The 113970-nt window shown below is 67.2% G+C and carries 98 protein-coding genes, 1 other RNA gene, 1 pseudogene and 1 riboswitch (1 of these 101 only partly in view); of the genes and pseudogenes, 41 read left to right on the top strand and 59 right to left on the bottom strand.

The window, feature by feature from the left end; genetic code table 11:
• Both GGR13_RS14125 and cuyB read right to left on the bottom strand, forming a co-directional pair.
• A protein-coding gene (locus GGR13_RS14125; RefSeq protein ID WP_183214234.1) for a PhoX family protein crosses the window boundary here: on the bottom strand, nucleotides 1-1253 show its 5' portion. The gene continues 1207 nt to the left of window position 1, outside the view; only the first 1253 of its 2460 coding nucleotides appear in the window; the start codon lies at nucleotides 1251-1253; the stop codon falls past the left edge of the window.
• Between the two features lie 149 nt (nucleotides 1254-1402).
• Complete coding sequence (gene cuyB / locus GGR13_RS14120; protein WP_183214233.1) at nucleotides 1403-2071, bottom strand: cysteate racemase; 669 nt, start codon at nucleotides 2069-2071, stop codon at nucleotides 1403-1405.
• A gap of 261 nt (nucleotides 2072-2332) precedes the next feature.
• On the opposite strand from cuyB, the gene GGR13_RS14115 reads away from it, so the two are divergent.
• Nucleotides 2333-3139, top strand: coding sequence for a hypothetical protein (locus tag GGR13_RS14115; protein WP_221230724.1), 807 nt, complete (start codon nucleotides 2333-2335; stop codon nucleotides 3137-3139).
• Here GGR13_RS14115 and cuyA read toward each other — a convergent pair.
• Together cuyA and GGR13_RS14105 are read right to left on the bottom strand one after the other, a co-directional pair.
• Nucleotides 3136-4134, bottom strand: coding sequence for a D-cysteate sulfo-lyase (cuyA, locus tag GGR13_RS14110; protein WP_183214232.1), 999 nt, complete (start codon nucleotides 4132-4134; stop codon nucleotides 3136-3138). The genes GGR13_RS14115 and cuyA overlap by 4 nt on opposite strands.
• A 72-nt stretch (nucleotides 4135-4206) precedes the next feature.
• The gene (locus tag GGR13_RS14105) at nucleotides 4207-5460 is read right to left on the bottom strand and encodes a bifunctional alpha/beta hydrolase/OsmC family protein (RefSeq protein WP_183214231.1); all 1254 of its coding nucleotides are present in this window, start codon (nucleotides 5458-5460) and stop codon (nucleotides 4207-4209) included.
• 91 nt (nucleotides 5461-5551) lie between these two features.
• Nucleotides 5552-5660: riboswitch (TPP riboswitch) on the top strand.
• Between the two features lie 225 nt (nucleotides 5661-5885).
• Between GGR13_RS14105 and thiC the strand changes: the two genes are divergently transcribed.
• Both thiC and GGR13_RS14095 read left to right on the top strand, forming a co-directional pair.
• Nucleotides 5886-7730, top strand: a complete 1845-nt coding sequence (thiC, locus tag GGR13_RS14100) for a phosphomethylpyrimidine synthase ThiC (RefSeq protein WP_183214446.1) — start codon at nucleotides 5886-5888, stop codon at nucleotides 7728-7730.
• A gap of 534 nt (nucleotides 7731-8264) precedes the next feature.
• The gene (locus GGR13_RS14095) at nucleotides 8265-9647 is read left to right on the top strand and encodes an FAD/NAD(P)-binding protein (protein ID WP_343060423.1); all 1383 of its coding nucleotides are present in this window, start codon (nucleotides 8265-8267) and stop codon (nucleotides 9645-9647) included.
• 269 nt (nucleotides 9648-9916) lie between these two features.
• Here GGR13_RS14095 and GGR13_RS14090 read toward each other — a convergent pair whose 3' ends face one another.
• Entirely contained in the window at nucleotides 9917-10375 is a 459-nt protein-coding gene (locus GGR13_RS14090; protein WP_183214229.1) for an Hsp20 family protein, read from the bottom strand.
• Between the two features lie 213 nt (nucleotides 10376-10588).
• On the opposite strand from GGR13_RS14090, the gene GGR13_RS14085 reads away from it, so the two are divergent.
• From GGR13_RS14085 to GGR13_RS14075, 3 genes are all read left to right on the top strand, one after another.
• Entirely contained in the window at nucleotides 10589-11416 is an 828-nt protein-coding gene (locus GGR13_RS14085) for a class I SAM-dependent methyltransferase (RefSeq protein ID WP_183214228.1), read from the top strand.
• A gap of 105 nt (nucleotides 11417-11521) precedes the next feature.
• Entirely contained in the window at nucleotides 11522-12439 is a 918-nt protein-coding gene (locus tag GGR13_RS14080; RefSeq protein ID WP_183214227.1) for a class I SAM-dependent methyltransferase, read from the top strand.
• Nucleotides 12436-13419, top strand: coding sequence for an alpha/beta fold hydrolase (locus GGR13_RS14075; RefSeq protein ID WP_183214226.1), 984 nt, complete (start codon nucleotides 12436-12438; stop codon nucleotides 13417-13419). Before GGR13_RS14080 ends, GGR13_RS14075 begins: the two co-directional genes overlap by 4 nt.
• Nucleotides 13420-13456: 37 nt before the next feature.
• On the opposite strand, the gene hisN is transcribed toward GGR13_RS14075, so the two are convergent.
• The gene (hisN, locus tag GGR13_RS14070; RefSeq protein ID WP_183214225.1) at nucleotides 13457-14242 is read right to left on the bottom strand and encodes a histidinol-phosphatase; all 786 of its coding nucleotides are present in this window, start codon (nucleotides 14240-14242) and stop codon (nucleotides 13457-13459) included.
• 129 nt (nucleotides 14243-14371) lie between these two features.
• Here hisN and GGR13_RS14065 point away from each other — a divergent pair, with 129 nt between their 5' ends.
• Together GGR13_RS14065 and GGR13_RS14060 are read left to right on the top strand one after the other, a co-directional pair.
• Nucleotides 14372-15184: a tryptophan 2,3-dioxygenase gene (locus GGR13_RS14065; protein ID WP_183214224.1), complete on the top strand. Its 813-nt coding sequence runs from the start codon at nucleotides 14372-14374 to the stop codon at nucleotides 15182-15184.
• Between the two features lie 53 nt (nucleotides 15185-15237).
• Nucleotides 15238-15657: a PA2169 family four-helix-bundle protein gene (locus GGR13_RS14060; protein WP_183214223.1), complete on the top strand. Its 420-nt coding sequence runs from the start codon at nucleotides 15238-15240 to the stop codon at nucleotides 15655-15657.
• 435 nt (nucleotides 15658-16092) lie between these two features.
• Here the strand turns inward: GGR13_RS14060 and rplS are convergent, their stop codons facing one another.
• From rplS to GGR13_RS14030, 6 genes are all read right to left on the bottom strand, one after another.
• On the bottom strand, nucleotides 16093-16515 hold the full coding sequence (rplS, locus tag GGR13_RS14055; protein WP_183214222.1) for a 50S ribosomal protein L19: 423 nt from the start codon (nucleotides 16513-16515) through the stop codon (nucleotides 16093-16095).
• A 1-nt stretch (nucleotide 16516) separates the two neighbouring features.
• Nucleotides 16517-17266, bottom strand: a complete 750-nt coding sequence (trmD, locus tag GGR13_RS14050) for a tRNA (guanosine(37)-N1)-methyltransferase TrmD (RefSeq protein ID WP_183214221.1) — start codon at nucleotides 17264-17266, stop codon at nucleotides 16517-16519.
• A gap of 215 nt (nucleotides 17267-17481) precedes the next feature.
• Complete coding sequence (thrS, locus tag GGR13_RS14045; protein ID WP_183214220.1) at nucleotides 17482-19407, bottom strand: threonine--tRNA ligase; 1926 nt, start codon at nucleotides 19405-19407, stop codon at nucleotides 17482-17484.
• A gap of 3 nt (nucleotides 19408-19410) precedes the next feature.
• Complete coding sequence (gene yidD, locus GGR13_RS14040) at nucleotides 19411-19665, bottom strand: membrane protein insertion efficiency factor YidD (protein ID WP_183214219.1); 255 nt, start codon at nucleotides 19663-19665, stop codon at nucleotides 19411-19413.
• Nucleotides 19662-20132: an iron-sulfur cluster assembly scaffold protein gene (locus tag GGR13_RS14035; protein WP_183214218.1), complete on the bottom strand. Its 471-nt coding sequence runs from the start codon at nucleotides 20130-20132 to the stop codon at nucleotides 19662-19664. The genes yidD and GGR13_RS14035 overlap by 4 nt, the downstream gene beginning before the upstream one ends.
• A gap of 186 nt (nucleotides 20133-20318) precedes the next feature.
• The gene (locus GGR13_RS14030) at nucleotides 20319-21143 is read right to left on the bottom strand and encodes a tetratricopeptide repeat protein (RefSeq protein WP_183214217.1); all 825 of its coding nucleotides are present in this window, start codon (nucleotides 21141-21143) and stop codon (nucleotides 20319-20321) included.
• Nucleotides 21144-21226: 83 nt separating this feature from the next.
• On the opposite strand from GGR13_RS14030, the gene GGR13_RS14025 reads away from it, so the two are divergent.
• On the top strand, nucleotides 21227-22612 hold the full coding sequence (locus tag GGR13_RS14025) for a leucyl aminopeptidase family protein (protein WP_183214216.1): 1386 nt from the start codon (nucleotides 21227-21229) through the stop codon (nucleotides 22610-22612).
• A 538-nt stretch (nucleotides 22613-23150) separates the two neighbouring features.
• The gene (locus GGR13_RS14020; RefSeq protein WP_343060421.1) at nucleotides 23151-23993 is read left to right on the top strand and encodes a C40 family peptidase; all 843 of its coding nucleotides are present in this window, start codon (nucleotides 23151-23153) and stop codon (nucleotides 23991-23993) included.
• Nucleotides 23994-24046: 53 nt separating this feature from the next.
• On the opposite strand, the gene GGR13_RS14015 is transcribed toward GGR13_RS14020, so the two are convergent.
• On the bottom strand, nucleotides 24047-24784 hold the full coding sequence (locus GGR13_RS14015; RefSeq protein ID WP_183214215.1) for a c-type cytochrome: 738 nt from the start codon (nucleotides 24782-24784) through the stop codon (nucleotides 24047-24049).
• A 151-nt stretch (nucleotides 24785-24935) separates the two neighbouring features.
• Here GGR13_RS14015 and GGR13_RS14010 point away from each other — a divergent pair, with 151 nt between their 5' ends.
• Complete coding sequence (locus tag GGR13_RS14010) at nucleotides 24936-25664, top strand: 3-deoxy-manno-octulosonate cytidylyltransferase (protein ID WP_183214214.1); 729 nt, start codon at nucleotides 24936-24938, stop codon at nucleotides 25662-25664.
• Nucleotides 25665-25771: 107 nt separating this feature from the next.
• Here GGR13_RS14010 and nudC read toward each other — a convergent pair whose 3' ends face one another.
• Nucleotides 25772-26713 carry an NAD(+) diphosphatase gene (gene nudC, locus GGR13_RS14005; protein ID WP_183214213.1) on the bottom strand — a complete coding sequence of 314 codons (942 nt, stop codon included), beginning with the start codon at nucleotides 26711-26713 and terminating at the stop codon, nucleotides 25772-25774.
• Nucleotides 26714-26784: 71 nt separating this feature from the next.
• Here nudC and ffs point away from each other — a divergent pair.
• Nucleotides 26785-26878: signal recognition particle sRNA small type (gene ffs, locus GGR13_RS14000), an RNA gene on the top strand.
• Nucleotides 26879-27164: 286 nt separating this feature from the next.
• Here the strand turns inward: ffs and GGR13_RS16885 are convergent.
• Nucleotides 27165-27290, bottom strand: a complete 126-nt coding sequence (locus GGR13_RS16885) for a hypothetical protein (RefSeq protein WP_343060420.1) — start codon at nucleotides 27288-27290, stop codon at nucleotides 27165-27167.
• Between GGR13_RS16885 and GGR13_RS13995 the strand changes: the two are divergent.
• Nucleotides 27259-29248, top strand: a pseudogene (locus GGR13_RS13995) (OPT family oligopeptide transporter). The gene GGR13_RS16885 and the pseudogene GGR13_RS13995 sit on opposite strands and share 32 nt — an antisense overlap.
• 15 nt (nucleotides 29249-29263) lie before the next feature.
• On the opposite strand, the gene GGR13_RS13990 reads toward GGR13_RS13995, so the two are convergent.
• Complete coding sequence (locus GGR13_RS13990) at nucleotides 29264-29767, bottom strand: prolyl-tRNA synthetase associated domain-containing protein (RefSeq protein ID WP_183214212.1); 504 nt, start codon at nucleotides 29765-29767, stop codon at nucleotides 29264-29266.
• A 50-nt stretch (nucleotides 29768-29817) separates the two neighbouring features.
• On the opposite strand from GGR13_RS13990, the gene GGR13_RS13985 reads away from it, so the two are divergent.
• On the top strand, nucleotides 29818-30558 hold the full coding sequence (locus tag GGR13_RS13985) for a DUF6065 family protein (RefSeq protein WP_183214211.1): 741 nt from the start codon (nucleotides 29818-29820) through the stop codon (nucleotides 30556-30558).
• 254 nt (nucleotides 30559-30812) lie between these two features.
• On the opposite strand, the gene hisS is transcribed toward GGR13_RS13985, so the two are convergent.
• From hisS to GGR13_RS13925, 12 genes are all read right to left on the bottom strand, one after another.
• Entirely contained in the window at nucleotides 30813-32324 is a 1512-nt protein-coding gene (hisS, locus tag GGR13_RS13980; protein ID WP_183214210.1) for a histidine--tRNA ligase, read from the bottom strand.
• Nucleotides 32325-32492: 168 nt separating this feature from the next.
• On the bottom strand, nucleotides 32493-33776 hold the full coding sequence (locus GGR13_RS13975) for a DUF418 domain-containing protein (RefSeq protein ID WP_183214209.1): 1284 nt from the start codon (nucleotides 33774-33776) through the stop codon (nucleotides 32493-32495).
• A 91-nt stretch (nucleotides 33777-33867) separates the two neighbouring features.
• Entirely contained in the window at nucleotides 33868-34656 is a 789-nt protein-coding gene (locus GGR13_RS13970) for an enoyl-CoA hydratase-related protein (protein WP_183214208.1), read from the bottom strand.
• Nucleotides 34657-34935: 279 nt separating this feature from the next.
• On the bottom strand, nucleotides 34936-35535 hold the full coding sequence (locus GGR13_RS13965) for a hypothetical protein (RefSeq protein ID WP_183214207.1): 600 nt from the start codon (nucleotides 35533-35535) through the stop codon (nucleotides 34936-34938).
• A gap of 571 nt (nucleotides 35536-36106) precedes the next feature.
• Nucleotides 36107-36727, bottom strand: coding sequence for a DUF2290 domain-containing protein (locus GGR13_RS13960; RefSeq protein ID WP_183214206.1), 621 nt, complete (start codon nucleotides 36725-36727; stop codon nucleotides 36107-36109).
• A 71-nt stretch (nucleotides 36728-36798) separates the two neighbouring features.
• Nucleotides 36799-38424 (bottom strand): ATP-binding domain-containing protein, encoded by a 1626-nt coding sequence (locus GGR13_RS13955; RefSeq protein WP_183214205.1) that lies wholly within the window; start codon nucleotides 38422-38424, stop codon nucleotides 36799-36801.
• A 10-nt stretch (nucleotides 38425-38434) separates the two neighbouring features.
• Nucleotides 38435-38917 carry a hypothetical protein gene (locus tag GGR13_RS13950; protein WP_183214204.1) on the bottom strand — a complete coding sequence of 161 codons (483 nt, stop codon included), beginning with the start codon at nucleotides 38915-38917 and terminating at the stop codon, nucleotides 38435-38437.
• A 134-nt stretch (nucleotides 38918-39051) separates the two neighbouring features.
• A complete protein-coding gene (gene uvrB, locus GGR13_RS13945) occupies nucleotides 39052-41280 on the bottom strand; it encodes an excinuclease ABC subunit UvrB (protein WP_425486103.1) in 2229 nt (742 codons plus the stop codon).
• A gap of 206 nt (nucleotides 41281-41486) precedes the next feature.
• Complete coding sequence (locus GGR13_RS13940; protein WP_183214202.1) at nucleotides 41487-42386, bottom strand: class I SAM-dependent methyltransferase; 900 nt, start codon at nucleotides 42384-42386, stop codon at nucleotides 41487-41489.
• A 201-nt stretch (nucleotides 42387-42587) separates the two neighbouring features.
• Nucleotides 42588-44750, bottom strand: coding sequence for a prolyl oligopeptidase family serine peptidase (locus GGR13_RS13935; protein ID WP_183214201.1), 2163 nt, complete (start codon nucleotides 44748-44750; stop codon nucleotides 42588-42590).
• 149 nt (nucleotides 44751-44899) lie between these two features.
• Complete coding sequence (locus GGR13_RS13930) at nucleotides 44900-47062, bottom strand: prolyl oligopeptidase family serine peptidase (protein ID WP_183214200.1); 2163 nt, start codon at nucleotides 47060-47062, stop codon at nucleotides 44900-44902.
• A gap of 262 nt (nucleotides 47063-47324) precedes the next feature.
• Nucleotides 47325-48137 carry a potassium channel family protein gene (locus GGR13_RS13925; RefSeq protein ID WP_183214199.1) on the bottom strand — a complete coding sequence of 271 codons (813 nt, stop codon included), beginning with the start codon at nucleotides 48135-48137 and terminating at the stop codon, nucleotides 47325-47327.
• A 57-nt stretch (nucleotides 48138-48194) separates the two neighbouring features.
• On the opposite strand from GGR13_RS13925, the gene dapF reads away from it, so the two are divergent.
• On the top strand, nucleotides 48195-49028 hold the full coding sequence (gene dapF / locus GGR13_RS13920; protein ID WP_425486102.1) for a diaminopimelate epimerase: 834 nt from the start codon (nucleotides 48195-48197) through the stop codon (nucleotides 49026-49028).
• Here the strand turns inward: dapF and nth are convergent.
• From nth to gspG, 11 genes are all read right to left on the bottom strand, one after another.
• Nucleotides 49025-49696, bottom strand: a complete 672-nt coding sequence (gene nth, locus GGR13_RS13915) for an endonuclease III (RefSeq protein WP_183214197.1) — start codon at nucleotides 49694-49696, stop codon at nucleotides 49025-49027. The genes dapF and nth overlap by 4 nt on opposite strands.
• A 211-nt stretch (nucleotides 49697-49907) precedes the next feature.
• The gene (locus GGR13_RS13910) at nucleotides 49908-52787 is read right to left on the bottom strand and encodes an insulinase family protein (protein WP_183214196.1); all 2880 of its coding nucleotides are present in this window, start codon (nucleotides 52785-52787) and stop codon (nucleotides 49908-49910) included.
• A 53-nt stretch (nucleotides 52788-52840) separates the two neighbouring features.
• Nucleotides 52841-54103 (bottom strand): flavin monoamine oxidase family protein, encoded by a 1263-nt coding sequence (locus tag GGR13_RS13905; RefSeq protein ID WP_183214195.1) that lies wholly within the window; start codon nucleotides 54101-54103, stop codon nucleotides 52841-52843.
• Between the two features lie 25 nt (nucleotides 54104-54128).
• The gene (gyrB, locus tag GGR13_RS13900) at nucleotides 54129-56567 is read right to left on the bottom strand and encodes a DNA topoisomerase (ATP-hydrolyzing) subunit B (RefSeq protein WP_183214194.1); all 2439 of its coding nucleotides are present in this window, start codon (nucleotides 56565-56567) and stop codon (nucleotides 54129-54131) included.
• A 149-nt stretch (nucleotides 56568-56716) separates the two neighbouring features.
• Nucleotides 56717-57415 (bottom strand): hypothetical protein, encoded by a 699-nt coding sequence (locus GGR13_RS13895; protein ID WP_183214193.1) that lies wholly within the window; start codon nucleotides 57413-57415, stop codon nucleotides 56717-56719.
• Nucleotides 57416-57534: 119 nt separating this feature from the next.
• The gene (gene katG, locus GGR13_RS13890; protein WP_183214444.1) at nucleotides 57535-59742 is read right to left on the bottom strand and encodes a catalase/peroxidase HPI; all 2208 of its coding nucleotides are present in this window, start codon (nucleotides 59740-59742) and stop codon (nucleotides 57535-57537) included.
• Between the two features lie 125 nt (nucleotides 59743-59867).
• Nucleotides 59868-61949 (bottom strand): type II secretion system secretin GspD, encoded by a 2082-nt coding sequence (gspD, locus tag GGR13_RS13885; RefSeq protein ID WP_183214192.1) that lies wholly within the window; start codon nucleotides 61947-61949, stop codon nucleotides 59868-59870.
• A 9-nt stretch (nucleotides 61950-61958) separates the two neighbouring features.
• Nucleotides 61959-62852: a type II secretion system protein N gene (locus GGR13_RS13880; protein WP_183214191.1), complete on the bottom strand. Its 894-nt coding sequence runs from the start codon at nucleotides 62850-62852 to the stop codon at nucleotides 61959-61961.
• Nucleotides 62849-63220, bottom strand: coding sequence for a type II secretion system minor pseudopilin GspI (gene gspI / locus GGR13_RS13875; protein ID WP_183214190.1), 372 nt, complete (start codon nucleotides 63218-63220; stop codon nucleotides 62849-62851). Before gspI ends, GGR13_RS13880 begins: the two co-directional genes overlap by 4 nt.
• Entirely contained in the window at nucleotides 63217-63699 is a 483-nt protein-coding gene (locus GGR13_RS13870; RefSeq protein WP_183214189.1) for a GspH/FimT family pseudopilin, read from the bottom strand. The genes gspI and GGR13_RS13870 overlap by 4 nt, the downstream gene beginning before the upstream one ends.
• Nucleotides 63699-64157, bottom strand: coding sequence for a type II secretion system major pseudopilin GspG (gspG, locus tag GGR13_RS13865; RefSeq protein WP_183214188.1), 459 nt, complete (start codon nucleotides 64155-64157; stop codon nucleotides 63699-63701). Before gspG ends, GGR13_RS13870 begins: the two co-directional genes overlap by 1 nt.
• A gap of 99 nt (nucleotides 64158-64256) precedes the next feature.
• Here gspG and gspL point away from each other — a divergent pair, with 99 nt between their 5' ends.
• Genes gspL through GGR13_RS13845 form a run of 4 tightly spaced genes read left to right on the top strand, consistent with a single transcriptional unit; the run spans nucleotide 64257 to nucleotide 68606 of the window.
• A complete protein-coding gene (gene gspL, locus GGR13_RS13860) occupies nucleotides 64257-65387 on the top strand; it encodes a type II secretion system protein GspL (protein WP_183214187.1) in 1131 nt (376 codons plus the stop codon).
• The gene (gspM, locus tag GGR13_RS13855; RefSeq protein WP_183214186.1) at nucleotides 65384-65878 is read left to right on the top strand and encodes a type II secretion system protein GspM; all 495 of its coding nucleotides are present in this window, start codon (nucleotides 65384-65386) and stop codon (nucleotides 65876-65878) included. The genes gspL and gspM overlap by 4 nt, the downstream gene beginning before the upstream one ends.
• Nucleotides 65875-67383, top strand: coding sequence for a type II secretion system ATPase GspE (gene gspE / locus GGR13_RS13850; RefSeq protein WP_183214185.1), 1509 nt, complete (start codon nucleotides 65875-65877; stop codon nucleotides 67381-67383). The genes gspM and gspE overlap by 4 nt, the downstream gene beginning before the upstream one ends.
• Nucleotides 67383-68606, top strand: a complete 1224-nt coding sequence (locus tag GGR13_RS13845) for a type II secretion system F family protein (RefSeq protein ID WP_183214184.1) — start codon at nucleotides 67383-67385, stop codon at nucleotides 68604-68606. Before gspE ends, GGR13_RS13845 begins: the two co-directional genes overlap by 1 nt.
• A gap of 31 nt (nucleotides 68607-68637) precedes the next feature.
• On the opposite strand, the gene GGR13_RS13840 is transcribed toward GGR13_RS13845, so the two are convergent.
• Entirely contained in the window at nucleotides 68638-69354 is a 717-nt protein-coding gene (locus GGR13_RS13840) for a hypothetical protein (protein ID WP_183214183.1), read from the bottom strand.
• Here GGR13_RS13840 and GGR13_RS16940 point away from each other — a divergent pair.
• Both GGR13_RS16940 and gspK read left to right on the top strand, forming a co-directional pair.
• Complete coding sequence (locus GGR13_RS16940) at nucleotides 69300-70220, top strand: prepilin-type N-terminal cleavage/methylation domain-containing protein (protein WP_425486101.1); 921 nt, start codon at nucleotides 69300-69302, stop codon at nucleotides 70218-70220. The two genes, GGR13_RS13840 and GGR13_RS16940, sit on opposite strands and share 55 nt — an antisense overlap.
• Nucleotides 70217-71059: a type II secretion system minor pseudopilin GspK gene (gene gspK, locus GGR13_RS13830; RefSeq protein ID WP_183214181.1), complete on the top strand. Its 843-nt coding sequence runs from the start codon at nucleotides 70217-70219 to the stop codon at nucleotides 71057-71059. Before GGR13_RS16940 ends, gspK begins: the two co-directional genes overlap by 4 nt.
• A gap of 12 nt (nucleotides 71060-71071) precedes the next feature.
• Here the strand turns inward: gspK and recR are convergent, their stop codons facing one another.
• A complete protein-coding gene (recR, locus tag GGR13_RS13825) occupies nucleotides 71072-71674 on the bottom strand; it encodes a recombination mediator RecR (RefSeq protein ID WP_183214180.1) in 603 nt (200 codons plus the stop codon).
• A gap of 18 nt (nucleotides 71675-71692) precedes the next feature.
• A complete protein-coding gene (locus tag GGR13_RS13820; protein ID WP_183214179.1) occupies nucleotides 71693-72022 on the bottom strand; it encodes a YbaB/EbfC family nucleoid-associated protein in 330 nt (109 codons plus the stop codon).
• A 113-nt stretch (nucleotides 72023-72135) separates the two neighbouring features.
• Here GGR13_RS13820 and GGR13_RS13815 point away from each other — a divergent pair, with 113 nt between their 5' ends.
• Complete coding sequence (locus tag GGR13_RS13815) at nucleotides 72136-72744, top strand: malonic semialdehyde reductase (protein ID WP_246347887.1); 609 nt, start codon at nucleotides 72136-72138, stop codon at nucleotides 72742-72744.
• Between the two features lie 43 nt (nucleotides 72745-72787).
• Here the strand turns inward: GGR13_RS13815 and GGR13_RS13810 are convergent, their stop codons facing one another.
• The 4 genes from GGR13_RS13810 to GGR13_RS13795 form a co-directional block, all read right to left on the bottom strand.
• Nucleotides 72788-74632 (bottom strand): DNA polymerase III subunit gamma/tau, encoded by a 1845-nt coding sequence (locus GGR13_RS13810; RefSeq protein WP_183214442.1) that lies wholly within the window; start codon nucleotides 74630-74632, stop codon nucleotides 72788-72790.
• A 52-nt stretch (nucleotides 74633-74684) separates the two neighbouring features.
• Entirely contained in the window at nucleotides 74685-75092 is a 408-nt protein-coding gene (locus GGR13_RS13805; RefSeq protein ID WP_183214178.1) for a DUF3597 domain-containing protein, read from the bottom strand.
• Nucleotides 75093-75168: 76 nt separating this feature from the next.
• On the bottom strand, nucleotides 75169-75831 hold the full coding sequence (locus tag GGR13_RS13800; protein WP_221230722.1) for a phosphatase PAP2 family protein: 663 nt from the start codon (nucleotides 75829-75831) through the stop codon (nucleotides 75169-75171).
• A 342-nt stretch (nucleotides 75832-76173) separates the two neighbouring features.
• On the bottom strand, nucleotides 76174-76548 hold the full coding sequence (locus GGR13_RS13795) for a helix-turn-helix domain-containing protein (protein ID WP_183214177.1): 375 nt from the start codon (nucleotides 76546-76548) through the stop codon (nucleotides 76174-76176).
• Between the two features lie 172 nt (nucleotides 76549-76720).
• Here GGR13_RS13795 and GGR13_RS13790 point away from each other — a divergent pair, with 172 nt between their 5' ends.
• Nucleotides 76721-76975 (top strand): GlsB/YeaQ/YmgE family stress response membrane protein, encoded by a 255-nt coding sequence (locus GGR13_RS13790; RefSeq protein ID WP_183214176.1) that lies wholly within the window; start codon nucleotides 76721-76723, stop codon nucleotides 76973-76975.
• Nucleotides 76976-77064: 89 nt separating this feature from the next.
• Here the strand turns inward: GGR13_RS13790 and GGR13_RS13785 are convergent, their stop codons facing one another.
• The 3 genes from GGR13_RS13785 to GGR13_RS13775 form a co-directional block, all read right to left on the bottom strand.
• Complete coding sequence (locus tag GGR13_RS13785; RefSeq protein WP_183214175.1) at nucleotides 77065-80601, bottom strand: TonB-dependent receptor; 3537 nt, start codon at nucleotides 80599-80601, stop codon at nucleotides 77065-77067.
• Between the two features lie 182 nt (nucleotides 80602-80783).
• Nucleotides 80784-82616: a translational GTPase TypA gene (typA, locus tag GGR13_RS13780; RefSeq protein ID WP_183214174.1), complete on the bottom strand. Its 1833-nt coding sequence runs from the start codon at nucleotides 82614-82616 to the stop codon at nucleotides 80784-80786.
• Nucleotides 82617-82895: 279 nt separating this feature from the next.
• On the bottom strand, nucleotides 82896-83138 hold the full coding sequence (locus GGR13_RS13775; protein WP_183214173.1) for a DUF1674 domain-containing protein: 243 nt from the start codon (nucleotides 83136-83138) through the stop codon (nucleotides 82896-82898).
• A 130-nt stretch (nucleotides 83139-83268) separates the two neighbouring features.
• On the opposite strand from GGR13_RS13775, the gene GGR13_RS13770 reads away from it, so the two are divergent.
• From GGR13_RS13770 to GGR13_RS13725, 10 genes are all read left to right on the top strand, one after another.
• Complete coding sequence (locus GGR13_RS13770) at nucleotides 83269-84507, top strand: argininosuccinate synthase (protein ID WP_183214172.1); 1239 nt, start codon at nucleotides 83269-83271, stop codon at nucleotides 84505-84507.
• A 78-nt stretch (nucleotides 84508-84585) separates the two neighbouring features.
• Entirely contained in the window at nucleotides 84586-85011 is a 426-nt protein-coding gene (locus GGR13_RS13765) for a hypothetical protein (RefSeq protein WP_183214171.1), read from the top strand.
• 91 nt (nucleotides 85012-85102) lie between these two features.
• Nucleotides 85103-85699, top strand: coding sequence for a hypothetical protein (locus GGR13_RS13760; protein WP_183214170.1), 597 nt, complete (start codon nucleotides 85103-85105; stop codon nucleotides 85697-85699).
• Nucleotides 85700-85756: 57 nt separating this feature from the next.
• A complete protein-coding gene (locus GGR13_RS13755; protein WP_183214169.1) occupies nucleotides 85757-86401 on the top strand; it encodes a LysE family translocator in 645 nt (214 codons plus the stop codon).
• A gap of 79 nt (nucleotides 86402-86480) precedes the next feature.
• Nucleotides 86481-87065 (top strand): CC0125/CC1285 family lipoprotein, encoded by a 585-nt coding sequence (locus GGR13_RS13750; RefSeq protein WP_183214168.1) that lies wholly within the window; start codon nucleotides 86481-86483, stop codon nucleotides 87063-87065.
• Nucleotides 87066-87422: 357 nt separating this feature from the next.
• Nucleotides 87423-88508 carry a DUF4167 domain-containing protein gene (locus GGR13_RS13745; protein WP_183214167.1) on the top strand — a complete coding sequence of 362 codons (1086 nt, stop codon included), beginning with the start codon at nucleotides 87423-87425 and terminating at the stop codon, nucleotides 88506-88508.
• A 50-nt stretch (nucleotides 88509-88558) separates the two neighbouring features.
• Nucleotides 88559-89203: a DUF4893 domain-containing protein gene (locus GGR13_RS13740; RefSeq protein ID WP_183214166.1), complete on the top strand. Its 645-nt coding sequence runs from the start codon at nucleotides 88559-88561 to the stop codon at nucleotides 89201-89203.
• A 71-nt stretch (nucleotides 89204-89274) separates the two neighbouring features.
• A complete protein-coding gene (locus GGR13_RS13735; protein WP_183214165.1) occupies nucleotides 89275-90210 on the top strand; it encodes an alpha/beta fold hydrolase in 936 nt (311 codons plus the stop codon).
• Nucleotides 90207-90839 carry a class I SAM-dependent methyltransferase gene (locus tag GGR13_RS13730; RefSeq protein WP_183214164.1) on the top strand — a complete coding sequence of 211 codons (633 nt, stop codon included), beginning with the start codon at nucleotides 90207-90209 and terminating at the stop codon, nucleotides 90837-90839. The genes GGR13_RS13735 and GGR13_RS13730 overlap by 4 nt, the downstream gene beginning before the upstream one ends.
• An 89-nt stretch (nucleotides 90840-90928) precedes the next feature.
• Nucleotides 90929-93127: a transglycosylase domain-containing protein gene (locus GGR13_RS13725; protein ID WP_183214163.1), complete on the top strand. Its 2199-nt coding sequence runs from the start codon at nucleotides 90929-90931 to the stop codon at nucleotides 93125-93127.
• A 43-nt stretch (nucleotides 93128-93170) separates the two neighbouring features.
• On the opposite strand, the gene GGR13_RS13720 is transcribed toward GGR13_RS13725, so the two are convergent.
• The gene (locus tag GGR13_RS13720; RefSeq protein ID WP_183214162.1) at nucleotides 93171-95579 is read right to left on the bottom strand and encodes a M56 family metallopeptidase; all 2409 of its coding nucleotides are present in this window, start codon (nucleotides 95577-95579) and stop codon (nucleotides 93171-93173) included.
• A complete protein-coding gene (locus GGR13_RS13715; protein WP_246347886.1) occupies nucleotides 95576-95965 on the bottom strand; it encodes a BlaI/MecI/CopY family transcriptional regulator in 390 nt (129 codons plus the stop codon). The genes GGR13_RS13720 and GGR13_RS13715 overlap by 4 nt, the downstream gene beginning before the upstream one ends.
• Before the next feature lie 165 nt (nucleotides 95966-96130).
• Between GGR13_RS13715 and GGR13_RS13710 the strand changes: the two genes are divergently transcribed.
• Nucleotides 96131-97609, top strand: coding sequence for an alkaline phosphatase family protein (locus GGR13_RS13710; protein WP_183214161.1), 1479 nt, complete (start codon nucleotides 96131-96133; stop codon nucleotides 97607-97609).
• 10 nt (nucleotides 97610-97619) lie between these two features.
• Here the strand turns inward: GGR13_RS13710 and GGR13_RS13705 are convergent, their stop codons facing one another.
• From GGR13_RS13705 to phnC, 4 genes are all read right to left on the bottom strand, one after another.
• The gene (locus GGR13_RS13705) at nucleotides 97620-98672 is read right to left on the bottom strand and encodes a substrate-binding domain-containing protein (protein WP_183214160.1); all 1053 of its coding nucleotides are present in this window, start codon (nucleotides 98670-98672) and stop codon (nucleotides 97620-97622) included.
• A 73-nt stretch (nucleotides 98673-98745) separates the two neighbouring features.
• Entirely contained in the window at nucleotides 98746-99570 is an 825-nt protein-coding gene (gene phnE / locus GGR13_RS13700) for a phosphonate ABC transporter, permease protein PhnE (RefSeq protein WP_246347885.1), read from the bottom strand.
• Nucleotides 99567-100577 (bottom strand): phosphate/phosphite/phosphonate ABC transporter substrate-binding protein, encoded by a 1011-nt coding sequence (phnD, locus tag GGR13_RS13695; protein ID WP_183214159.1) that lies wholly within the window; start codon nucleotides 100575-100577, stop codon nucleotides 99567-99569. Before phnD ends, phnE begins: the two co-directional genes overlap by 4 nt.
• Nucleotides 100574-101380, bottom strand: coding sequence for a phosphonate ABC transporter ATP-binding protein (gene phnC / locus GGR13_RS13690; RefSeq protein ID WP_183214158.1), 807 nt, complete (start codon nucleotides 101378-101380; stop codon nucleotides 100574-100576). Before phnC ends, phnD begins: the two co-directional genes overlap by 4 nt.
• Nucleotides 101381-101811: 431 nt before the next feature.
• Between phnC and GGR13_RS13685 the strand changes: the two genes are divergently transcribed.
• The 6 genes from GGR13_RS13685 to GGR13_RS13660 all read left to right on the top strand — a co-directional run bounded on the left by GGR13_RS13685 (nucleotide 101812) and on the right by GGR13_RS13660 (nucleotide 106887).
• Nucleotides 101812-103077: a type III PLP-dependent enzyme gene (locus GGR13_RS13685; protein ID WP_183214157.1), complete on the top strand. Its 1266-nt coding sequence runs from the start codon at nucleotides 101812-101814 to the stop codon at nucleotides 103075-103077.
• 100 nt (nucleotides 103078-103177) lie between these two features.
• Nucleotides 103178-104233, top strand: coding sequence for a 1,9-bis(guanidino)-5-aza-nonane synthase (locus GGR13_RS13680; protein ID WP_183214156.1), 1056 nt, complete (start codon nucleotides 103178-103180; stop codon nucleotides 104231-104233).
• Between the two features lie 87 nt (nucleotides 104234-104320).
• Nucleotides 104321-104572 (top strand): ribonuclease, encoded by a 252-nt coding sequence (locus tag GGR13_RS13675; protein WP_183214155.1) that lies wholly within the window; start codon nucleotides 104321-104323, stop codon nucleotides 104570-104572.
• 67 nt (nucleotides 104573-104639) lie between these two features.
• On the top strand, nucleotides 104640-105125 hold the full coding sequence (locus GGR13_RS13670) for a hypothetical protein (RefSeq protein ID WP_183214154.1): 486 nt from the start codon (nucleotides 104640-104642) through the stop codon (nucleotides 105123-105125).
• Nucleotides 105122-105916, top strand: coding sequence for a phosphatase PAP2 family protein (locus GGR13_RS13665; RefSeq protein ID WP_343060416.1), 795 nt, complete (start codon nucleotides 105122-105124; stop codon nucleotides 105914-105916). Before GGR13_RS13670 ends, GGR13_RS13665 begins: the two co-directional genes overlap by 4 nt.
• Before the next feature lie 2 nt (nucleotides 105917-105918).
• Nucleotides 105919-106887: a DUF1565 domain-containing protein gene (locus GGR13_RS13660; protein WP_183214153.1), complete on the top strand. Its 969-nt coding sequence runs from the start codon at nucleotides 105919-105921 to the stop codon at nucleotides 106885-106887.
• Nucleotides 106888-106893: 6 nt separating this feature from the next.
• Here GGR13_RS13660 and aguB read toward each other — a convergent pair whose 3' ends face one another.
• On the bottom strand, nucleotides 106894-107763 hold the full coding sequence (gene aguB, locus GGR13_RS13655; protein ID WP_183214152.1) for an N-carbamoylputrescine amidase: 870 nt from the start codon (nucleotides 107761-107763) through the stop codon (nucleotides 106894-106896).
• Entirely contained in the window at nucleotides 107763-108767 is a 1005-nt protein-coding gene (locus tag GGR13_RS13650) for an agmatine deiminase family protein (protein ID WP_183214151.1), read from the bottom strand. The genes aguB and GGR13_RS13650 overlap by 1 nt, the downstream gene beginning before the upstream one ends.
• A gap of 197 nt (nucleotides 108768-108964) precedes the next feature.
• Between GGR13_RS13650 and GGR13_RS13645 the strand changes: the two genes are divergently transcribed.
• Nucleotides 108965-109357 carry a hypothetical protein gene (locus GGR13_RS13645; RefSeq protein ID WP_183214150.1) on the top strand — a complete coding sequence of 131 codons (393 nt, stop codon included), beginning with the start codon at nucleotides 108965-108967 and terminating at the stop codon, nucleotides 109355-109357.
• Nucleotides 109358-109429: 72 nt separating this feature from the next.
• Here GGR13_RS13645 and GGR13_RS13640 read toward each other — a convergent pair whose 3' ends face one another.
• Both GGR13_RS13640 and GGR13_RS13635 read right to left on the bottom strand, forming a co-directional pair.
• Entirely contained in the window at nucleotides 109430-112099 is a 2670-nt protein-coding gene (locus GGR13_RS13640) for a TonB-dependent receptor (RefSeq protein ID WP_183214149.1), read from the bottom strand.
• 208 nt (nucleotides 112100-112307) lie between these two features.
• Nucleotides 112308-113570 carry a capsular biosynthesis protein gene (locus GGR13_RS13635; protein ID WP_246347884.1) on the bottom strand — a complete coding sequence of 421 codons (1263 nt, stop codon included), beginning with the start codon at nucleotides 113568-113570 and terminating at the stop codon, nucleotides 112308-112310.
• Nucleotides 113571-113970 lie beyond the last annotated feature (400 nt).

Here is a 113970-nt window from a genome sequence, read left to right as displayed (position 1 = left end):
TCATGGCGATAGTCGCCCGTCCCGTCGGCCGGCTGGCCGGCGACCGCGGTCGCATTCCATTTGGCGAAACGGAAATCGCCGGGCGTCGTCGGGATCACCGAGGACCAGCTGTACGCCCCGGTGGTGCTGGTGACGCCATAGCGCGCCAGGGCAGCCGCTTCCTTGGCCGGGCGGTTCACGTTGTCGCTGGTCGGCCGGCGGAAGTAACCGGCCCAGTTCTCTTCGCAGGTCAGATAGCTGCCCCAGGGAGCATAGCCGTTGGCGCAGTTGTTGATCGTGCCGCGGGCGGCCACGCCAGTCGGCGAATAGACCGTGCGCAGCAGCGGAGCCCCACGCGCCGGACCGGAGATGTCGATCGGCGTGTTCGGCGTGATCCGGCGGTTGAAGGTCGAGTTCTGGACGTAGTTCCAGCCGTTCGTGCCGCGCAGGACCTCGACCACCGAGACGCCGTGGCATTCGATTTCCTTCAGCGCCTCACCCTCGACCCGGTTCGCGCCCGGCGTCTGGCCGTTCACATGAAGATAGGTCTCGGTGATGTTCTCGTGGTTCATCACCAGCAGGCCGCGGGTCGAGTTGCTGTCGTCGCGTGTGTTGGCGGTCGCCGACAGGCCGAAATAGCTCATCCCGTCGTGGTGATCCCCGACCCGGTTGGCGAAATTCGTGTCGGTGCCATTGTTGGCATAAACAGGGGTGGTCGCCGTCAGCGGATCACCCAGGCGGTACAGCACGGTGACCGTATAGCCCGTAGGCACGGTCACGACGTCGAGCTGGTTCTTGGGAATGGCGGTGAAACCCAGCACGGCCGGTCCGACGGTCACGACCGTTTCGTCGCCCGTTGTGCCCTGGGTCGCGCCCGTGGCCGTGAAGCGGAAGGTCAGCGGCGTCGAGGTCGCCACGCTGGGCGCGATGAAGGTCGCCGTGTTCGAAGAGGCATTGGTCAGGGTGACCGCCGGGCCGCCGGTCTGGATCCAGAGGACGGCCGTTGCGCCGGTCGCCGTTCCCGTCAGGGTGACAACCTTGCCGGCGGTGGTCGCAGCGGCCGCACCGGCCGAGACGGTGACTTCCGTGCCGGTGATGCCACCGCTGTCGGAACAGGCACCGACGCCGAACAGGGCCGCGACGGCCGTCATGCCGCCGAGCATCTGGCGGCGCGAGTTCCGCATCTCCAGAACGTCGCCAAAGGTCGGCTGGGTGGACGGATTGACGTCGATATCGCCGTCAGAGTGGCGGCCGGTCGGTTCCAGATCGTACATGATGTCCCCTCATGAAATGAACTTCCTCAGGAGCACAGGGATATCCGAGCGACGGCCGAATACGGTGTAGGGACCCTTACCGTTTGATGATCAATTTCGGATGTTTGGACGACGGATTCGCGCAAGATCGTCCGTGAGCCGATGGCTGGTCAGACGTCTGCCAGACACGCCGCCACGCACGCTCTGGCCAGCACTTCGGCGGAGTCGACAAGGGTCACATCGACCTCCGCCTGACCGAGCAGCAGGGGCACTTCGGTGCAGCCGGCGATGATCGCCCCGGCGCCGCCGTTGGCCAGCAGGGCAGCCAGCCGTCGCATCTCGGCCCGGGCCCGGTCCCCGGTGTCGCCCCGCTTCACGCCATAGACCAGGTCCATGAAGACATCGCGGTCGGCGCCGTCCAGCGTCATCAGCGAAAGGCCGTGCTGGCGAAGGGCTGTGCGATACAGGGCCTCCCCACCCGGCGTGGCCAGAACCCCGACCCATTCGGCCCCCGTCGCCCTGGCCGTAGCCGTGGTCTCGGCGATCATGTCGATGAACGGCAGGCCGGCCCTTCGGATACCCGCCGCCTGGGCGTGGGCGGTATTGCAGGGCATGGCCAGGACCTCGGCCCCCATGGTCTTCAGCTGTTCGGCCATCTCGCCCAGCACGGCCTCGGCCTTCTTCGGCGTCTTGTTCCGGTCCGGGACCTGCGGGTTCAGGTCCATCACCACGCGGATGTGATCGGCGTCGCCCTCTGCGGGCGTCAGCGCCTGCAGTTGCGCCAGAAACGCCACCGTCGCGGCGGGCCCCATGCCGCCCAGCACACCCAGAGTCTTCATCGCGCCGTCGCCTTCCTCGTCCCAGTGGTCCCGATGCCCGGGACCGGATCCTGCGCGCCCGACTGACCCCAAGGTCCAGTCCGGTCGCCTTATCCTCTGTTAGCGCGAAACCGCGAAAGCGCCAGCGCGACCTCCCGGACCCGCCTCGCATCGCCAGACCACTCGCAAGCCCCTCCGAGAGCATTCGCATCTCACTGCTATGCGAATTTGCAATCCGCGTCGCCGGAGATATGGTCCTCGCACGGGCATCGGGGGATGGTCATGACAGCATCGAGGACAGGTTTCACGCGGGCACCAGCCGGGGACCGCGTCTTTCCAGGCCTTGCCATCGCCATGGTGCTGATCGTGGTGGCCGGTTTTTCGGTCCAGCTGGCGACCGGGCGTTCCAGCTTCGAGGCCCCGCTGCTGGTGCATGCCCATGCCGTGGTCTTCATGGGATGGCTGGCGATCTTCCTCGTCCAGAACCTGCTCATCTTCACGGGTCAGGTGCGCTGGCACCGGCCACTGGGATGGCTGGCCGCCCTCTGGCTGGGGCCCATGCTGGTCCTGGGGTGGATGGTGACCGAGGCCATGGTCACTGCGGGTCGTGTCCCCTTCTTCTTCCGGCCCCTGCAGTTCCTGGTCTTCGATCCCCTGTCGCTCGTCACCTTCGTCGGCCTGACGATCGCGGCCATCGTGCTGCGCCGGTCGACGGACTGGCATCGCCGCCTGCACTATTCCGCCATGGCCATCCTGCTGGGGCCGGGCGTCGGACGCCTCCTGCCCCTGCCGCTGCTGGTCCCGTGGGCGTGGGAGGCGACGGCGGTCGTCACCCTGCTGTTTCCGGTCATCGGCATGGCCGTCGACTGGTTCAGAACGCGCAGGATCCATCCGGCCTGGGTCTGGGGCCTGGGAGTCCAGGTGGCGATGATCGTCGCGATCGAGGCCCTCACCTGGTCGCCGGCCGGGACCCTGCTGTACAATGCCGTCGTGGCGGGCACGTCGGGGGCCGCCGTCGCCGCCCTCGACTTCCCGCCCCCGCCCGGGCCACCGCCCGCGCCCGCCCCGGGCCCGGGTTCCGGCGCCTAAAGCGTGCCTTCCAGCTCGCCCTGATAGCCGAACAGGCCCTGGGCCCCGCCGGTGTGCAGGAAGACGACGGTTTCGCCGTGGAATTGGCCCTTCTGCGCCAGGGCGATGAGGCCCTTCATCGCCTTGCCGGTATAGACCGGGTCCAGCACGATGCCGTCGGTACGGGCGGCAAGCTTCAGCGCCTCGATCACGGCCCCGTCGATCAGGCCGTAGCCCTCCCCGACATAGTCGCAGTCGGCCACGACCATGTCGTCGCGGATCCGGTCCGGATGGCCCAGCAGGGCGGCCGTCTCGCGCGCCAGCTTCAGCACATTGGCTTCCTGCTTCTCCTTCGGGGCCCGGACGCCGATGCCCAGCACCGGGATGTCCGCCCCCATCACGGCCAGGCCGGCAACGAGACCGGCATGGGTTCCGGCACTGCCGGTCGCCGTCACGATCCGGTCGATCTTCAGATCCAGATCATCAGCCTGGACCACGATCTCGCGCGCGCAGTCGACATAGCCCAGCGCCCCGACCGCGTTCGATCCGCCACCCGGGATGATATAGGGCCGGCCGCCCCGCGCCTGGATCTCTTCGGCGGTGCGCTCCAGCTCGGCCGGCATGTCCGAGCCGCCCGGCACCCGGCGGATCACCGCCCCGAACAGCCGGTCCATCAGGACATTGCCGTTCTCGGTATAGTCGACGGCCTTCGACCCGGTGCGCTCCTCGAGGATGACCTCGCAGGCCATGCCATTGGCCACGGCCGCCGCCACCGTCTGGCGCACATGGTTGGACTGCACCGCCCCCTGGGTGACCAGGGTGTCGCAATCCTGTTCCCAGGCCTCGCCCAGCAGGAACTCGAGCTTGCGGGTCTTGTTGCCCCCGCCCGCCAGACCCGTGCAGTCATCCCGCTTGATCCACAGATCGACCCCCAGCGCCTGCGACAGGCGCGGCAGCGGCTCCAGCGGCGTCGGCAGATGGGCCAGTCGGATGCGGGGGAAGCGGGCGAGATGCATGGGCTGGGTTCCGGTTTTTTCCACCCTTAACCCGCGCCTCGCGTCGCCGCGAGCCCGACGTACCCAATCAGCCTATTCCTCCTCGCAACTGGCCTCCATGTCGGTGAAATGCTCGCAAGGGCTTGCAGCGTCGAGTGCGGGGCCGGCGCGGGTGACGACCGTGGCCCCGCCCTCCAGCGTCCGGTGCACCGGGCATTTGTCGGCGATCTCCAGCATCCGCGCCCGCTGCTCGGGGTCCAGCGCCCCCTCCAGGGTCAGGACCCGCTCGAACACATCGGCCGGGGTCTGGCCGGCGACCCGGGCATGGCGGACCTCCACCGAGGCGCGCTCCAGCGGCAGCCCCTTGCGCTGGGCATAGAGGCGCAGGGTCATGACCGTGCAGGCCCCGAGACCGGCAGCGACCAGATCATAGGGCGTCGGACCGGACGCCAGCCCGCCCACGGCAACGGGTTCGTCCGCCAGCAGCATGGCCCCGCCCGCCTCGACCCGGACCTGGAACTGGCCCGCCCCCGTCTCGGCCACCCGCACGACACCGTCCTCGGCCGGGACTGGCGCGGGTGTCGTCATGGGCGCCAGATAGCGCGAGGCCCAGGCAGCGATGACGCTGGCGGCATAGGCGGCATCCTGTGGATCGGACAGCAGGTGGTCGGCGGTATCCAGCGAGACGAAACTCTTGGGATGGCGCGCGGCCTGGAAGATGCCGGCGGCTTCCTCGATGCCCACAATGGCGTCGACGGGCGAATGCAGCACCAGCAGGGCCCGTTTCAACGACCCCAGCCGCGCGGCCTGATCCTGCATCCGCAGGTCATCGGCAAAGCCGGGTCCGACCGACACCGGTCGGCCGCCCACGCTGGCCGCATGGGTCTCGCCGTCCCGCAGGCCATCGACGCCGGGGCCCAGCAGCTTGAGCACATGGGCTACGTCAAAGGGGGCACCGACGGTGGCCACGGCACGGATGCCCGGCATCTGGCCCGCTGCGGCAATGGCCGCGGCCCCGCCGAGACTGTGACCGACCAGCAGGCCCGGCGCGCAGCCCTGCGCCGCCATATGCGCCCCGGCCGCGACCAGATCGCCGACGTCGACGCTGAACCCTGCGGGCGTCGTTTCGCCGCTGGCCTCGCCGATCCCGGCAAAGTCCAGCCGCAGGGTGCCCACCCCCTCGGCCGCCAGGGCCCGGCTGATCCGGGTGGCGGCCAGATTGTCCTTGCCGCAGGTGAAACAGTGGGCAAACAGCGCCCAGGCCCGGACCTGACCGTCCGGCCGATCCAGCCGCGCCCGGACGCCTCGGCCACCGGCGACCTCGAAGTCGAAATTCTCACTCTGCATGTCGCTACTCCCGCTGGGGGGCCAGCCTAGCTCGCCTGTTCGTCTGCCGCGCGCCAAAGGTTTCCAATCGCGCACGAACCGCCTATCGTCGTGTCGTTCTCCCGGGGGTCGCGCCAGAGCGACTGAGATTGGCGTGATCGCCTGACCGGTCGAACCTGATCCGGGTCATGCCGGCGAAGGGATGAGACCACACGGTTCCCGCGCACGCGGGAGGTCTCGTCATTCCCGCGAAAGCGGGAACCGACGCCGGTGCGACCCTCCACCCGGAGGCCGCCATGAACATCCACGTCACGCCCGAATACGCAGCCGCAGAAGCCGAGGCTCAAGCCGCGAGCGAGAGCCTCCCGCCGAAGGACGAGGCTCAAGCAGCGATCGGCCGCGCCGAGAGCGATAGCCTCCCACTCAAGGACGCCCGTGACCAGGTGATGCGCGAGACCGGGACCATCCCGACCGGTGAACGGGCCGGGTCGCGCAAGGTCTATGTCGCCGGCGAGCTGTTCCCCGACATCCGCGTGCCCTTCCGCGAGGTGGCTGTCCATCCGAGCGCCAACGAGCCGCCGGTGACCATCTATGATTCCTCGGGCCCCTATACCGACCCCACGGTCACCATCGACATCCAGCGCGGCCTGCCGCGGGTCAAGTCCAGCTGGCAACTGGACCGCGGCGACATCGCGCCCGTCGCCAACCCCCGCGAGGTCAAGCCCGAGGACAATGGACACGCCAGCGGCAAGAACCTGGCCCCCCGGTTCGACACCCAGCATCACCGCGTCTTCAAGGGCGTCGAGGGCCGTCCGGTCACCCAGTATGAGTACGCCAGGGCCGGGATCATCACCCCCGAGATGGAATATGTGGCCATCCGCGAGAACCTGCAGCGCGAGCAGGCCGCCCCCTGCATCCGCGACGGCGAGGACTTCGGCGCCAGCATCCCCGACTTCGTGACCCCCGAGTTCGTGCGCCAGGAGATCGCCCGCGGCCGGGCCATCATCCCCCACAACATCAACCACCCCGAAGTCGAGCCGATGATCATCGGCCGCAATTTCCTGGTCAAGATCAACGCCAACATCGGCAACTCGGCCGTGCTGTCGTCGGTCGACGACGAGGTCGACAAACTGGTCTGGGCCACCCGCTGGGGGGCCGACAATGTCATGGACCTCTCGACCGGCCGCAACATCCACAACATCCGCGACTGGATCATCCGCAACTCCAGCGTCCCGATCGGCACGGTGCCGATCTATCAGGCGCTGGAGAAGGTCAATGGCGTGGCCGAGGACCTGACCTGGGAGGTCTTCCGCGACACCCTGATCGAACAGGCGGAACAGGGCGTCGACTATTTCACCATCCACGCCGGGGTGCGCCTGCCCTTCGTGCCCCTGACGGCGAAACGCGTCACCGGCATCGTCAGCCGGGGCGGGTCCATCATGGCAAAATGGTGCCTGAGCCACCACAAGGAGAGCTTCCTCTACGAGCATTTCGAGGACATCTGCGACATCATGCGGGCCTATGATGTGTCGTTCAGCCTCGGCGACGGCCTGCGCCCCGGCTCCATCGCCGACGCCAATGACGAGGCCCAGTTCGCCGAGCTGCGCACTCTGGGTGAACTGACGAAGATCGCCTGGGCCAAGGGCTGCCAGGTGATGATCGAGGGCCCCGGCCATGTGCCGATGCACAAGATCAAGGCCAACATGGATGAGCAGCTGAAACACTGCCACGAGGCGCCCTTTTATACATTGGGGCCGCTGACCACCGACATCGCGCCGGGCTATGACCACATCACCAGCGCCATCGGGGCGGCCATGATCGGCTGGTTCGGCACGGCCATGCTCTGCTACGTCACGCCCAAGGAACACCTGGGCCTGCCCGACCGCCAGGACGTCAAGGACGGGGTGATCACCTACAAGATCGCCGCCCACGCCGCCGACCTGGCCAAGGGCCACCCTGCCGCCCGGATGCACGACGACGCCCTGAGCCGCGCGCGGTTCGAGTTCCGCTGGGAAGACCAGTTCAACCTCGGCCTCGACCCCGAGACCGCCCGCAAATACCACGACGCCACCCTGCCCAAGGAAGCCCACAAGACCGCCCATTTCTGCTCCATGTGCGGCCCGAAATTCTGCTCCATGAAGATCAGCCAGGACATCCGCCGGGATGCGGCGGCGCAGAACGACGCGGGCGAGTCGCTGATGGATGCGGCCACCGCGGAAGCCGGGATGGCGGAGATGAGCGCGAAATTCCGCGCCGGGGGCGGGGTGGTGGAAGTGAAGGTGCCGGGCTGAGCGATCCCACTGATCCGCTCATCCCGGCGAAAGCCGGGACCCGGGGCTTTGGGCGGGTCACCTGTCCGGTCATGCGGGGCTGGCCGTCCGGGTCACGGGTCTCGCGAAAGAACGGGTTCCCGGCTTTCGCCGGGATGAGCGGATGGGGCGGGGGCCAAGCGGAAAAAATACCGTCTTGATCGTCCCGCTCGGTTCGATCAGCACCGGGCGTAAACGGTGTCTGGATTGTCTGGATTGTCTGGATTGCGCCTCCGTCCGGGGGTGAAATCGCACAGTCTACACCCTGGCGAAAGGCTGTCGGGGACGTCGGGGCGAGCGCGGCGGGGTGAGAGCCTCTTTCCCCCTGTCGTCATCCTCCGGCAAGCCGCGCCTTCGCGGCGCAGACCGGGGGAGCCAGCGGCGTGCGGAAGCACGACCCTGTCGCGGACACCGGAGCTTCGGAAATTTGGCCTGAACAGATCGCCTTCGGCACCGCTGGGTCCCCCGGTCTCCGCTTCGCTACGCCGGAGGATGACGATGGACTGGAGCCGGAGCGTGACGAAGGAGAGGATCGGTCACCCCCCCCATCCCTTTGACCCGGCCCGCGACCCGGTTCACAAGCGGTCAAAACAGGGAGACAGCGTGGGCGGAGCGGTGGTGATCGTGGGGGGCGGGTATTCGGGGGCCATGCTGGCCGCCCGGCTGGCCGAGCGGGGCGTCGCCTCGGCCCTGATCGATCGCGGCGGGGATTTCGGGCGGGGCGTGGCCTATGCGACGCTGTTCGAGGGGCATCTGCTGAATGTGCGCTCGGCCCGGATGAGCGCGGTGGACGGCGATCCCGGCCATTTCGTGCGCTGGCTGGAGACGCACCGGCCCGACCATGCCGATCCCGACGGCTTTGCCCCGCGCCGGGTGTTCGGCGACTATGTGCAGCACCGGCTGGCGACCGTGGATGCCGCCTGTCCCGGCCTCATCACCCGGATCACGGGGACGGTGGCGGCGATCGGGACGGACGCTGTGGTGCTGGAGGACGGCCGCCGGCTGAAGGCGCGGGCCGTGGTGCTGGCCACCGGCAATCCGGCCCCGCGCACGGCCCCGGCGGGAGCCTCGGAGCGGGTGATCGCCGATCCCTGGGCTCCCGGGGCGCTGGAGCGGATCGGGGCGGAGGACGATGTGCTGATCATCGGCACGGGCCTGACCATGGTCGACATGCTGCTGATGCTGGAGGGCCGGGGCTGGCGCGGGCGGGCGACGGCCCTGTCGCGGCGCGGCCTGATGCCCCGGGCCCACGGACCCAGACCCGATGTGCCCGCGCCGCTGGAGGCCGGGCTGCTGGAGGGGCCGCTGTCGGGGCGGCTGGCGCTCGCGCGGACGGTGGCGGGACGCGAGGGCTGGCGCTCGCTGATGGAGACGCTGCGGCCGCTGACGGCCGACGCCTGGCAGGCCGCGGACCCGGCGATCCGGGGACGGATCGTGCGGCACCTGCGACCCTGGTGGGATGTGCACCGGCACCGGATTGCGGGGTCGATCGCCGGGGCGCTGGAGCGGCTGAAGGCGGACGACCGGCTGACGATGACCGCCGGGCGGGTGGTGGCGATCCGGCCGGGGGCGGCCTCCGTGTCGCTGGACTGGACCCCGCGCCATGGACCGGCCCGGCCGGCGCTCACGGCGGACTGGCTGATCGACTGTTCGGGGCCGGGCCATGATCCGGCGCGCGACGGCCTGACCGGGCCCCTGCTGGCGTCCGGGCGGGCGCGGATGGACGCCCTCAGACTGGGGCTGGATCTGGACGATCAGGGCCGGGTGCTGGACGCCGAAGGCCGCGCCGATGACCGGCTGTTCGTCCTCGGCCCCCCGGCCCGCGCCGCCTTCTGGGAAACCATCGCCGTGCCCGACATCCGCAAGCGAATCGAGGCGGTGGCGGCCGCGCTGCAGTAACCTGCCCCGTTCATCCCGGCGAAAGCCGGGACCCAGAACTTTGGGCGCGCGGATCAATCATTGAGCCCGATCCGCCAATCCCGCGCACCGGTCTCGTGAAAGAACTGGGTCCCGGCTTTCGCCGGGATGAGCGGAATAGAAATACGGGGCTCAAGTCGCGCGAAGCGCGGTAGCCCCAGAAATCCCGGGCTCAAGTCGCGCGAAGCGCGGTAGCCCCAAAAAGAAAGAGGCGGCCTTTCGACCGCCTCTCCCGCCTCTCCCTGCCGCAATCAGGCGGCGGTCTTTTCGCCCTCGATCAGGGGCTTGGCCGTGCCGATCGGGATGCTGCGGGGCTTGAGCGCCTCGGGCAGTTCCCGCTTCAGGCTGATGGCCAGCAGGCCGTTGTCGAGGCTGGCCTCGGTCACGACCACATAGTCGGCCAGCTGGAAACGGCGCTCGAAGTCGCGCTCGGCCAGGCCGCGATGCAGGTATTTGCGGGCCGCATCGTCATTGGCGGCCTTCTTGCCCGTGACGGTCAGCAGGTTTTCCTTGACCTCGAGGTTCAGCTCCTCGGGCTTGAAGCCGGCCACGGCGATCTCGATCCGGTAGGCGTTCTCGCCCGTCGTCTCGATATTGTAGGGGGGCCAGCCGGTGGTCTCGCCGGTGCGCGCGGCGTTTTCCAGCAATCCGGCCAGACGGTCGAAGCCGACGGCGGAACGGTACAGGGGTGTCAGGTCCAGGGTACGCATAGGTCTATCCTCCTGAGGATCAGCAAGGTTGAAGGTCAGTCCGTGGCGGTCCCGAAAAAGGCCCCGCCGGGTCTGGAGCGCCCGGTATCGGCACGCTCGGAAGTGAATTTGGGAAGGCTTGCCGCGACGTCAAGGGGGTGGATCGGTGCTTGCCCCGGACGCTCCGTGCCGTATGGATAATGCCAACCCTGCCCGCTGCACCGGAGATCTCCCATGCGCCTGCTCGCCTCAACATCTGTCGTCGCCACCGTCCTCGCCCTGGCCCTGCCCGCGGCTGCCCAGGTCCTGCCGACCACCGCCAGCGAAACCCCGGCCGAGCGCACCGCCCGCCGCGCCGCCATGACCCCGCCCGTGCTTCTGGAAGACGCCGCGCTGCAGGCCGCCGTGACGTCGTCCACCCGCCCGGCCGCCGATGTGGCGCGCGACGTCTACCGCCATCCGGTCGAAAGCCTGACCTTCTGGGGCCTGACCCCCGGCACCACGATCGTGGAGATCTCGCCCGGCCGTGCCGGCTGGTGGACCGCGATCCTGAAACCCTATGCCGAGGCGACCGGCGGCCAGTATGTGGCGGTCAACAACCCCGCCGAGTCGATGGTCGTCGCGGACGGCACCGCCGACATGGTCCTGGTGGCCCGCGCCTTCCACAACTGGCACCGCGCCGGCCGGACCGCGCCCTTCCTGCAGGCCTTCCACAAGGCGCTGAAGCCCGGCGGTATCCTGGCCATCGAACAGCACCGCGCCATCGAGGGCACCAATCCGGACCAGACCGCCTCGACCGGCTATGTCTCCGAGAGCTACATCATCAAGGCCGCCCAGGACGCCGGTTTCGTGCTGGAGGGCCGCAGCGAGCTGAACGCCAACCCCAAGGATGACCGCGACCACCCCTATGGCGTCTGGACCCTGCCGCCGGTCCGTACCAGCGCGCCGCGCAATGGCGTTGCCACCGACCGGCCCACGCCCCTGACCGAGGCCGAACGGGCCCAGTATGATGCGATCGGCGAAAGCGACCGCATGACCCTGCGGTTCCGCAAGCCGGCCTGAGACCGGCTTTGACCGGCTCTGCGAACCGCCTTAAGCCAGCCACGTCGGGGAATGATCGCGCGTGCACGCCTGTTCGGGTGCGCGCCAGCCTGACGCGGAGTGGGCATGGCGTCTGAACGACCGATATCGCGGGCTGCGGCCACGCGCCGGGGCCTGTTGCTGGGGGCATCGGCCCTGTCAGCCCTCGCGCTTGCCGGCTGCGGCCGCCGCGAGGAAACGGCCAAGCCGCCCCCTGCGACCACCCCGTCCGGCCCGCCGGAGGGATCGCTGGAGTGGGCCGTCACGGGCCCCTGGCGCATCGCCGACCGCGCGCGGGACGAATGGCGCCATCCGATGGAGACCCTGCGCTTCTTCGGGCTGAGGCCCGATATGACGGTGGTCGAGTTCTGGCCTGGCAGCGGCTGGTACACCGAGATCCTGGCCCCCTATCTGGCCGAGGGCGGTGGCACCTATATCGCCGCCGGTTTCGCCACCGGTCCCGGGTCGGACCCGGCCCAGGCCGCCCTGATGGCCGCCTATCAGCGCCAGTTCGGGGCCGACCGTCTGCTGTATGGCGAGATCCAGTTCACGGCCTTCGGGCCCATGACCGGCCCAGTGGCCCCGGCGGGCACGGCCGACATGGTCCTGTTCATGCGCAACATCCACGCCTGGATGGCTTCGGGCATTGCCGAAAAGGCCTTTGCCGACGCCTTTGCCGCCCTGCGTCCCGGCGGGGTCCTGGGCATCGAACAGCACCGGCTGGGTCCGGACGCCGACCAGGACCCGGCGGCAGCCAATGGCTATGTTCAGGAGGCCTTCGTGCGACAGCTGGCCGAGGAAGCCGGCTTCGTCTTCGTCGAGGCCTCCGAGATCAATGCCAATGACGCGGATTCGAAGGACCATCCCTTCGGGGTCGAAACCCTGGCGCCTCAACGATTGACGGCACCCCGGGGCGCGCCGCCGGATCCGGATTTCGATCGCACCGAATACGACGCCATCGGCGAGAGCGACCGGATGACCCTGAAATTCAGGAAGCCGGAATGACCCGCGTGTCCCGGGCCGATACCGATGCGCCGCTGATGGGCGTGCCGGGGGCCGATGCACCGCCGGGGGGCAAGGGCGAATGGTTCAGGGGTGCCGGTGGCCTGAGACTGCGCTCGGCCTTCTGGACGCCCTCGAGCCTGGTGGCGGCCACCCCGCGCGGGACGGTCGTCCTCAGCCCTGGCCGCACCGAGCCGATCGAGAAATATTTCGAGGTGATCGGCAATTTCCTCGCGCGGGGCTTCTGCGTCCTGGCCCATGACTGGCGCGGACAGGGGCTGTCGGCGCGGTTGATGCCGGACCGGCTGAAGGGCCACGCCCGGGCGGTCGAGGAGTTTCTGGACGATTTCGACCGGCTGCTCGACTTCTATGGCGATCGGGCGCCCAAGCCGTGGATCATGGTCGGCCATTCCATGGGAGCGGCGCTGAACATGCTGTCGCTGGAGACGAGCGACCGTCATTTCGCCGGCGCCGTGCTCTCGGCCCCCATGCTGAAGATCAAGACCGGCAAGCGGTCGATGTGGTCGGTCAAGCTGGCGGTGCGCTGGAACCTGCGGCATGGCAAGGCGGGCGACTTCCTCCTGGACGAGCCCGACGATCCCTTCGGCCACACCTTCGAGACCGACGCCCTGACGACGGACGAGGGTCGCTATGACCTGTGGCGCCAGCAGCTGTATGCCTGCCCGCATCTGGCGGTCGGCGGCCCGACCTGGGGCTGGCTGGCGTTTGCCCTTGATGCCGGTGAGCGGGCGCTGAAGCCGCGGGCCCTGAAGGCCGTGTCGATCCCGGTGACGGTAGTCCAGCCGGGCGACGACGACCGGGTCTGGAAGCAGACCAACCAGTGGGCGACCAAACGCCTGTCGCGCGGTCGCTACGTCGAGGTGCCGGGATCCAGACATGAGGTCATCATGGAGACCGATCCGCTCAGGGCGGTGTTCCTGGCCGAGTTCGACGCCATGGCCGATGCGGTGACGACGAAATAATCCCGCTCATCCCGGCTTTCGCCGGGATGAAGGGCACTTACAGGGCCGCCCGGCGGAAGGCGACGAGGGCCTGTTCGCGCACGCGGGGGTCGCCCACGGCAATGATCTGGCCGTTGCCGGACGGAGGCCCGCCGCGCCAGTCGGTGACCTGTCCGCCGGCAGCCTCGACCACGGGCACCAGGGCCGACCAGTCCCAGACCTTCAGCCCGCTCTCTGCGACCAGATCGATCCGTCCCGCCGCGACCATGGCATAGGCATAGGCGTCACAGCCGAACCGGGCCAGACGGGCGGCGGCCCGCACCTGGGTCCAGGCCCCAAGCTCCGGGCCGGTGAACAGGTCGGGATCAGTGGTCGCCAGCACGGCGTCGGTCAGTCTCTCGCACGACCGCACCTTCAACCCCGTCTCGCCTCCGCCGCGCAACAGCCGGGCTCCGGACGGTCCGCCCAGGAAGATCTCGTCCAGATAGGGCTGGGCGATGATCCCGACAGACGGACGGCCTTCGGTGCGCAGGGCGATCAGGGTCGTCCACAGCGGCAGGCCGGCGATGAAGGCGCGCGTGCCGTCGATGGGGTCCAGAACCCAGACATGGTCGGCGTCGGGCCGGTCCTCGCCATATTCCTCGCCGATCACGCCGTGGTCCGGATAGCGGGCGGCGATGGCCTTGCGGATCGCGGCCTCGGCGGCCTTGTCGGCCTCGGTCACGGGGTCGAAGGCCCCCGGCCCGGCCTTGTTCTCCTCGGCATAGTCGCCGCGGAAGAAGGGCAGGGTCACGTCGGCGGCCACGCGGGCCAGTTCGACGGCAAAGGCTTCGTATTCGGTCATGCGGGTCGGTTTCACGGAAGACAGGGGAAGGGAACGCATCCCCGTAAGCGGGGTGCCATCGCATCTTCGCGCCGCGTCGCCAAGCACCGGCGACTTGAGGGCGCGGCCGTTCGGGCCGATAGGTTGGCCATGACCGACACCGCCGACACCCCGCCCGCCAGCATGACCTATGCCCGCTATCTGGGCCTGGACCAGCTTCTGTCGGCGCAGGACCCGATCAGCGACCAGCACGACGAGATGCTGTTCGTCATCATCCACCAGACCAAGGAACTGTGGCTCAAGCAGATCCTGCACGAGGTCGGCCTGGCCCAGCAGCTGGTGCGGTCCGGCGATCTGGTGCCCGCCTACAAGAGCCTGGCCCGCGTCAGCCGGATCCAGGCGGTGATGACCCAGAGCTGGGACATCCTGGCCACCATGACCCCGGCGGACTATCTGCGGTTCCGCTCGGTGCTGGGCTCCAGTTCCGGCTTCCAGAGCGACCAGTTCCGGCGGCTGGAGGCCATGCTGGGGCTGAAGGATGCGAAATTCCTGCGGTTCCAAGAGGACCGGCCCGAGGCCCACGCCGCCCTGACCGAGGCCCTGATGGCCCCCAGCCTGTATGACGACACCCTGGCCCAGATGGCCCGCGCCGGCCTGCCGGTGCCCGCCGAGGTGCTGGGCCGCGACGTCAGCCAGCCCTATCGGCCCTCCGAGGGCGTCGAATCAGCGTGGCTGGAGGTCTATCGCGACACCGACCGCTGGTGGTCGCTGTATCAACTGGCCGAGAAGCTGGTCGATCTGGATGACGCCATGGTCACCTGGCGGCACAAGCATGTGGTGACTATCGAGCGGATCATCGGCCGGCGCCGGGGCACCGGTGGGACCGAGGGCGTGGCCTATCTGACCACCACGCTGGAGAAGCGCTGCTTCCCGGAACTGTGGTCCCTGCGCACCCGGCTTTAGCGGAACCACGGCCAAGCTGGGCGGTTTATCGGTCTCATTTCAGGGACACGACCATGGCCATCGACAACCGCCACGACATCAAGCTGCTGAACGGCCTGTATTCGGCCCTGCTGGACAATGCCACGACCTATGGCGAGGCGGCCGAAGCCACGCCGGATGCCGGTCATGCCGACTTCTATCGCACCCGCGAGGCCCACCGCCGGGGTCTGGCCGCTGGCCTGGCCACCGAGATCGAGGCCCGGGGCGGCGAGGCCACCCATGGCGAGGGCCTGGTGGCCACGGCCCGCAAGGTCGTCAAGGACGTGAAGGTCGCGCTGGGCCGCGACGAGGCCGCAGCCCTGTCCGCCATCGAACAGGACGAGACGGCCTTGCTGGCCCGTTTCGACCGGGCCCTGGATGATGCGGCGATGTCGGCCACAACGCGCGAAACGATCCGGCGCGCCCGGGGCGAAGTCGCGCGCGGCAAACCTTAAGCGGAGCGGATCAACGCCTCGGAACTTGCCAGAAAGCGTCATAGAGCTTCAGCCCGAATACGCTGCATTCACATTGGGCGTGGGTGGGCTGCACACCCCACCACCGCGCACCCCGGCGAGACGTTCCGATCACGGACGGAGTTTGGGTTCAGGATCAGTTAGCCCCCGCTTTCTTTCGTCATCCTCCGGCAAGCCGCGTCCTCGCGGCGCAGACTGGGGGACCCGGCGGCGCAGAAGGCGGTCTTTTCAGGCAGGATGCCGACAGGGCTGTGGTCGCGACAGGTTCGCGCTCTCGCGCGCAACTGGGTCCCCCGGTCTTCGCTGCGCTGCGCCGGAGGATGACGAGGGAAAGGAAACGGAAAGGGCCCCGGCGTTTCCGCCGAGGCCCCATCAACTGAGCGCTCAAGTCGCGCGAAGCGCGATAGCCCCAGAAAGTCAGTTATCCTCGGGCTTCTCGGCGGTGCCGGTGACCGGAACCACGGCACCCTTGGCCGGGCGGACGGTCTGGCGCTCGGCGATCCGGGCCGACTTGCCGCGACGGTCGCGCAGGTAATAGAGCTTGGCGCGCCGGACGACGCCGCGACGCTTGACCTCGATGGCATCGATGTTCGGCGACAGGATCGGGAATTTCCGCTCCACGCCTTCACCGAAGGAAATCTTGCGGACCGTGAAGGTCTCGTTCACGCCGCCGCCGTCACGGGCGATGCAGACGCCTTCGAACGCCTGGATGCGTTCGCGCTCGCCTTCCTTGATCTTGACCATGACCCGCAGGGTGTCGCCGGGCTGGAAGTTCGGGATCTCGCGCACGGCGAGCAGGCGGGCTTTTTCTTCGGCTTCGATCGTCTGAAGAATGTTCATTCTAGTCTCCTTGGGCTTTTTTGCCCTTTAGCTGTGATTTGGCGGATGTCTCCGCAGGTCGGTTTTCCAGATGCGCCGCCCAGAGGTCTGGCCGGCGTTCCCGGGTCGTCTCTTCCCGCTGCTGCTGCTGCCATTGCGCGATCCGCTTGTGATCGCCCGACAGAAGCACCTCGGGTATCTCCAGTCCCTCGAACGTCCGCGGTCGCGTGTACTGCGGATGCTCCAGAAGACCGTCCTCGAAACTCTCGCTACTCAGACTGGCTGCCTGGCCGAGGACGCCGGGCAGAAGTCTCACGCACGCCTCGATCACCAGCATCGCCGCCGCCTCGCCACCGGCGAGGACCGCGTCTCCGACGGAGACCTCCTCGAACCCCCGGGCGTCGAGCACCCGCTGGTCCACCCCCTCGAACCGGCCGCAGAGGACGGTGATCCCGTCCGCCCTTGCCCAGTCCTTCGCGCGCGCCTGCGTCAGGGGTCGACCGCGTGCGCTCATGTACAAAAGCGGCCGGGGCGGACCTGTGACACTGTCCAGTGCCCGGGCCACCACGTCCGCCTTCAGAACCTGTCCGGGGCCGCCACCCGCGGGGGTGTCGTCCAGGAAGCCGCGCCTATCGTCGCTGAAGCCCCGGATGTCAAGGGTTTCGAGGCTCCACAGCCCCTTCTCGCGCCAGGCCGTCCCGATCAGCGACACGCCGAGCGGCCCCGGAAAGGCCTCGGGGAACATGGTCAGGACAGTGGCGGTGAAGGGCATGGGCGGGTCCTTAGCGCAGCCAGCGGCAAAAATCCGCCCCCGTCCCTTTTCCCCTTACCGCTCATCCCGGCGAAAGCCGGGACCCAGACCTTTGGGAGGTATGAGTATGAATCGGGCCGCGCTCTCAATCCCGCGCACCGTGCCCTGCGAAAGCACTGGGTCCCGGCTTTCGCCGGGATGAACGGGCAGGGATGAACGGGCCGGGATGAGCGGATTTACGGAACGCGCAGGTCGGGCGGGGTGGCTTCCTCGGTCAGGATGCGGATGGCCTCCTCGACGGTGACCAGGGTCTGGGCCTGGGACCCCAGGCGGCGGATGGCCACCTGGCCCTCGGCGGCCTCGCTGCGGCCGACGACGGCGATGACCGGGACCTTGCCGACCGAATGTTCGCGCACCTTGTAGCCGACCTTCTCGTTCCTCAGATCGGTCTCGACGCGCAGGCCGGCGGCCTTGAATTTGGCGGCCACCTCCAGCGCATAGTCGTCGGCGTCCGAGGTGATGGTCGCCACCACGGCCTGCACCGGGGCCAGCCACAGCGGGAAGGCTCCGGCGAAATTCTCGATCATGATGCCGATGAACCGCTCGAACGACCCCAGGATGGCCCGGTGCAGCATGACGGGCCGGTGCTTCTGGCCGTCCTCGCCGACATAGGTGGCGTCCAGCCGCTCGGGCAGGACATAGTCGAGCTGCAGGGTGCCGCAGGTCCAGGTCCGGCCGATGGCGTCCTTGACGATGAAGTCCAGCTTGGGCGCATAGAAGGCGCCGTCGCCCTCGGCGATGACCGGCTCGACCCCGGCGAGACGCGCGGCCTCGCCCAGCATGGCTTCGGCCTTGTCCCAGAATTCGTCCGAACCGGCGCGAACCTCCGGCCGGGTGGCCAGGGCGATCTCGTGGGTGTGCATCCCCAGGTCGGCGTGCACCAGTCGGGTCAGTTCGATGAAGGCCCGCGTCTCCTCGACGATCTGGTCCTCGCGGCAGAAGATGTGGGCGTCGTCCTGGGTGAAGCCGCGCACCCGCATCAGGCCGTGCAGGGCCCCCGACGGCTCATAGCGGTGGCAGGCCCCGAACTCGGCCATGCGCAGCGGCAGCTCGCGGTAGGACCGCTGGCCGATGCCGAAGATCTGGACGTGACCGGGGCAGTTCATCGGCTTCAGGCTGAGGGTCTCGCCCTCCACCGTCTCGCAGACGAACATGTTGGGGCGGTATTTCTCCCAGTGGCCCGAGGCCTCCCAGAATTTCCGGTCCAGCACCTGGGGCGTCTTGACCTCGACATAGCCGGCGGCATCCAGGCGGCGGCGCATATAGGCCTCGATGACCTGCCACAGCACCCAGCCCTTGGGGTGCCAGAAGACCATGCCCCGGCCCTCTTCCTGCATGTGGAACAGTTCCATGGCGCGGCCCAGCTTCCTGTGGTCGCGCTTTTCGGCCTCCTCCAGCCGGGTCATGTAGGCGTCGAGGTCTTCCTTGGTCGCCCAGGCCGTGCCGTAGATCCGCTGCAGCTGCTCGCGGTTCGAGTCCCCGCGCCAGTAGGCCCCGGCCAGTTTGGTCAGTTTGAACGCCTTGCCGACGTGGCGGGTCGAGGGGAAATGCGGCCCCCGGCACAGGTCGATCCAGTCGCCCTGTTTGTAGAGGGTGATGGTCTCGGCCTCGGGCAGGTCGCGGATCAGCTCGGCCTTGAAGCTTTCGCCCCGGGCCTCGAAGAACAGGATGGCCTCGTCGCGGTCCCAGACCTCGCGCTCGAATTTGGCATCGCGATCGACGATCCGGCCCATCTCCTTCTCGATCGCGGCGAAGTCATCGGTCGAGAACGGGGTCTGGCGGTAGAAGTCGTAATAGAAGCCGTCCTCGATCGCCGGACCGATGGTGACCTGGGTGCCGGGAAACAGCTTCTGGACGGCCTCGGCCAGGACGTGGGCCGTGTCATGGCGGATCGTGTACAGCGCCTCGGGGTCGTCGCGCATGATCAGGCGGAAACTGCCGCTGGTCTCCAGCACCCGGTTCAGGTCGCGCTGCTCACCGTTCAGCTCGGCCAGGACGGCCTTCTTGGCGAGCGAGGGCGAAATGGCGTGGGCCACGTCACGCGCCGTCGAGCCGGCCGCATATTCGCGCGTGGCACCGTCGGGAAAGGTCAGCTGGATCATCGGTCAGTCTTTGTCAGAAGGCAGCGGCACCGGATCATAGCCCGACCCGCCGAAGGGGTGGCATTTACAGAGCCTCTTGACCATGAGCCACCCCCCCCGTGCCGGTCCATGCTGCAACAGGGCATCGCGGGCATAGTCGGAACAGGTCGGCAGATAGCGGCACGACTGGCCGATCAGGGGGCTGAGGGTGATCTTGTAGCCCCGATGGGCCGCGCGGACGCCGCGTTCGTAAAGGGACGGAGCCGGTGCGTCGCTCATGCCTCCGCGCGCCGCAGGGCGGTGTCGGGACGGATGGCCGGATCGCCGGCGCGGGCGACGGCTTCCAGCGTGGCCTCGATCGCCACCAGGGTCGAGGCGTGTCGGGCGGGATAGTCAGCGACCTGTTTCAGGGCGCGCAGGCCCTCGAACCGGCCCTCGGGTCCCTCGCCGCCGGACTTGAGCATGGCCAGGGTGGCATCGCGGGCGGTCTGGATCTCGATCGCCGTCGCGCCGATGACGGCCTCGCCCAGCACGCCGGCAGCGGCCTGGCCGAGGGCACAGGCCTTCACGTCCTGGGCAAATTCGGAAACCCGACCCCCGGCATCCAGAACCACATCGACCGTCGCCCGCGATCCGCACAGTTTCGCGACCCGCTCGCCCGTGCCCTGGGGCGCGGCCAGCCGTCCCGCATGCGGCAGGTTGGCGGCCAGACGCAGGATGCGGGCGCTGTAGAGGTCATCGATCATGGTCTGCAGATAAGCCTTGTGGAGCCCCGCTCCAAATTGCTCTCCCCCTGTTCCGCTCATCCCGGCGAAAGCCGGGACCCAGTGCTTCTTGCGAACAGGGTGAGCGGGATCAACAGCACTGCGTGACTGGGCCAGACTCCAGCCCACGGCACTGGGTCCCGGCTTTCGCCGGGATGAGCGGATTGATTATTGTTGCAGCGAGTCCCAGGTGCGGGCGGCGTCGGCGGGCGTGGCGGCCTTTGCGCGCAGCCATTGCAGATTGCGGTCGGCGGCCTCGGGCGGAAGGTCGCGGCGCAGGATCTGTTCGGCCTCGGCGGTCTTGCCCTGGAGGCCAAGCACCAGCGCGAGGTTCTGGCGCATCTTCAGCGTCGCGTTGGGCTGGGCCACGGCGCGGCGCAGCAGGGTCTCCGCCCCGGCCGGGTCGCCCTGCGAGGTCAGGGCCATGGCGGCATTGGTCAGGATGTCGGGGTTGTCGGGTGCCAGGATCAGGCCCCGGTTCCAGGCGTCGCGGCCATCCTCGGTCCGGCGCACGGCCGTATAGGCCACGCCCAGCAGGGACAGGGGCCGCCAGTCATTGGGGGCCAGGGCCTGCGCCCGTTCGAGCGCGGCGATGCCGTAGAAGGCCTGGCCCCGGGCGATATGGGCGCGACCCAGCTCCAGCATGGCCTCGATATTGTTCGGCTGGGCCACCAGCACCCCGTCGGCCGCCTGGACGGCGGCCTCGTACTGGCCAAGCTGGCGCATGGCCTCGGCGACCTTGACGCCCGCGACGGGATCGTTGGGATTGACGTCCCGCTCGCGCGCCCAGACCACCGATCGGGCCAGGGGGTCGAGCCGGTCATAGGCTGCGCGCTCCTCGGCCGTGGCGGGCTGGCGCGGCGCCGCAGCGGGGGCTGCCGCAGGGGCCTGTGCCGCTTCGCGGTCGCGTCCCCGATCCTGCGCCCCTGCGGGCACGGACCACAGGGTCAGGGTGGCGAGGCCGATTGCGGTGAGGGCAGCGTTGCGCGACATGGGGATGGTCCGATCGGAATCCTGAAGCCACAGAATCCCGCTTCGCCGTCAATCATTGGTTAACGCCCGCAAACGAGGTCCGCATGTCCCGATCGTCCGACGCCCTGATCGCCGCCTCCGACGCGGCACGGCCGCTGCGGATCGTGAGCGCGGGAACGGGGCTGGAGGATCGGGCGGCGGCCTGGGCCGCGGCGAACGACTTTCAGGGACGGCCGGGGCAGCTGCTGCTGGTGCCCGGTGCCGACGGCTCGGTCGAGGCCGCGCTGGTCGGAGCCGGAGACCGTTTCGACCCCATGAGCCTGCGCAGTGTGGCCGCGCGTCTGCCAGCGGGCGACTGGCGGCTGGAGGGGGTCGCCACCGGCGACGCAGGGCTGGCCGCGCTGGCCTTCGTCATGGGTCAGTACCGGTTCGACCGCTACAAGGCGCGGCCCGACAAGGGTGCCGTGCGGCTGGTCGCACCGGATGGCCTCGACCTCGACGCCACCGCCCGGATCGCCTCGGCCTGTGCCCTCGCCCGCCAGATGGTCGACACACCCGCCGCCGACATGGGCCCCCTGCAGATCGAGACCCTGGCCCGCGAGATCGCCGAACAGCACGGAGCCCGGACCACTGTGGTCGTCGGCGACGCCCTGCTGGACGCAAACTATCCGGCCATCCATGCCGTCGGCCGCGCCGCCACGGCAGAGCGGGCACCCCGCATCATCGAGATCGGCTGGAACCTCGACCGCACCGACCTGCCGCTGGTGGCGCTGGTCGGCAAGGGCGTCGTGTTCGACACCGGCGGCCTGAACATCAAGGGCGGCGCCGGCATGCGCAACATGAAGAAGGACATGGGCGGTGCCGCCCACGCCCTGGCCCTGGCGCACATGGTCATGGGGTCCGGCCTGGCGGTGCGGCTGGTGGTCCTGATCGGCGCGGTCGAGAATGCGATCTCGGCGGACGCCTTCCGGCCAGGCGATGTCCTGTCCAGCCGCAAGGGCCTGACCATCGAGATCGGCAACACCGATGCCGAGGGCCGGCTGGTTCTGGCGGACTGCCTGGCGCGGGCCGGCGAGCATGCACCGGACCTGACGCTGGACTTCGCCACCCTGACCGGCGCGGCCCGGGTCGCCCTGGGCCCCGAATTGCCGCCGCTCTACACCGACGACGACGCCCTGGCCGAGGCGATCCTGGGTGCCGGGCGGGCGGTGCAGGACCCCTGCTGGCGCCTGCCGCTGTGGGGCGGTTACCGGACTGCGGTGGACAGCGAGATCGCCGACGTCCGCAACGATTCGGCCGGCTGGGCCCAGGCCGGGTCGGTGACGGCCGCCCTGTTCCTGCAGCGCTTTGCCCCGACGACCGGATCCTGGGCCCATATGGACATCTTCGCCTGGAACCCCCGCGCCCGCCCCGGCTGGCCCGAAGGCGGCGAGGCCCAGGCCATCCGCGCCTGCCACGCCATGCTGTCGGCCCGCTATCCGGCGTGCTGATCCCCCGGTCTTCGCTTCGCTGCGCCGGAGGATGACGATGACCGTGGCTTTCGTCATCCTTCGGCAAGCCGCATCTTCGCGGCGCAGACCGGAGGACCCAGCGGCCTGCGCGAGCAGGACCCTGTCGGGAACACAGGCGACGGGCATCGACATGCCGGCATCGCCCCCGGCGCCGCTGGGTCCCCCGGTCTCCGCTTCGCTGCGCCGGAGGATGACGTCCCCCGGTCTTCGCTGCGCTGCGCCGGAGGATGACGACGACCGTGGCTTTCGTCATCCTCCGGCAAGCCGCAACTTCGCGGCGCAGACCGGAGGACCCAGCGGCCTGCGCGAGCAGGACACTGTCGGGCACACAGGCGACGGGCATCGACATGCCGGCATCGGCCCCGGCGCCGCTGGGTCCCCCGATCTTCGCTGCGCTCGCCGGAGGATGACGTCCCCCGGTCTTCGCTGCGCTTGCCTTAGGATGACGAAAGCAGGGGCGGTTCCACCCCCGTTTTATCGACAGAAAAATCTTTCCTGTTAACGGGACTTTCGCCTTGTGGTGAGACGATCCGGGTTCAACGAGACCGAGCTGCCGCCCTTGTTCACCGATGCTGCCCTGCTGGACCCCCGCACGACCCTCGCCCGGCCCGGCCTGGCCGAGCAGGCGCTGGAGGGGTGTGTCGAGGCAGAGGCCTATCGCGCCCCGACCGCCATGCACGGTGTCGTCGCCGTCGCCGATATTCACATTTCACAGGATGCCGGGTCCGAGCGGATCGACCAGCTGCTCTTCGGCGAGGCCTTCGATGTGCTGGACCGGGCCGGCGGGCGGGTCTGGGGCCGGGCGCGTCGCGACGGCCTGGTGGGCTGGATCGATGCCGCAGCCCTGTCCGAGGGCGCACCGCTGCCGACGCACAGGATCGCCTCGGTCTCGGCCGACCTGCCATTCAATGCCCTTGTCGTGGCCGACAATGATGACGTCGCCGCCCATCTGATGCCGATCGGCACCTTCGAGGCCGACCCGGTATCAGTCGCCGAGCGGTTGCTGGGCGTTCCCCACCAGCCCGGTGCGCGGTCGTCACAGGCCACCGACTGCTCGGGCCTGGTGCAGCAGGCCCTCTATGCCTGCGGCCTCGCCGGCCCCCGATTTGCGGATCAGCAGGCCGGACTGGGCGAGGGCGTGGCCCGCGATCAGGCCCGGCGCGGCGATCTCGTGGTCTGGCCGCATGCGACCGGCGACCAGGCCTGGACCGGACACTCGGCCCTGATGCTGGATGCCCAACGGGTGATCCATGCCACCGGCCATCACGGCGCGGTCGTGATCGAGAACCTGGCCGAGGCCGAGGCCCGCTACCGCGCCGACGGGTTCGACGCCCCGGTGTTTCGCCGCATCGCGGCCTGAAACGAAAAAGGGCGGACCGAAGCCCGCCCTTTCCACATTCTGAAACCCGGCGATCAGGCGTTCGGCGGTGCCGGGCTGGTCGCTGCGGCCGGAGCCGCCGGGGCAGCCTGGGTCGGTGACTGACCGGCGACACCGGTGGCCGGAGCCGCTTCGGGACCCACGGGCGCACCCTCGACCGGAGCCACACCCTCGGTGGCGGCAGGCGCGGCACCGGCTGCGGCACCGCCGGGCTGGCGGGCGGGATCCGGAGCCGGGACGGCGAAGCCGGGCGACCCCTGCGAGCGCAGATAGGCGATCAGGTTCACGCGCGCCTCGGTGTCGCGCAGACCGGCGAACGACATCTTGGTGCCGGCTACATAGCGGGCGGGGGCCGTGATGAATTTGTCCAGCGCATCCAGCGACCAGGTCGGGTCGACCGACACATGGCCCGTCATGGCTTCCGAATAGGCAAAGCCGCCGTGGCTGGCGACCGCCCGACCGACGACGCCGTTCAGGTTCGGGCCGATGCCGTTGGCACCCCCGGCATTGATCGTGTGGCAGGCGACGCAGCGCGCGAAGGCGGCCTCACCGGCAGCCAGATCGGCGACCGGGATCAATGTGCCCCAATCCGGTGGCAGCTCGGCCTCCTCGGCTCCGGCGGCGGCCTCTTCCGGCACGTCGACGAAATAGCCCATCTTCTCGGGGGCCTTGGGCGCATAGATCGCGCCGGATACCTGTTGTGCGATCAGGATGACGAACGCTGTCGCCAGGCCTGCGCCCATGATCTTGTTGAAGTTCAGATCGCCGCTCATTCGCGTCGTCGCATCCCGTCTAAAAGGCCCCGCCACAGACGTGGCAAAGGGCGAATTTCTTGCGTGGGCGTCTCTGACACGCTAGCGCCCGGACCGCAACCGGCCCCGGCCTCCAGAGGGGTGTCGGGGCGTCGCAGTCCGATGGTGAACGATGAACCCGCTGATTTTGATCCCGGCGCGAATGGCCGCAACCCGGCTGCCCGACAAACCGCTGGCCGATATCGGCGGAAAGCCGATGATCGTGCGGGCCTGGGAACAGGCCATGGCCTCCGGCTATCGCGTCGCCGTCGCCGCCGGCGACCCCGAGATCGTCGACGTGATCACCGCCGCCGGGGGCGAGGCGGTGGTCAGCGACCCCGCCCTGCCCAGCGGCTCGGACCGGATCCAGGCCACGCTGCAGGTCATCGATCCCGACAGGATCCATGACGTCATCATCAATCTGCAGGGCGACATGCCCTTTGCCGATCCGGGCCTGGCGCGCGCCTGCGTTCAGGTTCTGGCGGCCGAACCGGGCTGCGACATCGCGACCCTGGTGGCGCCGGAGGCCGGACCGGACGACCGGACCAATGTCGATGTGGTCAAGGCGGTTCTGGCCATGGGCGAGGGTGCCGGCCACGGCCGGGCCCTCTATTTCACCCGCTCGACCCTGTATGGTGACGGCCCTGTCTGGCGGCATGTCGGCCTGTACGGCTATCGCCGCGCGGCCCTGGAGCGGTTCTGCGCTGCCCCGCCCTCGCCGCTGGAACAGCGCGAGAAGCTGGAACAGCTGCGGGCCCTCGAGATGGGCCTGTCGATCTGGGCCGCCGTCATCGGCGACGCCCCCCTGTCGGTCGACAATCCGGCCGATCTGGAACGGGCCAGGGCGGTGGCGGGGAAGTAGGGCTTGGTGAGTAGGGCTTAGGGCTTGGGGCTTGGGGCTTGGGTTTTCGGGTCAACAGGCCAGACCTGCCCACTATTCCCCAAGACCTAAGCCCTACTCACCAACCCCTACCCCCCAACCCCTCCCTCCTCCTCCACCCACGCCTTCAACAGCGTGTGCGCGATGGCGAAGGGCGGCGGTGCCTTGATGGCGGGGTGGCGGCCGGCCAGCACATCGGCAGCCTCGGACCGGGTCAGCCAGGCAACCGCTTCCAGCTCGGTCTGGTCCGGAGCGGCCTGATCGTCGGAGACCTCGGCAATCAGCCCGATCATCAGCTGCGACGGAAACGGCCAGGGCTGGCTGGAGTGATAGCGGACCGCCGTCACGGTCAGGCCGGACTCCTCCAGGATCTCGCGCGCACAACCCTCCTCGATGGTCTCGCCGGGCTCGATGAAACCGGCCAGGGCCGACATGCGACCAACCGGCCAGGCGGCCTGACGCCCCAGCAGACAGATCGGCTCGGGCCCGCCGCGATAGACGGGCAGCATGATGGTGACGGGATCGACCCTCGGGAAATGCTCGGCGCCACAGGCGGGGCAGATGCGCTTCCACCCGCCACAGGCATTGGCGCTTTCCTGGCCGCACATGGCGCAGAAGCCGTGCCGGCGTCGCCAGTCGAACAGCGACTTGGCCGTGCCCGCCATGGCCGCCTCGGCCCCCGACAGGACTGCCGCCGCCTCGCGCATCTCGGTGAAGCTGCCCAGCCCCTGTACCGGACCCGTGGCCGGGTCGTCGGACCCCACGAACTCGACGGCAAAGACCGGAGCCGTCTTCCAGAGGCCGAGAAACAGGCTGCGATCGGGCACCAGGTCCTTCGCATGCGGCAAGGCCACCCAGGCCAGGCGCGGACCGTCCGGATGGGCCTCCAGCAGCGGTCGTCCCTCCCACAGCACCATGGACAGGGCCTCGGGATCGGCCTCCATTTCGGCCAGCCAGGCGGTGTCATTGCGCCGGTCGCCGGCACGGTCCAGCGGATTGCCGGCAAAGGTATTCAGGATGGGGAGCGCCATGACCCCGACCTTAGCCGGGACCGATGCACGGCGGGAGACTTGATTCGCACGGCATCACCCGCGATATAGGCCTCGGAGATCGCGGGCGAAGGCTTCGCCAACCTGGTCAGGGCCGGAAGGCAGCAGCCACAACGAATTCCCCTTCGGGTCGCGGTCTCCACTTTCCCCTTCTTTCTTGTTGCTACCGCGCGCGCCGCGGGCGCTTGCTGCATGAGCAACCGTGTTGCTACCGCTCGTGCCGCGGACGCTCGCAACTTGAGCCCCCCCCTTCCCGATCATCCCGGCGAAAGCCGGGACCCAGTCCTGGGCACACGCATGCGCTGGACCGATCTCCCCGACATGCCTCCTGCACCTCTCACCCAAAGCCCTGGGTCCCGGCTTTCGCCGGGATGAGCGGGAGGGAGGCAAGGGGTTGAACAGCGAATGACTAGTCACCCGGTGATTTTCCGGCTTAGGTCGCCGCGATTTCGGGGAAGACGACCATGACCATCACACCGACCGCCACCAAACCGTTGAAGCGGGTCGAACTGACGATCCGGGCCCTGGTGCTGGGGTGTCTGCTGGCGGTGATCTTCACGGCGGCCAACACCTATCTGGGTCTGAAGGTCGGGCTCACCTTCGCCTCGGCCATTCCGGCGGCGGTCATCTCCATGGCCATCCTGCGGCTCTTCAAGACCTCGACGATCTGGGAAAACATGACGGTCCAGACCGTCGCCTCGGTCGGCGGGGCGATGAGCTCGATCATCTTCGTCCTGCCGGGCCTGGTCATGGTCGGCTGGTGGCTCGAGTTTCCCTTCTGGGAATCGGTGCTGATCTGCGTCTTCGGCGGCGTGCTGGGCGTGACCTTCTCCATCCCGCTGCGCCGGGCCCTGGTGGTCGATGCGGGCCTGCCCTACCCCGAAGGCGTCGCAGCGGCCGAGGTCCTGACCGTCGGCTCGCGCGGGGCCGAACAGACCGAAAGCGCCGTGCGCGAGAATGCCTCGGGCCTGTGGGTCGTGGTCACCGGGGCGCTGGTCTCGGCCGGCTATGCCCTGCTGGTTGCGGGCCGGGTCTTTGCGGGTGAGGCCGCGAAATTCATCAAGCTTCCGGCCGCCCCGGGGCGGCGGCGCGACCGGTCTGGGCTTTGGCATGCAGTTCGCCCTGCTGGGGGCCGGGCATCTGATCGGGCTCAGCGTGGGCCTGGCCCAGCTGTTTGGCCTGCTGCTGGCCTGGGGCATTGCGGTCCCGATCCTGACCTCGCCCGACACCATCGCCTGGCTGACGGCCAATGGCATCCCGTCCATCGCCACGACCCTGGACGTCGGCGCCGCGGCCGAGGAACTGGCCAGCACCGTCTGGCGGCGCGAGGTCCGCTTCATGGGGGCGGGCGTCATCGGCGTGGCCGCCATCTGGACCCTGATCAAACTGGCCGGGCCGCTGATCGGCGGCCTGCGCTCGGCCCTGGCCGCCAATTCCCGGCGCGCGGCGGGACAGGTGCTGGACCGCACCGAGCAGGATATCCCGATGAATATCGTGGCGGGCCTGTCCGTCGTCTGCCTGGTCGGCATCGCGGGCATCCTGGCCTGGTTCGCCCAGGGCAATCCGACGCTGGCGGGCTCGACCGGGCTGCTGGTCGCAGGTGGACTGGTCTATGTCGTCGTGATCGGTTTCGCCGTGGCCGCCATCTGCGGCTATATGGCCGGGCTGATCGGCTCGTCGAACAGCCCGGTCTCGGGTGTCGGCATCCTGGCCGTCGTCATCGCTTCGGTCCTGATGCTGGGCGTGCTGGCGCTCGCGGGCGTGCCGGCCGATCCGTCGGTCGTGGCCTTTGCCCTGATCGTGACGGCGATCGTCTTCGCCGTGGCGGTCATCGCCAACGACAATCTGCAGGACCTGAAGACCGGCCAGCTGGTCGAGGCGACGCCCTGGCGTCAGCAGACAGCCCTGATCGTGGGCGTCGGCGCCGGGGCCCTGGTCATCCCGCTGATCCTCAACCTTCTGAACCAGGCCTTCGGCTTCGAGGGCGGGCCCAAGGGCATCGCCGACGAGCCGCTCGCCGCGCCCCAGGCGACGCTGATCTCGGCCCTGGCGCGCGGCGTCATCGGCGGCGACCTGCGCTGGGACCTGATCGGGCTGGGGGCCTGTATCGGGGTCGTGATCATCGTCCTCGACATCGTTCTGAACAGCGCCACCAAGGGGAAGATGAAGCTGCCGCCCCTCGCCGTCGGCATCGGCTTCTACCTGCCCGCCGCCGTGACCACGATGCTGGTCATCGGGGCGATCTGCGGCTGGCTCTATGACCGGGCGATCAAGACCACGCGCTTCGCCGATGTCGGTCGCCGGATGGGGGTCCTGCTGGCCAGCGGCCTGATCGTGGGCGAGAGCCTGTTCCTGGTCATGACGGCCGGGGTCATCGTCTCGACCGGCAATGACGCGCCGTTCGCCATGATCCCCGAGGGCTCGGCCTGGCCGGCCATGATCGCGGGCATCGCCGTCTTCGCGGCCCTGGCGTTCGGCCTCTATGCCTGGACCCGGTCCCGGTCGGCGAAGGTCTGACGATCGCGCAGGTGGTCAGCCGAAGCTGACCACCTGAGGCTCGCGGCCGATGGCCATCAGGAACTGACGAAACGCGCCCTGATCCAGCGCCGTCGTGGCCGTGTTGATCAGGGGGTGGAAATTGACGATCTCCGCCTCCCACAGCCGCCGATCGAGGACGAAGCTCACCCGGCGATCGACGTCATTGATCAGCCCCAGCGCCGTGACCGACCCCGGCCGGACCCCCAGCGTCTCCCACATCAGGGTCTCGTTGCCGAACGACAGCCGGTCGGACCCGATCAGGCCGGGCGCGGCCTTCAGGTCGATGACCGTGTCCTGGGCTGCCGAGATCAGCCACAGCCGCTGCTTCTTGTCTTTCAGGAACAGGTTCTTGGTGTGCAGGCCCGGCATCGCGGCCTTCAGCTCCAGCCCCTCCTCGACCCGGAAGACGGCCGGGTGATCCCGGGTGTCGTGGGCGATTCCGGTCTCGGCCAGAAAGGCCAGCAGTCGGTCGCGGTCAAAGGGCGGTTGAGCGGTCATGGCGGGCCGGGCTAGGAAGGATCACCGTCGTTACTGCCTGGAGCCCTCTCGTGGAACTGGAATGCTATCCGATGACGCGGCGCCCGCCGGACATGGTGCCGGCGCGGCAGTCCCGCGACTGGATGGATGCCTTCATCAGCCGCCACCCCTATCGCTGCCTGCCCATGACCATGGCCAACTCCACGGGGTGGGAGATCCTGTGCCCGTTCGGCTTCACCGCCGAATGGAACGGTGGGCCCCAGCAGTCGGACATCACGATCACGCCGGACCGGCCCCAGCCGGAGCTGGATCATTTCGTGACCTCGCATTTCTCGCGCGGGGTGCTGACCCTGCATCCCCAGTACCTGTTCCGCACCCCGCCCGGCTGGGGGATGATGTGTTCCGGCTCGCCCAATCACATCAAGGACGGCATCCAGCCCCTGGTGGGGCTGATCGAGACGGACTGGCTGCCGTTCCCCTTCACCATGAACTGGCTCTTCACCCGGCCGGGACGGGTCAAATTCGCCAAGGGCGAGCCCTTCTGTTTCATCAGCCTGGTCGAGCACAAGAAGATGGAAGCCTTCCAGCCGGTGATCCGGACGCTGGAGTCCAATCCGGTAATCAAGGGCCAGTTCGACGCCTGGAACCGCGAGCGGACCAGCTTCAACAACCGCCTCGCCTCCGGCGATCCCGACGCGGCCAAGGAGGCCTGGCAGCGGTTCTATTTCAAGGGCGAGATCCCGGACAAGCTGGGCACCGCGCCCGCGACCCACTCGAACAAGCGCAGGATGAAGAACCCGCGCGTCGGCTGAGCCCCCTGTCCCGGGGTCCAGACGTGAAAAAGCCCGCTGCGGGGGATACATCGCAGCGGGCTTTCTCGCTCTCTAGGGAGCTGACGTTTCCTCCCCGAAACGCCTCCGTCCGGTAGCTGCGCCTTGCTTTTCAGCCGGGGCGCTGCGCCGTTCGAGTGAAGTCAATTGGCCCGCCAGCTCGACCCAAGTCAATCACGACGCTAGGCAATTTGGCGACTTTTGTGACTGAACGTCGATAATACATCGCAGGAAGATCAGATTATCGACGAAGCGTCGATAATGCTGCGAAGCGTTTGCACAAGCTCCGATCGTACCACGGTGACCTGTCCCGGACGCGCCGCCTTCCAGGCCTCGTTGTCGGCCACGCCCGCGGCCAGGGCCCGGCCGACGTCGAGATCCTTGATCGTCACCTGACCGTTGGCCAGTTCGTCTCCACCGAGCATGACGACCGCCGGAGAGCCGCGGCGGTCGGCATATTTCATCTGCGCCTTCATGCCCGCGCGCCCCAGATAGAGCTCCGCGGCGATCCCGGCACGGCGCAGCTCGGCAACGGCGTCCAGATAGGCGGCCATGTCGTCCTGGCCGAAGACGATGACCACCACCGGCCCGCGCACATCCGCAGAGCCCCCGGCTCCGGCCGCCCGCAGCGCCGAGGCCAGGCGCGAGACTCCGAACGAGAAGCCCGTCGCCGGCGTCCGCTCGCCCGTGAACCGTGCCACCAGGTCGTCATAGCGCCCGCCGCCGCCGATCGAGCCGAAGCGCACCGCCCGGCCCTTGTCGTCGACGGTGTCGAGCAGCAGTTCGGCCTCGAATACGGCCCCGGTATAGTATTCCAGCCCCCGCACGATGGTCGGGTCAAAGCGGACCCGGTCCTGGCCGACCTTCATGGCCCCCAGCGCCGCATCGATGGCCGCCAGCTCGGCCAGCGCCGCCTCGCCGGTCGCACCCAGCCCCCCGGCCCGGGCGACGGCGTCCAGCGTCTCGGCCCGGGTCAGGTCCGGGGTCGAGACCGAGGCGAGGAAGGCCTCGATCGTGCCGATCAGGGCGGCGGGCAGTCTCGCACCCTTGGTATAGTCCCCGCTGTCGTCCAGCCGCCCCTCGCCCAGCAGGGCGGCGGTGCCCTCCCAGCCCAGCCGGTCGAACTTGTCCACGGCGCGCAGGGCGGTCAGCTTCTGCACCGCATCGGTGATCCCGCCCGCCTCGAACAGGCCGTCGAACAGCTTGCGGTTCGAGACCCGGACCACGGCCTGGCCGTCGTCCAGACCGGCGGCGGCCAGCCCCTCGACCGCCATGGCGATGATCTCGGCATCGGCCTCGGGGCGGTCGGAGCCGACGGTGTCGGCATCGCACTGGGTGAATTCGCGGAACCGGCCGGGGCCGGGCTTCTCGTTGCGCCACACGGGCCCGAAGGCATAGCGGCGGAAGGGCTTGGGCAGGGTCTCCCACGTCTGGGCCGCGAACCGGGCCAGCGGCGCGGTCAGGTCATAGCGCAGGGCCATCCACTGGTCGTCGTCGTCCTGCAGGGCAAAGACCCCGGCATTCGGGCGGTCGGCGTCGGGCAGGAATTTGCCCAGGGCATCGGCATATTCGAAGGCACCCGTCTCCAGCGGCTCGAAGCCCCAGCGCTCATAGACCTCGGACACCCGGGCCACGATGCGGCGCTCGGCGATCAGGTCACTGCCGCGGCGATCGGCAAAGCCGCGCGGGCTGCGCGCCTCGGGGCGAGCCGGGGCGGTCTCGGGGGTGTCGTCGGCGATGTCGGTCATGAGGCGGCTTCTAGAGGCAAAGCGCAGACAGGACTAGGGAGGGAGGGAGGGGTTAGGGCTTGGGGCTTAGACTGCCCCTACTGCCTACTGCCTACTGCCTACTGCCTACTGCCTACTGCCTACTGCCTACTGCCTACTGCCTACTGCCTAAGCCCTACTGCCCAAGCCCTACGCCACGGCAACCTTCCGGAACGGCACCCGCCGGCCATAGGTCAGGCAGCGCCAGACCCATTCCAGCGGCCCCATCTCGAACCGCGCCAGCCAAAGCGGCGACCAGACCAGCTGCAGTACCCAGATGGCCCCGACGATCGGCCACAGGCCCGCCGGCGTCACCTCACCGAACCAGCGGGGCCCCCAGGGCATGTAGAACAGGCTGGTCATGATCAGGGTCTGGGTCAGATAGTTGGTGAAGGCCATCCGCCCGACCGGGGCAAAGATCCGCGTCACGATCGCCGCCCCGCGCGTGCTCAGCAGGATCAGGGCCGAGGCATAGCCCAGGGTCACCAGCGGGGCGAAGGAGCCCATGGCATCGGCCAGCCCCCGGCTGGGGTTCTCGGCCTTCGGCACGGCCAGCTCCTGGCCCTCGTACAGGCCCAGGAAGGACAGGTTCACCGCCGTCAGGGCCATCAGCAGGCCATAGATCCAGACCGGCGCCCGCCCGGCCCAGAAGCCGGTCTTGTACAGGCCCAGGCCGATCATCATCAGCGGCACGGTGGCAAAGGGCATGATCGGCAGCGCGAACAGGGCGGAAAAGACCCAGCCCTTGGCATTGGCGATGAAATTCCCGAACAGCCCGTCCTTGTAGACGGCGATCGACTGCACGATCGATTCCGGCGTGGCCCCGAAAGGATTGCTGCCGCTGCCGCCGAATTTGGCGGCCACGTCGGGGGGCAGGGCCGCCATCCCGATCGAGCCACCCGCCTGGCACAGGGCGAAGAAGAGGGTGATCCCGCCCCCGACCCACAGCAGCTTCTTCGCCGACCAGGACCGGCACAGCAGCATGATCAGGCCGCTGAGCGCATAGAGCAGCAGGATGTCGCCGAACCAGAACACCAGCCCGTGGATCAGGCCGATCAGCCCCAGCCACAGCAGCCGGCGCTGCAGCAGGGCCCCGCGCGCGCGGTCCGACCGCTCGCCGCCGACCAGGAAGATCGACACCCCGAACAGCATCGAGAACAGGGACCGCATCTTGTCCGAGAAGAAGACGTCATTGACCCAGGCCGCAGTCCGGTCGGCCGGCGCCAGGATCCCGTTGTTCAGATAGGGGGCCAGATCCGGCGACATCATCAGGTCGAAGGGCCAGGCAAAGGCCGCCGCATTCATGGCCAGTATGCCCAGCACGGCAAAACCGCGCAGCACGTCCAGCGTCACCACCCGGTCCTTCACCGCCACCGGTGCCAGCGCGGCGGCTGGAGCGGGCGCAGTCCCGCCCGTGGTCGTCTCGAATGTCATGCCTGATCCCCCCGACAGGCCACAATCATGCCCGATTTCGGGCTCTGGCGCACTTAAATCCCTGTAATCTTCAGGGCCTGCCGTCTTCGGCTCAGCGGCCGGTGAAGACGGGTTTGCGCTTTTCGACGAAGGCGGCCATCCCCTCCTTCTGGTCGTCGAAGGCGAACAGGCTGTGGAACAGGCGGCGCTCGAACTGCACCCCCTGGGTCAGGGTCGTCTCCAGCGCGGCCTCGACCATTTCCTTGTTGGCCATGACGGCCAGGGGGCTGTGGCCGGCGATCTTCGCCGCGATCTTGCGGACCTCCTCCATCAGGGTCTCGTGCGGCACGACGCGCGAGGCCAGCCCCGACCGCTCGGCCTCGGCGGCGTCCATCATCCGCGCGGTCAGGACCATGTCCATGGCCTTGGACTTGCCCACCAGACGGGTCAGCCGCTGCGAGCCGCCGATGCCGGGGGCGACGCCCAGATTGATCTCCGGCTGGCCGAATTTCGCCCGGTCCGAGGCCACGATGAAGTCGCACAGCATGGCCAGCTCGCAGCCGCCGCCCAGGGCAAAGCCGTTGACCGCCGCGATGATCGGCTTCCTGAACCGGGTGATCCGGTCATGGCCGTGGCTGAAGAAATTGGCCTTGTACATCTGGGCATAGGACTGGTCCGCCATCTCCTTGATGTCGGCCCCGGCGGCAAAGGCCTTGTCCCCCGACCCGGTCAGGATCAGGCAGCGCACGCTGTCGTCATGCTCCACCACATCGAGGAACGCCGCCAGATCGGCGAACAGGGCCGAGTTCAGCGCATTCAGCGCCTCGGGCCGGTTCAGGGTCACGACGGCATAGCCCTCCTCATGCCGCTCGATCAGCAGGGTGTCATAGGTGTCGGTCATGGCGCAGGCTCCGCAACAGGGTGGGGGCCTCTTAGCGGAAGCCGGTGCCGGGGTCCAAGGCGAGAGCTGATCCCTCTCCCATGGGGAGAGGGCTTGAGCGCCTGAGAGCGTCAGCGATCAGACTTGCGCGAAAGGGTGAGGGGTAAATCCTGGGACAAGGGCACCAGAAGCCCCTCACCCTTTCGGCTAACGCATCGCTCCGCTCTGCGAGCCTCAAGCCCTCTCCCGCCGGGAGAGGGAACAGAGTGGGCCCGCCCTCTCCCGCCGGGAGAGGGACGTTCAATCCCACACATCCAGACCCAGCGCCGCCGCCACCGGCGCGCTCACCCTCGGCGGCGGGCACGGCATGAAGGGGGCCGCCCCGTCCGGCAGGCCGATCTCCTCGCGCCAGGTGTCGCGGTACAGCTGGATGATCGCCAGATCCAGCGTGCCCTCGGACCGCAGCTGACCGTCCCTGTCCCAGAAGGCCCGGACCCACGGCTGGTGCCGTTCCATCGCCCGTGCCCGGTCCTGCGCCGCCACCTCCGGGCCCAGATGCCGGGCCCGGAAGGCATAGAGGAACCCCAGATGCCAGAGCGGCGCCTCCTCCATCGGCCCGCCCTGCATCGCCTTGGCCAGATCCCCGGCCAGGGCCCGCTCGTCCGCGATCCGGCGATCGAATTTCTGCGCCTGCGCCTCGGCCCAGGCCTCCCAGCCCTCGGCCGGCTCGACCGGCCCGAACCGGGTCTCCGGCCGTTTCCAGCCCTCGGCCTCGCGCCGTTTCCACAGGGCCGGCACCCCGACGTCATAGCGTTTCGCCACGACCCGCGCCGTCTCCCCGCCCTCCCAGGCCTTGCGCACCTCGGCCCAGACGGCGTCCGGCGTCACCCTGCGCGCCATCCCCTCGCTCATCCCTGCCCCCCGGTCCCCCCCAGGGGGTTCCGCCTCATCCGGTCCACCCGGTCATCGAGCCGCCGCATCATCCGCCGCTTGTTCCGCCCCTCCGGCATCGCCATCGTCACCTCCAGCAGCCGACAGATCTCCACCAGCGCCTCCGCCCGCCGCACGATCCGCTCCGTCCCCTCGCCCTGCATCCATCCCTCCCTGAAAAGCCCAAGCCTATCCCCCCGCCCGCCCCCGGCGCGCTGAAGGGGGCGAAACGGACGACGGGCGTTGAAGGCACAGGGGAAATCCGCGCATGTGCGGAGAGGTTGGGCGTCCCTTCTCCCCTTGGGGGTCGAGGCTGATCGCATGCGATCAGCCGAGGGGAGGACGACAGGTTAATCGGTGTCCGTGGTAGTGCCCGCGGGACGGATCATCACGGCAATAATAACCTCGTAGATCTTCGTGTTCTTAGCGGCTCTGAGATTGCTCTTAAGAGAATAGTCTTTTCTACACCGCACTACGGTTGGGTCAGCGTACGTATCACGACACCAATGCTCAGCGAATGATTTCGGCAAGCTTTGACCATCTAAGAGAAAAAAAACTGAGCGCGCTGATCGGCAGAGAAACGAGCCACAGAAACGAGTCGGCAAAGCGCCTTCTCCGCTGCAAACGTCGCCTCTAGCGAGTTTAAGCCCGACAGTTGATCTATATGCTTATCAGCACCCCACGCCCGGCCATAGAAATGTTTGGCGATCATTGTAGTGAAGGCCGTCACGGTAAGTTCGCGGTTCAGGGGCCATCTATTTTCGCCGTGATGACCTATATGCAAATGCGACTGGGGATGTACGTACTCTTTATACTGACGAGGCGAATTTTCATACCTTATCGGTGGCGGATATTGTCCCCCTCGTAATTCACTAATTCGGTGGAGATACTCATCCAAGGTCATGGCACCTTCCCGCACATAATCTTGAAGGTCGCCTAATTCTCCAGCAGCGGTCGGAGACAAAAATGGATTTGGTAGATATGCGAACCTATATTCGTCCCGCACATCGCAACTAAACTGAAAATATGAGTAGTCTCGTAGGACGAAGTTATAGTGGGAATTCTCAAGGCCGGTTAGGTAGACCTCTTCGTATCGCTTGTCTGGGTCAAGCGCAGTGTCTCGAAACCGCTCGTTCACGCCCAGTGGCACAAAACTGCTCAAGGCTTCATCAAGCTCGATGCGCTGGAGAAAGGCCCAAGCACTTCGGACGCCACTCCTGACATCCGCTGGGGTCAAATCACGTCCACCTTCAATTGCTCACTAATTTCCTCTTCAGTGAGACCGGCTTCTTTGAGATCTTTCAGATAACGATCTCGAAGCGCCTTGGCTTTGATCTTCTTGTCGCTAAGGCCTCGCTGGATGGTGTCGATCACCAACGGGTCCGGCATTACGAACCGCATATAAGGTGCAGTCATCGCGGCTGTGGTCAGTTCGTCACTGATGTTCGCTGCGTTTGCCCCTACCCCACAAACTCTCAGCCAGCCCTTTGTGCGAGTAAACGCAGTGAACAACTTGTTCCGACCACCTCGGTCCCGAGCGCTCACGGCATCTACTCCGACGCACAAAACCAACGCAGCTTCATTGCCTTTCGCTCTGTATACGGTTGAAAGGGTCACTTTCCCTGGAATGCTAAAAGGCGGCTCATTGTATGGGTCTGCAATAATGTTGTTTGATGAAATGTCATTCTCAGCCAGGTTTTGGGAAATAGCCCTGAAGTATCCTTTTGCGTTTCTATCATCGAGAGAAATAACGAGAACATCTTCTCGATTCAGCCCTCCTGCGATAAATTTTCTTATTTCGGTCGTAACCCAGTTAACTTCGGCGTCAAAGTTAATCGCTGAATGGCTAGCAATTACAGGCACATTATCGATAGGAATCAAATCTAGTGGACTGTTTTCAGTTGGCCTGAATAGTTCGACTACCTTGCCGATCTCGATGGGCTCGTTGTGAACCTCATACCCGACATCCTTCCAGTGCTCGGCTCCTTCGAGCATTTGAACTATATGCCCATAAACTCCAAACCCCATAGCGTGCGCAGAAACCAAAACATTGCGTTGGTTGCGATAAGTTTTACTTAAGACGGTGTCGTTAGATGCCCCAAGTGCCAAGGCTGCCCCCGATCTATCGAGGTCGACTCGAAACTCACCATCAGGATCTTTCCCGAAAAGTTGCTCGGGTCTACGCATCTGAACGTTTAAAATGTTTTGAAGCTCATCATAAGCCCAGACGATTTTCTTTTTGTCTCTCTCACCTTTAGTGAGGTGATAGCAAAGACGGTAAAAGCTGTCAGGGAAATCCTGACCTTCGTCAATTAATACGTGGTCGTAGAATGGCTCAATTTCTACAGATTCTATCAAATCGTTGACGGCCCAACCAAATGCATTCTTCCCTGGCCCAGCAGACTTCTGCGCTTCTGTAAGCGGCATTGGTGATCGATTGTACCGCCGGGAGGTGTCGGCGTAGACGCCGGGACCCGACGAACTTCCCCAGCCGTGACGGATATGAATTTTTTCCCAATCAGGATCCGTCTCCGAGTAGTGCCGATAGAACCGGGTAATAAGCGTCTTGAGCGTGGCTCGAAGGCTGCGAGTGTAAAACGTGACCAAGACCTTCTGATCAGGATTATCCATATGGATTTGGGCAGCCTTCATAGCCAAGATAACGGTCTTGCCAGAGCCCGCCAGACCACGAATCCTTGCAGGGCCACCGACATCTACCAATGCAACGCGCCTCTGATTCTCGTCAAAGTTCGCAATCTCGGCTTCCAGCTGCGCTAAAGCCGCAGCGATGGGAGATGCGTTTGGATCCGAGATAGGACGCTTTTGCGTTCTCGTAAGCGCCTTCGCGCCCTCCAACACGGAACGCGCTTCAGCGAGCCCGTTCCAGTTCGAGGTAGTTTGCCGAGATTCCGCCTAACCAGTCGGCGAAACCCTCAAAGCTCGTGCATACTGTTGCATCTAAGTCGCCGACAGCCACGTCGTTCAGAGCTATTATGACTGGGGTCACCGGAAACGATAACTGGTTCAAAGACTTGCGTAATATGCGGCTTTTGAGAAGGCGACTGACTAGATTACTTGCATAATCAGTTAAGAGCACGTCCAGTTCGGCCAAATCATGCTCTTGCATAAACGGCGCGAAAGAGATGCATATAACTCCATGCATTGGAGACAGTATCACCACATCCGCCCTGTGGGTTACAGTCTCATAGTCAACATAAGAGGGAAAATCGTAGTATGCTACAGCACCCGCAAGAGAAAGGGTCGCGTCGTTATCTCTGAGGTACTCCAGAAATGCGCGCGGTGCAGGCTCTCTCGCAAGCTTGCTATTTGTAACAACTACGTCGATGGCCATTTTTGGTTCAGTCTCCAGAACCGCGAGATCGGTTCCGCTTCGAGGTTTAACGCTCTGGCGTTTCCTTCGCAAACGGTAGGATCCTCAGGAGGATTCTACGAAGAGCGCCGCTGGTCCTGCGAACCTTACCCCCCCTACAGCCGCCCCTTCCTGAACGCCTCCGCCTTCTCCGCGGCCGCGTCCGCGCGCCACTTCTTCGGCGCTGACCGGTCGACCTCCTGGCCCTCGGCCGTCATCAGGTCGTTGGCGAATTCCAGATCCAGCAGCTTCATCTTCTTGATCTCGTCGCGCAGGCGGGCGGCTTCCTCGAACTCGAGGTTGGAGGCGGCCTCGCGCATGCGGCCTTCGAGGTCCTTGAGGGCAGCTTGGAAATTGGTGCCCACGAAGGGCTTGCTGTCTTCCTTGACGGCCGTGGGGATCAGAACGCGGTCCTTCTCATAGGGGCTGTTGAGGATTTCCTTGATGTCGCGCTTGACGCTCTCGGGCGTGATGCCGTGTTCGGTATTGTAGGCCATCTGGCGGTCGCGGCGGCGGTCGGTCTCGGCGATGGCGCGTTCCATCGAGCCGGTGATGCGGTCGGCATAGAGGATGACGCGGCCGTCGACGTTGCGGGCCGCGCGGCCGATGGTCTGGATCAGGGAGGTCTCCGAACGCAGGAAACCCTCCTTGTCCGCATCGAGGATGGCGACCAGGCCGCATTCGGGGATGTCGAGCCCCTCGCGCAGCAGGTTGATGCCGATCAGGACGTCGAAGGTGCCGAGACGCAGGTCGCGGATGATCTCGATCCGCTCCATGGTGTCGACGTCGGAGTGCATGTAGCGGACGCGGACGCCCTGTTCGTGCATGTATTCGGTCAGGTCCTCGGCCATCTTCTTGGTCAGGACGGTGACCAGGCTGCGGTAGCCGGCGCGGGCCACGGCTTTGACCTCGTCGATGACGTCATCGACCTGGTTGCGGGTCTGGCCGCTGACCGGGCGGATCTCGACCGGGGGGTCGATCAGTCCGGTGGGGCGGATGACCTGTTCGACGAAGACGCCGCCGGTCTGTTCCATCTCCCACGGGCCGGGGGTGGCCGAGACATGGACCGTCTGGGGGCGCATGGCCTCCCATTCGTCGAATTTCAGGGGGCGGTTGTCGATGCAGGACGGCAGGCGGAAGCCGTATTCGGCCAGGGTCGACTTGCGGCGGTAGTCGCCCCGGAACATGCCGTTGATCTGGCCGACGGTGACATGGCTCTCGTCCACGAACAGCAGGGCATTGTCGGGGATGTATTCGAAGAAGGTGGGCGGGGGCTCGCCGGGCGCGCGGCCGGTCAGCCAGCGGGAATAGTTCTCGATCCCGGCGCAGGAGCCGGTGGCCTCCATCATCTCCAGATCGAAGCGGACGCGCTGTTCGAGGCGCTGGGCCTCCAGCAGCTTGCCGTTCTCGATCATCCAGTCGAGTGTCTCCTTCAGCTCGGCCTTGATGCCCCCCAGGGCCTGGTTCAGCGTCGGACGCGGGGTGACATAGTGGGAGGCGGCATAGACGGTGACCTCCTCCAGCTCGGCGGTCTTCTTGCCGGTCAGGGGGTCGAACTCCTGGATCGACTCGATCTCGTCGCCGAACAGGCTGACGCGCCAGGCCCGGTCCTCCTGGTGGACGGGGAAGATCTCGACCGTGTCGCCGCGCTTCCGGAACATGCCGCGCTCGAAGGCGACGTCGTTGCGCTTGTACTGCAGGGCGATGAGGTCGGCCCGCAGCTTGGCCTCGTCGATCTGCGCCCCGACCTTCAGGTCGAACGTCATGGCCGTATAGGTCTCGACCGAGCCGATACCATAGATGCAGGAGACGGAAGCCACAACAATGACATCGTCTCTTTCCAGTATAGATCGTGTAGCCGAGTGCCGCATACGATCTATTTGTTCATTTATACTGGAATCTTTTTCAATATAGGTGTCGGTTCTTGGAACATAAGCTTCCGGCTGGTAGTAGTCGTAGTAGCTGACGAAATACTCGACCGCATTGTCCGGGAAGAAGGACTTGAACTCGGAATAGAGCTGGGCGGCGAGGGTCTTGTTGGGGGCCAGGATCAGGGCCGGGCGCTGGGTCTGTTCGATGACCTTGGCCATGGTGAAGGTCTTGCCCGAGCCGGTGACGCCCAGCAGGACCTGGTCGCGCTCCGTCCCGGCGAGGTTGGCGACGAGCTCCTTGATGGCGGCGGGCTGATCCCCGGCGGGGGTATAGGCGGTCTCGAGCCGGAAGCGGTTCTTCTGGCGCCCCTTGGCCGAGGGGGTCGGGCGGTCGGGACGGTGGGGGGCCCAGTCGTCCGGCTTGCCCGGGGCCTCCTCCGGCGTCAGGCGCGGACCGGTGACCGGGGCGAACATCGGAAGGTTCTGCATCGCCTTGGGCAGGGGTCCGGACAGGGCGTCGCCGTCGCGCAGGAAGGCGGCCGGAGCCTCGGCCACGCCCCGGTTCGGGACGTGGACCGGCTTGGTGATGCGGGGGGCCGACCCCTTGGGCGTCGAGGAACGGTTCATGAACGAAATCTAGTGTCGACGGCGGCTTGCCGCCAGCCCAAACGCGCGGTGGGCTATTTCGTCGCCTCGAACAATTTGTAGCCGCCGCCGTCGGTGACGGGGGTGACGCGCTTGAAGGCCGTGGCCAGCTCGGCCTCATAGGGCAGGTGGCGGTTGGCGACGAGCCAGAGGGTGCCGCCCTTCTTCAGCAGGCCCGCGGCCTTGCGGACGAAGGCCTGGCCCAGGCGACGATCCTCGGCCCCGCCGTCGTGGAAGGGCGGGTTCATGACGACGAACTCCAGGGTGCCGGCGTCGTCGAGGGTGCGGGCATCGGCCCATTCGAAGGTGACGCGGGGGTCGTCAACATTGCGGCGGGCGGCCTCGATGGCACGGCGGTCCAGATCGACGAGTCGCAGGCTGGTGACGGCGGGCGAGCGCAGCACGACGGTGGCCAGCGCCCCGTAGCCGCAGCCCAGATCAGCGCCGGGGCCCTTGAGCGCAGGCAGGTGGGCGGCCAGCAGGGCCGAGCCGGCGTCGATCCGGTCCCAGGCGAAGACGCCGGGCTGGGACCAGGCGTCGAGGCCCTCGACCTGTTGCGGGGCACCGGCGGCGATGGCGGCGTCGAGGCCGGTGACGACCTCGGGGCGGATGACGATGCAGCGGCGATGGTGGGCCTTGGCCGTCTCGCCAATCTCGAGGCCGAAGGCCTTGAGCTCCTTGTTCAGGCGCGAGCCGCCCTTGTCCTTGGGCGCCATGACGTCGAGCCTGCCACCGACCTTCAGCGCGCGCAGGGCGAGGGCCAGGGTGTAGCGCCGCTCCAGCACGCCGGGCGGGGCATAGATCATGGCGTCGTCGAGCGAGCCGGGGGCCAGATCCTCCAGCGCGGCCGAGCCGGGGATCAGGGGCGAGGTCTGGGTCGCAGCCCCCGGGGGGTCGAACACGAGCGGGGGGCGGCCATACAGGATCGATGTCATGGCCGCTCCCCTAGAGCACCGGGCGCGCAGGGAGAAGCGCGGTATGTCCCCACCGTCCGTTCATCCCGGCGAAAGCCGGGACCCAGTTCTGTTGGCGATCGGTGGCACCCGCGCCCTTGGGCCGTGATCCCGGCCACTGATGCCCCCTGAAAGGACTGGGTCCCGGCTTTCGCCGGGATGAGCGGAATTGAGGGGGAGCCCTCAGTCCATCAGTTGCTGGCTGAGATAGACATAGTGGCGCGCCCAGCGGCGGGCGTTGGCGACGGGGTCGGCGTCGTTGGAGTGACCCCCTGCCGTGTCCTCGAAATAGAGATAGTCGTGGCCCATCTGGCCCAGGCGCGCGGCGAATTTTCGGGAATGGCCGGGGTGGACGCGGTCGTCGCGGGTGTTGGTGGTGATATAGATGCGCGGATAGTCCGTGTCCGGACGAAGCTGCTGATAGGCTGAATAGCGGGCAATCCAGGCGGCTTCCTCGGGGATGCGCGGATCGCCGTATTCGCCGATCCAGGAGGCTCCGGCCGGCATCTCGTGATAGCGCAGCATGTCGATCAGCGGGCTCTCGATCACGGCCGCATTGAACAGTTCCGGATGCTGGGTCACCGAGACACTGGTCAGCACACCGCCATTCGAGCGGCCATAGATGCCCAGCTGTTTCGGGCTGGTGATGCCTCGCGCCTGGACGTCGCGGGCGACGGCAGCAAAGTCGTCGAAGGCCAGCTGCCGATTGCCGTCCAGCGCGGCCTGGTGCCAGGCCGGCCCGAACTCGCCGCCACCGCGGATATTGGCCTGGATGAAGACCCCGCCATTCTCGAGCCAGAGCTTGCCCATCTCGGGCTTGTAGGCGGGCGGGAAGCTGACCTGGAACCCGCCATAGCCGAACAGGATGGCCGGGGCAGGGCCACTCATCTCGCGCGGGCGGGTGACGAAATAGGGGATCTTCGTCCCGTCCGAGGAGGTGGCCTCGAACTGTTCGGTGACATGGGTCGAGGCGTCGAATTTGGCCGAGGCAGACTTCAGCGCTGCAATCGATCCGGTCGCGGCGTCGATCAGGCTGAGCGTTGGCGGGGTCAGAAAGCCCTGGCGTGAGACAAAAACCTCGCCCCGCGCCTTAGAACTGTCGCCCAGACCGACCGCGCTGTTGGCAGGCACTGCGACCTCGGTCACGCGCCAGACCGGGTGACGCACACCCTCCTCGCTCGAGGTGAAGACCTTCAGCGTGCCGACAACATTATCGGACACCACGGCAATGATCCGGTCCGACATCACGGCCGTGTCCTGAAGGGACTGGCGCGATCCGGGACTGAAGATGACCATGGGATCGTTGTTCGACACAACAGGGTCGGCCTGTCGAAGCATCTCGAGCGTCGCCATGACCAACGACCCTTCGGGAAGAGTTGTGGTCGTCAGGGTCCAGGGCTCGTCAAGCGTGAAGACCAGCTGCGACCCCATCGTTCCCTGAACACCAACGCGAGAAGGCAGGTTCAGCTTTGTCGCCCGACCTTCGACCCACTGCCATGTCTCAGAGCGGAAGGTGTCAATGGGCCGGCTGAACAGAACGGCTTCGACTGCGCCCTCCTTGTCGCGATACACCGAGGCGCTGACGCCGTAGCCGCCGTCGGCCTGTTCGCCGCGATAGACCTCGGTCGCATCCGGAAGGCCCTGACCACGCTGAAGGGATTTGATGATGTAAGGATAACCTGACTCGGTCAGGGTCCCGGGGCCGAAGTCCGTGGCCACCAGAAGCGTGTCGCGATCCAGCCAGCTGAGCCGGTGCTTGCCCTCCGGCAGGACGAAGCCGTCGGCCACCCACTGTTTCGTCGTGGTGTCGAACTCGCGCACCACAACCGCATCCTTGCCGCCGTCGGACAGGCTGATCAGGCAACGGGTCTCGTCGGGGGCGAGGCAGGCGGCACCCTTGAAGACCCAGTCCCGGCCTTCGGATTTCGCCAGGGCGTCGATGTCCAGCAACGTCTCCCAGACCGGGGCATCGGTCCGGTAGCTGTCCAGGGTGGTGCGGCGCCAGACACCTTTGGGATTGGTCGCGTCCTGCCAGAAATTGCCGATGCCGTCGCCGAGGAAGCTGGGGCTGGGGATGCGGTCCGTGGCCGAGAGGATGTCGAAGGCCTGCTGGCGGAAGGTCTCGTAGCGGCGATCTCCGGTCAGGCTGGCGAGCGCCCTTTCGTTGGAGGCAGCGACGAAGGCCATGGCCTCGGCCCCGTCGACCTGTTCCAGTGCCAGATGATCATCGGCGGCCCGCACTCCGGCGGGGCTGAGGTCGGCGGGGAAATGCGGCGGGGGCGTCTGGGCGAAGGCGGGGGCGCTGAACACGGCCAGGGCCGCGCCGAACATCAGGGACTTCATCATGGTTCAAACTCCGCTCATCCCGGCAAAAGCCGGGACCCAGTCCTGTGGGCGATCGGTGACGCCTGTTTTTGCGAGCGTTGATCCCAGCCACCGATGCCTTGCGAAAGGACTGGGTCCCGGCTTTTGCCGGGATGAGCGGTGCTGAGAGATCAGTCCATCAGGCGGCGGGTCAGATAGGTGTATTCCAGCGCCAGGCGGCGGGCGGTTTCGCGCAGATTGGCCCCGGCGGCGTGACCCCCGTCGGTGTTTTCATAGAACAGGACCGGATAGCCCAGTTCCTCCATCCGGGCCGCAGCCTTGCGGGCATGGCCGGGGTGGACGCGGTCGTCCTTGGTCGAGGTGTGGATGAAGACCTCTGGGTAGGGCTGGCCGGCGCGCAGGTTCTGGTAGGGGGAATAGCGCTGGATCCAGGCGCGCTCCTCGGCGATGTCGGGATTGCCGTATTCGGCGATCCACGAGGCGCCCGCGAGCAGCTTGTGAAAGCGCAGCATGTCGAACAGGGGCACCTGGATCACGGCGGCATTGATCAGGTCCGGACGCTGGGTCAGCATCGCCCCCATGAACAGTCCACCCTGGGAGCCGCCCATGATGCCGAGATGGGGCTGGGAGGTGATGCCGCGCGTGATCAGGTCCTGGGCAACCGCCTGATAGTCCTCATGGGCGCGCTGGCGGTTTTCCTGGAGGGCCGCCTGGTGCCAGCGGGGGCCGAACTCGCCGCCGCCGCGCGTATTGGCCACGACATAGACGCCGCCCCGCTCGAGCCAGAGCTTGCCGACGGTGGGCGAATAGCCGGGCAGCATCGAGACCTGGAAACCGCCATAGCCATAGAGCAGCGTCGGGTTCGAGCCATCCATGGCCATGGCGTCCCTGTGGACGACGAAATAGGGGATCTTCGTGCCGTCGGCCGAGGTGGCCTCGTACTGGTCCACGCTCATGCCGGTGGCGTCGAATTTGGCGGGCAGGGATTTCAGCACATCGGCCGAGGTGGTCGTGGCGTCCGCCAGATAGAGGCTGGACGGCGTCAGATAGCCGGCGACGGAGACGAACACCCGGTCGTCGGTCTGGCTGGTCGAGCCGACGCTGACCGTCGCGTTCTGCGGAAGATCCATCCGCTCGCGGGTCCACTCACCCGCACCCGGGGTATAGACATAGGCCGAGCCGCGGACGTTCTCGTTGATGACCATCACGAGCTTGTTGCGGGTGGCGCGAATGCCTTCGATCGCCTCGCGCTCGCCAGGCCGGATCACCAGCTGTGCCGTCGTGGCGGGGTTCGCCAGCCAAGCCTCGAGCGGCCAGGCCATGACGTCTCCGGCCCGGAATTCCTGGCCCGAAGGGGCCGTCCAGTCCTGATCGGTCGTCACGACCAGCTGGCCCGCGACCAGGGCATTGATGCTGGACTTGGCGGGCAGTTCCAGTTTCGTGGTGGTGCCGTCCGCGTTCAGACGGTGGGTCTCGGTCTCGTAGAAGCTGACGCCGCGATTGATGAAGATGGCCTGGATCGCTCCGTCGGCGTCGCGCAGGACATTGGCCGACACGGAGACATCGGTGGGCTGGCCGGTGAACAGGGTCTCGGCCTGATCCATCGTCTGGCCGCGCTTCAGCCGCTTGACGATCATCGGATAGCCCGAAGAGGTCAGACTGCCCTCGCCGAAGTCCCGCGCGATCAGGACGGTATCGGCATCGATCCAGGTCGCGTCGCCCTTGGACTCCGGCAGGTTGAAGCCGTTCTCGACGAAGGTCTTCGTCGTCGTGTCGAACTCGCGCACGACCACCGCATCCTTGCCTCCGTCGGACAGCGAGACCAGGCAGAGGCGCTCGTCCGGTTCGAGGCAGTCGGCCCCGCGCCAGACCCAGTTCTGGCCCTCGGCCGTGGCCAAGGCGTCGACGTCGATGATGGTCTCCCAGGTCGGCGCGTCCGAGCGGTAGCTGTCCAGCGACGTCTTGCGCCACAGGCCGCGCACCTGGGTCGCGTCCTGCCAGAAATTATCGACCGTGCCGTCGCGGTTGAAGCCGGGCGTCGGGATGCGGTCGCGCGCCTCGACGATCGCGAGGGCCGCATCATGCAGGGGCTGGTAGCGGGGGTCGCCCTGGAGCGTACCGAGGGAGCGGCTATTGTGTTCTGCGACCCAGGCCATGGCGCGTTCGCCCTCGACCTCTTCCAGCCAGATGTAGGGGTCGGTCGCATCGGAGGTGGCGAACCCGCCGCCGGGCGCTTCGGACATCGACGGTGCGGGGACGGGGCTTTGAGCCATGGCGGAAGTTCCCAGCGCTGTGGAAGCGAGCAGGACAGCGAGCGCGGCGTGGCGGATCATGTTGCAGTTCCTGAATGATTTTCGGGCTGCACCTTAACGATGACCCGGACCCCCGCAAGTCTTCCTTGATTGTTGGCCGCGGTCAGAAGGCTGCGCCTTCTCGACCCGACGCGGCCTGCCGGGTTGCCGCGATCAGGAGGCTTCGCCTCGACCCGACAGCATTTTTTTGGCCGCGCTCAGAAGGCTCCGCCGGCTCGACCCGACGCGGCTTGTTGTTGGGCCGCGCTCAGAAGGCTCCGCCGTCTCGACCCGACGCGGCCTGTCAGCTCCGGCCGTCGTCGGGGATGCAGAGCAGATTGCCGCAGGCCTTGCAGTGGACGGCATCGGGGTCGTGGACCTGCAGCCCGCAGCGGTCGCAGGGGTAGCGGACCTTGTGCGGACGCAGCAGGGTCTGGCCCAGCCGCACGAACAGGGTGACACCCGTCAGCATGATGACGATGGAGATGATCCGGCCCCAGGTCCCCGGCAGCAGGACATCGCCATAGCCGGTCGTGGTCAGGCTGGTGACCGTGAAATACAGGGCGTCGACATAGCCGCTGATGCTCTCGGTACCGACGAAGCTGGTGTAGACGAAGCCGGTCGCCACGAAGATGAAGGTCACCAGCGCGGTCAGCGCCTTGACCTGATCCTCGACGCGGGTGTCATCGTAGCGCCGGCCGACGGTCCGCCAGAAGAAATCGGAATTGACCAGGGTCCAGAGCCGGATCACCCGCAGGAAGCCGAGGTTGAACAGCCAGGCTGGAAACAGCAGGGTCGCAAGGATGAACAGGTCGACCCAGACGATCGGCTTCCTCAGCCAGTCCTTCAGGTCGGAATGGCAATAGGCCCGGGCGGCGAGATCCAGCGCCAGCAAGGCCGCGATGATGTAGTCGACGACATAGAAGACCAGTCCGCCCTCCTTCAACAGGGGCGCGGCGATGAAGAAGGCCACGATCAGCAGGTCGATGACGAGAACGCTGTACCGGAACCGCACCGCCGTCTGCGACGCGCCGTGGTAAAGGAAGCGCAGCCGGGCCCGGAGGCGCAGGCCGTCCGGCTTCGGCGTATCGGAATCGGAGCGGTCGCGCGGCGTCATCGGGCCAACCTATGCACCGGCGCTGACGAATGCCACGGTTTCTCCTATATGTCGGTCATGGCCACCCTCTCCTTCGTCAAGATGAACGGCGCCGGCAATGATTTCGTCGTCGTGCACGCGCGCGACCAGGCCTTTTCGCCCGGCGAGGAACAGGCCCGGGCGATTGCCGATCGCAGCACCGGCGAGGGCTGCGACCAGCTGATTGCCATCGAGCCGTCGGACACCGCCGACGGCTTCATGCGCGTGTGGAATGCCGACGGCTCGCGCGTCGAGACCTGTGGCAATGCGCTGCGGTGCGTCGGCTGGCTGCTGATGCAGGCGAGCGGCAAGGACAGTGTGGTGATCGACACCGTCGCCGGGCCCACCGTCGCCCGCCGCGATGGCGACCGGATCGAGGTCGACATGGGTCCGCCCCGGCTGGCCTGGGATCAGGTCCCGATCGCCGAGGAGATGGATACACGAAACATCGAGCTGCAGATCGGGCCGATCGACGATCCGGTGCTGCATACGCCGGGCGCTGTCTCGATGGGCAATCCGCATGTGGTCTTCTTCATGGACCATACCCCGAACGACGGCTTTGTCCGGGGCTCGGGGTCGCTGATCGAGCATCACCCCCTGTTTCCCGAGGGTGTCAATGTCGGCTACGCCCATGTGATGGCGCGCGACCATATCCGGCTGCGGGTGTGGGAACGCGGCGCCGGCCTGACGAAGGCCTGTGGCACCGGAGCCTGTGCGGCCCTGGTGGCCAGCGTGCGCCGGGGGCTGTGCGACCGGGCTGCGACGGTGACGGTCGACGGCGGGGAACTGACGATCCGCTGGGACGAGGCCACCGACCATGTGTTCATGACCGGGCCAGTCGCGGTCGAACGCACCGGGACCCTGACCCTCTAGACCGCCAGCGCCATCCGCGAAGGACAGAGGTCCGAGATGACGCAGCCCGCGCAGTTCGGCTTGCGGGCCGTGCAGGTGTAGCGGCCATGCAGGATAAGCCAGTGATGCGCCTTGGGCAGCCAGTCGGCAGGGACCACGGCATGCAGCTGGTCCTCGACCTTGTCCGTGGTGGCGGCATTGGCCAGACCCAGTCGGTGCGACACCCGGAACACATGGGTATCCACCGCGATCGCCGGCTCGATGCCCAGTTCGTTCAGCACCACACTGGCGGTCTTGCGCCCGACGCCGGGCAGGGCCTGGAGGTCGGTGCGGTTCAGGGGCACGACCCCACCGTGCTGCTCCAGCACGATCCGGCTGAGGGCGATGACGTTCTTCGCCTTGCCCCGGTACAGGCCGATCGAGGCGATATAGGGAATGAGCCCCGCCTCGCCGAGCGCCAGCATGGCCTCGGGGGTGTCGGCGACCTTGAAGAGTTTATCGGTGGCCTTGTTGACACTGACGTCGGTCGCCTGGGCCGACAGGGCGACGGCGACGACCAGGGTGTAGGGGTTCTGGAAGGTCAGCTCGGTCTTCGGCTCCGGCATGATGGCCGCCAGCCGCTGGAAGATCTCCTCGACCCGATCCTCGTCCGGCGGCCATCCCAGGCGGGGAATGGGCGCACCGGTCATGACGCCGGCGCGCCGGGCTGGGGCAGCGGCCGCTTTGAGCCTGGTTTTTGGCTTGGCCTTGGTTTTGGCCTTGGGCTTCGGTTCGGACTTTGCTTTCCGTACGACCTTCGCCCTGGGTCCGGCTTTGGCCGCAGGCGTCTCCGGTTTGATGACTTTGGGCGGCGCCATGCCTGTCTCTGGATTTCGGTGTCGGACCCGCTATCGCACAGGCTCAAGGCGCCGTCGCGGGTTCCGTTGCCACGCCAGCCGCCGGAGAAGGCAGGGCCTGAACGACGATCGGCTTGCGTGCCAGCCAGGTGGTGGCGACGGCCTGGACCTGTTCGACGGTCATGTCTCGATAGGCGGCTTCCCAGTCGATCGCATCACGCACGATGCGGGGTTCGCGCGCCGACCCGTCCATGACCCCCAGCCACCAGCCATTGGTGCGGCGACTGGCGGGGATGGCATCCAGCACGGGCCTGCGGGCGGCCTCAAGGGCCGTAGCCGTTATCCCCCCGGGCGAGGCGAGGGTGGCAGCGACCCGTTCCACGGCCTCGCGGACGATCTGGGCCTGGGCGGGGTTGGTCGCGATACTGACGTCGAGGCTGCCCTGGTCGCCGAAATCGGACGTCTGCAGCGAGACGCCCGGCGAATAGGCCGATCCCAAAGCCTCACGCACCTCGTCGCGAACGGCATCAGCCATGATCAGCCGCAGCAGACCCAGAGCCCGAAGCTCGTCCCGGCGTTCGCCGTCGCCCACGAACAGCGGCCAGACCAGGTTGACGACGGCACGGTCCCGCGCGCCCTCATGGACAACCCGTTCCTCGAGCGGGGCCTCGGGATAACGCAGGAACCAGGTATCGTCGCGCGCCCTGGAGATCTGGCTTCGGGCAGGAATGGCCCCGAGGGTGCGGGACAGCGCCTCGACGGCCGTCGCCTCGTCGACATCACCGACGACCGTGACCTCCAGCGGAGCCTGGGTCAGGGCGGGCTTGAGAACTCGCTCGAAGTCTGACGGGCCAGCCTCAAGGATGACATCGAGCGGCGGCGGGAGGCGGGGGCTGGCAGGGTCGATCGCCTTCAGCAAGGCGTCCGTCGCCACGGCTTCGGGGGAGCTGGTCCGGCTGCGGTACAAGGTGCGAATAGCGTTGATCCGAATTTGATCGAAGTCCCGACGGAAGCCTGGATCCGTCAGGGTGGCTGTCAGCAGTTGAAGCTGGGGCTCAAGATCGACCGGACGGGTATCGCCCTGCAAAACGAAGGAACGGTTCTGCATGGAGAGTTGTGCGGCGACCCGACGGGAGGAGAAGAGGTCGGCCATCTCGACCATACTGTGTTTGCCCAGCCCTCCAGGCGTCAGCATGACGGTCCCAAGACCAGCGGCTGGATAATCGGCGGGAGCCACTTCAAGGGAACCGGCTCCGAACCGGACCGCGACCAAGATCGCGTCGCGCGAGAAATTGACCGACTTGAAATTCACGACGACGCCATTCTCGAACGTCAGGCGGACGAAGCCGGGGTCGTCCACGATCTCCCGCGTCGCGACCCGGCCCGGCGGGCCGAAATCGGTATAGGCCCAGGCGGTCGTCGCGGCCTCCGCGACGGCGTCCGGCACCGGGCGGGCCTCGATCTCCTGCCACGCCACGCGAACCGCCTCGGCATCCGGCACCTCTGGCAAAGCCAGGGCGATCAGGGGTTCGGACCCCCCGATTTCGCGCAGGAAGGCATCGTGAACAGAGGCGGGCGTGATGCCGGCGACGACGCGATCATAGATGGCGGCATTGTCTTCCGGGCGCGTGAAGGCGGAGGCATCGAGGCCGTCAAAGGGCTGGGCGGCCAGGAGCCCGGCAGCAAGCCGGGCCGAAAAGCGCGTTTCCGCCGAGACGATGGCGCTTCTGTTGGACTCCTTCTGGGCTGCCACCACACGATCAATCTCCGCCTGGGTGACGCCGTGCGCAGCCATGCGGGCGACCTCCGCCTGGGCGGCGGCCAGGCCCTCGCGCCAGGTGGCGTCTGACCTGGGCGTGACGCCGAGACAGGTATAGGCGGCTTCCCGGCCCCAGGCCGAGACACTGACCGAGGCGGAGGTGAAGGGTGCCTCCGGATCCTGCGCCAGGCGGGTGAGACGCCGGTTCAGGATGGCCAGCCACAGATTGCGCTCGATGTAGACCTTGCGCCGCTGCAGCGAGTCGGGGCCGAGCAGCACAGCGGGGCGGACCCGGCAGGCGCTGATGCCCGAGCCTTGCTGACGTTCCGCAGACACCATGACGTCCAGAGGGCGTGCCAGATCGGGCTTGCCGGGAACGGCAGACACGGGCAGCGGACCCTGACCCGTCCAGTCGGAAAATGTGGTCCGGATGCGGGCCTCGATATCGGCTTCGTCGACATCCCCGACCACGATCAGGGTGGCCAGCTCGGGCCGGTACCAGGCCTTGTAGAAGGCGGTCAGGGCCTCGGAGGAGATGGCCCTCAGGGTGCTGGCCTCGCCGATCGGACTGCGGGTCGGCCCCCTCAGCCCGGGGGCCACGAAGGCACTGTAGCGCTGCTGGTAGTCGAAAGCCGGGCCAAGGCGCGCCTCGCGCTCGGCCATGACCACGCCCCGCTCGCGCTCGACCGCCGCGGGGGCAAAGATCAGGCCGTCCGCGACGTCGCCCATCCAGGCAAAGGACAGGTCCAGCCGATCCTTGTCGGCGACATTCAGGTCCAGCGAATAGACGGTGCTGAACGGACCCGTGAAGGCGTTCTGGTCGCGGCCGAAGCCGATGCCCGCTTCGGCAAACCTGCGGATGAGCTCGCCCTCGGGAAACGACCGTGTGCCGTTGAAGGCCATGTGCTCGAGGAAATGGGCGATGCCCCGGTCGGCGTCCGCTTCCTCGAAACTGCCGACCCGGACCATCAGACGGATCGAGGCCGCCCCCTCCGGGCGGGGATTTTTCAGGATGGCATAGGTCATGCCATTGGGAAGGGTGCCGTTTCGTACGCCCGGGTCGCCGGGAAGCGGATCGGTGTCCGCCCCCGCAACGACGGGCCCTTGCGCGGCGATCAGGGCATTCGCTGGGGTCTGTGCCGACGCCGGAGAGACGACCAGAAGGACCATGAGAGCCAAGGGCACGAATACACGTTTAACCACACCCGGCTCCCATCAGGACAATGCAGACGCGAACCCTAGCGGGCCTCGGGGGCTTGTCCAAGGCCTTTCAGCCACAGGATCATCCCTGCAGCCCGTTCGCCCTCGAGCCAGGCCCCGTGGGCGGTGCCGAAGAAGGCGGGGGCTGTGGCTTCGCCGGCGATGAAGATGCGGTCCTCGATCGGTTGCGACAGGCGTCCTCGGTCGCCCGCGTGGCCGGGCAGGGCGTGGGAATAGGCGCCGCGTGCAAAGGGGTCCGCACCCCACATCGAGGTGGCCAGGGGCTGGATGCGGCGGCGGAAGGACGAGCCAAGCTGGTCGACCAGTTCGGTCGTGGCGAAATCAAGGAACGCGGCCTCGCCCTGGGCCTCCAGCCCCCGGGCCAGGGGGCCGCCGAAATACGCCTCGATCATGGGGCGACCGAAAGGACGCAGATGATAGAAGCCGATCTCGGCCGTATCGGTCCGGCCCATCAGCTGGCTGTCCGGTTCGAAGTCTTCAGCACCGCTGACGGCCAGATGGAGCTTGGACGCGAGGCCGAGCGGAACACCGGACGCGGCCTCCAGATGGGCCGGCACGGGCGGGTCGATGCGGATCGCCTCCGAGCTGATCAGATCGGTGGACACTGTCAGGATAACCTGACTTGTTTCGATCCGCCCCCGGGCGGTATCGATGACAAGCCGCGGCCCCGAACGGTCGATCCGTGTGACCGGGCAGTTCAGCACGACGGGCAGGCCGTCGCCCAGCAGCTGGATCAGAGCGCCATAGCCCTCGGTCACCCTCCAGTTCACGCCGGTGTCGCGATAGGCATCGTGGTCGAGGGTCGAGACCTCGGCAAAGCGCGCGCCGTTCATCGCCCCGGAGATGGCATCCATCCGGGCGTTCCATCGGTTGCCGGGCTCGAAATGATCTGATGCCGGCCCGTCCCTGCCTTTTGCTGCGGCCTCGGCAATGCGGCCATCAAACGCTGCGAACGCCTCGCCGAACGCGGCCTGGTCGGCGGAAGTCTCGCCGAGGCTGGGGGTTCCGGACTGCCAGGGCGGGGGCGTCTCGTGGACCGTAAAGCCTTCGGCGCGGGCCCGGTCAGTCAGGACATTTTCGTCGGCGGAATGCAGCCAGCCGCAGCCAAGGTCGAGCCCGTGACCCTCGCGCGGCACCGTATGGGCCCGGCCACCGACCCGGTCGCGGGCCTCCAGAACGACCACCGAGACCCCGGCCGCCATCAGGCGACGGGCGGCGGCAACGCCCGCCGCACCGGCCCCGATCACGACGACGTCGATGGTCGAGGGCAGTCTCAGCATGGCCGCCGGCCGAAGGGGCGCGGTGTCAGACGTCCACCGCCGCATCCAGGGCATTGTCCTGGATGAACTCGCGGCGCGGCTCGACCACATCGCCCATCAATTTGGCGAACAGGTCGTCGGCGTCATCGGCATGGTCGACCTCGACCCGCAGCAGGGTGCGGGCGTTGACGTCGAGGGTCGTCTCCCACAGCTGTTCCGGGTTCATTTCCCCCAGACCCTTGTAGCGCTGGATGGCCAGACCCTTCTTGCCGGCATCGAGCACGGCGTTCAGCAGGTCGATCGGGCCGCGCACGGTCGTGACCTTGTCCTTGCGGGTGTAGGTCGCCGGGGTCGAGAAGACGCCGTCGAAGGCCTGGGCGCGTTCTGCCAGACGGCGGGCGTCGAGGGATCCCAGCAGGGCCTCTTCCAGCACGATCTTCTCGGACACGGCGCGACGGATGCGGTCGAACACCACCGCGCCCTGGGCCCCGGCGGCACCGGTCCAGGGACCGTCGCCTTCCTCCGCATACAGATTGAGGCGTTCGGCAGCCTTGACCGGGTCGCCGTGATCCTCGTCGAACAGGCCGGCCAGGGCCCCCTGTTCGATGGCAAAGGCCGGGGCGCGCTGGCTGAGGCGGTCGACCAGACCCTTGAAGGCCTTGGCCTCGCGGACCAGGCCCTGCAGGTCCAGCCCGGCGCGGCGTTCGCCATTGGCGAAGTCCAGAGTGGCCTCGGACGACCCCTCCTCGATCAGATAGGAGTCCATCTCCGACTGATCCTTGAGGTAGCGGCTCTGCTTGCCCTTGGAGACCTTATAGAGCGGCGGCTGGGCGATGTAGATGTGACCCCGCGTGATCAGCTCCGGCATCTGACGATAGAAGAAGGTCAGCAGCAGGGTCCGGATGTGGGCACCGTCGACGTCGGCGTCGGCCATCAGGATGATCTTGTGATAGCGCAGCTTGTCGGCGTTGAAGTCGTCGCGGCCGATGCCCGTGCCGAGCGCCAGGATCAGGGTTCCGATCAGTTCCGACGACAGCATCCGGTCGAACCGGGCGCGCTCCACGTTCAGGATCTTGCCGCGCAGGGGCAGGACGGCCTGGTTCTCGCGGTTGCGGGCCTGTTTGGCCGAGCCGCCGGCGGAATCACCCTCGACGATGAACAGTTCGGACTTGGCGGGGTCGCGTTCCTGACAGTCGGCCAGCTTGCCGGGCAGGCTGGAGATGTCGAGGGCAGACTTGCGGCGGGTCAGGTCGCGGGCCTTGCGCGCCGCCTCACGGGCCGAGGCGGCCTCGATGATCTTGGCCACGACCAGCTTGGCCTCGATCGGATGTTCCTCGAACCATTGCGACAGGCCCTCGGTGCAGAGGCCCTCGACGGCCGGGCGCACCTCGGACGAGACCAGCTTGTCCTTGGTCTGTGAACTGAATTTCGGGTCCGGCACCTTGACCGACAGGACGCAGGTCAGGCCCTCGCGGGCGTCCTCGCCCGACGGCGCGACCTTTTCCTTCTTCAGGGCACCCGAGCTCTCCATGTAGGAACTCATCACCCGGGTCAGGCTGGTGCGGAAGGCCGACAGGTGGGTGCCGCCGTCGCGCTGGGGGATGTTGTTGGTGAAGCACAACATGGTCTCGTGGTAGGAATCGTTCCACCACAGGGCCAGGTCGATCTCGATATTGTCCTTCTTGCCCCGGATGACGATGACGTCCTTCAGGATCGGGGACTTGGACTTGTCGAGGTGGCGCACGAAAGCTTCGACGCCGCCTTCATAGTGCAGGATTTCCTCGAATTTCTCGGCGCCGCGATGGTCCTGCAGCTTGATGACCACACCCGAGTTCAGGAAGGCCAGTTCGCGCAGCCGGTGCTCCAGCGTCTTCAGGTCGAAGTCGATATGGGCAAAGGTGGTGATCGATGGGAAGAAGGTGACCTGGGTGCCGCTAAGGACCTTGCCGTTCTCGCGCATCGGGGCATCACCCGTGACACGCAGGGGGGTGACCGTGTCGCCCCGCTCGAACCGCATCTCGTGCTGCTTGCCGTTGCGATAGATCTTGAGCTCGAGATAGTCGCTCAGGGCATTGACCACCGAGACGCCCACACCGTGCAGGCCGCCGGAGACCTTGTAGGAATTCTGGTCGAATTTTCCTCCGGCATGCAGCTGGGTCATGATGACCTCGGCCGCCGAGACCCCCTCGCCTTCGTGGATGTCGACCGGAATGCCGCGCCCGTTGTCGGTCACGGTGACCGAACCATTGGCGTTCAGAATCACCTCGACCAGATCGGCGTGGCCGGCCAGGGCCTCGTCGATGGCGTTGTCGACCACCTCATAGACCATGTGATGCAGGCCGGAGCCGTCGTCGGTGTCGCCGATGTACATGCCGGGGCGTTTGCGGACAGCATCCAGGCCCTTGAGAACCTTGATGGATTCCGCGCCATAGGCGGCTTCTTCGGCGGTGTCTTCGTTGCGGGCGGTTTCGTTCTGATCGGTCATTCAGGTGTCCGGAGACGCGGACGGCACAAGGGGTCTGATCTTGACCCGGCCCGCTGAGGTAAACAGTCCGGACGCCGCCGATTCACGGCGCGCCCGATGCGGCAATCATACAGGAATTCGCACCCCGATAGCGAGCCCCTGTCGGACCGTCAGGGCGGGCCTGTCTGGGAGGACACCGCAGAGTCGCCTATGTAGCCGACACCGGCCCCGGCGCCGCCTCCACCCCCGCCCATGCCGTCACCTTCCCCGCCGCCACCGCCGCGGCCCTCGCCCTTGCCGCGCTCGCCACGAGCGCCGGAGGTCGCGGGCCGGGTCGGCCCCTGGAACGGAATGGACAGGTCGGCCGGGATCGGGTCGAGGTCCAGCGCCTTGCGGACGAATGCCCGCAGCGAGACGACCAGATCATGCACGTGCACGGGACGACCCGCGACCAGTTCCCGGGCCGCGCTCTCGGCAAGCCGGACGTGTTCCTCGGTGCCCAGCAGGATGATGTCGGAAAGGGCGGCCTCGACGGCATCGCGGATGCGCCGGCCGCGATCCGAGCCCTCGTCCGTTATGGCGGCCAGCGGCGGGATGGTACCATCGGCATCGGCTGGCGTTGTCCGGCGCAGGTCGCGCAGATGCGTCGGGTCGACGGACAGATTGCCGGTGAAGGAGCCGCCCAGAACCTTGTAGGCAGCAATCAGCGTCTTGAGCCGCTCATTGATCTGGCGATTGGCGCGCTCGCGTCGCTGCTGGATCGTCATCATGACCACCAGACGAAGCCCCACACCGATCAGCGTGATCAGGGCCAGGCCCAGCACCGTCGTCAGCACATTTTCCCAGGAACTGAAATCAAGACCGCGCATCGCCACCTCCTCCGGTCGAACGCTGTACGGCACAGGTTCGATCCGGTTGGCCCGGCCCGGAATTGAAATCGGCCGCAGCGGGGGTCCGCTGCGGCCGAAGTCAGACGATCAGACCGCTATCAGGCGGCGAGGTCGAAGCGGTCGGCGTTCATGACCTTGGTCCAGGCCGCAACGAAGGCCTCGACGAAGGCCGGCTGGGCGTCGGACTGGGCGTGGACCTCGGACAGGGCCCGCAGTTGCGAGTTCGAACCGAACACCAGATCGACGCGCGTGCCGGTCCATTTCAGTTCGCCGGTTGCCCGGTCGCGGCCTTCGAACTCGGCCTCGTCTTCCGACGTCGCTGTCCAGACATTGCCCATGTCCAGCAGGTTGACGAAGAAGTCCGTCGTCAGCTGGCCGGGGCGCTTGGTGAAGACACCGTGCTGGACGTGGTCGGTGTTGATGTCCAGCACGCGCAGGCCACCGATCAGCACCGTCAGTTCGGGTGCCGTCAGGGTCAGCAGCTGGGCGCGGTCGATCAGCAGCTCCTCGGCCGTCAGGGTGTAATCCGTCTTCAGATAGTTGCGGAACCCGTCGGCGGTCGGCTCCAGCACGTCGAAGGATTCAACGTCGGTCTGCTCCTGCGACGCATCCATCCGGCCCGGGGTGAACGGAACCTCGACAGGGTAGCCCGCATCGGCAGCGGCCTTTTCAACAGCGGCCGAACCCGCCAGCACGATCAGATCGGCCAGGGACACGGTCTTGCCGGTGGCGTTGAAGCTGGCCTGGATGCCTTCGAGCACGCCCAGAACCTTCGCCAGCTGTGCCGGCTGGTTGACGGCCCAGTCCTTCTGCGGTGCCAGACGGATGCGGGCACCATTGGCACCGCCCCGCTTGTCCGAGCCACGGAACGTCGAGGCCGAAGCCCAGGCGGTCGCGACCAGTTCGGAAACGGTCAGACCCGAGGCGAGAACCGTGGCCTTCAGCGAGGCGATATCGGCGGCCTCGATCAGCGGGTGGTTCACGGCCGGAATCGGGTCCTGCCAGATCAGGTCTTCCTGGGGCACCCAGGGGCCGAGGTAGCGGGCCTTGGGTCCCATGTCGCGGTGGGTCAGCTTAAACCAGGCGCGCTGGTAGGCCTCGGTCAGCAGGGCCGGGTTCTCGTGGAAGCGTTTCGACACTTCCAGATAGGCCGGGTCGGTCTTCAGGGCGATGTCGGTCGTGGCCATCATCGGCTTGACGCGCTTGCCGGGGACATGGGCGTCGGGGGCCAGGTCCTCGTCGGCGATGTCCTTCGGGGTCCACTGGTAGGCACCGGCCGGGCTCTTGGTCAGTTCCCAGTCGTATTTGAACAGCAGGTCGAAATAGCCGTTGTCCCAGCGGGTCGGATGCGACGTCCATGCGCCCTCGAGACCCGAGGTGATGGTGTGCTCGCCCTTGCCGCTCTCCCAGCTGTTTCTCCAGCCGAGGCCCTGTTCGGTGATGCCCGCGCCTTCCGGCTCGACACCCACGCTGGCCGCGTCGCCCGCGCCGTGCGCCTTGCCGAAGGTGTGACCCCCGGCGATCAGGGCGACGGTCTCTTCGTCGTTCATGGCCATCCGGGCGAATGTCTCGCGGATGTCATGGGCCGAAGCGGCCGGGTTCGGCACGCCGTTGGGGCCTTCCGGGTTCACATAGATCAGGCCCATCTGGACGGCGGCCAGCGGCTTGTCGAGCTGACGCTCGCCCTGATAGCGGCTGTCGGCCAGCCAGGTGTCCTCGGCGCCCCAGTGGATGTCCTCGGCGGGCTCCCAGACGTCCTCGCGACCGAAGGCGAAGCCGTACATGGGCAGACCCATGTCTTCCATGCCGACATTGGCCGCCAGGATGAACAGGTCACCCCAGGAGACCGCTTTGCCGTATTTCTGCTTGATCGGCCACAGCAGGCGGCGGGCCTTGTCGAGGTTGCCGTTGTCCGGCCAGCTGTTCAGCGGCGCGAAGCGCTGGGTGCCAGCCCCCGAGCCGCCACGGCCGTCACCGGTCCGGTAGGTGCCGGCGCTGTGCCAGGCCATGCGCACGAAGAACGGGCCGTAGTGACCGAAGTCAGCGGGCCACCAGTCCTTGGAGTCCGTCTGCAGGGCGCGAAGGTCGGCTTCCAGCGCCTTGACGTCCAGCTTCTTGAAGGCCTCGGCATATTTGTACGTCGGCGACATCGGGGTCACCATCGACGAATGCTGAGACAGGATCTTGAGGTTCAGCTGGTTGGGCCACCAGTCACGGTTCGAGCGACCGCCAAAGCTGGTGTGGAACCGAACGCCATGCTTCAGCGGGCATTTGGTCGTGGGCTCGACGAGATCGCTACCGTCCATGGGCATGGTCTGTTCCTGTGTTGGGTTTGAGTGCGGCTTGACCGTAGCTGTAGCAAACCCTCAGCATCAATGAAAGTTGAATATGCTGATGACGACGATAAGTTAGTTTTATGAAACTTGAGGTGTCAGTTGCGGAACACGCCATCGACGTCCGGCTGAAGCCGGGGATCGCCCGCAGGCAGGGCAGGCGGATTCCGGGGATCGAACCGCGGCGGTTCCGCCGTGCGCAGACGGTCATAGCTCTGCTGGGTTGCCCGGCTGACGGCCTCGGAGTCGCGCAGGATCGTCGGCTTCAGGAAGATGAACAGGGTCCGGCGGGTCTGGCTGTTGCTTCGCGCGCGGAACAGGTTTCCCACCACCGGCAGGCTGCCGAGACCGGGCACCCGGCTGTTGGACGTCTGGATGTCGTCCGAGACCAGTCCCCCCAGCACCACCGTCTGGCCGTCGTCGGCCAGGACGGTGGTCTGCAGGCTGCGGCGGTTGGTGATCAGGTCGGCAGCGCCAAGGACGGTGGAGTTGACCAGGGACGACACTTCCTGGCTGACATCCAGCTTGACCACATTGCCGTCGTGGACACGCGGAATCACCCGCAGCGTCAAGCCGACATCCTCGCGCGAGATGGTGGTGAAGGGGTTGGTGCTGTTGCCGTCGGTGGCGAAACTGCCGGTCCGGAAGGGTACGTTCTGGCCGACGACGATCTCGGCCGGCTGGTTGTCCAGCACGGTGATGTTCGGACTGGACAGCAGGTTGGCGCTGGCATTGGTGCCGAGAGCCTGAAGCAGCAGGCCGAACTCGCCCTCCTGTCCGGCGGCGAACGACAGGCCCTCGCCCAGCAGCGACGCCTCGGGCACGCCCAGGGTCCGCAGGACGGTGCCGAGCGCGCTGCCCGCCGTCGAGAAGGATGATCCGCCCGCCACGCCGTCGGCGGGCACGGTGCCGCCGAGTCCCAGCTGGACCCCGATCCGCTCGCCCAGTTCGCCGGTGATCTCGACGATGGCGACCTCGATCTTGACCTGGGCGCGGCGGAGATCGAGCTGGACGATCAGGTCCTCCAGCATGGCGACGGTGGCCGGGGCTCCGCGCATGACGATGGCGTTCAGCTCCGGCGCGGCCTGGACCGTGACGTCGGTGAGCTGGAAGCCGGACGGACCGCGCGCGGCGGACCCGGACGCAGGGAGCGGGCTGGCCCCGCCTTCCGATGATGTGGAGCCCGTGGCCATGCCGACGGCCGCTGCGGCGGCATCGCGGTTCGAGGCGCTGAGACTGGCGAGGCCCGTCGTGTTGCTGCGCAGGGAGCGGGACACGGCATTGGTCGCCGCGCCCTCGGCGCCCATCAGGCCGGCGACGATCTCGGCGATGGACTCGGCGTCGGAGTTCCGGAGCCGGACGACCCGGGTGATCGGGCTGGCCCCGCCGGGCTGGTCCAGCGAGCGGACGATCGAACGGGCCTGGGCGATGTCGGAGGCCTCGCCCCGGATCAGGACGGAGTTGGAACGCTCGTCGGCGCTGACCTTGGGGCCTCCGGCGTCGGATCCCAGCAGGGTGCTGATCGACTGGGCGACATCGACGGCACTGGCGTATTCAAGGGCCACAACCTCGACAGCGGAGCCACCGCCGCGATCCAGGCTGGCGGCCAGTTGCTGCACGCGGGCAACATTCTCGGCATAGTCGGTGACGACCACGGCATTGGGGTCGGTGATGGCCTCCAACGCACCGGAGGACGCAACGAGCGGCCGCAGCGCCCGGACCGCCTGGTCTGATGGCAGGTTGCGCAGACGGATGACGCGGGTGATGACCTGCTGGTTGGACGTCGCCGCCCCCGTCTCGGACGACCCGCCCTGGATCACCGAGGCCTGGGGCACGATGCGCCAGACATTGCCGCTGCGAACCGCCGCGAACTGGGAGGTGCGCAGGACCTGCAGGAACAGCTCCCAGACACCGTTGCGGCTGAGCGGCTCGGCGGAAACGACATTGACCTGACCCGAGACGGCCGGATCGAGCACCAGGGTCCGGCCCGTGATGCGCGAGACCTGTTCGGCGACATCCTTGATGTCGGCCCCGCGCATGTTGATGATCACGTCATCGGCGACGGCGGCCGGCGCGGTCTGGACCGCCTGGGCCACCACGATGCCCGGCTGGACCACCGGTCCCACCAGCATCGACAGGGCCAGCACGCTGGTGGTGGACAGACGCATGATCCTGGTCACGCCGGGCTCCTAGCGAAGGGGAAAGGTGAGGGTCAGGCGGCGGCCGTCGCGGACCACCTCGACCCGCGCCCCGCCCGACTGGACGGCACGCTCGAAAAGCTGACGATCGGAGGCGACGCTGCCGACGGCCTGGCCGTTCAGCGTCTCGATCACATCGCCCGGCTGCAGGCCGAACCGGCGCAACTCCGGCGAGGGATTGGGGCCGATCCGGTAGCCGGATGCCGTCGCCTCGACCCCGAGAGAGGCGGCAGACGGAGCAGGGGGCGGCGCGGCAGGCTGGGCCGGGCGGGCCGCCTGCTGGGCCGCAGCTGCCGTGGCGATCGGAGAGGCCGACGCAAGGGCTGCAGCGGCCTGGGGATTCGGGGCGGGGGCCGCAGGCTGGGCGGGGCTGGTGATCGTGATCCCCGCGCCAGGAGCCGGTGCGGCCGGATCCGGAGCCGGCCCGGCGACCGGCTCGGGGAAGCCCAGGACTTCGCGACGGTCGCCGACCTTCAGGATGACCCGGTCGACCTCGATGGCTTCGATCACGGCATTGCCCGCGACCGTAGCCCCCACACCATAGGCAACGGACACACCGTCGGCGGTGGCGATCAGGGCCGAAGAGGCCTCGGCCGGATAGGCCAGCAAGATGCCCTTCAGCATCAGACCCAGGGTCGAGGCGGGCAGGCCCGAGCCACCGGCTCCGCCACCAAAGGGGGCCAGTCCGACGATGCGCGCAACATCGGGATCGGGGCCCCCGCTGGCCCCGAGCGGCGGCAGGGCATCGGCGACCGCGACCTGGTCACGCCCGTCGTCCCAGCCGACCAGCCGCCAGGTCAGGCCGGCCAGGGCGAAGGCCACGCTGATCACGACGATCAGTCCTGCGGCGCGAACCGCCAGGTCTCCGGCCCGTTCCGGCGTCATGTCGAGGCCCCTGCCAGACGATCGACGAAGCCGGACAGGCGGACCGTCGCTCCGGTCGTACCGGCCTCGGCCACGGCCACATCGACGGCCAGAAGGTCGGGGTCGTCTGTGGCCCGGGTCGCGACATCGACCGCCCAGTCCCGGTCCATCATCCGCACGGTGGACCGGGCAGGCTGCGCCGCAGCGCCTTCGAGATTCAGTTCGACGAGCCGGTTTTCCGCCACCCACTGGGCGATCACCCGCTGCTCCAGACCCCGGACGCCATCGATATGGGTCTGGGTCGCGCGGGTCAGGCCGACGGTCGCGACCGCCAGGATGAACAGGGCCACCATGGCCTCCATCAAGGAATAGCCGTCGCGCTGGCTCATGATGCCACCGGCTCGCGGACCGGGGAAACCACGGCATTCAGGCCGTCGAAGTCCACCCGCCAGCGGGTGTCACCCTTGGCGAAGCCAAATCCGGCGGTCGCGCCGGCACCGTCTGGATCGATCGCCATCGGTGACGATACGCCAAGGCCGACCATCCGGACGCCGTCCGGCAGAACGTGGCGCTCCCGCAGCGGCTCCACGGCATCCGCCGCCGAAACCGTGCCACCGTCCCCGCGCACGAAGACATAGCCTTCGTCGTCGAAGGCGATGGCCAGCGGACGGCGGGTCACCAGGACATCGTCGGCAGCGAGACGGAGCCGGTCGGCCAGACGGTTGGCCTCGCTCTCGACCCCCACACCCCGGTCACCGACCCCGACGCCGAGCACCACGACACCCGCCATCACCCCGACAATGGCCAGCACCACCAGGATCTCGACCAGGGTCATGCCGGCGCGGCGAAGGCGGGCGGGGTGGATCATCAGCGGGTGCGGTCCGTCAGGTCGGCGTCGAGACCCTCGCCGCCCTCCTTGCCGTCCTTGCCGAAGGACAGCAGGCTGAACCGTCCGCCTTCGTTGCGATAGACATAGGCATTGTCCCACGGATCGACCGGAACTTCCGGCAGATAACCGTCGGTCGCCCAGGCACGCGGCTCCGGGGGCGAGGTCGGCCTTTCGACCAGCGCCTCCAGCCCCTGGGCCGTCGTCGGATAGTCGCCGTTGTCCAGGCGATAGATGCGCAGGGCCGAGGCAATGGTCTTGAGATCGGTCTTGGCCACGGTCACCCGCGCCTCGTCCGGCCGCCCGATCACATTGGGCACGATCAGGACAGCGACCAGCGCGATGATGGCCAGGACGACGATCATCTCGACCAGGGTAAGACCGGCACGCGTCGACCGATCAATATTGCGTGCCGCCTTACGGTAGAGCGAAGTTTTCATGACAGTTTTGCTCATGGATTCATACACTGGCGACAGGTCGATTTTCGCTGCTATAGACCGGGACGTCCCCCGCGACCACGCCATTTCTGAGTGCGCTCCATGCTCGGTCGACCCGCCAGATCGAACCTGCCCAGCCGCGGCTTATGGCGCATTGTCGATGACAGAATTATTGCGATCGACCGGACATGGTCGGGCCCGACGACCGTTCTTGTTCCTTCCGAGGACGTCCTGACTCTGGCTGTCGATCTGCCCTTCGCCACGCGACGGCAGCGCGAGATGGCCCTGCCTTTTGCGATCGAGGATGCCGTGGCCGAACCGCTGGCCGCGTTGCACTGTGCGCTGGGTCAGGAAATCGCCCCGCGCCGGCATCTGGCCGGCGTCGTCCAGCACAGCCGGATGCGGGGGTGGCTGGCCATCCTGGCCACCGCCGATCTGGACCCTGCCGTGATTTTGCCTGACGCCCTCAGCCTGTCCATGCCGGTCACCGGAGCCTGGAGCGTGAGGGTCGACAGCGGCCGGGCTCTGGTGCGCACCGATCAGGGGACGGGGTTCGCCCTGCCCGTACGGGACCTGCCCACGGCCTGGAGCGCGGCCGGCCAGCCGCGGCTGGCCCTGCTGGGTGGCGACCTTCCCGACACGATGATCGCAGGAGTCGAGGACGCGTCTGTCCTGCTGGGCTCGGTCAGTGAACCGGTCGTCGTGCTGGCTCCGCTCGACCTGCGTCAGGGCGCCTACGCGCCGGTGCGGGCCGGGGCTCCCGATGCCTTGAAGTCGGTCGCCATGATCGCCGGGATAGGGCTGCTGGCCCACGTTGGCATTCTGGCGGCCGATGCCTTTGCCCTGCACCGCATGGCCGAGACGCGTGAGGCCGAGGCACGGGCACTGTTGCTGCAGGTCGCCCCCAATCTGGCCCCTGGCGAGGATCTGATTGCTGCGGCAGATCGGGCCCTGCCGCAGGGCGGTGGAGGGGCAAAACCCTTTACACGCCTGATGGCCGAAGCCTCGGGTGCCCTGCCATCCGCAGGCCAGATCGCCTTCACCCAGGTGGACTACAGCGAGGCCGGCGACCTGTCACTGGGGGTCAATGTTCCCGATGCCGCAACGCTGGATCGGGCGGTCGCGGCACTGAACACCGCAGGGCTGACGGCCTCGGGCGAACCCGCCGGAGCCGAACAGGGTGTGGCCACCAGCGGACTGAGCGCAGCCATCCGGATCGGAGCAGCCCAGTGAGGCGGCCCCTGACCCTGGCGACGGCCAGCCCGGCCATGGCCGCCGCCGTCGCCTGGACGCGTGAGCGGTCCCGGCGCGAACAGGTGCTGATCGCGTTTTTCGGCGGATTTCTGATCCTGACCCTGTTCTGGTTCGCGATCCTGAGGCCCTTGCTGGGCGTGCGCGAAGCCTCGATCGCCCGGATCGCCGCCTATGAATCGATCAAGACGCGGGTCGCAAATGCGGGGCCCCTTGCGCCCGGCATGGTCCTGCCGGACGGGCCGCTGGAAAGCGTGATCGTCATCCAGTCGGCTCCCTTCGGGGTCACGCCGACCGGAATCGTGGTCGAGGGAGACGGGGTCGTCGTGTCCCTGGCCGGGGCGCGATATGACAGTGTCATCCCCTGGCTGGCCTCGCTGGAAGGCTCAGGCCTGATTATCGGCGATTTGCGCATGACCCGGGCTGCGGCCGAGGGTACGGTCGATGCCACGATGACGGTGACGCGCTCATGAGCCTGATCGAGGAGGCCCCTCCGGTACTGGCGACGGGCGTGCTGGGTTATGGTTTTGCGCGGCGGCGCGGGGCGATGATCCTGCGCCCGGCCAATGGACAGGGCGGCGAGGCCCCGGTCTGCCTGCACCGGCGCTCGGCGACGCTGGAGACCCTGCTGGAAGTGCGGCGTGTCCATGGCGGCGACATCGCCTTCGAGGCCGTCGATGACGACCGTTTCGACGCCATCCTGAGGGACCAGACCGGGGGCGAGGCGGCCCCCGCCGCCGACTTTGCCGCGTCTGACGACGATCTGGCGGCCCTGGCCGAAGATGCGGCGGCGGTCGATGACCTGCTGGACAGCCGCGACGACGCCCCTGTGGTGCGGCTGATCAATGCCCTGTTGCTGCAGGCCATCCGCGACGGGGCCTCGGACATCCATATCGAGGCCGAGGAAAAGCGGCTGGTCGTTCGCTTCCGCATCGACGGCGTCCTGCGCGAGGTGCTGGAGCCGGCCCGGGCCCTGGCCCCCCTGCTGGTCAGCCGCATCAAGGTCATGGCCCGCCTCGACATCGCCGAAAAGCGGGTACCGCACGACGGGCGGGTCACGCTGCGGATCGGCGGACTGGACGTGGACGTCCGGGTCTCGACCATTCCGTCCCAGCATGGCGAGCGGGTCGTGCTGCGCCTGCTGGACCGCGGCTCGACCTCGCTGGATCTCGCACAGTTGGGCATGAGCGCGCGCGATCTGGAGACCTTCGAGCGCCTGATTGCGCGGCCGCACGGGATCATCCTGGTCACCGGTCCGACCGGCTCGGGCAAGACAACGACGCTGTACTCGGTCCTGACACGGCTGAACGACCGGCGGCGCAATATCATGACGGTCGAGGACCCGATCGAATATGCGCTCGACGGCATCGGCCAGATGCAAGTCAATGCCCGGATCGACCTGACCTTCGCGCGGGGCCTGCGGGCCATCCTGCGTCAGGACCCGGACGTCATCATGGTCGGCGAGATCCGCGACCACGAGACTGCCGAGGTGGCGGTGCGGGCCTCCATGACCGGCCACCTGATGCTGTCGACCCTGCACACCAATACGGCGGTGGGCAGTGTCACCCGGCTGATCGACATGGGGGTGGAGCGCTATCTGCTGGCCCCGATGCTGACCGGTCTGGCGGCGCAGCGGCTGGTGCGCCGCCTGTGTCCGTCCTGCAAGGCCGAGGGCGCGGCGACCGATTTCGAGAGCGAGATGACGGGCGGAGCCGTGCCCGTCGGGGCCCGCATCTGGCGGCCCGTCGGCTGTGCCGACTGCCGGGGCGAGGGCTATCGCGGCCGGACCGGCGTCTATGAGGTCATCGAGATCGACCAAGCGCTGCAGAAGGCCATCCATGACGGGATGTCCGAGGGTGATCTGGTCCGGCTGGCCCGCAGCCGGGGACCGGGGCTGCTGGAGGACGGGGCCCTGAAGGCGATGATGGGCGAGACCTCGGTGCAGGAGGTCGCGCGCGTGGTCCGCGAGGATTCCTGATGCCGGTGTTCCGCTATTCGGCCGTTGACGGCGACGGACGGGTCCATACCGGCACGCTGGAGGCGGGCGGCGACGTCGGGGCGCGGCAGATGGTGCGCGACAGGGGTCTGCTGCCGACGAAGGTCGCCCTGGCCAGCGAGCGCCCGAAGACGGACCTGTCGAAGGGTATTGTCATCTTCCGCCGCGGCGTCAGCTCCAAGACCCTGTCGGCCGTGACACGCCAGCTTTCGACCCTGATCGGCTCGGACATCCGGATCGAGGAGGCCCTGCGGATCGTAGCGGCCCAGATGGATGGCCAGCCGGTCGGGACGGTGCTGATCGACGTCCGTTCCGCCATCCTGGAAGGCCGCAGTTTCGCCGCCGCCCTGGCCCGGCATCCGAAGGTCTTTCCGGAATTCTATCGCGCCTCGATCGCGGCGGGGGAACAGTCGGGCAAGCTGTCCGACGTTCTGGCCCATCTGACCGAGTTCGTCGGCAACCAGGAGAAGGCCCGGCGCAAGATCCAGCTGGCCCTGCTCTACCCGGCCCTGCTGGCCGTGGTGTCGCTTCTGATGATCGCCCTGCTCATGGTCTATGTTGTGCCGGACATCGTGAAGGTGTTCGTGTCGCGCGGGGCCGAACTGCCCTTCCTGACCCGGGCCCTGATCGCTCTGTCCGGCTTCGTGCAGAGCTTTGGCGTCTATGTCGTGATCGGGTCCGTGCTGATCGGGATCGGCTGGAACCGCTGGCTGGCGGTGCCGGACAACAGTCGCCGGTTCGCGAAATTCCTGATCGAGACGCCGCCGTTCAAGGGGTTCACGCGGCATCTGAACGCCGCGCGGTTCGCCGGCAGCCTGGCCACCCTGGTGCGGTCGGACGTGCCTCTGGTCGAGGCACTGCAGGCCTCGGCGGCGGTGACGCCCAACCGGTTTGCGCGCGAGCGGGCCATGCGGGTGGCGGCCCGGGTCCGCGAGGGGGCATCCCTGAGGAACGCCATGGCCGAGGCCGATGTCTTCCCGCCCCTGCTGCTGGCCATCGTCGCCTCGGGCGAACAGTCCGGCAAACTGGGTCAGGGACTGGAGCGCGCCGCGATCGATCTGGAACAGGAGCTGGAATCGCTGGTCGCCGCCCTGGTGGCTCTGGTCGAGCCGGGCGTGCTGCTGGTCATGGGCGGGGTCGTGCTGCTGATGGTGCTGTCGATCCTGCTGCCGATCGTCAACCTGAACAATCTGGCGGGGTTGTGAGCCGGAGCCGCCCCCCGGCTGCTAGAGAGCGTTACCCCAGCGGGATCACGCCCATGCCTGCGGGCTCTACCGCCAGTTCGGTCTCGCCGGCCGGGGTGATGCGCACCCGGGCCAGCGCCTCGCCCGAGCCGTCGCGCGTCAGGGTCAGGGTCGTCGCGGCCGCGTCGGCGGTAAGGCTGCCGGCCAGCGCCGGGACGGGTGTCGCGGCCCCGCCGGCGCGCGGCTGGCAGTTCCCTGGCCCGGTGCGGAATCCGCCCTCGCCCGCCGGGGAGCCCTTCAGGGCCAGTTCCCCGACCGCCACCCGCATGTCGCCATCGCAGACGAACGGCAGGTCGGCGGCCACCGCCGAGAGAAGCCTCGCCGAGCCGACCCCGTCGAGATCGTTCAGCCGCACCTGTCCGGGTCGCAGCACGGCCTGCCCGTCAATGGCCGTGTCAGGGCCCAGCACGCTTATGCGGCTGGCGAGCCCGACTCTGGCGATGGACTGCAGGGGCTGGACAGACCAGCCGGCGGCAAAGCCCATCGGCAGGCTGGCCTCGCCGTTCCAGACGGTGCCGACGGCGTCGCGATCGTCGGGCATGATCACCTCGGCCGGCAGGGTCGCCACCAGCGACAGCGCAAAGGCCCCGACGGCCACGCCGGCCAGGATCACCCGCCAGCGAGTGACCCGAACCGCCAGGCGCTCGAACTGAAATGCCCCGCCCGAGCGATCGCCGTCTCCGTCGCGGATCTTCCAGGTGCGCAGCATGGGGAGCCCTCCGTGGTCGCCTCCCGCTTAGCACGCCTGTGAGTGAGATGAAGTTGTCTGCAGGCAAGAAGCCGGACTTTCCTCTTCTCCCTTCCCCTGGAGGGGGAAGGGCCGGGGATGGGGTGGAGGCAAGGTTTTTGAGTGACGCGTCGACACCCGGTCAAGGGCACCGGGTGAACGCGTCCGGGCATGGACGGCCGTGCCTCCACCCCATCCCAACTCTTCCCCCTCCAGGGGAAGGGCCTTTCTCAGCCGTCAGGCAACGCCCGGGCTTCACCCTGATCGAGGTGATGATCGCCCTCGCCCTGTTTGCCCTGATCGCAGTGGCCGGCTTCACCCTGCTGGACGGCGTCCTGAGGACCCAGAGCGCGACGGATACGCGGCTGGCCCGGATGTCCCAGGTGCAGCGGGCCATGCTGGTGGTCTCGACCGACCTCGACCAGATTACCGGGGGGCTTGCGGGCGGGGGCAGCGACCTGAGCCTGGTCAAGGCCGACCTTTCCGAGGCCCCGGTCGTGGTGCGGTATGGACTGGATGGCCAGACGCTGGTGCGGGTCGTGGCCGGGCCGCAGGGCGAGCGGACGCAGCGGCTGATCGACGGGGTCGAGAGCGTGCGCTGGAGCTTCCACCGTCGGCGCGGCGACTGGCTGGACGCCTGGCCCCAGATCACCGAGCCGGTGGCCGTGGCCGCGCAAGGGGCCGGGATCATCGTCAACACCACGCCGGTAATGGACCCCAATGCCGGGGTCAGCGCCGTGGCCCTCGACCTGACCCTGTCCGGCTTCGACGGCCGGCCCGGAGCCACGCTGCGGCGGGTCGCCTCGATCCCGCTGATGGATGCCGGTCAGCAGGGCCTGCAGCCATGAGCCGCCGGATCCGCCGCGACCGCGAGGGCATGATCCTGCTGAACGTCCTGCTGGTCCTGGCCGTGGCCAGTGTCGCGGTACTGGTCATGGTGGTGGCCCAGGACATCCAGGTCCAGCGCGGCACCCGGCTGCGTGATGCCGCCCAGGCCGGAGCCTATGCGCGGGCGGGCGAGCTTTCGGCGGTCACCGTCCTGAGGCGCGACGCGCTGGTGGCGGCCGGGACGGACAATCTTTCGGAGCCCTGGGCCGCCATCGGACAGCAGGCGATCGACGTGCCCGGCGGGCGGTTCTCGCTGGCCATCGAGGACGAGCAGTCGCGGTTCAACATCAATGCCATGAAGTCCGGGGACAGCGGCCCGATCGCGACCTTCCAGCGCATCGGCGAGGCCATCGGCCTGGCTCCCGAGACGGCGATCCGGGTGGCGACCGTGGTCCGGGTGGCAGGGCCCCTGACCGATTTCGGCCTGCTCAGAACGGCGGGGGTCTCGGGCGCCGACATCGCCCGGATGGAGCCCTATATGATCGCCCTGCCCGAGGCGGCGACGCTGAACCTGAACACCGTCGGCGAGCCGTTGCTAGCCATTCTGGCCGGTGACCCGGCGCTGGCCCGCGATCTGGTGCAGCAGCGTCAGGAGCGGGGCTTTGTCCTGCCGGCCGATCTGGGCACTCTGGGTCTGACCCTGCCACCGGGGACCGGTTTCACCTCCGACCACTACCGCGTCACCACCACCGTGACAGTCGGCGACACGACCCAGCGCCTGACCAGCCGGATCGCCCGCGTCCGTGGCGATGGCCGGGTGGACGTCTTTGTCAGCGGCCGCCGACGGTCTGCGGGCTAGGTCCGGATCAAGTCAGGCAGGGCGGCGGGCGCGCATGGCCTGGACGATGGTGCCGTCGTCCAGCCAGTCCAGATCGCCACCGACGGGTACGCCCCGGGCCAGGCTGGTGATCTCGGCGCCCGATCCGGCAAGCCGCTCCGACAGATAGTGCGCCGTGGTCTGGCCATCGACGGTGGCGGGCAGGGCCAGCACGACCTCGCGGACGTCGCCGCCCCTGCAGCGTCCAACCAGTTCAGCCACCCGCAGCGCCTCGGGCCCGACGCCATCCAGCGCCGACAGCAGGCCGCCCAGCACATGGTATTTGCCCCGGAAGGCCCCTGATCGCTCCATGGCCCACAGGGCCCCCGCCTCCTCGACGACACAGATCAGGCCGTTGTCGCGGTGGGTATCAGCACAGATCGAACAGGGATCGCGCGTGTCCGGTGCTCCGCACACCGAGCAGGACACCACCTTGTCGGCGGTCTCCTGGATGGCGGCGGCCAGCGGGATCAGCAGCTGCTCACGCCGCTTGAGCAGGGTCAGCGCCGCGCGGCGGGCCGAACGTGGACCCAGCCCCGGCAGCTTGGCCAGAAGCGCGATCAGTCGCTCGATCTCGGGTCCGGCGGAGGCGGCCATCCTGGGCGGATCGGCCGATCAGAAAAGCTTGGGCATGCCGGGGATGTTCATCCCGGCCATGGGTCCGGCGGCTTCGCGCATCAAAGCCCCGTTGACCTCGTCCAGCCGGCGCTTGGCATCGGCATGGGCGGCAATGATCAGGTCGGCCAGGATCTCGCCCTCGCCGGCGACCAGCAGGCTGTCGTCGATCTTCACGGACGTGATCTCGCCAGGTCCCTTCAGGGCCACGGTCACGAGACCGCCGCCGGAGGTGCCCTCGGCCTGGGTCTCGGCCATCTTCGCCTGGGCCTCCTGCAGCTTCTGCTGCATCGCCTGGGCCTGTTGCATGAGTTGGGTAAGGTCTTTCATGGAGCCTAGATAAGCGGTTCCGATCCGTTGCGACAGGGGCGGGTGTGACACGACAACGATTGCGTCCACCGCGCGGAGCTCTATATCGTATTCCGTCACCGACACAGTTTCAGATGAAGGCCTTCTTTCCCATGCCCGCCACGCCGCTCGACTCCGCCGCCCTCGCCCAGATCCTGACCGAGGCGCGCACCCGCAATGGCTGGACCGATACGCCCGTGCCCGAAGCCCTGCTGCGGCAGCTGTACGACCTGACCAAATTCGGCCCGACCTCGGCAAACATGAGCCCCGCCCGCTTCGTGTTCGTGACCTCGGAAGAGGGCAAGGCCCGGCTCCTGCCGCTGATGAGCGAGGGCAATCGCGAGAAGACGCGGCAGGCCCCCGTGGCCGTCATCGTCGCCCATGAGGTCGAGTTCCGGCCCTTCATGAAGAAGCTTTTCCCCCACGCCGACGCCGCCAGCTGGTTCCCGACCGAAGAGGGCCGCCGCGAGGCCGCGTTCCGCAATGGCACGCTGCAGGCCGGCTATCTGATCCTCGCCGCCCGGGCCCTGGGTCTGGATTGCGGACCGATGTCCGGCTTCGACATGGCGGGTGTGAAGAAGGAATTCTTCGACGGCACGACCGTCGAGCCGAATTTCATCATCAATCTCGGCTACGGCAATGACGAGAACCTGTACCCCCGCTCGCCTCGCCTCGATTTCGAGGAAGCGGCCTCGATCATCTGAGGATTTCCGCTCATCCCGGCTTTCACCGGGATGAGCGGTTCTTTCAATCGTCCTCGTCGGCCATCTCGTCGGGGATGGCGGGCATTTCGACGGCGGGGGCCAGGGTCTTGACCTCGCCGATGGTGGCGCCGGGGAAGGCCTCCATGACAGCCATGACGAAGGGGTCGGCCTCGATGGCCGCGCGTTCGGCGGCGCGGCTGCGGCGTTCACCCTCGATCAGGGTCTCGCCGCCGCCCTGGCCGTTGGCGATGACGAACCACTGGCGCCCTGTCCATTCCTTGAGCCGCGAGGCCAGACGCGGGGCCAGGTTGGCCGGGGCCCCCTCAGCCGGTTCGAAGGTCAGCTGGCCGGGCTTGAACGAGACCGGCCGGACGTAGCGCTGCACGTCCATCTGCAGGCTGATCTCCCGCTTTTCGCCGATCAGGGCGACGGTCTGTTCGAAGGTCTGGGGATCCGGCAGGGCGGGGGCTGCGGCTGCGCGCGGTGCTGCCTGGGCCGAAGCGCCACCCCCTCCGCCGCGCGGTGCTGCCCCGCCGCCGGAGCCGCCCCCGAGCGGCTCGCCACCCTGAAGCTTCTTCAGCGCCTCCTCGGGACCGGGCAGGTCGGCCGCATAGGCCAGCCGCACGATGGCCATTTCCACGGCATCGGCCGGGTTCGGGGCGCGCCGGACCTCGTCCAGCGCCCTCAGCAGCATCGACCAGGTCCGCGACAGTGTGCCGGCGGAAATCGCCGCTCCCAGCGCCGCCAGAGCCTTGGCCTGATCGCCGGGCAGCCGCGTCGCGTCCGGCCCCAGCATCTTGGCCACCGAGGCGGCGTGGCAGTGTTCCAGCAGATCATTGGTGACCTGGATCGGATCGGCCCCGTAGCCGTACAAGGTCCGGAAGCTCTCCAGCGCCTCGGGCGTGCGACCGGCCATGATGCATTCGAACAGGGCGATGGTCTGGCTGCGATCGGCCAGACCCAGCATGTCGCGCACGACCTCGGTCCGCACCGGCTGGCCGCGCTCGCCCTGGACCAGGGCCTGATCCAGCAGCGACAGGCCGTCGCGAACCGACCCCTCGGCGGCGCGGGCGATCAGGGCCAGGGCATCCGCCTCGACCGACATGCCCTCCCGGCCCGCGATCCGGGACAGGTGTTCGACCAGGATGTCGGGCTCGACCCGACGCAGGTCGAACCGCTGGCACCGGCTCAGGATCGTGACCGGCACCTTGCGGATCTCGGTGGTCGCGAAGATGAATTTGGCGTGCGGCGGCGGCTCTTCCAGCGTCTTCAGCAGGGCGTTGAACGCCTGGTTCGACAGCATGTGGACTTCGTCGAGGACATAGACCTTGTAGCGCGCCTCGACCGGGGCGTAGCGGACGCTCTCTATGATGTCGCGGATGCCGTCGATCCCGGTGTGGGACGCGGCGTCCATCTCGACCACATCCATATGCTGGCCGGCCATGATGGAGGCGTCGTGGCGACCGTGGGCGGTCAGGGTCAGCGACGGGCGGTCGATGACGTCGGTCTCGTTGTTCAGGGCGCGCGCCAGAAGCCGGGCGGTGGTGGTCTTTCCGACCCCCCGCACACCCGTCAGCATGAAGGCATGGGCGATCCGGCCGGTGGCAAAGGCATTGGTCAAGGTCCGGACCATGGCCTCCTGACCGATCAGGTCCTCGAAGGTGCGCGGCCGGTATTTGCGGGCGAGGACGGTATAGGCCTCGTCAGACGCTGCCTCGATCTGCGGTGCTGCAGCGACAGGGACAGGAGCGTCGGCGACAGGTGCAACGGCCGCTGCAGCGGCGGGTCCGCCGAACATGTCGTCGGTATTGTCGTCCCGCTCGATGACCTCGGCGGGTTCGTCTTCCTCCCAGGGAGGGCCGTCGGGATTCGGATCGGCGTCGCTCATCCGCCAGTCATAGCGCGAGAGGATGCGATCGCGCATCCCCTCGCGGCACAGATCAAGGCGTCATGTCGCGGGGCATCTGGCCCCCGTTGTCGATGATCTTCTGGATGACCTGTTTGTGCAGCCAGATGTTCATCGAAGCGCTGTCGGATTTGTCGCCGGTATAGCCCAGTTCGTCCGCCAGCTCCTTGCGCTCCGCCAGCGAGCTTTCCAGGCCGACCAGTTTCATCAGATCGACGATCGAGGTCTGCCAGTTCAGTTTCTGGTCCCGCTGGGCGTTCATGAAGTCGAGGATGCCCGCGACATCGACCGGCTCGGGCTGGGGCGAGGTCGCGGCGGCGGCCGTGACGACCGGGGCCTGCACCGGCGTCGGGGCTGGAGCCTGAGCCGTGGTCGGGGCCGGCTGGGCGGGGGCATCCTTCTTCTTGAAAATGCCGCCGAGGATCTTGCCGAGAATGCTCATGAATGCCGCTCCTGTGGATTGAGACTAGGCAGCGATCGGAAACCGCAGAGGTTCCGTCGCCGAACCGGGACAAACGTCATGCCGTCACGGCATCGGCCGGGGCCAGGCGTCGGACGCGCGCCACTGCCGGTGCTGCGACCACGAGCCGCCACGTCAGACCCATGACGAGCGCCGTCAGGCTCCAGGACAGCAGGACGTCCGAAAGGAAATGGCCCCCGAAGGCGATCCGGTTGAGCGACAGCAGGGTTGCGTAAAGGGTCAGCGGCACGCCCACGGCCAGCCGCCAGCGCCGGGGCACCAGCACCAGCGCCGCCACCATCCAGGCGGCGGAGGAGGACTCGCCCGACACGAACGAGCAGTTGGAGGCGCAGGCCTCGCTGATCCGCCAGACCGGCTCATAGGCCACATCGTCGCCAAAGGGCTGGATATGTACCGGGCGAGGCCGGCCCCACAGGCTCTTGAGCACGCCGTTCACCAGAAGGCCCGGCCCGAGCGCAAACCCCAGGAGCAGAAACCCGCCCTTGCGCGCCAGAACGGCCGCGCGGTGTCCCTCGCCCCGGCTGGCCTGGATCATCGCGCCCACGGCGGCGATCAGGACTGCCCCCATGACGACACTGGAACTCTTGCGGAGGGCCCGGAGAAAGGGATTTTCGGACAGCCAGAACCCTGCCCCCGCCTGATAGAAGGTGTCGCTCACCGCAAGGTCGACGGAGGGGAGCACGAGAAACAGCGCTGTCAAGAACAGTGTCGCCCATAGAGCGAGACAGACCGGCTCACCGGCACAGAGGCGGGCAGAGATACCGACACGCCCGCGTCGGGCTATCCGCCGGATCGCACGCACGGCCCGGCCCAGGGGCCCGCTGTGCAGTGTTCTCGCCGGGCGAGGCTCGAACACAAGGTGCTGGGTCGCGTCCATCGGTCTCCCCCGATCGAGATGGATCGGGGGGAGTCTTGCTCCGCTGCTGCGTCGCTGGCGTCACGGCGCGGTGTCAGAAATGTCCTGTTCTGGCAACAGCGCCGCGACGGGTCGTCCGGGTACGGTGCCGGTCCTGGCTGACGGAACCGGCTGTCCGGAATGGCCTCAGGCGGCCTCGCCGGTATGCAGCGACTTGGCGAGGTCCAGCAGGCGGCGGCGCGGACGTTCGCCCAGCTGGTAATAGGCCTGGATCAGGTCGAGCGTTTCCTTGCGGGAAAAGGTCTCGCCACCATTGGCCGCCGCTTCCTGACGTTCCAGCGCCTCGGACAGGCCGTCGTAGAAATAGCTGACCGGTGATTCCAGGGCCTCGGCCAGTTGCCACAGGCGGGCAGCCGAGATGCGGTTGGCCCCGCATTCGTATTTCTGGATCTGCTGGAAGCGGATGCCGACCTGAACGGCGAGCTGCTGCTGGGTCATGCCCAGCAGGCGACGGCGGCGACGCAGGCGACGGCCCAGGTGAAGATCGATATCGGCAGCCATGGCCCCATGTCCCTGATCATCCTGTTCCGAAATGGAACAGCTCGCCTGTCACGGTTCAAGGGGCGTGCCGCGCTCGCGCTGCAGGGGATCAGACGCAAGACCGGGCGCCACGCCGCAACCACATTGTCGCAGACGCATTTAGAGGCCGAGCTTACATTGGAAGGAATACAAAATGGGTCTCGGAATCATTGGCTGGATTGTCATCGGCATCGTTGCCGGCTGGCTGGCCGAAAAGGTCATGGGTCGTAGCCACGGCATCGTCACCAATCTGATCGTCGGCGTGATCGGCGCCCTGCTGGGCGGATTTATTGCCAGCAACCTGCTTGGCCTCGCTGTCGGGGGCTTCAACTTGATGACCCTGCTGGTCGCCTTCGCGGGCGCCTGCCTGCTGCTGTTCGTGCTGAGCCTGGTCAAGCGCCGCGCCTGATCGACCTGTAGCCGAAACGATGGAGGGGCGGCCCGCAGGGCCGCCCCTTTTTGTTTGCCGGACGCCCGCGCGGGCACCCGAGCCTGTCACTAGAAGCGATATTTCAGACCGAGGACCACGGACCACAGGCTGGCCTGCTGGTCGACCGTAGGCGTGGCCAGGGTCGTGGGACTGACGGTCGTGTAGCTGTAGCGATAGGCGGCGCAGACCGGGCTGGCATTGCCGGCGGCCACTCCGGACGCCGTAGCGCACTGGGCATTGACCACCGCACCGCCCGAGCGGCTGTTGGAGAACTCCTTCACCACGCCCCAGTCTTCATTGATCAGATTGCCGATGTTGGCGACATCGACCGTGAACAGCAGGCTGTTGCCGCGGATCGGCGAGGGGATTTCCTGCGAGTACTGGAAATCGAACCGGTCGACGTCGGGATTGCGGCCAAAGCCGCGGGGAACGATCCGGCCCTGCGGCAGGTCGAACTGGGCCACGAGCGCCTTCAGACGATCAACGGAGACCTGACTGTCGAAGAAGACCGTGACGCCGTTCGAGTCGACGAAGCGCAGAGGATTGGCCGCGTCCGGGCTGGACAGGTTGGGGATGTAGGCCAGGGCGTCATCGCGGCTGACACCGAAGGTCGGGTTCCGGTTGCCGGCGGGATCGGTCATCAGGAAGCTGATCGGACGACCCGTGCGCCGCTCGCCGAACAGGGTGAAGCGCGATACCCAGCCCGGGAAGACCTCGGCCTTGTAGCTGATGTTCAGCTTGGCCGCCCGCTCGATCAGATTGTTGGCGTCGCCGCGCGCCGGGGCGTTCGGATCGACGTCGAAGCTCTGGTCCGCATAGTAGTTGCCGGACGTGCCATTGCCGCCCGCCGTGGTGCCGAACTCGGAGATACCGCCGTACTGGCTGGCGTCCTGCAGGGCATAGGAAACGAAGGCGTTCAGCCCGCCCCACTCGCGACCGGCCGAGAAGGCGATCGTCCGGCTCCAGGCCTTCTGGTCGGGGTTATAGGCCTGGATGTCGCCGAACAGGCCGAGGTTGGCCAGGTCGGGATTGGTCGAGACCGGAAGGCCCTGCGCCGCGCGGTTGGCGTTCACCGCTTCGGGCGTCGCTCCCGCGATCTGCAGACCGTCATAGCGCAGGCGGCCGTCCGGGGTGACCTGGCGGATGCCGTTGACCGTCAGCGGCCGGGCGCGAATGTCGCGGAAGCCGACATTGGTCTCGGACCGGGTAATGACCGCGTCGATGCCGAGATCGAACCCGGCAACCGTCGTCTTGAACGACAGATTGGTCTTCCAGTCCGACGGGATCTCGAACCCGGGGGCCAGGGAGTTGGTGAAGGCGTTCCGGCGCGTCGCGCTGTCATTGGCCAGGATGGCGAGTGCCGTGGCCGAGGCGGTGTTGATGAAGCTGGCGTTGGTGCGGTCCAGGTTCAGCAGGGCCGCCCCCTGGGTCGCCGAGATCACCGTCGAGGACGAGGCGTCGAAGAAGCTGCCATCGGCCTGGCGGCGGATGGCGAAGCTGTTGGTCAGGGCCCCGGTGGTCGCACCGTAGCTGTTGCCGAGGAACACGTCCGGCACCCCACCCGACACCAGGCCGAACCCGCCCGACAGCTCGAAGGTCTCGGCATTGTAGCGGGCCGAGACGCGCGGCATCAGGATGTCGATGCCGTCATAGGTGGTCTGGTTGTTGAAGCCGTAGCGGTTGACGAAATTGGCGTTCAGCGTCGGCTTCACGTCCGAGGCATAGGTGTCCCAGCGCAGGCCGTAGTTCAAAGTCAGGGCCTCGTTGACGTCCCAGGTGTCCTGGACCAGCAGGGTATGGATCGCATAGTCCAGCTCGGCCGCCGCATCGGTGGCGACGCCCGAGAAGGCATTGCCGAAGGACAGCTGATTGGCCCGGCCGGCCGCGAAATCCGCCACCGAGTCGAAATAGTAGACGCCCGCCGCCTGCTGGACGAACAGGTTGAAGATGTCGACGTTGCGGTACTGGTAGCCGGCCTTGATCGAATGGCCCTCGAAGCCGCTGAAGGTACCGATGAAGGAGCCAGCGGTCTCCTCGGTGCGCAGGACATTGGCCTGGCGGAACTGGTCGGGACCGAAGTTCAGCGCCGGCGTACCGCCGGTGCAGGAGAAGGTCGCGCCCACCGAGGTGGCATCGGTACAGATCGAGATGTTGGCAAAGCCCTGGCCCTGCGGCGGCAGCTGGTCGCGGGCGTATTCGCGGAACGAGACCCGCGCCTCGGTCGAGAAGGACGGGGTCCAGCGGGAGTTCAGCTGGACCGAGTAGTTATCCTCGACCTCGGGCTGGGTGTACCAGTTGGAGTTCAGACTGATGTTGGTAGTCGAGGGGCCGCGGCGCGACACCTGGCTCTCGGCATGGCGATAGGTGGCGGACAGCCGCTGGCCGTCCATGATGTTCCAGTCCAGCTTCAGCGAATATTTCTCGTCGATGATCGGCTGGGACAGATCCACGGTACCGGGCGTCAGACGGGCCGACGCGGCATAGCCGGCCCAGTTGGCCAGCACGCGATCGATGTCGGCCTGGCTGGCCCCCGCGCCGGTCGAGATGCCGGGGATGCGGTTGAAGGTGTTGGCAAAGCCGGCGCCGAGCGGGCCGGTGCCCGTGGTGTCGAAGCTCTCGTATTTCTCGTAGGACGCGGCGAAGAAGATCCGGTCGCGCCAGATCGGACCGGAGATGAAGCCGCCGTAGTTGTCCTCGTCGATGGTGTTGATGACCTCGCGCGTGCCGGTCAGCGGGGCCTGCAGGATGTCGTTGTTGGTGAAGCCGACGTTGGGCACGGTGTCGCCGGCAAGGTCGGTCGTGCGGTAGTTGTAGAAGACCGAGCCGCGGAAATCGTTGGAGCCCGAGCGCAGGATCAGGTTCAGGGCACCGCCCGTGAAGTCACCGTCCTCGACATCGAAGGGCACGGCCTGGACCGACAGCTGTTCCAGCGCCTCCAGCGACACCGGACCCCGGTTGGTCGAGAGGCCACCGGTGTTGAGGCCAAAGCTGTCCTGCGACCGGACGCCGTCGATCGTGATCCGGTTCGAGCGCGGGGCCGAGCCCGCGATGTACAGGCCGCCCGACGGACCGGTGCCGCGGTTGACGAAATCGAGGCTGGCGAGGGGGTCGCGGCGGCCGATGTCGCGGATGTCGCGACGCACGGACACGACGGCATCGATATCCTCGCGCTGCAGGGTCGTGCGCGAGCCGACATTGGCCAGCTGGCTGTTCAGGGCCCCGCGCGTGGCCGTCACGATGATGTCCTCGACCTGGTCACCGCTGGCGAGGGTCAGGGTCAGGCGCTGGGCGTCGCCGACGTCCAGGAAGATGTCCTCGACCGTCCGCGTGCCATAGCCGGGGGCGGAGGCCGTGATGCGGAACGGGCCACCGACGCGAAGGCCGCGGGCATCGAACCCGCCCGCCTCGTTGGCCACGATCGTCTGGTCCGTGCCGGTCGGGACGTGCGTCACCACGACGGTGGCACCCGGGATTGCAGCACCGGTCTCGCTGACGATCGTGCCGCGGACGGTCGCCGTGGTCTGCTGGGCCTGCGCTGGCACAGCGGCAGCCAGCATCAGAACGGCAAGGGCCGAGCCCCCGCAGAGCGTTTTCGAGAATGTCATGATGGCCCCCCTGGCCGAAACGCCAGACTCCACGGTGGAGGGCGATCAGGGGAGACGTAATCCGCAAGCTAGACAGTTCGGACGCAGAACGGTGACGCTTTGATATCGTGACGACGCCGTGGCCAAAACGAAACAGGCCGCCCCGTGGGGCGGCCTGTCCGTATCAAGCGAAGAGGGAAATCCTATTCCGGACGCGCGCGCTTCTTGCGGAACGACGGGTTCAGGATCTGCTTGCGCAGACGGATCGATTTCGGCGTGACCTCGACCAGTTCGTCGTCGCCGATATAGGCGATGGCCTGTTCCAGGCTCATGACGCGGGGCGGGGTCAGGCGGACGGCCTCGTCCTTGCCGGAGGCGCGGACGTTGGTCAGCTGCTTGCCCTTGATCGGGTTGACGTCGAGGTCGTCCCAGCGCGCGTTCTCGCCGATGATCATGCCTTCATAGGTCTTCTCGCCGGCACCGACGAACATGATGCCGCGATCCTCGAGGTTCCACAGGGCAAAGGCCGCGGTCTCGCCGTCGGAGTTCGAGATCAGCACGCCCTTCAGACGACCGGCGATCTCGCCCTTGTAGCCTTCGTAGTGGCTGAACACCCGGTTCAGGACGCCCGAGCCACGCGTGTCGGTCAGGAACTCGCCCTGGTAGCCGATCAGCGAACGCGACGGGCATTTCAGCTGGATGCGGGTCTTGCCGGCGCCCGACGGACCCATGTCGGTCATTTCGGCCTTCCGGGCCGAAAGTTTCTCGATCACGATGCCGCTGAACTCGTCGTCGACGTCGATCATGACGTCCTCGATGGGCTCCAGCTTCTCGCCGTTCGGGCCTTCCTGGAAGACCACGCGCGGACGCGAGATCGAGACCTCGAAGCCTTCGCGGCGCATGTTCTCGATCAGCACGCCCAGCTGAAGTTCGCCGCGGCCGGCCACTTCATAGGCGTCGCCGCCCTCGGTGGTGGTGACGCGGATGGCGACGTTGGCCTCGGCTTCCTTGAGCAGGCGGTCACGGATGACGCGCGACTGGACCTTGTCGCCTTCGCGACCGGCCAGCGGGCTGTCGTTGACCGAGACGGTCATGGAGATGGTCGGCGGATCGATCGGCTGGGCCGGCAGGGCCTCGGTGACTTCCATGGCGCACAGGGTGTCGGCCACGGTTGCCTTGGACATGCCCGCGATGGCGACGATGTCACCGGCTTCCGAACCCTCGTCCAGCGCCGTACGTTTCAGGCCGCGGAAGGCCAGGACCTTGGTGATCCGGCCACGCTCGATTTCCTTGCCGTCGCGATCCAGGGCGTGGATGGCCATGCCGGGAACGGCCTTGCCGCTCTCGATCCGGCCAGTCAGCAGGCGGCCGAGGAAGGGATCGCTCTCGATCAGCACGTTCAGGATCTGGAACGGCTTGTCCTTGTTGGCCTGCACCTTGGGCGGCGGGACGTGGCTGACGATCAGGTCGAACAGGGGGGCCAGATTGTCGTTGGGCTGGTTCAGATCCATCGTCGCCCAGCCGTTGCGGCCCGAAGCGTAGATGTGCGGGAAGTCCAGCTGCTCGTCCGTCGCGCCGATGGCGGCGAACAGGTCGAAGGTCTCGTTGTGCACCCGGTCGGGATCGGCGTGGGCGCGGTCGACCTTGTTGATGCAGAGGATCGGACGCAGGCCCATCTTCAGGGCCTTGGTCAGCACGAATTTCGTCTGGGGCATCACGCCCTCTTCGGCATCCACCAGGATGACGCAGCCGTCCACCATGCCCAGGATGCGCTCGACCTCGCCACCGAAGTCGGCGTGGCCGGGGGTGTCGATGATGTTGATCCGGGTCTCGCCCGCTGCACCATTCCACAGCACGCTGGTGCATTTGGCCAGAATGGTGATGCCGCGCTCTTTCTCCTGATCATTGGAGTCCATCGCCCGCTCGGTCTGGGCTTCGTTGGCTCGGAAGACGCCGGACTGAGCCAGAAGCTGGTCCACCAGGGTGGTCTTGCCATGGTCGACGTGGGCGATGATGGCGACGTTGCGTAGGTTCATGGTCGTTCAATGCGAAAAAGGCGGCCGGGAAAGACACGGGGCCGCTCAGAGGATGTGCGTCATGCGGGGAGCGCGCGCCTCATACAGGGGCTTGCGGCAAAAGGCCAGTGGGGGCCGAATTCACCCTTTCCACGAGTCCGCTCATCCCGGCGAAAGCCGGGACCCAGACCTTTGAGGACTCGGTTATCGAGTTGAGACCTGACCCCCATCCAGTCCGCCCTGCCACGCGAAAGGACTGAGTCCCGGCTTTTGCCGGGATGAGCGGTCGGAATTTATCGATCAGAAATCGATCGCGAGGCCCTTCAGCTCCCAGTCGCCATAGCGCGTGGGCTCGGGGCCGGCGGGACCACCGTGTTCCGTGACGCCGGCGGCCAGATCGGCCTCGGCCGAGCGGCGGGCCGCAGCCTCGATCAGGGCCTGACGGGCCGCGTCGCTGATGGGACGTTCCGGCGTCGCATGCGGGATGTCGGCATTGAAGACGGGGGCCTCGGGCAACGATTCGGGCAGGGTTTCGTCGGTCATCCGCCAGAGATAGGCCGGGCCGGGCTCAGCGCCAACCGACACACCGCCGCATTCCCGCCCTTGCATCGCGCGGCATCACGCCGTTTAAGCGCGGCCATCGCCTCCCCGCGTTCTCCAGAAGGCTGCCGCCATGTCCAAAGCGTCCGACAAGCCCGTCAAGAAAGTCGTCCTCGCCTATTCCGGCGGGCTTGACACCTCGATCATCCTGAAATGGCTCCAGACCGAGTATAATGCCGAGGTCGTGACCTTCACCGCCGACTTGGGCCAGGGCGAGGAACTGGCTCCGGCGCGCGAGAAGGCCCTGAAGATGGGCATCAAGCCCGAGAACATCTTCATCGACGACCTGCGCGAGGAATTCGTCCGCGACTTCGTCTTCCCGATGTTCCGCGCCAATGCCCTTTACGAAGGCCAGTATCTGCTGGGCACCTCGATCGCCCGGCCGCTGATCGCCAAGCGCCAGATCGAGATCGCTCGGATGGTCGGCGCCGACGCCGTCTGTCACGGGGCCACCGGCAAGGGGAATGACCAGGTCCGGTTCGAGCTCGGCTACTATGCCCTCGAGCCCGACATCCGCGTGATCGCCCCCTGGCGCGAGTGGGAGTACCGCAGCCGCGAGGCCCTGCTGGCCTTTGCCGAGCAGAACCAGATCCCGATCGCCAAGGACAAGCGGGGCGAGGCCCCCTTCAGCGTCGACGCCAACCTTCTGCACTCCTCGTCCGAAGGCAAGGTGCTGGAAGACCCGGCGGTCGAGGCGCCCGAGTTCGTCCACCAGCGGACCATCGCCCCCGAGGATGCGCCGGACACGCCGCACGTCTTCACCATGAGCTTCGAGCGGGGCGATGCCGTCGCGATTGACGGCGTGGCCATGTCGCCGGCGACGATCCTGACGAAACTCAACGAACTGGGCCACGACAATGGCGTGGGCCGTCTGGACCTGGTCGAGAACCGCTACGTCGGCATGAAGTCGCGCGGGGTCTACGAGACACCGGGCGGGACCATCCTGCTGGCCGCCCACCGGGGCATCGAATCCATCACGCTCGACCGCGGGGCCATGCATCTGAAGGATGAACTGGCCGTCAAATATGCCCAGATGATCTACAACGGCTTCTGGTTTGCCCCCGAGCGTGAGATGCTTCAGGCCGCCATCGACTACAGCCAGCAGAAGGTCTCGGGAACGGTCCGCATCAAGCTGTACAAGGGCAATGTCAGCGTGATCGGCCGTGAAAGCGCCAACAGCCTGTACGATCAGGACCTCGTGACCTTCGAGGAAGGGGTCCAGGCCTATGACCACAATGATGCGGCGGGCTTCATCAAGCTGAACGCCCTGCGTCTGCGGGTGCTGGCCAAGCGGGATCGCCGCCCCGGCTGATCCGGGGCGTGCGGCTCTAGGCAAGGGCTGCAGGATCGGCCAGATTGGCGGTTCAATCCCGCTTTGAAAGCCGATCCGATGATCCTCCGTCTTGCCCTGACCGCTACCGCAATGCTCGCCCTGTCGGGACCAGTGCTCGCGCAGCAGGCGACCCCGGCCGCACCCGCCGCCGCGGCTCCCGCCCCTGTGACAGAGGCCGATATCCAGGCCGCCGGCGAGGCCTTCGGGGCCAAGATGGAAGCCATGGGCCAGGAGCTCGGCACCGCCGTCGCAGCCGCCAATGGTGACGCGGCCCGGGCTCGCACCAATACCGATCCGATCGTGGCAAAGTATCAGCCGGACGCCGATGCCTTTTCCGCCATGCTGACCGGGTTCTTCGCAGCCATGCCCGAGGGTCCGCAGAAGGCCCAGATGACGGCCATGGCCCCGATCATCGAGGCCGAGATCAAGGGCGCACCCGGAAAGGCGCGGGACCAGGCCCTGGCCGCCATCCCCGCGCCCTGAGGCGCGCTCCGCCCCTCTCCTTACCGCGATTTCACTTGAGATTGCGTCGGGCACGGCGTTCCCTTCGACATCAAATGAAGGGAACGCCGTCATGATCCGTGCCATCAGCCTCGCTGCAGCCCTCGCCCTCTTGCCGCTGTCCTCCGCACTCGCGGCTGCGGACCCCGACCCCCAGGCCGAGGCGGCAGAAGCCCGCCTCGAGGCTTTGGCGTCTGCGTTCGAAGCACGCATGGAGGCCTTTGGCGCACGGGCCGAGGCCATCGCCGCCGACCGGACCCTGACCGAAACCCAGAAAGAGACTGCGACCGCCGCGCTCTGGGCGCGCGATTTTCAGCCCGAGGTCGCCCGATTCACGGCCCAGATCGCACAGCAGGCCGGAGCGATCGCCCAGGCCGCCCTCGCCGACATCGATGTGGACGCCCTTGTGGCCCAGGCCCTGAAGGACGCCGAGCCCGAGCTGAAGCAGGCGATCGCCAGCGCCGGCGGCATCGCCCGCAACAGCGCGTGGGTGCAGGATGATCCCGAACAGCGCGTCACCTATGAGCTGATCGCCGACTACGCCCTGGCCGAAGCCTCGGAGGCGATCGCCGAGGCCTATGACGAGGACGTGCCGCCTCCGGCGCCTGCTGCCCCGCAGGCACCCGAGCCGCCGGTCGCGCCCGTACCCCCGTCCGCGCCGCGCGCCTGATCCACGCCTCCGGGCAGCGAGCTTGACGGTTGCCCCGCGCCGGTCGAAAGGCGCGGGATGACTGCTGCTCTCCCGCCCCTGCCGGTCGATCCCCGCCTGTTTGCCGGCTTCCTGAGCATCATGATGGTCATGGCCATCACGCCGGGCCCCGCAAACATCTTTGCCGTGGCGACCGGTGTGTCGAAGGGCCGTGCCGCAGCCATGGCCGGTATCGTCGGCATGAATGCGGCGACCCTGGTCTGGTTCGGGGCCGCGGCCCTCGGTCTTGGGGCGCTGGTGCTGGCCTTCCCCGCTGCCGTCCAGGCCATTGCCATCGCCGGAGCGCTGTATCTGGCCTGGCTGGGATTCCAGTCCCTTCGCGGGGCCTTTTCGACGGCCCAGGAGCCGGAGACCGCGCGCGTTTCGAGCCGACGCAATGCCTTGGTCGACGGCTTCCTCGTACAGATCGCCAATCCCAAGGCCGTGCTGTTCTTCACGGTCGTGCTTCCGCCATTCCTCGACGTCAACCGCCCGATCGTCCCGCAACTGCTGATGTTCGCGGCCGCGACCATCGGCATGGATATGATGTCGATGACCGCCTATGGCCTCGGGGGGGCCGCACTGACGCGGCAGATGGCCAGGCCCCGCTTCCGACGGGGCTTTCGCATCGGTGTCGGCCTTCTGCTGCTTGTGGCCGCTCTCCTCATCGTGATGCGACTTTAGCGAGGGGCGACGAACCCGGAACGTTCATGTACCGTTCAGGGCGAAGGGTGCCTATATATCAGTCTCCAGGAGCCGTGTGATGAACCCCCAGTCCTTCAAGACCCGTGCTGCCCGCCCTCTGCTGATCGCAGTCGCGGCGGCCATGACCCTTGCCGCCTGCGCGACGGCAACCCCCTATCAGCCCGCCGGATTCAATGGCCAGCGCGGTGGCTATGCCGAGCAACGGCTGGAAAGCGACCGCTACCGCGTGACCTTTGCCGGCAACTCCGTGACCTCGCGCGAACAGGTCGAGATGGGCCTGCTGCTGCGGTCGGCCGAACTGACCACCGAAAGCGGGTTTGACTGGTTCTCGACCGTCCAGCGCCAGACCGACCGCGATGTCCGGTACCAGGCGATCCCGGATCCGACGTTCGACCGTTACAGCCCCTTCTGGGGCCCGTCATGGCGTTATTACCACCGCGGCGCGTGGAGCCCCTGGGGTTATGGCTTCGGTCGTTACGGCGGCGGTTTCGGGCGCGACTATGACGTGCGCGAGGTCGACCGGTTCGAAGCCTCGGCCGAGATCGTCATGGGTCGCGGGCCCAAGCCCGGCAATGACGTCAATGCCTTCGACGCCCGCGAGGTGATCCAGAACGTCGCCCCGCGCCTCACGCGGCCGATGTAGGCGCCGCGGATCGAAAGAATGAGGGGCTGGTCCTTGTGACCAGCCCCTTTTTTCATGTGCGGACGTTCCGGATCAGGCCTTCGCAACAAAGGCCTTGGAAACCGGCGCGGCGCACGCTAAGTCATTGATCGTCTCCCACCCATACGCATCTCCCTGGGCCCTTCCGGCTCGCGACGACGCGTCCGGGGCGCAAGGGTGGCCCGGGGCCAGCGATCACAGCGCGGGACTCAGGGCGGGGGACAGACGGTTTTTCCGAGCATTTCGACACCGGGGATTGGCTTCGGGCGAACGGAACGACGAACCGGCCAGACGGCACTGCCCACGCGGTCCTCTCGCCCCCCAGCACGGTAGCCTCCGATGAGAGATTTCAAGGGCATGAAGCGTCAACGTGGACGCAACAGGAAGCCCGGCGGCAATGGCGGCAACGCCAACAGCGCCAACCCCAACCGCTCCTGGGACTCGCAGGGTCCCGAGAACATCAAGGTTCGTGGGAATGCCCAGACCGTCTACGAGCGGTACCAGCAACTGGCCCGCGATGCCGGCGCCTCCGGCGACCGGGTCCTGGCCGAAAACTATCTGCAACACGCCGAACACTATTTCAGGGTCCTGAGGGCGCTGCAGCCCCAGCGTCCGGTGTCCGAGATCGCCGCGCGCGAACTGTCGAACCAGGGCTACGACATCGATTTCGAGGACGAGACCGGGGCTCAGGCTGCGGCCTTTCTGGCAGCCCAGCAGGCTGCCGATCGTGCCGCCCAGGGGAGCGAGCCCCGCGAGGGCGACGCTGGCCAGAGCCGCGACAATCCCGGCCGCGACCAGAACCAGAACCGTAACGACGGGTCCCCCGGCCAGCCCCGCGAGTGGCGGGACCGCGACGGCAATCAGGATCGCGACCGCAACCAGAACCGGGACCGCGACCGCGACCGCGAAAGGCAAAACCGGGATGGCCAGAACCGCGACGGACAGAACCGGGACGCCCCCTATCGCGAGACCCAGAACCGGGACAGCCAGCCTGTCGCCGAGGGCGAGGTGCAGGCCGACGGCGAAGGCGGTCGTCGCGAAACCCGTCGTGAACGCTGGGAGCGCCGCCGCGAGGAACGCAATCGTCGCTTCGAGGCTGAAGGTGGTCAGGGCGAAGCTCCGGCCCATGCCGATGACGGTATCGAGCCGCCTGTCGCCGAGGCTGCGGTCGAGGTCCCGTCCGTAGCGGAAGACGTCGCTCCGCCGCGCGCCCGCCGCACCCGTTCGGCGCCACGCGATACCGGACGTGACGAGGCCGACAGCGAAGCCCCGGTCGGCCTGCCCGGCTTTCTGACCCGGTCCAGCGTGTCTTCGACCCCGGTCGAGCCCACGATCCCGCAAGCGATTGCCGACGGCGAGGAGCCGCCTGCACCCAAGCGTCGCGCGCCGCGTCGCAAGGCCGAGGCTCCCGTCGACGAGGGCTGATCGCAGGTCGGCCCTTGACCTGACGCATCCGGCTGTCTTGGAGTGGCACCATGTGCCGCTTCCTGTCCCTTTCGGCCGTGATGGCCGCCGTCGTCGTGTCCGCCTGCGCCACCCCGCCTCCGCCGCCGCCTCCACCGCCCGCGGACGGCGTTGCCCTCAGGGACTGGCGCGGCTTCGTCACCCCCGGGGACCGCGACCGCTATCAGCGGCGCGCCGCGGCCTGGCGGCTGGCGCTCGAACAGGCCCGGCGTCAACCCGGCTCCGGTGACCTAGGGTCTGTCGGTAACCTGATCGATCCCGACGCGGCGATCGCGCCCGTGGCACCCCCGGCCGGGGACTATCGTTGCCGAACGGTCAAGCTCGGCTCGCAGGGCGGCGACGAAGGCCTCGGCTATGTCGTCTATGGCTGGTTCGCCTGCCGGATCGAGACCACGGCCAGTGGCCTGAAATTCGTCAAGCGGACCGGATCCCAGCGGCCCGCGGGCCTGCTGTTTCCCGAGACCGCGGACCACATGATCCTGCTCGGCTCCATGGCCCTGGCCTCGGAGGCGGCGGCCAATACCTATGGCCAGCGACCGGACCGGGACATGATCGCGGTGCTGGAGCGCATCGGGGAGGCTCGGTGGCGGCTGGTGATTCCCTGGCCGCAGAACGAATCCAACCTCGATCTGATCGAACTCGTCCCGACATCCTGACGATTAATGAAGCACTTTACATATCAAAGTGAATGGTTCATATGTCGGCCAGCCCTTCTGGAGGAGACCCCATGTTCCGCGCCATCCTGACCACCACCGCAGTCGCCGCCGTCCTTGGCCTCACGCCCGTCGCGGCGATGGCTCAGGAGTCCCATGGCACCTCGGCCGCCGCCCATGGCCACCATCATGCCGCCTTCGAATCCGAGCGGCTGCATGTCCGCGTCGATGGCGAGGGACCGCGCGACATCGTCCTGATTCCCGGGCTGAGCTCGTCGCCGGAGGTCTGGGACTCCACCGTCGCCCACCTGGGCACCGGATGGCGGGTGCACCGGATCCATGTGCAGGGCTTTGCCGGTGCGCCGGCCAAGGCCAATGCCGAAGGTGATGTCGCAGCCCCCGTCGCCGAGGAGATCGCCCGCTACATTCGCGAAGCCGGCCTCAGCAAACCCGTCGTCGTCGGGCATTCGATGGGTGGCACCATGGGCATGATGCTGGCGGCCCGGCACCCCGACCTGGTCGGCAAGCTGATGGTCGTGGACATGGTCCCCTTCATGGGCGCGATGTTCGGGGCCCCGGGCGTTACGGCCGAACAGGTCCGGCCGATCGCCGACCAGATCCATGCGGGCATGAGCGCCGGCCCTGACGAGGCCTATCAGGCCCAGGCCGCTGCGGCAGTCACCGGCATGATCAACACCGAGAGCCTGCGCGCCGGCCCACTGGAGGATGCCCGGACCAGCGACCGCCGCGTCTCGGCCAATGCCTATCGCGAGCTGATCGTCACCGACCTGCGGGCCGAACTGCCGAAGATCACGGCTCCGACCGAGGTGGTCTATGTGAAGTTCAACGACCCCCGGATGACTCCGGAGATCACCGACATGATCTACCAGTCGGCCTTTGCCACCCTGCCCGGCGCGACGCTGAAGCGGATCGATGACGCCGCCCATTTCGTCATGTTCGACCAGCCGGGGGCCTTCTTTGCCGAACTGGACGCCTTCATCGCGCGATGAGCCACCCGGCGGCCGACCGGATCGTCGACCTGTACCGCGAAGGGGCGGAGGACTGGATCGCGGCCCGGTCGACCCTGGGTCAGGGTGACCTGAACGACGCCGGCTGGCTGGAGCGGTTCGCCGCGGCCCTGCCGGCCGGCGGTTCCGTGCTGGACGTCGGTTGCGGCCATGGCCATCCGATCGCCGCAAGCCTTCTGGCCCGCGGCTTTCGCGTCACCGGGCTGGATACCTCGGAAAGGCTGATCGCTCATGCCCGCCGGACCCTGCCGAACGGGGAATGGATCATCGGCGACATGCGGACGCTGGAGATCGACCGTCACTTTGACGGGATCATCGCCTGGTGCAGCCTGTTTCATCTCACCCTGCCGGACCAGCGCCTGACCCTGCCCCGACTGCTGCGCTGCGGAGCGCCCGGTGCGGTCGTGCTCTTCAACGCCGGTGGCGCCGAGGGCGAGGCGATCGGGCGCTGGCGGGGCGAGGCCCTGTATCATGCCAGCCTGTCCCCCGGTGACTATTGCGGCCTGCTGGACGACGCAGGCTACGTCATCGTCGCCCCCGATCCCGACACCCGGGTGGCGGCGAACACCGGCGTCTGGCTGGCCCGGCGCGCCTTTGTTTCGGCCGAATGACCCTTCACGATCCTGTGAAGGACGCGGGGGCGTTTCGATTGGGCGCGCGTCGGTCTAAGACAGGACCGAAACGGGGCTAGAGGACGTTCATGGCGGGTCGAGGTGGTGCGGGCGCAGGCGCGGCTCCGGGCGGGCGAGGGCCGCAACAGGGCGGTCCCAAGCCTTCGAGGCGGTCCGGCTTCCAGCGGTTTGTCTACTGGACAGCGGTGCTGGCCGTCTGGGGTCTGATCTTCCTGGTCGTCTTCTTTGCGGTGTTCGCGCGCGGCCTGCCCGACACCTCGGCGCTCTATGACGTCGATCGTCAGCCATCGATCACCTATCTGGACCGGAACGGGGCGCTGATCGCCACGCGGGGCACCCAGATGGCCCCGCCCGCAGACCTGGCCTCCCTGCCCGACTATGTGCCGGCCGCCTTCATCGCCATCGAGGACCAGCGGTTCTACTACCACCCGGGCTTCGACCCCGTCGGCATGTCACGGGCCATGGTGGCCAATGTTCGCGCCGGGCGGATCGTCCAGGGCGGCTCGACCCTGACCCAGCAACTGGCCAAGAACCTGTTCCTGACACCCGACCAGAACATGCGCCGCAAGGTGCAGGAGCTGATCCTGGCCGTCTGGCTGGAGCTGAAATTCAGCAAGGAAGAGATCCTCTCCCTGTATCTGAACCGCGTCTATTTCGGCGGCGGGGCTTACGGGATCGAGGCGGCATCGCAGCGCTATTTCGACAAGAGCGCGACGAAACTGACCGTCGGCGAGGCGGCGCTGCTGGCCGGTCTGCTGAAGGCGCCGTCGCGCTATTCACCGGTCTCCGAGGGCGAGCGGGCCGCGACCCGGGCCACCGTCGTGCTGAACGAAATGGCCGATGCCGGCGTCATCACCCCGGCCCAGCGCGAGGCCGCCGTGGCCGAACCGGTCCGGGTCAGCCGAACCCTGGCCAGCCAGCACGCCCAGTATTTCATCGACTGGCTGGACAAGTCGATCCGGGGCCTGGTCGGCGAGCCGACCGAGGACATGATCGTCGAGACGACCCTGGATCTGACACTGCAGACGGCCGCCGAGCGGTCGGTGCGCCGGATCCTGGACCGCGATGCCTCCAAAGGCGTGGAGCAGGCGGCCCTGGTCGCCATGGATGGCGATGGCCGCGTCTGGGCCATGATCGGCGGGGCCTCCTATGCCGACAGCCAGTTCAACCGCGCAGTCGACGCCCGTCGCCAGGCCGGATCGGCGTTCAAGCCCTTCGTCTATCTGGCGGCGATGGAGGCGGGCTACACCCCCTCGACCCCGGTGGTGGACGAGCCGATCCGGATCGGCAACTGGAGCCCCCGCAACTATTCCGGCACCTTCATCGGACCGACGACCCTGGCCAATGCCGTGGCCCAGTCGACCAACACCGTGGCCGCCAATGTCGCCGACCAGATCGGTCGCGACAGCGTGGCTCGCGCCGCGCGCAGGCTGGGGATCTCGTCACGCATCGGGCTCGAGCCCGCCATGGCCCTGGGTGCGGTCGAGGTCTCGCCCCTCGACATGGCCACGGCCTATGACGCCTTCGCCAACGGCGGCAAGCGCGTTCAGGCTTACGGCATCAGCCGCATCCGCACGCCGCAGGGCCGGGTCATCTATCAGAACGCCGCCCGGCAGGAACGCCCCGCCCAGGCCATCAACAATCCGTCGCTGTTCTACATGAACCAGATGCTGAGAGGCGTCGTGACCAGCGGCACCGGCCGGGCCGCGGCCATCTCCGGGCGCGACATCGCCGGCAAGACGGGCACGACCTCGGACTACAAGGACGCCTGGTTCGTCGGCTACACCGGTGGCTTCGTCACGGCTGTCTGGGTGGGCAAGGACGACAATACGGCCATGCGCAACGTCACCGGCGGACAGGCCCCGATCGCCATCTGGCGCGGCTTCATGAACGCCGCCCTGCCGCGTCTGGCCGTCCAGTCGATCCCCGACGGTCCGCCGATGCCCGAAGGCTGGCAGGCCCCCGATCCCGTTGGTGACCTGATCGGCGGGGTCGAGGACCCCTACGGCGGCACGGTCGTCGAACCGGTCGATCCCGACCTGGGCGAGCCTTATCTTGACGAAAGCCCGGGCGGCGGTCCGGTCATCATTCGCCCGACCTCGCCCCAGCCCAACCGCTACGACCTCGGCGACGCCCCGCCACCCCGCCGCGACCCGCGCGACGATCCAAGGAACGATCCTCGTGGCGGCCCCCGCCCGGAACCCCGGTCCCAGGCTCCGGCCCCGCCGAACACCCAGCCCACCCGGGAGGACCCGCTCTTCTACTAGGCTAGCGAGTACCTTTGCTGCAGCAGCGAGCCTGTGTGCTGGTTCAAGATGGAACTGCGCTCCGGGACCCATCAGTGGAACGATCGCGTGGTGCGATCCGGACCCTGGTGGATCCGTCGCTGGCGGTCTCCCGGTTCACGATCCGGTCTGTCCGGACAGCATTCAGACCAACCCCAGCGGGCAGGGCGACACCATTGAGAAATACGGGAGCCGAGCCCTCCTGCGGCACGATGAAATTCATTATTGCTGCCCGACCTTCTCGGGCATCCTGTATCTCTACGCGGCTAGCAGCCAACCCCCAGTGAGGCAGGCCTGCGGGCATAGGACTGCCGTTGATAAAGAAGCGTGTTGGCAGAACAGACGCCTGCGCCGACCCACAGGGATAGGCTTTGGCAATCACTCGGGTTGCAATCTCCACGGCCTCTTCGCCGGGATAGACGGTCTCCGTCGCCAGTAGCGTCTGTGCCCGACCAGCCATGACCCCATAGTCGATACCTTCGGGCAGGCAGATGGCACCCCCGACATTGCGCAGGGCTGCGCCAAACATGACGCCATTGCAGTACCCCACCGCAAAGGCGTCCTTCTCGGAACAAAGCGCCTTGAAGCCTACACCTGTGCGAGCCGCGTCGTCTCGGGCCCGCTGGTCAGGACCGAGAGCGGCCCGTGCCGCAGCAGCCGCAGTACGCGCGGCTTCGCGGGCCGTTTGGGCGGCGTCCTCGGCAGCCGTCCCAGGATCGGCCATCGAAACCAGCTGAAGCTTCGTCCGGATGGCATCCGCTCTCACCAGATAAGGGGCATGGGACCTGCCGAGGTCTCGGTCTGACACGGCCTTGATGACCCCGTTACGGTCAATGATCCGCGCTGACATCGTAAACATCGGAACGGAGCGGTCTGGTGGAAGAAGCGGCGGCATCAGATCTGCAAAGGCCTGGTTCGGCAGGGCCCCCGGCGCGAGGTCGAACTCCATCCCGGTCGAGGCGGTGCCTTCGGTACCGAGATCGCGATCGAGCGCGATCTCCAGCCGGTCCCCCGGAGCGATCGAGATGGCCGGGTCATAGCCGATGTCGACCGTGAAACGGACAGGAGTCGCCGGCACGGCCGGGAGATTGGCGCAGGTGGCTGTCTTCACTCCTTCGACGCCAGCGCGGCTGAAGGCGATCCGAACCGGACGACCCGCCGTGCAGGCCGACTGGACGGCGGCAAAAGCACCAGCCGGATCAGTCTTCGGATTCACGCCCTCCAGTGTCTGGATCAGGGCATGCGGCCCCCCTTCGGCGGAGCAGCCCTCGCCGATCTGGACGAACACCTCGCCCTCGGACGATCCGAACCCGCACGCCTCTGGCCAAGCCACCTTGTAGATCGGGTCCATGGCGGCCGTGAAATAGGCATGATCGGGTATCGAGGAAGCCACATCAGCCCGGTCTGCCTCGACGACCCGGTTCGGGCGCTGGCCTGCCACTGCGATCGAGGCTGCTCCCGCCAGCCCCACCAGAGCGACGCCTATGGAGACAGCAACAATACGCATCCCCCGCCCGGCGCGGGCCGGGGGAGTCATTATGGATTTCAGGCGACGCATGGCTTGGCTCCTTGGAGATCCGGTGAAGGTCAGGGCAGGCACGGCAAGCATCGGGATGGTCCGGGCGCGCAGGGCGTCGATCAGGCTCTGGGCGTAGGCGCGGCGGGCGGGGGCATCGGCGCCGGTCAGGGCAACGGCATCACAGGCCTCCTCGCGAGCCGCAGCGCGACGGCTGCGGATCACCGGCAGGACAGGATTGAAGGCCAGCAGGGCCAGCAGCCCCTCTTCCAGCCAGACGGCGCGGTGATCGCCGCGCTTGAGATGGGCGAGCTCATGACGGATCACGGCGCATGCCGCCGGACTGTCCGGGGCTCCAGAGAGGACTTCGGGCAGGATCAGCAGAGGCCGCACAACCCCGGTCAGCAGGGCATCGGGACTCTGGATCGAAATCCGGACCACAGGGACGGGGACGTCGATCTCCCCGGCTGCCCCCGCCACGGCGGCAACGGTTTGAGCCGGAGCCGCCACCGCGCGCTTGATCAGCCTTTGCAGCCTGGCGCCGCGCCAGCCCAGCGAAGCGAGCCGGACCCCGCTCAGCACGACCGCCAGAACCAGGGCGAAGCCGGCGATCAGGCCCCAGTCGGGACTCAGGACCACAACAACGGGGTCGACGACGGACAATGAGTCTGGTGCGCTGACGATGACCTCGGTGGGCACGGTCGCGACCGGCAGAACCCGGACGGGAGCGGGGGTCAGCAGCACGCCTCCCACCACCACCGGCGGCAGGAGCGGCAGATAGAGAGCGACCGCCCAGACCCGCTCGCGGAGGGCCGGGTCGGCACACAGCCGCTCCAGACCTGCGGCGGCCAGGCCGGCCAGGGTCGAAACCGCGATCGAGGCCCCGAGCGAAAGGGCGACCAGTTCGACCGGGCTCATGCCTCGTCCTCCGAGGGCGTCGCGTTCAGAGCGGCATCGAGGGCGGCGATGTCGTCGGCATCCAGAAGCTGGCTGCCGGAAAAGGCGGCGGCCGGCAGGGCCCCGTCGATCTCCAGCATGGCCCCCAGCCGCCGCATCAATCCGCCGATGACGGCGACCTTGGGCTGGACGGTCGAATAGACGGCCATGCCGTGCACGTCTCGCCGGGTGAGCAGGCCCTTGGTCCGCATCCGCTCCAGCACGGTCCGCGTCGTCGACCCGGTCCAGCCCAGTTCACCGCCGATCCGGTCCTGGACCTCGCGCGCCGACAGGTCACCATCGCGCCAGAAGGCCTTGAGCACATCGAGCTCGGATTCGCTCGGCGACGGCAGGAGGGTGGGCGACATGAGAACCTCGCATCACTGTTGTCGGGAATACGCGACAATTGTCGCGCAACAGCGTCAAGCGTCGCCCGAATCATTGTCTTCGGTGCGGCGGTTTGACCGCTGGCGTCTGCATCAATTGTCATCTGCCGGGCCTAAGGGATGCGACCGCTCCGATTGGAAGACCCCATGCTCAAGTCCGCCGCGTCCGTTCTCGTCCTATCCCTGCTGGCCGCCCCGGCTGTCTCGGCCCAGACCGTGCCCCAGTCGCAGGACAGCTATTTTCAGGCGGCACGTGCCGAACTGGCGACGCGGATGGCTGTTCAGCCCAATACGCACCGGGCCCGGAATGTGATCCTGTTCATCGGGGACGGCATGGGGATCAATACCCTGACGGCCGCGCGCATCTATCAGGGCCAGCAGGCGGGGGGCGACGGCGAATCGACCGTCACCACGATCGACAGCCTGCCCTATTCGGCGCTGGTCCGGACCTATGCCCACGATGCCCAGGTCTCGGACTCGGCCCCGACGGCGACCGCCCTGATGTCCGGGATCAAGACGCGCAACGACGTCATCGGCGTCAACCAGAATGCCCGCGTGAGCGACTGCGCCAGCGCGCGTGGCACAGAGACGGCGACCCTGCTGGATTTTGCCCGCAGCAGCGGCCGGGCCACGGGCGTGGTCTCGACCGCCCGCCTCACCCATGCGACGCCTGCGGCCACCTATGCTCACACGCCGAACCGGGACTGGGAGAATGACAGCGAGATTCCGGCCGAAGCCAAGGCCGAAGGCTGTATCGACATCGCGCGCCAGCTGGTCGAGGGCGCGTCCATCGACGTGGCCATGGGCGGCGGCCGGGCCCAGTTCCTAACCACCACGACCGCAGACCCGGAAGACCCGGAGCGCCGGGGCTTCAGGACCGATGGCCAGGACCTGACACAGGCCTGGCAGGCCCGGCATCCCGACGGGCGCTACATCTGGAACCGGGCCGGGTTCGATGCGATCGACCCGGCGCAGACCGGCCCGGTCCTGGGACTGTTCGAGCGCGATCATATGGAGTTCGAGGTCCAGCGCGCGGCCGATGCCGGCGGCGAGCCGTCCCTGTCCGAAATGACCGCCAAGGCCATCCGGCTGCTGCAGGCGCGTCCTGAAGGCTATGTCCTGGTCATCGAGGCCGGGCGGATCGACCATGCCCACCACATCGGCCTGGCCGGGATCGCGCTGGATGAAACGGTCGAACTGAACCGCGCCGTCAGGACCGCGCTGGACGCCGTCGACCTGTCGGACACACTGGTGGTCGTGACAGCGGACCACAGCCATAATCTCTCGATCGTCGGCTATCCCCGGCGCGGCAACCCGATCCTGGGAACCGTGGTCGATGTCGATGGCGTGCCCATGCTGGGCACGGACGGAAAGCCCTACACGACCCTGTCCTATGCGAATGGTCCGGGTGCAGAAGATGGGGCGCGGGTCGATCCGTCGACCGTCGACACCCGTCGTCTGGACTATGAGCAACCGGCCCTGGTTCCGCTGCGCTCGGCCTCGCATGGCGGAGAGGACGTCGCGGTCAAGGCGATCGGACCCTGGGCTCATCTGTTCGGCGGGACGATCGAACAGAACCTCATCTATCACATCATGGTCCAGGCCCTGGAGCCTGCGCAGCCCTGATCGGCGGCCGTCAGGCCGGCGGACGGCTCATGGACGTCTGATTGGTTGCCTTGGCCCGCTCGATTGCCAGTTCCGCGGCCGGCAGGGGCACGATCCCCCTGTCCTGCAGATAGCCACCGCGTCCGGCCGCGGCGTCCGACAGATATTCCAGGAGAAATTCCTGCAGCCCCGGGATCACCCCGATGTGGGCCTTCTTCACATAGATGAACATCGACCGTGAGATCGGATACTCGCCCGAGGCAATGGCTTCCAGCGTCGGGAAGACCCCATTGACAGAAGCGGGCTTCACTTCGCTGATGTTCTGTTCAAGGAACGAATAGCCGAACACGCCGACCGATCCCGGCGTCCGGGTCAGGGTCTGGACGATGGCGTTGTCGTTCTCGCCGGAGTCCACCCAGGCCCCATCCTCGCGAAGCGTGTGCGAAAGGGCCTCGAACTTCTTGCTGTCACTGTCCTTGAGAGCCGCCATCTGCGGCATGAACTCCGCCGAATGGGCCATGCCCAGCTCGACCCAGGAGTCGCGGGTACCGGAGGTCGGCGGCGGTCCATAGACCTGGATCCGGGCTGCAGGCAGGCCAGGACGGACCTGATCCCAGCGGCCATGGGGATTGGCCACGAACCCGCCCTCGCCGGGCACTTCCTTGGCCAGGGCCAGGAAGATGTCGCTGCCTTCCAGGACGAAATCGGCGCCAGTGCGGGCTGTGGCGATGACCAGCCCGTCATAGCCGATCTTGAGCTCGATGATGTCGGTCACACCGTTGGAGGCGCACAGGTCGAACTCCGACGCCTTCATCTGGCGCGAGGCATTGGCCACGTCGGGCGTCGAGGGACCGATGCCCTGGCAGAAGGCCTGGATGCCGCCGCCGGTGCCCAGGCTCTCGACCCGCGGGGTCGCCCCCCCCGGGTTATTGCGTCCGAAATTCTCGGCCACGCGGGTGGTGAACGGGAATACGGTGGAGGAGCCGGCTGCCCAGATGCCCTCGCGCGTATTCGATCCCTGGCTGCAGGCCGCGACGACCAGGGCCATCGCAGCCGAACTGGCGACGAACAGGGTGCGGGTCATGGCTGTCTCCGAGACAAGGGCAGGGCTGGAGCGGTTAGACCAGAGGACTGTGACGGATCGGCGAAATGTCCGCTCAGAGCAGACGCTTGCGCATCGCCTGGCTGAGCATGTCGATCAGGGTCACGGCGACCACGACGATGATGACGATGGCCGACACCGCGCTGAAGTCGAAGGCGTTCATGCTGTCGAACAGCACCTGGCCAATACCGCCGGCCCCGATCAGGCCCAGCACCGTCGCCGAACGGCTGTTGGACTCGAACCGGTAGAGGGCAAAGGAGGTCCACAACGGCGCGACCTGGGGAATGACTCCCCAGACGATCTCGTGCAGGCCGGAACCGCCCGTGGCGCGGACGCCCTCGACCGGCCCCTTGTCGATGGACTCGACCGCCTCGGAGAACAATTTGGCCAGGACACCGGCCGTATTCAGGGTGATGGCAAGGACCCCCGCCAGCGGTCCCAGACCGACGGCGACGATGAACAGCAGCGCCATGACCAGATCGGGAATCGAGCGCAGCAGGTTCATGATCCAGCGTACGGGCGTCACGACCCAGACCGGGGCGATGTTGCGGGCGGCGGCAAGGCCGAGCGGCACAGCCAGGAAGACCGCCAGGAAGGTGCCCCACAGGGCGATCTGGATCGTCAGCCACATCTGGCCGACGAACTGGCGCCAGTTGGTGAAGTCGGGCTGCAGGAGATCGGCGGCAAAGTTCCGCGTGTTCTCGGCATTGGTCACCAGCAGGGACAGGTTGCCCAGATCGACATCGCCGATGCTGTAGATCAGCAGGACCGCGATCCCGCCCCAGACCAGCGCATCCAGTCCCCAGGAAGCCGCCGACTTGGCCGGGGCTGCCGGGACGGGTGTGGCGACGACCGCTCCCGGCGCAGGGACCTGGGTCAAGGCTGGACCTCTCGCTTCAGACGCAGATCGGCCAGGGCCTTTTCGGCCTCGGCGACGGCTGCGGCATCCCCGGCATCGCGCGCCTGGGTCAGCTTCTGGTCGGCGATCAGCTCACGGACGGGATCCAGATAGGAATCGTCGGCGGCGCGGAACATCGAATAGTTCAGGCCGGCCATGACCTGACGCTGGCGATCGGCCTCGGCACCGGTTCCCTGGCCATAACCGAGGAAGAAGGCCCGCACCTTTTCCTTGATCGCGGGATCCAGGTCCTCGCGAACCAGAATGCCCGACTCCGGGATGGGCGGCGATTGCCAGATCTCGGTCAGCTGGGCCAGGACCTGCGGGTTCTGACGCTGCAGGAAGACCGAATTGACCGTGTTGGAGGTCGCGATATCCACAGTACCTGACGCGACCGAAAAGGCATTGGCCTGATGGTTGGCGGCGCGGACGGTCTTGAAGCACTGGGCCGGGACGATGTTGCGCGGATTGAACAGGAAGGCCATCGGGGCCAGCGTGCCCGAGGTCGACTGGGCATCGCCGATGCCGAAATCATAGCGCTTGCCACATTTCAGGACGTCTTCCAGCGTGATGCCGGATCCGGCCTTGACGATCAGGGTCGAGCGGTAGCTGTCGCGGCCCTCGGGGTCGACGGTCCGGGCAATGACCTCTGCGTCGGCCCGGTCGATGGCCTCGACGGCCGACTTGGCCGCGAACCATGCCACCTGGGTCTGGCCACCGCGCATGGCTTCAACCAGCACCGTATAGTTCGAGCCGAAATAGGGTTTGACCGGAATCCCGATCGCTTTCGACATGTCCTCGAGCAGCGGCTCCCACAGCGGGCCGGCCGAGGCCTGGCCTTCCGCCGACAGGATCGAGAAGGTGATTTCGGTGGGCGCGGCCGCGGCCGCCCCCTTCTCGGACGTCTCGCCCCCGCAGGACGAAAGTCCCAGCGCGAGGGTTGCAGCGGCGATCAGGCCGAAGCGGCGGGTGAGGCTGGCAGGGGTCATACCTTGGCTTCCCAGAACGCGTCCTCGAACTCGGGACCGTAGATGTCGATCAGCTGTTTGGTGTCCAGGCCTGTCGAAGGGCCGTCATAGACGATCTTTCCGGCCTTCAGGGCGATCACACGTTCGCAGTAACGGATGGCATAGTCGACCTGGTGCAGGGTGACGATGACACCCATGCCGTCGCGCTGGTTCAGCTCGACCAGGATTTCCATCACCTTGCGCGCGGACACCGGGTCGAGCGAGGCGACAGGCTCGTCCGCCAGGATTGCTCTTGCCCCCTGGACCAGAGCGCGGGCGATGGCGCCCCGCTGCTGCTGTCCGCCCGACAGGGTATTGGCGCGCTGGGCGGCATAATCTGAGACGCCGACCCGGTGGAGCGCCGCCATGGCGCGGGCCTTGTCGTCTGCAGGCCAGGCCCCGACCAGGCCGCGCCAGCCGGGAAGACGCCCCAGCGCCCCCAGCATGACATTGGAAAACAGGCTCAGCCGGCCGACCAGATTGAACTGCTGGAAGATCATGCCCAGCTTCTGGCGGGCCGCGCGGGTGGCGCTGGTAGTCCGGCCGTTCTTCTGGACGCAGACGCCGAAGACGTCGATCTGGCCAGCACCGCCGTCGATCGACTGAAGTCCCGTGATCGAGCGCAGCAGGGTCGACTTGCCGGATCCCGATGGACCGATCAGGGCCACCATCTCGCCGGCGGCGACCTCGACCGACACGCCGTTCAGCGCCTTGCGGCTGCCAAAGGTCTTGGACACGTCGCGGGCCGATACAAGGCCGGGTGCGACAGCGGCGGATGAGGTCATGGGATGCTGACGGGCGGTTAAGGGGCGGGCGACGGAACAGCGCACGCGAAGCGCTCGGTGCCTATTCGCACAGCGGCAATGTCATCGTCCAGTGTGGGCGACATGGTCGGCGACAGGCTCCGGGAGGGAATCCCCGGATTCGGACCGTGCGAGACCGCGAACGGATGCCGATGCAGAAGCCAAGAACCCCGTCACGGGACCGGTACAGGACGCCCGCGGCAGGCTGGAGAGGCGACGATCCTGATCGTCCGGAGTCGGACTTTTTCAGGCCCCACAAGGCTTTGCGCGCCGGTCAGAATTGTCGCGCCCTGAAAAAACCGCTTTACATGACAGTCCCGTGACCCTAAATCGCGGCTTCCGGCGGACCCCGTAGGTCTACGTTTGCGCTGCTAACGCCGGCTGGGTTTAACAATTACAGGGGTTTACGTGAATTGCGCACGTATCATTTTCCCCTGGACCTGGTCCGCGAGCGGTCCCCCGAACGTCCAGTCGCACTCGTGCGTCCGGCGGCGGTGGCTGTAGCGGCGCAGTGGTTCCAGGACAATCTCAAGGCTGACGTTTTCTATGCCGTGAAGGCAAACCCTTCACGCTGGGTCATCGAGGCTCTGGTCGCGCAAGGCGTGACCGGTTTTGACGTCGCATCTCTGGCCGAGATCGAGCTCGTTCGCTCGGTCATGCCCGAAGCCCGTCTGGCCTTCATGCATCCGGTCAAGAGCCGGTCGGCGATTACCAAGGCCTATTTCGACCATGGCGTCCGCACCTTCTCGCTCGACTGCGAGGATGAGCTGCAGAAGATCCTCGACTGCACAGCGGGCGCGACGGATCTGAACCTGATCGTGCGCATGGCTGTGTCCGCCGAAGGTGCGGCCTATACGCTGTCGGGCAAGTTCGGCGTTTCGCCGGATCAGGCTCCGTCGCTGCTGCTGTCGGTCCGTCGGGCCGTCATCGACGGTCTGATGGGCGTCAGCTTCCATGTCGGCTCGCAGTGCATGCGTCCGTCCGCCTATCAGGCCGCCATGGCCCAGATCGGGCGTTCGATCACGCGCGCCGGTGTGTTCGTGGACATCGTCGATGTCGGCGGCGGCTTCCCTTCGGTCTATCCCGGCATGGTCCCGCCGGACATGAGCGAATACGCCGACGCCATCCATCGCGGCTTCAACGAAATGCCCGTTTCGGAAACCACCGAGCTTTGGTGCGAGCCCGGCCGCGCGCTGGTCGCCGAAGCCTCGTCGGTCCTGTGCCAGGTCGAACTGCGCAAGGGCGACGCCCTGTATCTGAACGACGGGTCCTATGGCTCGCTGTTCGACGCGACACACTCGCGCTGGCCCTTCCCGACCAAACTGGTCCGGGACGGCGAAAGCTCGGGCGAGCTGAAGGCGTTCCAGTTCTATGGACCGACCTGCGACTCGATCGACCACATGCCGGGCCCCTTCTGGCTGCCGGCCGACATCCGTGAGGGCGACTTCATCGAGATCGGCATGCTGGGGGCCTATGGCGTGGCCATGTCCACGGGCTTCAACGGCTATGGCGAGCACGATCTCGCCGTTGTCGAGGATGCCCCCATGGCCTCGCTCTATGGTCTGGCCCCTCGCTCGATCCCGACCGTGCGCACCACGGACGAGGAAGCCGCGCGCAAGGTCGTCCGTCTGTCGCGCCCCAAGGGTCGCGCCGGTCAGCGCAAGAAGTCGCGGCGCTAAACCGTCATCTAAGCATTGTAATCAGCAGCGGCCCGTCGCTCCGTCCGGGCCGCTGCTTCTTTTTGACGACGGGCGCTCAACCCAAAGGGAAACCCGCGAGATGACCGCTCCTGTCCAGACCAACCAGAAGGCCGAACTGCTCCAGAACGTGGTCGAGCATATCGACATCACGTCCTTCGATGCCCGGCCGATCGTCGACGCCATGCGCAAGATGAGCTTCTCGTCGCGCGACACGGCCCGTGCCGCCGACATCTTCTCCATGGCGATCGAGGACAAGGACTGCTCACCGTGGCTGATCCTGGCCGGTTCGACCTCGGCCGGCGGCTGCATGCATGTGTACCGCGACATGGTGAAATTCGGGATGATCGACGCCGTCGTGGCCACGGGAGCCTCGATCGTCGACATGGATTTCTTCGAAGCCCTTGGTTTCAAGCACTATCAGGCGGCCGGCGAGGTCGACGACAACGTCCTGCGCGACAACTATATCGACCGGATCTACGACACCTATATCGACGAGGAAGAGCTCCAGAACTGCGACCACACCATCCTGGAGATCTGCAACCAGCTGGAGCCGCGCGCCTATTCCAGCCGCGAGTTCATCTGGGAAATGGGCAAGTGGCTCGCCGCCGGTAACGCCAAGAAGTCCGGCAGCCTGATCCAGACCGCCTATGAAGAGGGCGTGCCGATCTTCTGCCCGGCCTTCGTCGATTCCTCGGCCGGCTTCGGCCTCGTCAAGCACCAGAAGGAGCGGATCGTGGAGGGCAAGCCTTATCTGATGATCGACGCGGTTGCGGACTTCCGCGAACTGACCGACATCAAGATCGCAGCGGGCGTCACCGGCCTGTTCATGGTCGGCGGCGGCGTGCCCAAGAATTTTGCGCAGGACACCGTCGTCTGTGCCGAAATCCTGGGCATCGAGGCCGAGATGCACCGCTATGCGGTCCAGATCACCGTCGCCGATGTCCGCGACGGGGCCTGTTCGTCGTCGACGCTCAAGGAAGCCGCCTCCTGGGGCAAGGTCCAGACGACGCACGAGCAGATGGTCTTCGCCGAGGCGACCACGGTCGTGCCGCTCATCGGCTCGGACGCCTATCATCGTGGGGCCTGGAAGAACCGGGACAAGCGTAGGTGGGCCAAGCTTTTCGACAAGGCATGACACAGGAAGGCCGGGACCCGCTCCCGGCCTTTTCCTTTGGAACCGGCGATCGCAAGCGGCTTTGTTTCCCCGAACAAGGAGACAGCCATGACCGATCCCACGCCCGAAACCGAAGATGCGCGCGAGGCCCTGCAGCACGGCGAGAAGCCCGACCATGGGCACACGCCCGATGCCCTGATCGAGGCCCTTTCAGGCACGGACTCGGGATCCGACACCCGCGCAGGGTCCCTGAAGGGCGGTTCGGCATCCGGGTCCGATGACGATCCGGATCAGGACGCGATAAACGAGGCGCTCGCCACGGAAGGCATGGCCGACAAACGCAAGGCTGACGACGCTTGATCCGCCTTGCTGGCGCCCCAACGATACGCCACGGTGGAACGATAACAGTCTCAAGGACGACGACGGGATGAAGCGTAAGTTCGCGGTGGTTGCCATGACCCTGGCGTTGGGTCTGTCGGCCTGTGAGGGCCCCGGCGACACCACCCCCGCTGCCAATGTGGCGGAGGATGTTGCCGCGCCTGCTGCAGCCGACCCACCGGCGGCAGAGGCGCGGGTCGAGCTGGCGCCGGCCAGCCCTGCGGTCCCGGGTGCGCCGGATTATGCGGCGCTGTACCCCGGCGCAGTGATCGAGGGTGTGCCGACCGTTGCCGACGGCGTTGCCGGGCCCGGCGGCCTGCTGACGTTCAGCACCGAGGCCGAGCCCCAGGCCGTCGTGGACTTCTACAAGCGCCGCGCCGAAGCCTCCGGCCTGTCGCCCGTCATGTCCATGAACCAGGGCGAGGCCATCGCCTATGGTGCAGGCTCACCCGAGGGGGCGACCATCCAGGTCGTGGCCTCTCCCGCAGAAGCGGGTGGCACATCGGTCCAGCTGAGCTGGAGCGCGGGGGAGTGAACCGGGCTCCGGCCGTCCTGCTCGCCCTGATCGCGCTGGGCGGCTGCGCATCGACACCCGCCAGGACATCCTCTCCGGCCCCCGCAGCCGGTTATCTGGACGCCGCGGGGCTCGCAGCCCTGATGGCCCGGGTCCCGCCACCGCCCGTGGCCGGATCGGCCACGGACCGGGCGGACAAGGCCGTGTCGGAGCGGTACAGGGTTCTGGAGGGCGGCGACCGTTGGCTTCTCGCAACCGCCCATGCAGAGTTGCGGCCGGCGCTGGCCCTGGCGCATTTCGACTGCGCCCTCGGCACCCGGATGGGGTCTGCTGCGACGCCTCTGCTCACGGCCCTGTTTGAAAAGGTCCTGCACGATGCCAATGAGGCCGCAGAAAGCGTCAAGGCCCGCAGCTTCCGGGCCCGGCCCGTCGGCGACGACCCGGCGCGCCAGGCCTGCCAGCGGCTGAGTGAGGCCGGACGCACCTCGCCGTCCTATCCGTCTGGCAGTGCGGCCGTCGGTGCCGCCTATGGCGAGGTGCTGGCTGTACTGGCCCCGGACCGGGCGACGGAAACACGCCGCATAGGCCACGAGATCGCCGTCAGCCGCATCGTCTGCGGCATGCACTATCCCAGCGACGTCGAGGCCGGAGAGTCCCTGGGCCGCGACGTCGCGCGTGAAATCGTGGCCACTCCGGGCTTCGAGGCCGACCGGGTTGCCGCACAGGCCGAACTGGCTTCGGCAAGGGCGGCAGGCCGATCGAACCCGGGGTGTGCTGCCGAGCGCGCTGCCCTGGCCGCCCCCCTGCCCTGACCATGCTGGCCCTGCTGGCGGCCCTCAGCTTGCAGGCCTGGTCCCTGCCCGCGGCGCGAGCCTGTTCCGCGGCCGAGATCGAGGCGCTGACCGCACCAGTAGACAGCCCCTACCGCCTCACCTGCCGCGCGACCCTGTCTCCGGGTCAGTCCATCACCCGCCGGATCCTGATCGAGGGGGCTGAAGGTTCGGGCAGCGGCATCGACTGTCGTGGCGGCAGCCTTGGCGTGCCTGGCCGTCAGATGACGACCCGGGCCCCGACGATCGCTGTCTGGTCGCGGCGCATCGAGGGCCCCTCGACCGGCTGGAGCCGCCCGACCGACGTGACGATCCGCAACTGCCAGATCCACGGCAATGTGCGCCTCTGGGGCATGGGGGCGGGCGGATCGATGAGCGATCTTCTGGACTCGTCGCGCTCGCCCGGTCACACGGCCGCGGTCCAGGCCGCCGCACCGTCGAACATCCGTTTCGAGGCCGTGGCGTTCGTCGGGACCGGCTCCATCCCCCTGTATGTCGGACCCGGGGTCACGGCGACGCAGGTCCTTCGCGGGCGGTTCGGCGGGCGCTCGGAGTCGACCGCCCTCTATCTCGACGCTGAAAGTCGCGATGCCCGGATCGAGGGCGTGGTGTTCGACGTCGCCACCGCCCGAGAGCAGATCGCCATCGATGGATCGGCCGGCAATGTCATCGCCGGGAACCGTTTCAGCCTGGGCGGGCGCGGCGGGATCTTCCTGTATCGCAACTGCGGCGAGGACGGTGTCATCCGGCACCAGACCCCGTCGGAGAATCGCATCACCGACAATGTCTTTTCCGGTGCCGCCCGGTTCCGGCCCCGCACGGTCGTGGTCGGGGCCCGCGAGGGCAACCGCCGCTATTGCGGGGACGACGCCGGTTACCCCTTCGGATCGAGTGCAGACGACGGGGATGGGGCCACACGCAATGTGGTGGCCCGCAACCGCATCGTTCGATAGGCCGCGCTACGTCGTGGGTCGCGGTGCCGACAGCGACCCGTAGAGGTCGGTGCGACGGTCCCGGAAGAAGCCCCAGGCTGCGCGGTGGCGATCGAGGTAGTCGAGGTCGAAGCTGTGCACGAGCACGCCCTCCTCCCCATCCAGGCTCTCGACCAGATCGCCCCGGTGATCAGCGATGAAGGAGTGGCCATAGAAGCTCTGGCCCGTTGGCGTGACCTGCTCATGCCCGATCCGGTTGGCCCCCACGACCGGGACGACATTGGACACGGCATGGCCCTGCATCGCCCGCCGCCAGGGCTCGGCGGTATGCAACTCGGAATCATGCGGCTCCGATCCGATGGCCGTCGGATACATCAGGACCTCGGCCCCCTGCAGCATCATCGCGCGTGCCGTCTCCGGGTACCACTGGTCCCAGCAGATCCCGACCCCGACCCGTCCGAACCGCGTCGACCAGACCTTGAAGCCGGTGTCCCCGGGGCGGAAATAGTATTTTTCCTGATAGCCGGGGCCGTCGGGAATGTGGCTCTTGCGATAGACGCCCAGCGGCGCGCCGTCGGCATCCAGCATCACCAGGCTGTTGTAATAGTGCGGCCCTTCGCGTTCGAAGATCGAGACCGGGATGGCGACACCAAGCTCACGTGCGACATCCGCCATGGCGATGACAGCCGGATGCTCACGCCATGGATAGGCCGTGCCGAACCAGTGCTCCTCCTGCGAGACGCAGAAATACGGTCCCTGGAACAGCTCGGACGGCAGGATGACCTGGGCCCCGCGCGAGGCGGCCTCGCGGACAAGGTCGATCGTTTTGGCAATGTTCGCCTGCATGTCCTCGCCATAGGCGGTCTGCAGCGCGGCGACGGAAATCGTGCGGGGCATCAGGCAGGCTCCTGCTGGGAGATGCAGTGGAACGATCCGCCGCCCGTGAGGATGGCAAGCGACGGCAGGGGAATGATCTCGCGGTCGGGATAGACGGTCTGCAGCCCCTGACAGGCCAGGTTCGCGGCCCGGTCGTCACCATAGGTCGGGACGATGACCGCTCCGTTTGCGATCAGGAAATTCATGTGACTGGCCGGAACCGGCTTTTCGTCCGCATCGCCGACAAAGCCGGGTGACGGCAGCCGCAGCACCGTGAGGGCGTTTCCGTCGGCATCGGTCATGGCCGACAGGTCGCGGGCGACCGCGTCATAGACCTCGTCATTGGGATCGCCGCGACCCCAGGCGATCGAACAGGCGACGACGCCCGGCGCGACGAACCGGGCCAGATTGTCGACATGGCCATCGGTGTGGTCGTTCAGGAGGCCATCGCCAAGCCACAGCACCTTGCGGGCCCCGATGGCCTGCGCCAGTGCCGCTGAGGCCTTGTCCTCGGTCCAGTCCCCATTGCGGTTCCGGTTCAGCAGACACTGCCGCGTCGTCAGGACTGTGCCCGCGCCGTCGTGGTCCAGCGCCCCGCCCTCCAGCACGAAATCATGCCGGGTCAGGGCCACGCCGGACGCCTGGCCGATCTGGTCTGCGACCTCGCCGTCATGCGGATAGTCGTATTTGCCGCCCCAGCCGTTGAACCGGAAGGCATGGGCCGAGGCCGAGCCCGCCCCGAAGATCGGTCCGGTGTCCCGCAGCCAGATATCCCCGAACAGGCCATCGACAACCTCGACCCCTGCGACGTCGGCAAAGCGGGCCTGGGCATCGGCCAGAGCGTCCGGCCGTCCAACCATCAGCCGGACGTCTTCCCGTCCGGGACCGGCCAGGGCTCGCACGAGGGCCTCGACCTCGGCCTGGGCCTGATCGAGATTGTCTTCCCACAGCTCCGCATGACTGGGCCAGCCGACCCACATGGCCCGGTGCGGGGCCCATTCGGCGGGGATGAAACTGACGGGCATGGGGGAGACGTCCTGCTGGCGCGCAAAAGGGAGGGCGGCCCGCCCAGATAGCCATCAGGACCCGCTGCTTCAATGCGGATGCTGTGACAACGGGCATCGCTGACCTCCGTCCGAGGTGAAGACGCATCCCGTCCGTGGTACCCTCCGAGCCCGTTCGACCCGCCCAGGGGCCGGTCATAGTCACAAGGAGTTCATTGATGAAGGCCACCTCTCTCGCCCTCGCAGCCAGCGTTCTGGCCCTTTCGGCCTGTGCGCCCGGCCTTCAGGCCACACCCGAGGCCTATGCCGCGACCGACACGGTGTTCGAGGGCTGGCTGAGATTTTCCGGCGAGGAGTTCCAGCTGAACGCCAGACAGGATCAGGTGCTTCAGCCGCTCGCACGTCCCTGCCTGTCCGGTGCCCTGCCCCGGGATCTTCAGCGACAGGCGCGACAGGACCTCAACGGCCAGCGGGTCCGGATCACGGGGCAGAACCGGGCCTGGTCCGACGACCTGCCCGGACGGCGCATCGACCAGCAGGGGTCGAACATCCGCAACGAGTGCGGGGCCGCCTTCGTCATCCTCGCCGACCGGATCGTCCCGATCGCCTGAGGCCAGGACAGCGACAACAAAAAAGGGCGGTCCGCACGGACCGCCCTTTTCCGTTTGTGATGGAGCCGTGTCCTAGAACTTGGTTCCGAGCGTCAGCACCATGGTGCGCGGCGCGTTCAGACCGAAGGTCCGGGGCTGGCCGGCGCGGGGGTTGATGCCCGCGTTCGGGTTCACATCGGCGATGGTGAGGGCGTTGTTACCCGACGAGATGTTGATCGGATATTCCTCATCCAGCAGGTTCGAGACGTTGAACTGCACATAGGCGTCGCGGATGCCGAAGGTGTTGGTCAGGTCATAGCGGGCATCGAAATCAACAACCGTATAGGCCGGGACAACCTCGTCATTGACGTCGGTGGTGAAACGCTCGTCGACCCATTTGGCTTGCAGGCCCAGCGACAGCTGGTCCGTAGGCTGCCAGTCGGCACGGAAGGTGGCCTGCCATTCCGGCGTCTCGACGACCTGCTTGCCCTTGGTCTGGATGATCAGCGGCGAGCGCTGGTTGGGCGTGCAGCCGAAGCCTGCAGTGGCGGGGTTGGTGATGCCCGCCGCCGGGCAGGTGAACGAACCGACGATCTGGTCTTCCTGCAGCACCGCATCGAGATAGGTGGCTGAGGCGTAGAGGGAGATGTTGTCAGCGAGCGACCAGGTCACGGCGCCTTCGAAGCCCTGGCTCTCGACCTCACCGATGTTGCGATCGATGAAGGTGTTGAAGGTTTCCGAAGTCGGATCGTTGTCCAGGGTGGACACGACGCGGTTGCTGTACTGGTTAAAGAAGGCCGAGGCCGAAGCGATCACCGTCGACGAGGTGTAGCGGTAGCCGACCTCATAGTTCTTGGTGATCTCGGGCTGGACCGGGTTGAACGCGATCGGAATCGCCGTCGTCGAGGCAATCCGGTTGACGTTGTACAGGTTGTCGGTGCGCGGAACGGCGATCTGTTCCGAATAGCTGGCGAACAGGTTGTTGTCGCCGAAGTCATAGCCGACCGTGATGTTCGGCAGGACGTCATCGTATTCGAAGTCCTGGCTGAACGGGGCGATGTACTGGGTCGTGTTACCGGCGAACTGGACGTTGCCGTTCGGCAGGGTCGTGGCGACCGGCTGGGTGGTGCAGAACGGGTTGCCGGTGCCGTTGGCCGTGTAGCAGAACTGGTTCAGTTCACGCTTGAAGAACGGGGCACGGACGCCGATCTGGACCGTCAGGTTGTCGTCGAAGAACTGGCCGCGATAGTCGAGCGAGAACTGGTTCAGGATGGCCAGCGAGAACCGGTCGCGGCTGCGATAGAACGAGCCGTCGCGGCCGAAGACGCGCAGGTTCTCGTCACCCCAGGTGTTTTCGCCACCGAAGACTTCGGGCGGGTTTCCGGACGCATCGTAACGGGTGGCCTCGCCGGTCTGGCGGTGGCGACCATAGTCGTTCGAATAGGAAGCCCGGAGACGATGGTTGTCGGTGACGTCCCAGATCAGCGACGTCAGCACACCATAGCGGCGCGTATTGGTGTTTGACGGCGTGTAGAGGGCGACGTTGTCGCAGGTGTCGCCGTCGCCGTTCAGGTCCACACCGGTGTTGCGGATCAGCGCCGTCACGCAGGTGGCATTGGTGGCGGCAGCGTTGTTGAGCGGGTTCTGGTCGAGGCGATCGTCGCGCTCGCCCACCAGGGTAAAGCCGCCGCCATTGGCGATGACATACTGGAACGAGGGATCGACCGTCAGGCGCAGGTTGTCACGCAGGCGGTAGCTGAAATTGCCGCGGATGTTGCCGGTGTCGGAGGGGTTGATGCGGGTGCCGCTATAGTTGGTGCAGCTGCCGGCTGCGATGCCGCCGAAATAGGTCTCGATCCGCGCCGAGGTTGCCTCGTTGTCAACGACGCCATTTGTGCCCACGGGCGGGAGGCAGGTGCGGTCGTTCTCGGGGCGGAAGCCCTGGTTGAACTGAACCAGGTTGGTGCTGTTGTTGTAGAAGGCGTTGCGGTTGCGGTTGTAGTTGAACGCGAGCGAACCGAAATTGCCTTCACCGAGGTCCTGGTAGAGCTTGCCGTTGAACTGCAGCTTCTCCAGTTCGCCCGGGCCCTTGAACTTGTCGTAGTCCGTGTAGGAGCCCGTCAGATAGGCCGTCGTGCCCCAGGGACCGAAGGCGCCCGTGTCGGCGCGCAGGAAGACGCGGCCATATTTGAAGGTGCCGATCGAGGTCACGAGCTGGACGCCACGCTCTTCCAGAGGGCGGGCCGAGGTATAGTTGATCAGGCCGCCCACGGCTGCCGGTGTCGGGCTGTCGACGTCAGTCGAGCCCTGGGTGACCGAGGCGCGCTCGATCAGTTCCGGGTCCAGCTGCTGGTTGGTGAAGGTGGCATAGTTGCCGGTGTCGTTCAGCGGCACGCCGTCGAAGGCCAGACCGACGCGGTTGCCGTCGAAGCCGCGCAGACGGATGTTGCCGCCCGAGTTGCCGTAGGGATCGGAGTTGGTGAAGTTCAGGCCGGGGACGAGGTTCAGCGACTGCAGGATTGTCTGGCCCGGCTGCTGGCGGGTGATCAGTTCCTGGGTGATGGTTGAACGGGCCTTGTCGACCGGCTCGGCGATCTGCGCGCCGTTGATCGAGCGCGGGCCCCGGCTTCCGGTGACAACGACTTCATCGACAGTGGTTTCGTTGGCCAGCGTGCCGGTCGACTGGGCCGAAGCGGCACCGGCCGCAAGGACGCCTGTGAAGAGGGCAGTCGTCGCCAGCAAGGCGCGGTAGCGGTTCGTCATGGTTCAATATCCCCGGATACAAAAAGGTCGAGCAATCGCTCTCGCACAGGCCAGGTGCCCGCCGATCTGGGGTCCGCTCTAGGCGCGATGTTGTAAGCTGGGACGACAGTGTTGTGACAACGGCGTGACAGCGCCACAGGGTGGCCGAGAGGTCACACTATCCGCTGACGCCTGTGTCACCCTTGGGCACGACCCACGGTGGTCAGCGTCAGACATCTCTCCCGAGAACCGCGACGATGCCCTGTGCCGTCGGCAGCAAGGCGCGTGGCTCGTGGTAGTTGCCGTTGACCTGAGTGCGGGCGATGACATGGGCCCGGAACCGGGTGAACAGATCCGGATCGGGAGCCTGGGGATTGCCCCAGAAGACATCGAGGGGTCGCTGGTCGGTCAGGCCGTCGAAGTCGAAGAAGGCCTCGCCGAGCACCTTGACCGGGGTGCGGAAGCCGAGCGCGGACAGGGCAGCGCTGGAGTTGTTGACGACCATGCCGCGCGAGGCCCGACACAGGGTCGCGAGGTTTCCGCCGTCGATGAAGTCGACCCGATCGGCCAGTCCCCGCTCGATCGCGAGGCATCGGGTCATGTGCGCCAGATCGACCAGGCCCGGATCCAGCGGATGGTTCTTGACCACCAGACGGCAGCTGGCCGGCGCGTGCCGTGCGAAACTGCTCATGACCTCGGCCATGAAGGCGACATTGTCGGCGAAATGCGAATATCGCAGCAGCTGTGCGTCACCCTCGCGTTGCAGACAGGCCAGGAAAAAGGGGCCCTTGGCGGCGATGTCGTCCGTATTGCAGGCCTGCCGCGAGCGGAAGGCCAGCCCGACATAGCGACGGATATGCCCTGCGCACTGAAGCCACGGGGCCTGGGTGTAGGGAGCCACGAACCGGGGATAGAGGAACCGGCCCAGTAGCTGGATCAGGTGGTAAAGGCTGATGTTGACGACGTGGTGCGGAAGAATCCGCCCCACCATCCGGGTGACCGGAATCTCGGGGACGGGCGGGGCGTAGGCGTGGCGTGTCCGGGGCAGGCGGCTCGAGGCATTGACGCCGCCGCGCTCCACGGTGACCCAGTCCGGACGGAAATAGCCGTTCTCGAGAACCCAGACGCGGGCATCCATCTGACCCGCCTGGGAAAGGACGCCCTGGTTATAGGCACCGCCTTCACCGAAGATGAGGATGTCCGTAAAGGCGGGCGACAGCTCGGCCAGCCGACGGGGCCAATGACGGACATCGGCCTTGAACAGGATATTGCCGGGCTCGCGACCATAAAGAAGGTCACCGGCATTGAAGATCATGCGCGACACCTCGGCCCCGCGGTCCCGGAGCACGCCACTGAGCACGCGGCCAAAGGGGCCGAACGGAGCCGTGACGATCAGGAAACGGCGACCCGCCAGCGAGACATCCTTGTGGCCAGCCGGACGCTGGAGCGAGGCGGCGGCTTCCGGATAATCGGGGTCGAGGCTGGCCAGCAAACCTTGTGTCTCTTTCGTATCCGCCGCCCGGGTCTCTTCCTAGAGCGTGCCGCGCCCTCAAGGCAAGACGCGGGCGTGGTGAAAGCTGCATTGACCAGGGCGCGCGAGGGTCGACAGAGGCGTGGCAAAGGCCTCGTCACTCCTCTCGCCCGCAAACGAAAACCGCCGCCCGGGCTGGAAGCCGGGGCGGCGGTTGATCGGATCAGATTTCGAAGTCCGCAGGCAGGGGGGCCGGTTGTCCGGTCCCCCTCGCCCTTGGGGCTTAGAAGTTGATGTTGATCGTGGCGCGACGGTTCAGGGGCTCGCGGACGCCATCGGCGGTGGCGCGGGCCAGCTGGGTTTCACCACGGCCGTCCAGCGAGATCACGCCGCCGGCGACGCCTTGAGCGACCAGGGCGTC

The sequence above is a fragment of the Brevundimonas variabilis genome (genome assembly GCF_014199945.1).
GTDB lineage: Bacteria > Pseudomonadota > Alphaproteobacteria > Caulobacterales > Caulobacteraceae > Brevundimonas > Brevundimonas variabilis.
The sequence above is the reverse complement of the archived record's forward strand: the minus strand, read 5'-3'. Positions and strand labels throughout refer to the sequence as shown.

Excerpts from the sequence above, each read along its gene's own strand:
- cuyB (WP_183214233.1), bottom strand. The coding sequence starts at position 2,071 with ATGAAGACTCTGGGTGTGCTGGGCGGCATGGGGCCCGCCGCGACGGTG.
- GGR13_RS14115 (WP_221230724.1), top strand. The coding sequence starts at position 2,333 with ATGACAGCATCGAGGACAGGTTTCACGCGGGCACCAGCCGGGGACCGC.
- cuyA (WP_183214232.1), bottom strand. The coding sequence starts at position 4,134 with ATGCATCTCGCCCGCTTCCCCCGCATCCGACTGGCCCATCTGCCGACG.
- GGR13_RS14105 (WP_183214231.1), bottom strand. The coding sequence starts at position 5,460 with ATGCAGAGTGAGAATTTCGACTTCGAGGTCGCCGGTGGCCGAGGCGTC.
- thiC (WP_183214446.1), top strand. The coding sequence starts at position 5,886 with ATGCGCGAGACCGGGACCATCCCGACCGGTGAACGGGCCGGGTCGCGC.
- GGR13_RS14090 (WP_183214229.1), bottom strand. The coding sequence starts at position 10,375 with ATGCGTACCCTGGACCTGACACCCCTGTACCGTTCCGCCGTCGGCTTC.
- GGR13_RS14085 (WP_183214228.1), top strand. The coding sequence starts at position 10,589 with ATGCGCCTGCTCGCCTCAACATCTGTCGTCGCCACCGTCCTCGCCCTG.
- GGR13_RS14080 (WP_183214227.1), top strand. The coding sequence starts at position 11,522 with ATGGCGTCTGAACGACCGATATCGCGGGCTGCGGCCACGCGCCGGGGC.
- GGR13_RS14075 (WP_183214226.1), top strand. The coding sequence starts at position 12,436 with ATGACCCGCGTGTCCCGGGCCGATACCGATGCGCCGCTGATGGGCGTG.
- hisN (WP_183214225.1), bottom strand. The coding sequence starts at position 14,242 with ATGACCGAATACGAAGCCTTTGCCGTCGAACTGGCCCGCGTGGCCGCC.
- GGR13_RS14065 (WP_183214224.1), top strand. The coding sequence starts at position 14,372 with ATGACCGACACCGCCGACACCCCGCCCGCCAGCATGACCTATGCCCGC.
- GGR13_RS14060 (WP_183214223.1), top strand. The coding sequence starts at position 15,238 with ATGGCCATCGACAACCGCCACGACATCAAGCTGCTGAACGGCCTGTAT.
- rplS (WP_183214222.1), bottom strand. The coding sequence starts at position 16,515 with ATGAACATTCTTCAGACGATCGAAGCCGAAGAAAAAGCCCGCCTGCTC.
- trmD (WP_183214221.1), bottom strand. The coding sequence starts at position 17,266 with ATGCCCTTCACCGCCACTGTCCTGACCATGTTCCCCGAGGCCTTTCCG.
- thrS (WP_183214220.1), bottom strand. The coding sequence starts at position 19,407 with ATGATCCAGCTGACCTTTCCCGACGGTGCCACGCGCGAATATGCGGCC.
- yidD (WP_183214219.1), bottom strand. The coding sequence starts at position 19,665 with ATGAGCGACGCACCGGCTCCGTCCCTTTACGAACGCGGCGTCCGCGCG.
- GGR13_RS14035 (WP_183214218.1), bottom strand. The coding sequence starts at position 20,132 with ATGATCGATGACCTCTACAGCGCCCGCATCCTGCGTCTGGCCGCCAAC.
- GGR13_RS14030 (WP_183214217.1), bottom strand. The coding sequence starts at position 21,143 with ATGTCGCGCAACGCTGCCCTCACCGCAATCGGCCTCGCCACCCTGACC.
- GGR13_RS14025 (WP_183214216.1), top strand. The coding sequence starts at position 21,227 with ATGTCCCGATCGTCCGACGCCCTGATCGCCGCCTCCGACGCGGCACGG.
- GGR13_RS14015 (WP_183214215.1), bottom strand. The coding sequence starts at position 24,784 with ATGAGCGGCGATCTGAACTTCAACAAGATCATGGGCGCAGGCCTGGCG.
- GGR13_RS14010 (WP_183214214.1), top strand. The coding sequence starts at position 24,936 with ATGAACCCGCTGATTTTGATCCCGGCGCGAATGGCCGCAACCCGGCTG.
- nudC (WP_183214213.1), bottom strand. The coding sequence starts at position 26,713 with ATGGCGCTCCCCATCCTGAATACCTTTGCCGGCAATCCGCTGGACCGT.
- GGR13_RS13990 (WP_183214212.1), bottom strand. The coding sequence starts at position 29,767 with ATGACCGCTCAACCGCCCTTTGACCGCGACCGACTGCTGGCCTTTCTG.
- hisS (WP_183214210.1), bottom strand. The coding sequence starts at position 32,324 with ATGACCGACATCGCCGACGACACCCCCGAGACCGCCCCGGCTCGCCCC.
- GGR13_RS13975 (WP_183214209.1), bottom strand. The coding sequence starts at position 33,776 with ATGACATTCGAGACGACCACGGGCGGGACTGCGCCCGCTCCAGCCGCC.
- GGR13_RS13970 (WP_183214208.1), bottom strand. The coding sequence starts at position 34,656 with ATGACCGACACCTATGACACCCTGCTGATCGAGCGGCATGAGGAGGGC.
- GGR13_RS13965 (WP_183214207.1), bottom strand. The coding sequence starts at position 35,535 with ATGGCGCGCAGGGTGACGCCGGACGCCGTCTGGGCCGAGGTGCGCAAG.
- GGR13_RS13950 (WP_183214204.1), bottom strand. The coding sequence starts at position 38,917 with ATGGCCATCGACGTAGTTGTTACAAATAGCAAGCTTGCGAGAGAGCCT.
- uvrB (WP_425486103.1), bottom strand. The coding sequence starts at position 41,280 with ATGTTCGCCCCGGTCACCGGTCCGCGCCTGACGCCGGAGGAGGCCCCG.
- GGR13_RS13940 (WP_183214202.1), bottom strand. The coding sequence starts at position 42,386 with ATGACATCGATCCTGTATGGCCGCCCCCCGCTCGTGTTCGACCCCCCG.
- GGR13_RS13935 (WP_183214201.1), bottom strand. The coding sequence starts at position 44,750 with ATGATGAAGTCCCTGATGTTCGGCGCGGCCCTGGCCGTGTTCAGCGCC.
- GGR13_RS13930 (WP_183214200.1), bottom strand. The coding sequence starts at position 47,062 with ATGATCCGCCACGCCGCGCTCGCTGTCCTGCTCGCTTCCACAGCGCTG.
- GGR13_RS13925 (WP_183214199.1), bottom strand. The coding sequence starts at position 48,137 with ATGACGCCGCGCGACCGCTCCGATTCCGATACGCCGAAGCCGGACGGC.
- dapF (WP_425486102.1), top strand. The coding sequence starts at position 48,195 with ATGGCCACCCTCTCCTTCGTCAAGATGAACGGCGCCGGCAATGATTTC.
- nth (WP_183214197.1), bottom strand. The coding sequence starts at position 49,696 with ATGACCGGTGCGCCCATTCCCCGCCTGGGATGGCCGCCGGACGAGGAT.
- GGR13_RS13905 (WP_183214195.1), bottom strand. The coding sequence starts at position 54,103 with ATGCTGAGACTGCCCTCGACCATCGACGTCGTCGTGATCGGGGCCGGT.
- gyrB (WP_183214194.1), bottom strand. The coding sequence starts at position 56,567 with ATGACCGATCAGAACGAAACCGCCCGCAACGAAGACACCGCCGAAGAA.
- GGR13_RS13895 (WP_183214193.1), bottom strand. The coding sequence starts at position 57,415 with ATGCGCGGTCTTGATTTCAGTTCCTGGGAAAATGTGCTGACGACGGTG.
- katG (WP_183214444.1), bottom strand. The coding sequence starts at position 59,742 with ATGGACGGTAGCGATCTCGTCGAGCCCACGACCAAATGCCCGCTGAAG.
- GGR13_RS13880 (WP_183214191.1), bottom strand. The coding sequence starts at position 62,852 with ATGACGCCGGAACGGGCCGGAGACCTGGCGGTTCGCGCCGCAGGACTG.
- gspI (WP_183214190.1), bottom strand. The coding sequence starts at position 63,220 with ATGAGCCAGCGCGACGGCTATTCCTTGATGGAGGCCATGGTGGCCCTG.
- GGR13_RS13870 (WP_183214189.1), bottom strand. The coding sequence starts at position 63,699 with ATGATCCACCCCGCCCGCCTTCGCCGCGCCGGCATGACCCTGGTCGAG.
- gspG (WP_183214188.1), bottom strand. The coding sequence starts at position 64,157 with ATGAAAACTTCGCTCTACCGTAAGGCGGCACGCAATATTGATCGGTCG.
- gspL (WP_183214187.1), top strand. The coding sequence starts at position 64,257 with ATGCTCGGTCGACCCGCCAGATCGAACCTGCCCAGCCGCGGCTTATGG.
- gspE (WP_183214185.1), top strand. The coding sequence starts at position 65,875 with ATGAGCCTGATCGAGGAGGCCCCTCCGGTACTGGCGACGGGCGTGCTG.
- GGR13_RS13845 (WP_183214184.1), top strand. The coding sequence starts at position 67,383 with ATGCCGGTGTTCCGCTATTCGGCCGTTGACGGCGACGGACGGGTCCAT.
- GGR13_RS16940 (WP_425486101.1), top strand. The coding sequence starts at position 69,300 with ATGCCCCGCCCGAGCGATCGCCGTCTCCGTCGCGGATCTTCCAGGTGC.
- GGR13_RS13840 (WP_183214183.1), bottom strand. The coding sequence starts at position 69,354 with ATGCTGCGCACCTGGAAGATCCGCGACGGAGACGGCGATCGCTCGGGC.
- gspK (WP_183214181.1), top strand. The coding sequence starts at position 70,217 with ATGAGCCGCCGGATCCGCCGCGACCGCGAGGGCATGATCCTGCTGAAC.
- recR (WP_183214180.1), bottom strand. The coding sequence starts at position 71,674 with ATGGCCGCCTCCGCCGGACCCGAGATCGAGCGACTGATCGCGCTTCTG.
- GGR13_RS13820 (WP_183214179.1), bottom strand. The coding sequence starts at position 72,022 with ATGAAAGACCTTACCCAACTCATGCAACAGGCCCAGGCGATGCAGCAG.
- GGR13_RS13815 (WP_246347887.1), top strand. The coding sequence starts at position 72,136 with ATGAAGGCCTTCTTTCCCATGCCCGCCACGCCGCTCGACTCCGCCGCC.
- GGR13_RS13810 (WP_183214442.1), bottom strand. The coding sequence starts at position 74,632 with ATGAGCGACGCCGATCCGAATCCCGACGGCCCTCCCTGGGAGGAAGAC.
- GGR13_RS13805 (WP_183214178.1), bottom strand. The coding sequence starts at position 75,092 with ATGAGCATTCTCGGCAAGATCCTCGGCGGCATTTTCAAGAAGAAGGAT.
- GGR13_RS13795 (WP_183214177.1), bottom strand. The coding sequence starts at position 76,548 with ATGGCTGCCGATATCGATCTTCACCTGGGCCGTCGCCTGCGTCGCCGC.
- GGR13_RS13790 (WP_183214176.1), top strand. The coding sequence starts at position 76,721 with ATGGGTCTCGGAATCATTGGCTGGATTGTCATCGGCATCGTTGCCGGC.
- GGR13_RS13785 (WP_183214175.1), bottom strand. The coding sequence starts at position 80,601 with ATGACATTCTCGAAAACGCTCTGCGGGGGCTCGGCCCTTGCCGTTCTG.
- typA (WP_183214174.1), bottom strand. The coding sequence starts at position 82,616 with ATGAACCTACGCAACGTCGCCATCATCGCCCACGTCGACCATGGCAAG.
- GGR13_RS13775 (WP_183214173.1), bottom strand. The coding sequence starts at position 83,138 with ATGACCGACGAAACCCTGCCCGAATCGTTGCCCGAGGCCCCCGTCTTC.
- GGR13_RS13770 (WP_183214172.1), top strand. The coding sequence starts at position 83,269 with ATGTCCAAAGCGTCCGACAAGCCCGTCAAGAAAGTCGTCCTCGCCTAT.
- GGR13_RS13765 (WP_183214171.1), top strand. The coding sequence starts at position 84,586 with ATGATCCTCCGTCTTGCCCTGACCGCTACCGCAATGCTCGCCCTGTCG.
- GGR13_RS13760 (WP_183214170.1), top strand. The coding sequence starts at position 85,103 with ATGATCCGTGCCATCAGCCTCGCTGCAGCCCTCGCCCTCTTGCCGCTG.
- GGR13_RS13755 (WP_183214169.1), top strand. The coding sequence starts at position 85,757 with ATGACTGCTGCTCTCCCGCCCCTGCCGGTCGATCCCCGCCTGTTTGCC.
- GGR13_RS13750 (WP_183214168.1), top strand. The coding sequence starts at position 86,481 with ATGAACCCCCAGTCCTTCAAGACCCGTGCTGCCCGCCCTCTGCTGATC.
- GGR13_RS13745 (WP_183214167.1), top strand. The coding sequence starts at position 87,423 with ATGAGAGATTTCAAGGGCATGAAGCGTCAACGTGGACGCAACAGGAAG.
- GGR13_RS13740 (WP_183214166.1), top strand. The coding sequence starts at position 88,559 with ATGTGCCGCTTCCTGTCCCTTTCGGCCGTGATGGCCGCCGTCGTCGTG.
- GGR13_RS13735 (WP_183214165.1), top strand. The coding sequence starts at position 89,275 with ATGTTCCGCGCCATCCTGACCACCACCGCAGTCGCCGCCGTCCTTGGC.
- GGR13_RS13730 (WP_183214164.1), top strand. The coding sequence starts at position 90,207 with ATGAGCCACCCGGCGGCCGACCGGATCGTCGACCTGTACCGCGAAGGG.
- GGR13_RS13725 (WP_183214163.1), top strand. The coding sequence starts at position 90,929 with ATGGCGGGTCGAGGTGGTGCGGGCGCAGGCGCGGCTCCGGGCGGGCGA.
- GGR13_RS13720 (WP_183214162.1), bottom strand. The coding sequence starts at position 95,579 with ATGAGCCCGGTCGAACTGGTCGCCCTTTCGCTCGGGGCCTCGATCGCG.
- GGR13_RS13715 (WP_246347886.1), bottom strand. The coding sequence starts at position 95,965 with ATGTCGCCCACCCTCCTGCCGTCGCCGAGCGAATCCGAGCTCGATGTG.
- GGR13_RS13710 (WP_183214161.1), top strand. The coding sequence starts at position 96,131 with ATGCTCAAGTCCGCCGCGTCCGTTCTCGTCCTATCCCTGCTGGCCGCC.
- GGR13_RS13705 (WP_183214160.1), bottom strand. The coding sequence starts at position 98,672 with ATGACCCGCACCCTGTTCGTCGCCAGTTCGGCTGCGATGGCCCTGGTC.
- phnD (WP_183214159.1), bottom strand. The coding sequence starts at position 100,577 with ATGACCCCTGCCAGCCTCACCCGCCGCTTCGGCCTGATCGCCGCTGCA.
- phnC (WP_183214158.1), bottom strand. The coding sequence starts at position 101,380 with ATGACCTCATCCGCCGCTGTCGCACCCGGCCTTGTATCGGCCCGCGAC.
- GGR13_RS13680 (WP_183214156.1), top strand. The coding sequence starts at position 103,178 with ATGACCGCTCCTGTCCAGACCAACCAGAAGGCCGAACTGCTCCAGAAC.
- GGR13_RS13675 (WP_183214155.1), top strand. The coding sequence starts at position 104,321 with ATGACCGATCCCACGCCCGAAACCGAAGATGCGCGCGAGGCCCTGCAG.
- GGR13_RS13670 (WP_183214154.1), top strand. The coding sequence starts at position 104,640 with ATGAAGCGTAAGTTCGCGGTGGTTGCCATGACCCTGGCGTTGGGTCTG.
- GGR13_RS13660 (WP_183214153.1), top strand. The coding sequence starts at position 105,919 with ATGCTGGCCCTGCTGGCGGCCCTCAGCTTGCAGGCCTGGTCCCTGCCC.
- aguB (WP_183214152.1), bottom strand. The coding sequence starts at position 107,763 with ATGCCCCGCACGATTTCCGTCGCCGCGCTGCAGACCGCCTATGGCGAG.
- GGR13_RS13650 (WP_183214151.1), bottom strand. The coding sequence starts at position 108,767 with ATGCCCGTCAGTTTCATCCCCGCCGAATGGGCCCCGCACCGGGCCATG.
- GGR13_RS13645 (WP_183214150.1), top strand. The coding sequence starts at position 108,965 with ATGAAGGCCACCTCTCTCGCCCTCGCAGCCAGCGTTCTGGCCCTTTCG.
- GGR13_RS13640 (WP_183214149.1), bottom strand. The coding sequence starts at position 112,099 with ATGACGAACCGCTACCGCGCCTTGCTGGCGACGACTGCCCTCTTCACA.